This is a genomic window from Bradyrhizobium erythrophlei (assembly GCF_900129425.1).
Classification (GTDB): domain Bacteria; phylum Pseudomonadota; class Alphaproteobacteria; order Rhizobiales; family Xanthobacteraceae; genus Bradyrhizobium; species Bradyrhizobium erythrophlei_C.
Map to the genome: position 1 here is coordinate 2407083 of NZ_LT670817.1, position 115343 is coordinate 2522425.

At 62.8% G+C, this 115343-nt stretch carries 89 protein-coding genes and 1 pseudogene (2 of these 90 cut by a window edge); 56 read left to right on the plus strand and 34 right to left on the minus strand.

Features of this window, described 5'->3' with window-relative positions; genetic code table 11:
* Positions 1 to 170 carry the 3' portion of a hypothetical protein gene (locus B5527_RS43715; protein WP_154072167.1) on the plus strand. It extends 4 nt beyond the left edge of the window, so only the last 170 of its 174 coding nucleotides appear in the window; the start codon falls outside the window, past its left edge; the stop codon is at positions 168 to 170.
* 139 nt (positions 171 to 309) lie between these two features.
* Positions 310 to 1962, plus strand: coding sequence for an FAD-dependent oxidoreductase (locus B5527_RS11290; RefSeq protein ID WP_079607221.1), 1653 nt, complete (start codon positions 310 to 312; stop codon positions 1960 to 1962).
* Here B5527_RS11290 and B5527_RS11295 read toward each other — a convergent pair.
* Positions 1959 to 2354, minus strand: a complete 396-nt coding sequence (locus tag B5527_RS11295) for a helix-turn-helix domain-containing protein (protein WP_154072168.1) — start codon at positions 2352 to 2354, stop codon at positions 1959 to 1961. The two genes, B5527_RS11290 and B5527_RS11295, sit on opposite strands and share 4 nt — an antisense overlap.
* Before the next feature lie 7 nt (positions 2355 to 2361).
* Positions 2362 to 3408 carry a LysR family transcriptional regulator gene (locus B5527_RS11300; protein ID WP_079601353.1) on the minus strand — a complete coding sequence of 349 codons (1047 nt, stop codon included), beginning with the start codon at positions 3406 to 3408 and terminating at the stop codon, positions 2362 to 2364.
* 166 nt (positions 3409 to 3574) lie between these two features.
* On the opposite strand from B5527_RS11300, the gene B5527_RS11305 reads away from it, so the two are divergent.
* The 3 genes from B5527_RS11305 (at position 3575) to B5527_RS11315 (ending at position 5433) form a co-directional block, all read left to right on the plus strand.
* Positions 3575 to 4180 carry an isochorismatase family protein gene (locus B5527_RS11305; protein ID WP_154072169.1) on the plus strand — a complete coding sequence of 202 codons (606 nt, stop codon included), beginning with the start codon at positions 3575 to 3577 and terminating at the stop codon, positions 4178 to 4180.
* On the plus strand, positions 4173 to 4436 hold the full coding sequence (locus B5527_RS45275; protein WP_245332583.1) for a hypothetical protein: 264 nt from the start codon (positions 4173 to 4175) through the stop codon (positions 4434 to 4436). The genes B5527_RS11305 and B5527_RS45275 overlap by 8 nt, the downstream gene beginning before the upstream one ends.
* A 262-nt stretch (positions 4437 to 4698) precedes the next feature.
* Positions 4699 to 5433 carry a cytochrome c biogenesis CcdA family protein gene (locus B5527_RS11315; protein ID WP_079601356.1) on the plus strand — a complete coding sequence of 245 codons (735 nt, stop codon included), beginning with the start codon at positions 4699 to 4701 and terminating at the stop codon, positions 5431 to 5433.
* 107 nt (positions 5434 to 5540) lie between these two features.
* Here the strand turns inward: B5527_RS11315 and B5527_RS11320 are convergent, their stop codons facing one another.
* Complete coding sequence (locus tag B5527_RS11320; protein WP_079601357.1) at positions 5541 to 7049, minus strand: sensor histidine kinase; 1509 nt, start codon at positions 7047 to 7049, stop codon at positions 5541 to 5543.
* 209 nt (positions 7050 to 7258) lie between these two features.
* Positions 7259 to 8533 (minus strand): serine hydrolase domain-containing protein, encoded by a 1275-nt coding sequence (locus B5527_RS11325; RefSeq protein WP_079601358.1) that lies wholly within the window; start codon positions 8531 to 8533, stop codon positions 7259 to 7261.
* A gap of 140 nt (positions 8534 to 8673) precedes the next feature.
* Between B5527_RS11325 and B5527_RS11330 the strand changes: the two genes are divergently transcribed.
* The 5 genes from B5527_RS11330 (at position 8674) to B5527_RS11350 (ending at position 15794) form a co-directional block, all read left to right on the plus strand.
* Positions 8674 to 9585, plus strand: coding sequence for an intradiol ring-cleavage dioxygenase (locus B5527_RS11330; protein ID WP_079601359.1), 912 nt, complete (start codon positions 8674 to 8676; stop codon positions 9583 to 9585).
* A 319-nt stretch (positions 9586 to 9904) separates the two neighbouring features.
* On the plus strand, positions 9905 to 11287 hold the full coding sequence (locus B5527_RS11335) for an MFS transporter (protein ID WP_079601360.1): 1383 nt from the start codon (positions 9905 to 9907) through the stop codon (positions 11285 to 11287).
* Positions 11288 to 11405: 118 nt separating this feature from the next.
* The gene (locus tag B5527_RS11340) at positions 11406 to 11831 is read left to right on the plus strand and encodes a globin family protein (RefSeq protein WP_079601361.1); all 426 of its coding nucleotides are present in this window, start codon (positions 11406 to 11408) and stop codon (positions 11829 to 11831) included.
* Positions 11832 to 11843: 12 nt separating this feature from the next.
* The gene (locus tag B5527_RS11345; protein WP_079601362.1) at positions 11844 to 13061 is read left to right on the plus strand and encodes an NAD(P)/FAD-dependent oxidoreductase; all 1218 of its coding nucleotides are present in this window, start codon (positions 11844 to 11846) and stop codon (positions 13059 to 13061) included.
* 21 nt (positions 13062 to 13082) lie between these two features.
* Positions 13083 to 15794 (plus strand): nitrate reductase, encoded by a 2712-nt coding sequence (locus B5527_RS11350; RefSeq protein ID WP_079601363.1) that lies wholly within the window; start codon positions 13083 to 13085, stop codon positions 15792 to 15794.
* Positions 15795 to 15802: 8 nt separating this feature from the next.
* On the opposite strand, the gene B5527_RS11355 is transcribed toward B5527_RS11350, so the two are convergent.
* Together B5527_RS11355 and B5527_RS11360 are read right to left on the minus strand one after the other, a co-directional pair.
* Positions 15803 to 16801, minus strand: a complete 999-nt coding sequence (locus tag B5527_RS11355; protein ID WP_079601364.1) for an acyl-CoA desaturase — start codon at positions 16799 to 16801, stop codon at positions 15803 to 15805.
* A gap of 162 nt (positions 16802 to 16963) precedes the next feature.
* Positions 16964 to 17110: pseudogene (locus B5527_RS11360) on the minus strand (carbohydrate ABC transporter permease); the annotation flags it as partial.
* Positions 17111 to 17229: 119 nt separating this feature from the next.
* On the opposite strand from B5527_RS11360, the gene B5527_RS11365 reads away from it, so the two are divergent.
* The 4 genes from B5527_RS11365 to B5527_RS11380 all read left to right on the plus strand — a co-directional run bounded on the left by B5527_RS11365 (position 17230) and on the right by B5527_RS11380 (position 25828).
* Positions 17230 to 18126: an SMP-30/gluconolactonase/LRE family protein gene (locus tag B5527_RS11365; RefSeq protein ID WP_079607222.1), complete on the plus strand. Its 897-nt coding sequence runs from the start codon at positions 17230 to 17232 to the stop codon at positions 18124 to 18126.
* 110 nt (positions 18127 to 18236) lie between these two features.
* Positions 18237 to 19103, plus strand: a complete 867-nt coding sequence (locus B5527_RS11370) for an aldo/keto reductase (protein WP_079607223.1) — start codon at positions 18237 to 18239, stop codon at positions 19101 to 19103.
* A 180-nt stretch (positions 19104 to 19283) separates the two neighbouring features.
* Entirely contained in the window at positions 19284 to 20228 is a 945-nt protein-coding gene (locus B5527_RS11375; RefSeq protein ID WP_079601365.1) for a DMT family transporter, read from the plus strand.
* A 224-nt stretch (positions 20229 to 20452) separates the two neighbouring features.
* Complete coding sequence (locus B5527_RS11380) at positions 20453 to 25828, plus strand: autotransporter-associated beta strand repeat-containing protein (protein ID WP_245332584.1); 5376 nt, start codon at positions 20453 to 20455, stop codon at positions 25826 to 25828.
* Positions 25829 to 25874: 46 nt separating this feature from the next.
* On the opposite strand, the gene B5527_RS11385 is transcribed toward B5527_RS11380, so the two are convergent.
* Positions 25875 to 26336 carry an Lrp/AsnC family transcriptional regulator gene (locus tag B5527_RS11385; protein ID WP_079601367.1) on the minus strand — a complete coding sequence of 154 codons (462 nt, stop codon included), beginning with the start codon at positions 26334 to 26336 and terminating at the stop codon, positions 25875 to 25877.
* A 138-nt stretch (positions 26337 to 26474) separates the two neighbouring features.
* Between B5527_RS11385 and B5527_RS11390 the strand changes: the two genes are divergently transcribed.
* Complete coding sequence (locus B5527_RS11390; protein WP_079601368.1) at positions 26475 to 28841, plus strand: hypothetical protein; 2367 nt, start codon at positions 26475 to 26477, stop codon at positions 28839 to 28841.
* 209 nt (positions 28842 to 29050) lie between these two features.
* A complete protein-coding gene (locus B5527_RS11395; protein WP_079601369.1) occupies positions 29051 to 30481 on the plus strand; it encodes an aldehyde dehydrogenase family protein in 1431 nt (476 codons plus the stop codon).
* 204 nt (positions 30482 to 30685) lie between these two features.
* Here the strand turns inward: B5527_RS11395 and B5527_RS11400 are convergent, their stop codons facing one another.
* Complete coding sequence (locus tag B5527_RS11400; RefSeq protein ID WP_079601370.1) at positions 30686 to 31651, minus strand: SMP-30/gluconolactonase/LRE family protein; 966 nt, start codon at positions 31649 to 31651, stop codon at positions 30686 to 30688.
* A gap of 258 nt (positions 31652 to 31909) precedes the next feature.
* Here B5527_RS11400 and B5527_RS11405 point away from each other — a divergent pair, with 258 nt between their 5' ends.
* The 6 genes from B5527_RS11405 to B5527_RS11430 all read left to right on the plus strand — a co-directional run bounded on the left by B5527_RS11405 (position 31910) and on the right by B5527_RS11430 (position 39221).
* Entirely contained in the window at positions 31910 to 32728 is an 819-nt protein-coding gene (locus tag B5527_RS11405; RefSeq protein WP_079601371.1) for an NAD-dependent epimerase/dehydratase family protein, read from the plus strand.
* 242 nt (positions 32729 to 32970) lie between these two features.
* Entirely contained in the window at positions 32971 to 34677 is a 1707-nt protein-coding gene (locus tag B5527_RS11410) for an IlvD/Edd family dehydratase (protein ID WP_079601372.1), read from the plus strand.
* A 241-nt stretch (positions 34678 to 34918) separates the two neighbouring features.
* On the plus strand, positions 34919 to 35920 hold the full coding sequence (locus B5527_RS11415; protein ID WP_154072173.1) for a TRAP transporter substrate-binding protein: 1002 nt from the start codon (positions 34919 to 34921) through the stop codon (positions 35918 to 35920).
* A 257-nt stretch (positions 35921 to 36177) separates the two neighbouring features.
* Positions 36178 to 37158 (plus strand): TRAP transporter substrate-binding protein, encoded by a 981-nt coding sequence (locus B5527_RS11420; protein ID WP_079601374.1) that lies wholly within the window; start codon positions 36178 to 36180, stop codon positions 37156 to 37158.
* A gap of 141 nt (positions 37159 to 37299) precedes the next feature.
* Positions 37300 to 37884, plus strand: coding sequence for a TRAP transporter small permease (locus B5527_RS11425; RefSeq protein ID WP_079601375.1), 585 nt, complete (start codon positions 37300 to 37302; stop codon positions 37882 to 37884).
* Positions 37881 to 39221, plus strand: coding sequence for a TRAP transporter large permease (locus B5527_RS11430; protein ID WP_079601376.1), 1341 nt, complete (start codon positions 37881 to 37883; stop codon positions 39219 to 39221). The genes B5527_RS11425 and B5527_RS11430 overlap by 4 nt, the downstream gene beginning before the upstream one ends.
* A gap of 152 nt (positions 39222 to 39373) precedes the next feature.
* Here B5527_RS11430 and B5527_RS11435 read toward each other — a convergent pair whose 3' ends face one another.
* Complete coding sequence (locus tag B5527_RS11435) at positions 39374 to 40180, minus strand: enoyl-CoA hydratase/isomerase family protein (RefSeq protein WP_079601377.1); 807 nt, start codon at positions 40178 to 40180, stop codon at positions 39374 to 39376.
* Positions 40181 to 40325: 145 nt separating this feature from the next.
* On the opposite strand from B5527_RS11435, the gene B5527_RS11440 reads away from it, so the two are divergent.
* Both B5527_RS11440 and B5527_RS11445 read left to right on the plus strand, forming a co-directional pair.
* Positions 40326 to 41525, plus strand: coding sequence for a cytochrome P450 (locus B5527_RS11440; RefSeq protein ID WP_245332585.1), 1200 nt, complete (start codon positions 40326 to 40328; stop codon positions 41523 to 41525).
* A 3-nt stretch (positions 41526 to 41528) separates the two neighbouring features.
* On the plus strand, positions 41529 to 42749 hold the full coding sequence (locus B5527_RS11445; RefSeq protein ID WP_079601378.1) for an NAD(P)/FAD-dependent oxidoreductase: 1221 nt from the start codon (positions 41529 to 41531) through the stop codon (positions 42747 to 42749).
* 236 nt (positions 42750 to 42985) lie between these two features.
* On the opposite strand, the gene rbsK is transcribed toward B5527_RS11445, so the two are convergent.
* Together rbsK and B5527_RS11455 are read right to left on the minus strand one after the other, a co-directional pair.
* Positions 42986 to 43897 carry a ribokinase gene (gene rbsK, locus B5527_RS11450; RefSeq protein ID WP_079601379.1) on the minus strand — a complete coding sequence of 304 codons (912 nt, stop codon included), beginning with the start codon at positions 43895 to 43897 and terminating at the stop codon, positions 42986 to 42988.
* A gap of 24 nt (positions 43898 to 43921) precedes the next feature.
* Positions 43922 to 44815, minus strand: a complete 894-nt coding sequence (locus B5527_RS11455) for a sugar kinase (protein WP_079601380.1) — start codon at positions 44813 to 44815, stop codon at positions 43922 to 43924.
* A 239-nt stretch (positions 44816 to 45054) separates the two neighbouring features.
* On the opposite strand from B5527_RS11455, the gene B5527_RS11460 reads away from it, so the two are divergent.
* Together B5527_RS11460 and B5527_RS11465 are read left to right on the plus strand one after the other, a co-directional pair.
* Entirely contained in the window at positions 45055 to 46314 is a 1260-nt protein-coding gene (locus B5527_RS11460; RefSeq protein ID WP_079601381.1) for a Glu/Leu/Phe/Val family dehydrogenase, read from the plus strand.
* Complete coding sequence (locus B5527_RS11465) at positions 46311 to 47165, plus strand: VOC family protein (RefSeq protein WP_079601382.1); 855 nt, start codon at positions 46311 to 46313, stop codon at positions 47163 to 47165. The genes B5527_RS11460 and B5527_RS11465 overlap by 4 nt, the downstream gene beginning before the upstream one ends.
* A 5-nt stretch (positions 47166 to 47170) precedes the next feature.
* Here B5527_RS11465 and B5527_RS11470 read toward each other — a convergent pair whose 3' ends face one another.
* On the minus strand, positions 47171 to 48250 hold the full coding sequence (locus B5527_RS11470) for a quinone-dependent dihydroorotate dehydrogenase (protein ID WP_197689299.1): 1080 nt from the start codon (positions 48248 to 48250) through the stop codon (positions 47171 to 47173).
* A gap of 267 nt (positions 48251 to 48517) precedes the next feature.
* On the opposite strand from B5527_RS11470, the gene B5527_RS11475 reads away from it, so the two are divergent.
* The 3 genes from B5527_RS11475 to yghU all read left to right on the plus strand — a co-directional run bounded on the left by B5527_RS11475 (position 48518) and on the right by yghU (position 52209).
* Positions 48518 to 49918 (plus strand): hypothetical protein, encoded by a 1401-nt coding sequence (locus B5527_RS11475; protein WP_079601383.1) that lies wholly within the window; start codon positions 48518 to 48520, stop codon positions 49916 to 49918.
* 91 nt (positions 49919 to 50009) lie between these two features.
* Entirely contained in the window at positions 50010 to 51203 is a 1194-nt protein-coding gene (locus B5527_RS11480) for a dihydrodipicolinate synthase family protein (RefSeq protein WP_079601384.1), read from the plus strand.
* Positions 51204 to 51324: 121 nt separating this feature from the next.
* A complete protein-coding gene (yghU, locus tag B5527_RS11485) occupies positions 51325 to 52209 on the plus strand; it encodes a glutathione-dependent disulfide-bond oxidoreductase (RefSeq protein ID WP_079601385.1) in 885 nt (294 codons plus the stop codon).
* A gap of 21 nt (positions 52210 to 52230) precedes the next feature.
* On the opposite strand, the gene B5527_RS11490 is transcribed toward yghU, so the two are convergent.
* Entirely contained in the window at positions 52231 to 53727 is a 1497-nt protein-coding gene (locus B5527_RS11490; RefSeq protein WP_154072175.1) for a hypothetical protein, read from the minus strand.
* Positions 53728 to 53799: 72 nt separating this feature from the next.
* Complete coding sequence (locus B5527_RS11495; RefSeq protein ID WP_079607226.1) at positions 53800 to 55020, minus strand: cytochrome P450; 1221 nt, start codon at positions 55018 to 55020, stop codon at positions 53800 to 53802.
* Between the two features lie 114 nt (positions 55021 to 55134).
* Here B5527_RS11495 and B5527_RS11500 point away from each other — a divergent pair, with 114 nt between their 5' ends.
* The 11 genes from B5527_RS11500 (at position 55135) to cnbZ (ending at position 68492) form a co-directional block, all read left to right on the plus strand.
* The gene (locus tag B5527_RS11500) at positions 55135 to 55680 is read left to right on the plus strand and encodes a thiamine pyrophosphate-binding protein (RefSeq protein WP_079601386.1); all 546 of its coding nucleotides are present in this window, start codon (positions 55135 to 55137) and stop codon (positions 55678 to 55680) included.
* Complete coding sequence (locus B5527_RS11505; RefSeq protein WP_079601387.1) at positions 55677 to 56267, plus strand: thiamine pyrophosphate-dependent enzyme; 591 nt, start codon at positions 55677 to 55679, stop codon at positions 56265 to 56267. The genes B5527_RS11500 and B5527_RS11505 overlap by 4 nt, the downstream gene beginning before the upstream one ends.
* A gap of 68 nt (positions 56268 to 56335) precedes the next feature.
* Entirely contained in the window at positions 56336 to 57037 is a 702-nt protein-coding gene (locus tag B5527_RS11510; protein ID WP_079601388.1) for a TetR/AcrR family transcriptional regulator, read from the plus strand.
* Between the two features lies 1 nt (position 57038).
* Complete coding sequence (locus tag B5527_RS11515) at positions 57039 to 58232, plus strand: efflux RND transporter periplasmic adaptor subunit (protein ID WP_079601389.1); 1194 nt, start codon at positions 57039 to 57041, stop codon at positions 58230 to 58232.
* Between the two features lie 18 nt (positions 58233 to 58250).
* Entirely contained in the window at positions 58251 to 61346 is a 3096-nt protein-coding gene (locus tag B5527_RS11520; RefSeq protein ID WP_079601390.1) for a MexW/MexI family multidrug efflux RND transporter permease subunit, read from the plus strand.
* Positions 61347 to 61470: 124 nt separating this feature from the next.
* On the plus strand, positions 61471 to 62454 hold the full coding sequence (locus tag B5527_RS11525) for an ABC transporter substrate-binding protein (protein WP_079601391.1): 984 nt from the start codon (positions 61471 to 61473) through the stop codon (positions 62452 to 62454).
* Positions 62451 to 63443 (plus strand): ABC transporter substrate-binding protein, encoded by a 993-nt coding sequence (locus tag B5527_RS11530; protein ID WP_079601392.1) that lies wholly within the window; start codon positions 62451 to 62453, stop codon positions 63441 to 63443. Before B5527_RS11525 ends, B5527_RS11530 begins: the two co-directional genes overlap by 4 nt.
* A gap of 55 nt (positions 63444 to 63498) precedes the next feature.
* Positions 63499 to 66087 carry a sensor histidine kinase gene (locus B5527_RS11535; protein WP_079601393.1) on the plus strand — a complete coding sequence of 863 codons (2589 nt, stop codon included), beginning with the start codon at positions 63499 to 63501 and terminating at the stop codon, positions 66085 to 66087.
* Positions 66084 to 66473 carry a response regulator gene (locus tag B5527_RS11540; protein ID WP_079601394.1) on the plus strand — a complete coding sequence of 130 codons (390 nt, stop codon included), beginning with the start codon at positions 66084 to 66086 and terminating at the stop codon, positions 66471 to 66473. The genes B5527_RS11535 and B5527_RS11540 overlap by 4 nt, the downstream gene beginning before the upstream one ends.
* Positions 66470 to 67720 carry an adenylate/guanylate cyclase domain-containing protein gene (locus tag B5527_RS11545; RefSeq protein WP_079601395.1) on the plus strand — a complete coding sequence of 417 codons (1251 nt, stop codon included), beginning with the start codon at positions 66470 to 66472 and terminating at the stop codon, positions 67718 to 67720. The genes B5527_RS11540 and B5527_RS11545 overlap by 4 nt, the downstream gene beginning before the upstream one ends.
* Before the next feature lie 25 nt (positions 67721 to 67745).
* A complete protein-coding gene (cnbZ, locus tag B5527_RS11550) occupies positions 67746 to 68492 on the plus strand; it encodes a 2-amino-5-chloromuconate deaminase CnbZ (RefSeq protein ID WP_079601396.1) in 747 nt (248 codons plus the stop codon).
* Between the two features lie 95 nt (positions 68493 to 68587).
* Here cnbZ and B5527_RS11555 read toward each other — a convergent pair whose 3' ends face one another.
* The 12 genes from B5527_RS11555 to B5527_RS11610 form a co-directional block, all read right to left on the minus strand.
* The gene (locus B5527_RS11555) at positions 68588 to 69475 is read right to left on the minus strand and encodes an ABC transporter permease (RefSeq protein WP_079601397.1); all 888 of its coding nucleotides are present in this window, start codon (positions 69473 to 69475) and stop codon (positions 68588 to 68590) included.
* 5 nt (positions 69476 to 69480) lie between these two features.
* The gene (locus tag B5527_RS11560) at positions 69481 to 70422 is read right to left on the minus strand and encodes an ABC transporter permease (RefSeq protein ID WP_079601398.1); all 942 of its coding nucleotides are present in this window, start codon (positions 70420 to 70422) and stop codon (positions 69481 to 69483) included.
* Positions 70423 to 70570: 148 nt separating this feature from the next.
* Entirely contained in the window at positions 70571 to 72082 is a 1512-nt protein-coding gene (locus B5527_RS11565) for an ABC transporter substrate-binding protein (protein ID WP_079601399.1), read from the minus strand.
* Between the two features lie 25 nt (positions 72083 to 72107).
* Entirely contained in the window at positions 72108 to 73220 is a 1113-nt protein-coding gene (locus B5527_RS11570; protein WP_079601400.1) for an ABC transporter ATP-binding protein, read from the minus strand.
* A gap of 175 nt (positions 73221 to 73395) precedes the next feature.
* On the minus strand, positions 73396 to 74385 hold the full coding sequence (locus B5527_RS11575) for an ABC transporter ATP-binding protein (protein ID WP_079601401.1): 990 nt from the start codon (positions 74383 to 74385) through the stop codon (positions 73396 to 73398).
* On the minus strand, positions 74382 to 75092 hold the full coding sequence (locus tag B5527_RS11580) for a DUF1028 domain-containing protein (protein WP_079601402.1): 711 nt from the start codon (positions 75090 to 75092) through the stop codon (positions 74382 to 74384). Before B5527_RS11580 ends, B5527_RS11575 begins: the two co-directional genes overlap by 4 nt.
* 27 nt (positions 75093 to 75119) lie before the next feature.
* Positions 75120 to 76922, minus strand: a complete 1803-nt coding sequence (locus B5527_RS11585) for a gamma-glutamyltransferase family protein (RefSeq protein WP_079601403.1) — start codon at positions 76920 to 76922, stop codon at positions 75120 to 75122.
* A 97-nt stretch (positions 76923 to 77019) separates the two neighbouring features.
* Positions 77020 to 78021, minus strand: coding sequence for an ABC transporter ATP-binding protein (locus B5527_RS11590; RefSeq protein WP_079601404.1), 1002 nt, complete (start codon positions 78019 to 78021; stop codon positions 77020 to 77022).
* Positions 78018 to 79004 carry an ABC transporter ATP-binding protein gene (locus B5527_RS11595; RefSeq protein WP_079601405.1) on the minus strand — a complete coding sequence of 329 codons (987 nt, stop codon included), beginning with the start codon at positions 79002 to 79004 and terminating at the stop codon, positions 78018 to 78020. Before B5527_RS11595 ends, B5527_RS11590 begins: the two co-directional genes overlap by 4 nt.
* A gap of 31 nt (positions 79005 to 79035) precedes the next feature.
* A complete protein-coding gene (locus tag B5527_RS11600) occupies positions 79036 to 80010 on the minus strand; it encodes an ABC transporter permease (protein ID WP_079601406.1) in 975 nt (324 codons plus the stop codon).
* Between the two features lie 13 nt (positions 80011 to 80023).
* Positions 80024 to 81004: an ABC transporter permease gene (locus tag B5527_RS11605; RefSeq protein WP_079601407.1), complete on the minus strand. Its 981-nt coding sequence runs from the start codon at positions 81002 to 81004 to the stop codon at positions 80024 to 80026.
* Between the two features lie 101 nt (positions 81005 to 81105).
* Complete coding sequence (locus tag B5527_RS11610) at positions 81106 to 82704, minus strand: ABC transporter substrate-binding protein (RefSeq protein ID WP_079601408.1); 1599 nt, start codon at positions 82702 to 82704, stop codon at positions 81106 to 81108.
* Positions 82705 to 82901: 197 nt separating this feature from the next.
* Between B5527_RS11610 and B5527_RS11615 the strand changes: the two genes are divergently transcribed.
* From B5527_RS11615 to B5527_RS11640, 6 genes are all read left to right on the plus strand, one after another.
* A complete protein-coding gene (locus B5527_RS11615) occupies positions 82902 to 84155 on the plus strand; it encodes an NAD(P)/FAD-dependent oxidoreductase (RefSeq protein WP_079601409.1) in 1254 nt (417 codons plus the stop codon).
* A gap of 109 nt (positions 84156 to 84264) precedes the next feature.
* Entirely contained in the window at positions 84265 to 84522 is a 258-nt protein-coding gene (locus B5527_RS11620) for a DUF6489 family protein (RefSeq protein WP_079601410.1), read from the plus strand.
* Positions 84519 to 85310, plus strand: a complete 792-nt coding sequence (locus B5527_RS11625) for an esterase/lipase family protein (protein ID WP_079601411.1) — start codon at positions 84519 to 84521, stop codon at positions 85308 to 85310. The genes B5527_RS11620 and B5527_RS11625 overlap by 4 nt, the downstream gene beginning before the upstream one ends.
* A 74-nt stretch (positions 85311 to 85384) precedes the next feature.
* Positions 85385 to 86932, plus strand: a complete 1548-nt coding sequence (locus tag B5527_RS11630; RefSeq protein WP_079601412.1) for a WS/DGAT/MGAT family O-acyltransferase — start codon at positions 85385 to 85387, stop codon at positions 86930 to 86932.
* Between the two features lie 15 nt (positions 86933 to 86947).
* On the plus strand, positions 86948 to 87943 hold the full coding sequence (locus B5527_RS11635) for an alpha/beta fold hydrolase (RefSeq protein WP_079601413.1): 996 nt from the start codon (positions 86948 to 86950) through the stop codon (positions 87941 to 87943).
* 181 nt (positions 87944 to 88124) lie between these two features.
* Positions 88125 to 91367, plus strand: coding sequence for a bifunctional cytochrome P450/NADPH--P450 reductase (locus tag B5527_RS11640; RefSeq protein ID WP_079601414.1), 3243 nt, complete (start codon positions 88125 to 88127; stop codon positions 91365 to 91367).
* Positions 91368 to 91637: 270 nt separating this feature from the next.
* Here B5527_RS11640 and B5527_RS43730 read toward each other — a convergent pair whose 3' ends face one another.
* Complete coding sequence (locus B5527_RS43730; RefSeq protein WP_154072176.1) at positions 91638 to 91877, minus strand: hypothetical protein; 240 nt, start codon at positions 91875 to 91877, stop codon at positions 91638 to 91640.
* A gap of 420 nt (positions 91878 to 92297) precedes the next feature.
* Between B5527_RS43730 and B5527_RS11645 the strand changes: the two genes are divergently transcribed.
* Together B5527_RS11645 and B5527_RS11650 are read left to right on the plus strand one after the other, a co-directional pair.
* Positions 92298 to 95483: an efflux RND transporter permease subunit gene (locus B5527_RS11645; RefSeq protein WP_154072177.1), complete on the plus strand. Its 3186-nt coding sequence runs from the start codon at positions 92298 to 92300 to the stop codon at positions 95481 to 95483.
* Positions 95484 to 95495: 12 nt separating this feature from the next.
* On the plus strand, positions 95496 to 96722 hold the full coding sequence (locus B5527_RS11650) for an efflux RND transporter periplasmic adaptor subunit (protein WP_079601416.1): 1227 nt from the start codon (positions 95496 to 95498) through the stop codon (positions 96720 to 96722).
* A 1022-nt stretch (positions 96723 to 97744) separates the two neighbouring features.
* Here B5527_RS11650 and B5527_RS43735 read toward each other — a convergent pair.
* On the minus strand, positions 97745 to 98083 hold the full coding sequence (locus tag B5527_RS43735) for a hypothetical protein (protein WP_154072178.1): 339 nt from the start codon (positions 98081 to 98083) through the stop codon (positions 97745 to 97747).
* Between the two features lie 306 nt (positions 98084 to 98389).
* Between B5527_RS43735 and B5527_RS11665 the strand changes: the two genes are divergently transcribed.
* The 8 genes from B5527_RS11665 (at position 98390) to B5527_RS11700 (ending at position 107057) form a co-directional block, all read left to right on the plus strand.
* Complete coding sequence (locus tag B5527_RS11665; RefSeq protein ID WP_079601417.1) at positions 98390 to 98731, plus strand: hypothetical protein; 342 nt, start codon at positions 98390 to 98392, stop codon at positions 98729 to 98731.
* Between the two features lie 548 nt (positions 98732 to 99279).
* Complete coding sequence (locus tag B5527_RS11670; protein ID WP_079601418.1) at positions 99280 to 99732, plus strand: (2Fe-2S)-binding protein; 453 nt, start codon at positions 99280 to 99282, stop codon at positions 99730 to 99732.
* Between the two features lie 2 nt (positions 99733 to 99734).
* Entirely contained in the window at positions 99735 to 102059 is a 2325-nt protein-coding gene (locus B5527_RS11675; RefSeq protein ID WP_079601419.1) for a xanthine dehydrogenase family protein molybdopterin-binding subunit, read from the plus strand.
* Between the two features lie 305 nt (positions 102060 to 102364).
* On the plus strand, positions 102365 to 102601 hold the full coding sequence (locus B5527_RS11680) for a hypothetical protein (protein WP_079601420.1): 237 nt from the start codon (positions 102365 to 102367) through the stop codon (positions 102599 to 102601).
* Positions 102602 to 103048: 447 nt separating this feature from the next.
* Positions 103049 to 104026: an ABC transporter substrate-binding protein gene (locus tag B5527_RS11685; RefSeq protein ID WP_079601421.1), complete on the plus strand. Its 978-nt coding sequence runs from the start codon at positions 103049 to 103051 to the stop codon at positions 104024 to 104026.
* Between the two features lie 426 nt (positions 104027 to 104452).
* Positions 104453 to 105046: a hypothetical protein gene (locus B5527_RS11690; protein ID WP_154072179.1), complete on the plus strand. Its 594-nt coding sequence runs from the start codon at positions 104453 to 104455 to the stop codon at positions 105044 to 105046.
* Positions 105047 to 105236: 190 nt separating this feature from the next.
* Positions 105237 to 105968, plus strand: coding sequence for a protein-L-isoaspartate(D-aspartate) O-methyltransferase (locus tag B5527_RS11695; protein ID WP_079601422.1), 732 nt, complete (start codon positions 105237 to 105239; stop codon positions 105966 to 105968).
* 250 nt (positions 105969 to 106218) lie between these two features.
* Positions 106219 to 107057, plus strand: a protein-coding gene (locus tag B5527_RS11700) for an IS5 family transposase (protein WP_154072160.1) whose coding sequence is annotated in 2 segments (ribosomal slippage) — positions 106219 to 106606 and positions 106606 to 107057 — 840 coding nt in all. Because the reading frame shifts where the segments join, the coding sequence is not laid out codon by codon here.
* Between the two features lie 643 nt (positions 107058 to 107700).
* Here the strand turns inward: B5527_RS11700 and B5527_RS47080 are convergent.
* The 6 genes from B5527_RS47080 to B5527_RS11730 all read right to left on the minus strand — a co-directional run.
* On the minus strand, positions 107701 to 107847 hold the full coding sequence (locus B5527_RS47080; protein ID WP_079601423.1) for a DUF2474 domain-containing protein: 147 nt from the start codon (positions 107845 to 107847) through the stop codon (positions 107701 to 107703).
* Positions 107847 to 108854 carry a cytochrome d ubiquinol oxidase subunit II gene (cydB, locus tag B5527_RS11710; protein ID WP_079601424.1) on the minus strand — a complete coding sequence of 336 codons (1008 nt, stop codon included), beginning with the start codon at positions 108852 to 108854 and terminating at the stop codon, positions 107847 to 107849. The genes B5527_RS47080 and cydB overlap by 1 nt, the downstream gene beginning before the upstream one ends.
* A 5-nt stretch (positions 108855 to 108859) precedes the next feature.
* Positions 108860 to 110293: a cytochrome ubiquinol oxidase subunit I gene (locus tag B5527_RS11715; protein WP_079601425.1), complete on the minus strand. Its 1434-nt coding sequence runs from the start codon at positions 110291 to 110293 to the stop codon at positions 108860 to 108862.
* A 340-nt stretch (positions 110294 to 110633) separates the two neighbouring features.
* Positions 110634 to 112277 (minus strand): tetratricopeptide repeat protein, encoded by a 1644-nt coding sequence (locus B5527_RS11720; protein ID WP_079601426.1) that lies wholly within the window; start codon positions 112275 to 112277, stop codon positions 110634 to 110636.
* On the minus strand, positions 112274 to 113659 hold the full coding sequence (locus B5527_RS11725; protein ID WP_079601427.1) for an HlyD family type I secretion periplasmic adaptor subunit: 1386 nt from the start codon (positions 113657 to 113659) through the stop codon (positions 112274 to 112276). The genes B5527_RS11720 and B5527_RS11725 overlap by 4 nt, the downstream gene beginning before the upstream one ends.
* Positions 113643 to 115343: the 3' portion of a peptidase domain-containing ABC transporter gene (locus B5527_RS11730; RefSeq protein ID WP_079601428.1), read on the minus strand. It continues 555 nt past the right edge of the window; the window shows 1701 of its 2256 coding nt (coding positions 556–2256); its start codon lies beyond the right edge, outside the window — the gene reads right to left on this strand; the stop codon is at positions 113643 to 113645. The genes B5527_RS11725 and B5527_RS11730 overlap by 17 nt, the downstream gene beginning before the upstream one ends.

Here is a 115343-nt window from a genome sequence, read left to right on the forward strand (position 1 = left end):
TGTTGACCCGCCGCGAGGCGATTTGCGGATTTGGCGGCGGGCTCGCCTTGCTGTCGGGGTCGCGTGCCCTTGCCGAGGCGGCCTATCCCAGCCGAACCATCAAGATGATCCTGCCCTATCCGGCCGGTGGCACCACCGACTTCCTCGGCCGGCTGGTCGCGAGCCCCTGAGCGGGTCGACGCCGGACAGTTTTGCGGCTTATGTGAAGACCGAGGTCGATCGCTGGGCGGCGATTGTCAGGAATTCGGGCGCCGAACTGGAATGACCAAAGCATGTTCCCGGCAGAGCTTCCCGCACCAAGCGCGATCGATGTCTGAAGTAGCTGAATCTGCTGTGTTGATCGTGGGCGCAGGACCGGTCGGGCTCACGCTCGCAATCGATCTGGCGTGGCGCGGTATCGACGTCACCGTGGTGGAGACGCGCGCCCGCGCCGCGCCCCCGGAGCCGAAATGCAACCACGTCGCCGCCCGCACCATGGAAATCTTCCGGCGGCTCGGCGTGGCCGGCAAGGTGCGCAACGCCGGGTTACCGGCGGATTATCCGCATGACATCAGCTACCGCACGACGTTTACGGGGCGGGAGCTGACCCGGATTCGGATTCCCTGCCGCCGCGATCGCTTCACGGCCAAGGAGGGGCCGGACTGCAACTGGCCGACGCCGGAGCCGCCGCATCGCATCAACCAGATCTTTCTCGAACCGATCCTGTTCGAGCATGCCGCTGCACAAGCCCGCATTCGCATCGTTAACCGGACCTCGGTCGAAGACGTAGTGGTGGGGGATAGCTACGCCACTGTCGGCGTGCGCGATCTCGACACCGGATCGGTCAGGCGTTTGAGCGCCCGCTATCTCGTCGGCTGCGACGGCGCGCGCTCGGTCGTCCGCAAGGCCATCGGTGCCGAACTCGGCGGCGATGCGATCGTGCAGCGCGTGCAGTCGACCTATATCCGGGCGCCCGACCTGATCGATCGTCAGACTTGCGCCCGCGCCTGGGGCTCCGGCGTCATCAATCCCCGCCGCGCCGGCATGGTGTACGCGATCGACGGCCGCGAGCGATGGCTGGTGCATAATTACTTGAGGCCCGACGAGCCCGATTTCGATTCAGTGGATCGCGACGCCTGCATTCGCACCATCCTCGGCGTGGAAACGGAGTTCAAATACGACATCATCTCCAAAGAGGATTGGTACGGACGCCGGCTGATCGCGAACAGGTTTCGCGACCGCTGCGCGTTCATTGCCGGCGATGCGGCGCATATCTGGGTGCCTTATGCCGGTTACGGCATGAACGCCGGAATCGCGGACGCCATGAATCTGTCCTGGCTGCTGGCCGCGCATCTCAATGGCTGGGCGCCGCCGGCCATCCTCGACGCCTATGAGGCGGAGCGCTGGCCGATCACCAGCCAGGTGTCGCGGTTTGCGATGTCGCACGCCGAGGCTGAAATTCGCCGGCGCGGCGCGATACCCGACGAAATCGAGGATGCGGGGCCGCAGGGCGATGTTGCGCGGCAGGAAATCGGGCGTCTCACCTACGAGATCAACGTCCAGCAATATGCCTGCGCCGGTCTCAATTTCGGCACCTACTACGATCGCTCGCCGATCATCGCCTATGACGGGTCGGAGCATCCGGCCTATACGATGGATGGATATACGCCGTCGACCGTTCCGGGCTGCCGCACTCCGCATCTGTGGCGCGAAGACGGTAGCTCGCTCTATGATGCCATGGGGCCGGAATTCACGCTGCTGAGATTCGACCCAGCCGTGAACGTCGCTGCGCTCGAGACAGCGGCTCGTAACCGGGGTGTACCGTTGAAGGTTCTGGATATCGAACGGCCAAGTGCCGCCACTTTCTATGGCAGCGGGCTGGTATTGTCGCGGCCGGACCAACATGTAGCCTGGCGCAGTAACAGTCTGCCGGTCGATCCGCTTGCGCTGATCGATCGCGTCCGCGGTTCAATAGGCGCCTAGGCTTCGTTGGCGGCGATCGATTCCATCAAGGACACCAGCTGACGTTGAACAGTCTGATCCTTGATTTTGCTGTAGGCCCGCAGCAATCGCAGGCTGAACGCGCTGTCGAGAAACAGCAGGCTCTCGACCTCCCGCGCCTTGCCGTCGCCGTCGTAGAAGAAGGTGACGGGTACGTCGAGCGCGGTGGCGATTTGCTGAAGACGGGCCGCGCCGACGCGGTTGACGCCTTTCTCGTATTTTTGCACTTGCTGAAAGCTGACGCCGAGTTTGTCGCCCAGCTCCGCCTGCGAGATTTTCTGCTCAACGCGCCGTAGCCGAATCCGCTTGCCTAATTCAATGTCGGGTTTTCCGGCACTTCGTTGCTTCATTTTCTTCGCTGCTGATTTGTTCATTCTGGTTTTACCATCCTTCCGTCGAGAAACCCATAAACAGATGGGTCAGGGATTCACCCTTATATACTGCTTTGAACTCGCTTGGATGGACGAATTCGTCCTTAAACCACGGGAATTTTGCGGGATTGAACGCTTCTAAAAGCCAGTCGATCATGTGCCGCACCCTAGGGATGCGGCTGCTACCGGGATGATAGGACAGCCAAATATCGAATGGCCGACGCAATTCAATCTCAAGAGGTATTATTTTCCCGCCAAGCGGGCAGGCGTAAGTCGGTAATACGCCGATTCCGGCACCGTTGGCGATGGCCCAGTAGTTGGCGCTGCTCACATTCGTCTTCATCACCAGCAAGTCACGCTGGGAGCAGCCGGGAAACCAGCTTTCGAACGCCTCCTTGGCGGCGGCCTGGTCAGTGACCTGCATCACGAGCCGGTGCTTGACCAATTCCTCGACGGTTTTGGGAGCGCCGTAAATCTCGATGTATTTCTCGCTGGCAAACAACATCAAATGCATTCGGCCGAGCCGGACCAGTTTGACGTCGAGCGTGGCCGGCCGGGTCAGATGGATCGCAACGTCGGCCTCATGCCGTGATACGTCGGCGGAGCGCATCGCACAGTGGAGATCGACGAGAATATTCGGGAACGATTGCTGGAATTCGACGAGGCGAGGCGCCAGCCAGAAAGTCCCCAAACCCTCGGTAACGGCCACCCGGACCTCGCCCGAAAGCGTGTTGGCGACGGAATTGCCGGCGCGCAGCAGGTCGAATGAAGCGGCTTCCATCCGCTCGACCGCCGAAACAACCAGCGCGCCTTCGTCGGTCAGACGGGTGCCATGGGCATCGCGCGTGAACAGCGTGGCGCCGATTTGCCGCTCAAAATCATCGATTCGCCTGCGCACGACGTTGATCGACAGGTCGAGCCGCTCGGCCGCGGACCGGAAGCTGCCACAACGGACCACTTCCAGAAAAACCCTCGCCGCGTCCCAATCCGTAAGACTGCCGAGAGCAGCCTTACCGCGTTCCTCCTGAGGAACGCCCCTTTCCAGCGCAAGCCGCATACACAGCCCCTTCAACACGCTACACTTGGCAGAATATCGCGCAGGCCACAACCATGGCGGTTTCATCTCCATGGATTTTAATGATTATGCTTAGCGTCGAGGCCCGTACGCCGGGAATCAGGGGGATACGGCCGCCGGCCCGTCCCCCGCTAAAAAGGAAAACCGCGTGCCTTCAGTTGTGAGCCTCAGGACATTCGCTAATTCATCAAGCGTTCCGATCGTCGTGTTTGTGGACATGCAGCAGGAATATCTGGCGAAGCCTCGCCTGCTCGCGATTTCCGAAATTGATCGCGCGCTGGATAATTGCCGAAAGGTACTGGATCATTCACGCCAGATCGGTTTGCCGGTGGCGTTCATTCGCATGCTCAATGAGTCGGCCTTTTTCAACCGCGCAACGCCGTTCGTCCGCTGGATCGAGGGTTTTGAACCGTTTCGCAATGAAATGGTATTCGAACGCTCCAGCCCATCGTGCTACTCGTGCGAGCCCTTTACCGCGCTGGTGAACCAAAGCCGGGGCGGCATCGTGCTCGCCGGATTTGCCGGCGAATCGGCCTGCCTGTCCACGCTGATCGATGCGTTCCACCGCGACCACAAGGTCGCCTATCTGTGCGACGCCTCAGCCAGTCACGCCCTCGACGACATCCCGGCCGACCAAGTCCATCGCGCCGTTTCGAAAATATGCGGACTTTATGGAGAGGTATATGAAACGACGGACTGGATCGCCTCCACTTTGCCTCGCAAGCTCGGTAACGGAAAAAACGCTGGTGGCTAGCCCAGAACAGCGATTGCAGTCGGTTCTCGCAACCCTCGAGCAGTGCCGGACGGTTCTAATCGACAGCGGTAACCGGGAGAGCGCGCAATTGTTGTCCGTGGCCGTTCTCGGGCTTCGGATGAAAATCAATCGCATTGGCGATTCGGAATTGAAGGCGCTGTGTGATGAGATGTTGGCGGACGACGACGAAAGCTCGCAAGAACCGCAATCGCGGCAAGGTCCGCACCGGCCTCCGCTGCTGAAGCTGGTCAAGTAGCAACGCAGGTCGCGAGCCCTCGGCGCGGCGGCGGTTCCGGCCCCGGGCCGCCGCCGATGCCGGATTGTTGATCGAGAAAATCCCCCGCCGTCGCCGAGAACGCGCCCCGGGGATGCGCGGCTGGCCGCGCTCCCGACGGCGGCGGGTCCGGCGGTCATTGCGCATTCCCGTGCATCCGTTACATGAGGCCGGATCAAACCTGGCGCTTTCCCGAACTCGGGTTCGGCCGGGCCAGCGAGCCCCATGCGATGGCGATGACTGCATGATTCACGATGTCTCGATCCCGGCGGCGCTGATTGCCGGCCTCGTCAGCTTTCTGTCGCCATGCGTGCTGCCGTTGGTGCCGCCGTATCTGATTTACCTGACCGGCGCGACCATCGAACATGTCGCCAGCGACGAGACGGCATCGTCCTCGAGGCGCGCGGTGATGATATCGGCCGTGATGTTCGTGCTCGGCTTTTCCACCGTGTTCGTAGCGCTCGGCGCCAGCGCTTCCCTGATCGGAGGCCTGATCCGCGCCTGGTCGGCGCAGCTCTCTGTTGTCGCCGGCATCGTCATCATCGTGATGGGCCTGCACTTCCTCGGGCTGACACGGATCGGCTTGCTGATGCGCGAAGGCCGGTTGCCGATTCCAAAGCCGGTGGGCTTGTGGGGCGCCTATGTGATGGGCCTGGCGTTCGCGTTCGGCTGGACTCCCTGCATCGGCCCGATCCTGGCAGCAATCCTGTCGGTCGCCGCCGCCGAGGCGACGGTGACGAGGGGCGCGGGACTGCTCGCGGTCTATTCCGCGGGGCTCGGGATACCGTTTCTGATCGCGGCTCTGATGGTCGAACAGTTCTCGTCGCTGTTCTCGCGGATGAAGCGGCATCTCGCCAATGTCGAGCGGGCGATGGGCGTGCTGATGATCATCACCGGCATCGGCTTTCTGACCGGCGCCGTATCATCCGTCAGCATCTGGTTGCTGGAGACGTTTCCAAGTCTGCAGAATTTCGGCTAGAGCAAGATGGTTTTAGTTTGATTGGTGTGCTGTTCACCTCTGAGAGGTAAAGTTTCCGCTGCGTCGAAGCTCAATCTAACCTCATCTCCTCACGCTTTAGACTCCGGCTAGCTTTTGTCTTCCAGCGAACAAGCCACCGTGTAAACCACGCCTCGAGGCAGAAAATCGACGGTGGCCTCGCCGCCGAGCTGATCGCGGGCGCTGCGTTCGATCAGCCGCGATCCAAACCCTCGCTGCACCGGGGCTGTGACGTGAGGGCCGCCAGCCTCGGCCCAGATCATCCGCAGTTTTGGCCCGGCGTTATCGGCGATGATTTCCCAGTCCAGCGCCACGGTGCCGGTGTCGTTCGACAGCGCCCCATACTTCGCGGCGTTGGTCGCGATCTCGTGCACGATCATCGACAGGACGACCGCAAGCCGCGGCGACAGCGGCACCTGCGGCCCGAACATCCGCACCCGCTCCGGGTTGTTGAGCAGATAGGGCTGCAGGACACGGTTGACCACGTCATGCAGTTCGGAGCCCTGCCACTTATCCTGGCTCAGCAGATTGTGCGCCTCCGCCAGCGCGCCGAGCCGGCCCTCGAACTTTTCGCGTTCGGTCTTGCTCGCGCTGCGGAAAGTCTGCACCGCGATGGCCTGCAGGATGGCCAGCGTGTTCTTGACGCGGTGATTGAGCTCCTCGATCAGAAGGTTATGCAGCGTCTCGCCGCGGGCGATCGTGGTGGCCATCCGCACCGCAAAGGCAAGCCCGGTCAGCAGCAGGATGCCTCCGATGACGCTGGTGATGGCGAGGTTGCGCCACAAGGGACCTACCAGCGAGCCTTCCGCGATACCGGCGGCCACGGTCCAGCCGGTGAGCGTGGACCGTGCGAATGTCGTGATCAGCGGCACGCCTTCGAGCGATACCGTTTGCAGGGTCGCTTCGGGCTTGCGGAACATCTCGGCATACAGCGTGGGCGATGCTTGCTTGCCGATGGTGTCCTGCGGATTCGGAACGCGCGCGAAACTGATGCCGTTGCCGTCGAAGATCGAGATCGTCCAGTCCTGGCTCGGGCGCTGCTTGTCGATGATGGCCTGGAAAATCTCGACCGGGGGACTGAAGGAGATGTCGTAAAGCACCTCGCCGTCGCGCAGCACCGGCACCTCGACGGTCACGATCAGTTGCTTCTTTGCCGCGCCGATGAACAGATTGGAGTATTGCGGGCTTTTGGTCGCGAACACCTTCTCCACGATTTCGCGGTTGTTGCGCGGCGGCAGACTGGCGGTGTCCGGCGTGGCCGAGGAGAACAATTGACGGCCGTTGCGATCCGCCACCAGCACCACGCCATCCCGGCCATATTGGTCGAGAAAGCCCGACGCCATGCGGCGAAAATTGTCGAAATCGCCCCCTTGCAGCGCGGTGGTCAGCGACAGCACCTGCAGCCCGCCCGTCATGCGCTGCATCTCGGCGTCGAGCACCAGGCGAATGCTGCGCGCGGTTTCGAGAACGCGCTGTGAAGCGTCCTTGCGCTCCTGTTCGTAGTGGTTGAAGACGATGACGGTGGCAAAAATAATCAGCGGCAGCGTGGTTCCTGCGACGAGAAGAGCAAGACGCACTGGCAGTGAGGGTTTCGGCACTCAGTTCCCGCTCGATGTATTTGGCGAAGTTGACGCCAAATCGCGGCGAGCATAGGAGAAGCGCCCGACATGCGCCAAGCAATTCGCGCCAGGGAATTAGAGCAAGCAATTTGCGCCCGGGAATCTGAGCAAGCGAATTTGCCAGCCGATTTGGACCCGCAAGCCGGTTCCAGTCGCGCCGCCCGTGCAGTGCGGAAACGCGCGGTTCCCTAAAGATTGCTGTCGGTAATCCCGGCGTAAACCATGGTGCGCAACTCGCGCCGCAGGGGATAGGCGCTCGACGGCAGCACCTGGGTCATGAAGATGGCGATCAGCTCTTCCGCGGGATCGATCCAGAACGATGTCGTGGCAGCACCGCCCCAGGCATATTCGCCGGCACTGCCCGGAATCAGTGTCTGTGCCGGGCTCATCGTGACGGAGAAGCCGAGACCGAAGCCGATGCCGTTGTAGGTCGCCTCGGAGAACAGCGATCGCGACATTTCCGGAAGGTCCCGCCCGCCGGGCAGATGATTGGACGTCATCAGCGCCAGCGTCTTCGGACCGATCAGCCTGACGCCGCCGAGTTCGCCGCCACCCAGCAGTGCGCGGCAGAAGGTGAGGTAATCGGCCGCGGTCGAACACAGGCCGCCGCCGCCGGAAATGAACGACGGCGCAGCCAGGAACGGGCTCTTGGTCGGGTCATCCTGCAGGGTCAGGCCGCCCTTGCGGTCGGCCGCATGGAACGTCATGCCGCCCTGCGGGTCGGCCGAGTAACAGGCCGCGAAGCGGTCGACCTTGCCGGGGGGCACGAAGAAATCGGTATCTTTCATGTCAAGCGGATCGAGGATGCGTTCCTTCAAAAACTGCTCGAACGGCTTGCCGCTGATCTTGCCGATGAGATAGCCGATCACGTCGGTGGAGACGGAATAATTCCAGGCCTCGCCGGGCGAAAATTCCAGCGGGATTTTGGCAAGCTCGTCGATCATCGATTGCAGCGTTCCCGCCTTCACGACCTCGCCGATTTTCATTTCGCGGTAGGCGGCATCGACGTTGGAGCGCTGCTGGAAACCATAGGTCAGGCCGGAGGTATGCCGCAGTAGATCGACGATTAGCATCGGCCGCGACGGCGGCCGGGTCAGAAACGCCGACGCCGTGCCGGCCTGGAAAACCCCGAGGTTCTTCCATTCCGGGATGTATTTGTGGACCGGCTCGTCCAGCGCCACGAGGCCTTCCTCGACCAGCATCATGAAGGCCACGCTGGTGATCGGCTTGGTCATCGAGTAGATACGAAAAATAGTGTCGTCTTTGACCGGCGCCTTGCGCTCGACGTCGGCAAAACCCTGCACCGCGCTGTGCACGATCTTGCCGCGCCGATAGACCAAAAGCTGCGTTCCCGGAAAGCGGCCGGCCTCGATGTAGCGGCGCTTCAGATGCGCCTCGATACGGTCGAAGGCGGCCTTGGACATCCCTGCGGATTCGGGGGAGGCGGGGGTCGGGGCTAACATCGGGATCCATCTCCGGAGCTTTCGGGCTGTGCGTTGATAGCCGAAAAGTATGCCATGTTCCAATCACCACGCGCTTACCCTTGCCGGGTCGCTGGTGTAGGCTGACGCTCATAATCGCGTAACCCGCAGGGATAACAACCATGCCCCAATTCAACGACACCGAACTGACCGCCGCCGTGATCGGCAGCTTCGAGGAGACCCCGGACCCGCGGGTCAAGTTCCTGATGGAAGAATTGGTGAAGTCGCTGCACGATTATGTCCGCAAGACCGATCTCACCTTCGACGAATGGGGCTACGCGATCGATTTTCTGACCCGAACCGGACAGAAATGTACCTCGAGCCGGCAGGAGTTCATCCTGCTGTCGGACGTGCTCGGGGTGTCCATGCTGGTCGACGCCGTGAACCATCGCGAGCGCGAGGGCGCCACCGAGACCACGGTGCTCGGCCCGTTCTATGTCGGCGAACACAAGCCGATGCCGCACGGCGCGGATATTTCGCCTGACCTGGCGGGAGAACGGATGTTCGTGCAGAGCCGCGTCACCGATCTCGGCGGCAAACCGCTGGCCGGCGTGCCCGTGGATGTCTGGCACGCCGACGACGACGGCTATTACGATTCGCAAAAACCGGACTACGAGACCCGAGGTCCTTCATCGCGGGCGCGGTTTGTCACCGACGCCGATGGCCGTTTCTTCTTTCGCACCATCCTGCCGTGCAGTTATCCGATCCCGACCGACGGTCCGGTCGGCGAAATGATCCTGCAAACCCGGCGTCATCCGATGCGGCCGGCGCATGTGCATTTTCTCGTCGATGCCCCCGGCTACGAGCCGCTGATCACCCACGTCTTCATCGAGGGCGACAAGTATATCGATTCCGACGTCGTGTTCGGGGTCAAGAGCGACCTGATTTCGAAGATCGAGAAGCGCAGCGATGCCGTGATGCCCGACGGCAAACCAGCCGCGGCGCCGTGGCATTTGATGACCTATGATTTTCGAATGAAGCCCGGCAAGGGAACCGCGCCGAAGCCGATGATGGCGGTCACCGAGGACGCCTGAAAATCCAAGTGGCTTAGCTTGCTCATTTGTTGTGCGACGCACAACAAATGAGCGAATCGCAAATTTTGCGTGCGCATCGCCATCTCAGGCGACATTCGCTTGCCTCGATAACCAATTATAACATCAGCATTTTTCGCATCGCAGCGGCTTGGCACAAAGCTTGAATAGCTTGTGCCGACGCCATTGATGCCGTCCATCGAAACCAATCATCCGATTTGTGACCGCCAGACCGGGGCCTCCCCGGAACGCGCATCCATGCCTTCGAGCGCGATCTCCCCGATGAAAGCGGCAACGCCCGTTCAGAAAAGGAAATCTTTAAATGAGCCAGCAGAACCCGACCTGGATTTCGGAATGGAAGCCAGAAGATGAGACGTTCTGGAACTCGACGGGCAAAGTCATCGCGCGGCGCAATCTGATCTGGTCGATCGTCGCGGAGCATATCGGATTTTCCGTCTGGCTGATCTGGAGCATCGTTGCGACCAAACTGCCGCAGGCCGGTTTCCACTACACGACCGACCAGTTGTTTCAGCTGGTGGCCATCCCCGGGCTGATCGGCTCGCTGATGCGATTTCCCTACACCTTTGCGGTAACGACTTTCGGTGGACGCAACTGGACCATCTTCAGCGCCTCGGTGCTTTTCATCCCGACCTTTGGCCTTGCCTATTTCGTCAGCGAGCCCGGTACCCCGTTCTGGCTGATGCTGCTGGTGGCTTCCACGGCAGGTCTCGGGGGCGGCAACTTCGCCTCGAGCATGGCCAATATCTCCTTCTTCTATCCCGACCGCATGAAGGGCTGGGCGCTCGGCCTGAACGCGGCCGGCGGCAATATCGGCGTCAGCAGCGTCCAGTTGCTCACGCCCATCCTGATGGGGGTCGGCCTTCTCAATCTCTACCAGGCGACACCGGTTGGGGGCGTCTACCTCCAGAACGCCGGACTGATGTGGGTATTGCCGTTATGCGTCGCGATCTTCGGCGCGATTTTCTTCATGAACAACCTGACCTCGGCCAAGTCCTCGTTCAAGGACCAGCTCGCCATCGTCGGGCGCAAGCACACCTGGATCATGGCCTTCATCTATATCGGGACGTTCGGCTCCTTCATCGGCTACTCGGCCGCGTTTCCGCTGCTGATCAAGACGCAATTCCCGGCGGTTACCATCGCCATCGCGTTCCTCGGACCGCTGGTGGGCTCGCTCTCGCGTCCGCTCGGCGGCCTACTCGCCGACAAGGTCGGCGGCGCGATCGTGACGTTCTGGAATTTCATCGCGATGGGCGCGGCGACGATCGGCGTGCTGTACTTCGTCGGCGTCAAGGACTTCACCGGCTTCCTGGTGATGTTCCTGATCCTTTTCGTCACCACCGGCGTCGGCAACGGCTCGACCTACCGGATGATCCCGTCGATTTTCCGCGAGGAGAATCTGGCGAAGGCCAGGGGCAAGGGCGAAGCCGGCCGGGCACTCGCTTTGAAGGCAGCCAGCATCGAGAGCGGCGCCGCGCTCGGTTTCATCGGCGCGATCGGCGCCTGCGGCGGCTACTTGATCCCGAGCGGCTTCGGCAAGTCGATCGCCATCACCAGTGGTCCGCAGCTGGCGCTGGAAATCTATCTGGCGTTCTACGCGGTCTGCCTGGCGCTCACCTGGTGGCACTATTTGCGTCGCAGTCCGGCGGCCTCGGGTGCGACCAGCCTCGCCGAAGCGCGGGTGTGAAGTGCTGCGCGCACTCGTCATCGCCGGGCTTAACCCGGCAATCCGTCGAATGCGCGAGACCTTTTAGGATGGATGCGCGGGTCAAGCCCGCGCATGACGGAAGTAAACGGAGAGCACCATGACAGCTGACCAAGTCAAACTCGTGCAAGAGAGCTTCGCCAAGGTCGCGCCGATTTCGGAAACCGCGGCGGTGCTGTTTTACGATCGCCTGTTCGAGATCGCGCCATCGGTAAGGGCGATGTTTCCAACTGACATGACCGAGCGGCACAAGAAGCTGATGGCGATGCTGGCCACTGTGGTCAGCGGGCTCGGCAATCTTAAATCCATCCTGCCGGCCGCGAGCGCGCTGGCGACGCGCCACGTCAGCTACGGTACGAAACCGGAGCACTATCCCGTGGCCGGAGCCGCATTGCTCTGGACCCTGGAAAAGGGACTTGGCGATGCCTGGACATCGGAAGTCGCTGGCGCATGGTCGGCGGCTTACGGCACGCTGTCCGGCTTCATGATTTCCGAAGCCTATGGCCGCCCTCAGGCCGCCGAGTAAGGGACACACAAGGTGAGCGAACCACTGGTTGTGGTCGGCAACGGAATGGCCGCCGCGCGTCTGGTCGATGAACTGGCGAAAGTCGCGCTCGGGCGCTACGCCATCGCCGTCATCGGCGACGAGCCGCGGCTTGCCTATAATCGCGTGCTGCTGTCGTCGGTGCTGGCGGGCGAAACCGCCTCGCATGATATCGAGCTCAAGCCCGCGGCGTGGTGGCGCGACCGTGGCGTTACCTTGAAATATGGGTGCGCCGCCACCGAAATCGATATCGGCCGCCGCGAACTCAAGATCGCCAACGAGGAAAGCATCGCGTTTTCCAGGCTGGTGCTCGCTACCGGCTCGACGCCGCTGCGGCTCAACGTACCCGGCGCCGATCTCGCCGGCGTGCACACCTTTCGCGACAGCCGGGATGTCGATCTGCTGCTGTCGCTCGCCGCGCAGAGAAAGCGCGTCGTCGTGGTCGGCGGCGGGTTGCTCGGGCTGGAAGCGGCCTACGGCCTCGCCAAGGCCGGCGCGTCGGTGACGCTGCTGCATCTGATGGACCGGCTGATGGAGCGTCAGCTCGATCGGCCGGCGGCAAAGCTGTTGAAATCCCTGGTCGAGCGCAAGGGCATCAGAATTCTTCTCGAGGCCAATACCGCGCGGATCCATGGCGAGACCCACGTCCGGGCCGTCGAACTGACCGACGGACGCCGGATCGATGCCGACGCGGTGATATTCGCGGCCGGCATCCGGCCCAATGTCGCGCTGGCGAAAGACGCCGGAATTCCCGTCAACCGCGGCATCGTGGTTGACGACGTCATGCAATCCGGCGCGCCGGAGATCTACGCGCTCGGCGAATGCGCCGAGCACCGCGGCATCTGTTACGGCCTGGTCGAACCGGCCTACGAGCAGGCGCGGGTGCTGGCGCGACATTTGGCGGACGAAGCCGCGGCCTATGGCGGCAGCGTCGTTGCGACCAACCTGAAAGTCTCCGGCGTCGGCGTGTTTTCCGCCGGCGATTTGATGGGCGCCGAGGGCAGCGAAACCATCCTGCTCAACGATGTCACGCAGGGCATCTACAAGAAGCTCGTGATATCGCAGGGTCGGCTCACCGGCGCCGTGTTGGTCGGCGATGTCGCCGACGCGCTCTGGTATCTCGAGCTGATCCGCAACCGGCAGCCGATCGCAAGAATTCGCAGCGAGATGATGTTCGGCCGCGCGCTCGCGGTTCGATCGGAGGCGGCGTGACCCGATGACCGGATGGTTTGAATGACCGCTGTCGATCCCGCACTGCGCGCCACGCGCACCACCTGTCCCTATTGCGGCGTCGGCTGCGGCGTGTTGGCGACGCCCGATGGCAACGGCGGCGCCGCGATATCCGGCGATCCCGGGCACCCCGCCAATTTCGGACGGCTGTGCTCGAAAGGCTCGGCGCTCGGCGAAACAATTGGGCTCGAGAGCCGGCTGCTGTATCCGATGATCCGCTGCAGCAAGGGCGCCATGGAGCAGGTGGCCTGGACCGATGCGCTCGACCATGTCGCGCACCGGTTTCGCCATATCATCGCGCACGACGGCCCGGGCGCGGTCGCGTTCTATCTCTCCGGGCAACTGCTGACCGAGGACTATTACGTCGCCAACAAGCTGATGAAGGGATTCATCGGCAGCGCCAATGTCGACACCAATTCGCGGCTGTGCATGGCCTCGTCGGTCGCCGGCCATCGCCGCGCCTTCGGTGCCGACACCGTGCCCGGGTGTTATGAGGATCTCGACGAGGCCGATCTGTTGGTGCTGGTCGGCTCCAACGCGGCCTGGTGTCATCCGGTCCTGTTCCAGCGCATGCTCGCCAACAAGCAGAAGCGCGGCGCGCGCATTGTCGTGATCGATCCGCGCCGGACCGATACCGCTGGGGATGCCGACCTGTTTTTGGGGCTGAAGCCCGGCACCGACACCGCGCTGTTCAGCGGGCTGTTGGTGCATCTCGCCGACAGCGGCGCGCTCGATTCCAGCTATATCGAATGTCACACCAGCGGTTTCGACGACGCGCTGGCGCGTGCGCGGAACATCGCCGGCAGCGTTGCCGCGACCGCGCTGGCGACCGGGCTGTCCGAGCCGGATGTCGCGGCCTTCTTCCAGATTTTTGCGAATACGCCGCGCGTGGTGACGCTGTATTCGCAGGGCGTCAACCAGTCGGCGCAAGGCACCGACAAGGTCAATGCCATCATCAATTGCCACCTCGCCACCGGGCGAATCGGAAAACCCGGGGCGTCGCCATTCTCGCTGACCGGACAACCCAATGCGATGGGCGGGCGCGAGGTCGGCGGCCTCGCCAACCAGCTCGCAGCCCACATGGCGTTCACGCCGCCCGAGATCGACCGGGTGCGCCGGTTCTGGAAGGCGCCGCGGATCGCGACCCATGAGGGACTGAAGGCGGTCCAGATGTTCGAGGCGATCGGGCGCGGCGAGATCAAGGCCTTGTGGGTGATCGGCACCAACCCGGCGGTATCGTTGCCGGACGCCGACGCCGCGCGCGCCGCGTTGAAAAAACTCGAGTTGTTCGTGATCTCGGAGAATGTCCGCTCCAACGACACCGTCAACGCGGGCGCGCATGTGCTGCTGCCGGCGCAGGCCTGGGGTGAGAAATCCGGAACCGTGACCAATTCGGAGCGGCGGATCTCGCGGCAGCGCGCGTTCCTTGACCCGCCGGGGGAGGCCAAAGCGGACTGGTGGATCGTCAGCGAAGTGGCCAAGCGGCTCGGCTTCGGCGCGGCGTTCGATTTCAAATCGGCGGCCGAGGTGTTCCGCGAACATGCCGCGCTGTCGGCGTTCGAGAACAACGGCAACCGCGATTTCGATATCGGCGCATTGGCGTCGCTGTCGGACGAGGCGTTCGATGCGATGGCGCCGGTGCTGTGGCCGATGCGGCTCGGCGAAGTCGAGCCGCAGCAGCGTTTTTTCGCCGACGGCGGATTTTTTTTAAACGACCGCAAGGCACGCTTCATCGCGCCCGAAATTCCCGCGTTGCGAACCGAGACCACGGCTGGGCGGCCGCTGCGGCTGAATACCGGCCGCATCCGCGACCAATGGCACACCATGACCCGCAGCGGTATCAGCCCGCGATTGGGCCAGCACCTGCCGGAGCCGTTCGTCGAGGTTCATCCCGCCGACGCGACGAGGTTCGGCGTGACTGACGGCGGTTTCGCGCGCGTCGTCACCGACTACGGCCAATGCGCGCTGAGGGTTGCGGTCAGCGAGCGCCAGCAGCGCGGCATGCTGTTCGCGCCGATCCACTGGAGCGAAGCGACGGCGTCCGCCGCGCGCGTCGGCGCGCTGGTGGCGCCGTTCACCGATCCCTATTCCGGCCAGCCCGAGAACAAGGCGACGCCGGCATCGATCGCGCCTTATGAATACGTGTTTCGCGGTTTTGCGCTGTCGCGGGTGCAACTGAAATTGCCTGACCATGTCTGGTGGGCGCGCGTCGCCGTCACCGGCGGTTACGGCTATCTGCTCGCCGACAATGCCGATCTGGCCGGATGGCAATCGTGGCTGCGCTCTGTGGCCGGCGGCGATCTCGCCGAATACCTGGATTTTGGCGGCGGCATTTACCGCGCGGCGTCGTTTTCGGATCAACGCATCGAAACCTGCCTGTTCGTCGGTCCGGCGCGGGACGCAGGCGACTGGGGCGTGGTGAAGAGCCTGTTCGCCGCCGATAGTCTCAGCGACGATCAGCGCCGGATGCTGCTGTCGGGCAAATCCGTCGACGGCCTGGCCAGCGGCGGCCCCGTCGTCTGCGCCTGTTTCGGGGTCGGCCGCGCCACGATTTGCGACGCCATCGCGGCGGGGGCACGCTCGGCCGGTGAAATCGGTGCGCGACTGAAAGCCGGCACCAATTGCGGCTCGTGCATTCCAGAGATGAAGCGGCTGATCGGGCAGACGAATGTCGCCGGTGCCGAACAACGTCAATTAGCCCGCGCCGCGAACTGACTACAGCGTTAGCTCGCCATCGGCTTTGCCCGCGCTTCCGGCGCGGTCTCCGTCGGATGCCGCTCGGAGACGTGCATGATGTCGTGGACAAGCCCGAGCTTTCCAAGCCCGAGGATGATGAGGCCATTGAGGTCGAATTCGTACCACGCATGGGAGATGTAGGCGTCGCGTGGAAAACGATGATGGTTGTTGTGAAGCCCCTCGCCGAAGGTGAGGATCGTCGACAGAAGCTCATTCGTGGAGGCGTCGTCGACGTTCTTGAAGCGGCGGTACCCGTATTTGTGGCAGACCGATCCGGTCAGCGAACTGACCATGATCAGGAGATAGGCCCGGAGAAGTCCGGAGAACAGCACGCACCCGACCATGACGTGCAGGCCGCCCAGCCAATAACCGATCGCACCTGGGATGAAGACCGCGGACAACCCGTACCAGTACCATCGGGTGCGGACGAAGAACATGGCGGTCGGGTCGGCCAGGATGTCCTTGGCGTACAGTTCGTTGTCGGTCATGGTGTCGTCGAACGCCCAGGCGCCGTGCGCGTGCAGGATACCTTTCAAAACGCTCACGTAGCGGTAGCCGCGTCCATCGTAATGCGGGCTGTGCGGATCGCCAACATCGTCGGCGTAGAGATGGTGCCGGCGGTGGTTGCCGACCCATTTGAGCAGCGAGCCCTGGACCGCCATCTGGGCGATGGCGCAGAAGAATATCCGCATCACCGGTCCGCATCGGAAGCTCCGGTGCACGAGCAGCCGATGCATGCCGGCGCCGATGCCGAAGGTGGTGAGCGCGAACATTGCCGCGAACACGGCGATTTCCACGCGGCCGATGCCCTGCACCAACGCCCAGACCACCGCCGCAGCCGACCCCGCGTACAGGATTCCGAGCAACAGATAGGTCTCGCGGAGCTTTTCCTGCACCAGCGGTCCGCCGACGATGACCCCCGGCGGGAGTGGTGGCGCCGCCGATGCGGACTGTTCCGGCTGGATCCCTGCTTCGGCTACGGACATGCCGGAACTACTCCTTGATGAGGCGCGCCGTGGTGTTGGTGCGCTGCACTACCCTACATTGCGCGACCGGTCCCTCCAAGGCCTTGGTTAAAAAAAGGTTAACTTGCCGGAGTACCGGTCGACCATGCCGGACCTGCTCCGGGATCGCGGGGATCGGCCGGCCGCGCCGGCCGTCAACCCCGCCACGATCTGGCGCTGCGCGAACACCGTCAGCAGCAGCACCGGCAGGGTGACGATCAGCGCCGCCGCGGCGAGCGGGCCCCAGCTCAGCTGATCGAAGGAAATCATGTTGCAGACCGCGACCCCGAGCGGGTCCGCTCCGTTGCCCAGGATCGGGACAAGCACGTCATGCATGCGCCGCGATATCGACGGGGCAGATGTGCTCATTTATGGTGCGGCGGATCTTTCACGGGTGAACCGACGCGATGATGTATCTGGACGACCCGCCGCGGCTGATCGGCACGGAAACATTTTCGGCGATGCCCGATCGCTTCAGGCGCAAGGACGTGCGCACTGACTGGGCCGACGCCAACCGGCCGGGTCAGTCGACCGACTGTTTCATCGAAGGTCCGTCGTTCGATGCCGACGGCCATCTCTACATCGTCGATATCCCGTTCGGACGCATCTTCAGGATCGCGCCTGACGGGCAATGGTCGCTTGTCGTGGAATATGACGGCTGGCCCAACGGCCTCAAGATTCACCCCGACGGACGTATTTTTGTTGCCGACTACATGCACGGCATCATGGAGCTCGACGCGAAGGCGGGGCGGATGCAGCCGGTGCTGACCGCGCGCAATTCGGAATCCTTCAAGGGCTGCAACGACCTGCATATCGCCGCGAGCGGCGATATCTATTTCACCGACCAGGGACAGACCGGCCTGCACGATCCCTCCGGGCGGGTCTATCGGCTTTCGCCTCAGGGGCGACTCGACTGCCTGATCGACAAGGGCGTCAGCCCGAACGGCCTCGTACTCGATCCCACCGAGAAAGTATTGTTCGTGGCGATGACGCGCGACAACGCGGTCTGGCGCATGCCGCTGATGAAGGACGGCAGCGTCGCAAAAGTCGGCCGCTTCTGTTCGTTGTTCGGCACCAGCGGCCCCGATGGTCTCACCATGGACAAGGCTGGCCGCCTGTTCGTGGCACATGCCTCGCTCGGCCACGTCTTCGTGTTTGCGCCCAACGGCGAGTTGATCGCGCGCATCAAATCCTGCACTGGGCCGAGCTGCACCAATGTCGCCATCGGTAGCGAGAAACGCGATCGTCTCTATATTACGGAGTCGGTGACGGGCACCGTGATGGTGGCGGATATCGGGAACCTCTAAACGTCATTGCGAGCGAAGCGAAGCAATCCATTCTTTCTTTTTGTGGTGCGGTGGATTGCTTCGCGGAGCCTGTCATCGGGCGGCGCTTTGCGCCGACCCGTTGGCTCGCAATGACGGAGATATTAAACGAGGCGATCTTGAAGCAGCAAAAATTCGGCAACACCGGCCCGTTGGTCTCAGTGATCGGGCAGGGCACCTGGTACATCGATCGCGGGGATCGCAAGGCCGCGGTCGCCGCGTTGCGCCGCGGCATCGATCTCGGTATGACCCACATCGACACCGCCGAGATGTATGGCGATGCCGAACTGGTGGTCGCCGAGGCGATCGCCGGGCGGCGCGACGAGATATTTCTGGTCTCGAAAGTCCTGCCGAGCAACGCATCGCGGCGCGGCACCGTCACGGCGTGCGAACGTTCATTGCAGCGGTTGAAAACCGACCGGCTCGATTGCTACCTGCTGCACTGGCGCGGATCCTATCCGCTGTCGGAAACCGTCGCCGCGTTCGAGCAACTGGTCGACGCTGGGAAAATCCGCTCTTGGGGTGTCAGCAATTTCGATGCCGATGATCTCGACGAGATGCTTGATGTCGCCGGCGAGGGCAAGATCGCCTGCAACCAGGTGCTCTATCATCTAAAGGAGCGCGCGATTGAGCACGCGGTGATTCCGTGGTGCGAAGCGCACGGCACGGCGGTGGTTGCCTATTCGCCGTTCGGCCACAATGATTTTCCGCAACCGCGCAGCAAGTCCGGCGAAGTGCTGCAGGCTATCGCCAAGTCGCATGGCGCGTCGCCGCGCCAAATCGCACTGGCTTTCCTGACGCGCCGGCCGTCGGTGTTTGCGATTCCGAAAGCCTCCAGTCAGCAGCACGCCGCCGACAATGCGGCCGCCGGCGAGATTTCGCTTGGCAGTGACGACATCGCGGCGCTCGACAAAGCCTTCCCGCGTGGCGCAAGACCGCGAAGCCTGCCGATGTTGTGAGGGCGCGGGCGCGGCAAGCCGCCGCACGCAATCACGCATATCCGCTGCCTGTTTTCGGGCGTTGCCGTTGCGACGCAACTATCGTTTTTTAGACACCCGCCGATTCGATATTTTAGATTTTGCACCCCGGGTTTGACCGTGACCCCGCCATCCGCCGCAGCCGGGCCGGACAGTGCCCCATTGCCCCTGCCTGAGAAAAAATCAGTCGCACGCACCGCGCCGGCGCGCGCCGACCGGCCGTTCCGCGGCATCGCGCTCATTCTTCTGTCGACGGTGTTTCTCGGAACATCCGATGCCACCTCGAAATATCTGTCGTCGACATTGCCGTCGATCGAGATCGCCTGGATCAGGTTTCTGGTATTTGTGCTGATCATGGTGCCCGCCATGCTGCCGGGCACGCCGCTGTATGCCTTGCGCTCGCGGCGCCCCGGCCTGCAGCTGATGCGCGCCATGGCCTTGCTCGCGTCTTCGCTGCTTTTCATCTCCGGTTTGCGGTTTCTACCCATCGCCGAGGCATCCGCCACCAGTTTCGTCTCGCCGTTGTTCGTTACCGCACTGTCGATTTTCCTTCTCGGCGAGAACGTCGGTTTGCGCCGCTGGGTGGCGACCGCTGTCGGTTTGATCGGCGTACTGATCATCCTGCGGCCGGGCTCCAGTGCGTTTCATCCGGCCGCGTTTTTTCCGATCGTATCGGCATTCGCCTGGGCCTGCACCTTGATCATGACGCGCATGATGAGCGGCCGGGAACGCACGGTCACCACCATGACATGGTCGTCGGTCGCAGGCCTGTGCATCCTGTCGGCGCTGGTGCCGCTGGTCTGGGTCGCGCCGAGCTGGCACGATGTTCTCTTTGGAATTCTGATCGGCGTCGCGTCGACCGCGGGACAGTGGATCGTCGTGCTGGCGTTTCGCTACGCCGATGCCTCGGTGCTGGCGCCGTTTTCCTATACCCAACTGTTGTGGGTCTCGTTGCTCGGCTTCCTGATCTTCGGCGAAGTGCCCGACGTCTGGACCGTGACCGGGGCCGCGATCATCGTCGCGAGCGGTCTCTACACCGCGCATCGCGAGCATATCAGGCGCTCGCAGCTGTTGGCGCTGCAGGTCGAGCCGGCGCCCAGCGCGTGAACGACCCGTATCCTTTTCGCCACATCCGTCCAAAATCGCTCCGAAACGGCGTTCGCAACCTAGAATTTTATCCTAAATCCGCCGCGACTTGCGACGGCCGTCGTGACTCCCTTTTGAGGATTTGCGACAACCCGACAGGGGGCGTCGGCCATCAATGGACTGGACGCTGAGGAAGGCCGGGCAGGTGGGGAATTGTGGGTAATTCGCTTAAAGCATTTTTTTGTTTGAATTTTGCGCGTCGCCGGTCCGCACTTGTGCTCAGCGTTGCGCTGACCGGGCTGGCTCTTGGCTTTTTGTCGCCTGCAAATGCCCAGTACGTCGTTACCAACACGTCGGACGACGTCAACATCGCGGGATCGTTGCGTAATGCCCTGTTGCAGGCCAGCGCCACGGGCGGCACCATCACTTTCGATGCCGGGCTGGCGGGCCAAACAATCAATGTCGGCAACATTGCCGGCAGCGCGCTGATTGCAAGCGCCGCGGCGCCGATCACCATTGACGGGTCGGGAGCGCCGGGCCTGATCCTTAGCGGCGACAATACCAATCGCGTGTTTTTCGTTCAGTCGGGCTCGCTGGATATTGCCAACCTGACGATTGCCAACGGAAGGGCCGCCGGCGGCGATGGCGGATTTGGCAACGGTGGGGGTGGCGGCGGGCTCGGGGCCGGTGGCGCCGTTTACGCGGCTGCAGGCAGTTCGGTCACGGTTTCAAGCGTTACCTTCTCGCAAAATAGCGCGGTGGGAGGCGCCGGCGGCGCGGGTGGCAGCCCCGGATATGGCGGCGGCGGTGGCGGCGGACTCGGCGGCGGCGGCGGCGTCGGCGGCACCAATAGCGGCGGCGGCGGCGGCGGTTTCTCCGGCGGCGGCGGCGGCGGCGATTCGCTCGGAAGCGGCACCTTCTTCGGTTTTCTCGGAGCTGGCGGCAACGGCAGCGGCGGCGCGGGTGGCCACGGCGCTACCGATGCGGCGCCGATCGCCGGTGGCGGTGCCAATGGCGGCGCCGGCAGCGTGGGCGGCGGCGGCGGTGGGATTGGCGGGGGCAATGGTACCCCCGGCGGCGGCGGTGGCGGCGGGGGCCTTGCCGGAGCAATCGGGGGCTCCGGCGGCAATGCTGGTGGTGTTGGCGGCGGCGGCGGCGGAAATTCAGGCACAGGGGGCGCAGGCGCGGCCTATGGCGGCGGCGGCGGCAGCAGTGGTGCGGGAGGCAATGCCGGCTTTGGCGGTGGCGGCGGCGGAAGCGGGCCCACCGGTGGTCCCAACTCCGGCGGCAATGGCGGTTTCGGCGCTGGTGGTGGCGGCAACGGCGCCTATGGCGGGACCGGGGGCGTCGGCGGCGTCGGCGGTCAGAACGGAATTTCTAACGGCCATTATCTGGGTGGCAATGGCGGCGCGGGAGCAGGGCTCGGCGGCGCGGTGTTCGCCGAGCAGGGCGCCACCATCAACCTCGTCGGAAATACGACCTTCAATGGCGGAAGCGTCACCGGCGGCACCTCCAACACGCCGTGGAGTTCCACCGCCAACCTCGGAGGCAATGCCGGCAGCGATCTGTTCATCCTGACCGACACTTCTTCGGCCGGCGCAACGACCTACACGCTCAATCCCGGTGCCGGCTCGACCCTGACGTTCAACGGCAGCATTGCCGATGCGAGCGCCAGCAGCCTGAGCGGGACCAATGCCGGCAATAGCGATCCCAGTTACGTCCCTGGCGGGGGCGGCGGACTTGCGTTGTCGCTCACCGGGGGCACTGTCGCGCTCAACGGCATCAACACTTTTGCCGGCGGCACGACGGTCGCGGATGGCGCCACCCTCTCGCTTGGCAACGACGGCGCGCTCGGCACCGGCACGCTCACCATGGGCCAATTGTCGACGGATCAAACGACGCTGGTGTTGAACGGCAACGGCCTCAACATCGCCAACGCCATGGTCTTCAACAGCGATCCCGTCATCACCGTCGCCACCGGCAATACCAACACGATGTCGGGCGCCATCAGCGGCGCCGGCGACATCGTGCTCAACGGCGGTGGCACACTGGTGCTGTCCGGCGCCAACACCTATACCGGCGGCACCACGATCTGCGGCACCGCCTGTGGCGTAGCCGGCGGCGGCAGCACGTTGCGCGTCGGCGTCGACACCGTGGGCACGCCGGGCGCGATTACGTCCTCGGCAATCGGCACCGGGACGTTGACCTTTGATGGCGGCACGCTGCAGGCCGGTGGCAACTATACTGTTGCCAATACGGCGCAGATCAATTCGACCGGCGGCACGATCGACGCCAACGGTTTCACGTTCACCTATTCAGGTGACATCGCCGATGCACCTGCGAATGTCGGCGGACTGACAATCAAGGACAGCGCCGGAACGACCGGCGTCGTGGTGCTGTCCGGCGTCAACACCTATTCGGGCGGCACCGTGATCTCGGCCGGCATCCTGCAGGTGACCAACAGCAGCTCGATCGGCTCGGGCGCGGTGGCGATGGACGGCGGCACCTTCCAGGCCGATGGCCTCGGCGATCTGACCTTCAGCAACAATTTCAAGGTCAACACCACAGGCGGCGCGGTCGACAACAACGGCATCGTGCTGACGCTGTCGGGTACCATTTCCAACGGCAACGGCTCAACCGGCGTGCTGCAACTGACCGATTCTTCGGGTGGTTCCGGCACCACGGTTCTATCCGGCGTCAACACCTATACCGGCGGGACGAACGTGGTTGGCACTGCGCTCCAGGTGACCAATAACAGTTCGGTCGGCACGGGCACGGTGACGCTTGAGAACGGATTCTTCCAGGCTGACGGTCTCAGCGACCTGACCTTCACCAATAACTTCAAAATCAACGCTACGCCGTCCGGAAGCGCGATCGACGCCAACGGCATCTCGCTGACGATTGCCGGCAACATCACCGACGGCAGCGGCGGTGCGGGCAAGTTGACCGTGTTCGATACATACGGCGGCGGCGTGGTGATCCTGACCGGGACCAACACCTATAGCGGCGGCACCACGATCTGCTCGTGCGGCACGCTGCAGCTCGGTACGCTCGCGACGACGGCAAGCATCGTCGGCGCCGTCACCAACGAAGGTGTCTTCAACATCGTCAATGCCAATACCGCCGGCATCACCTCGATCACCACCGATGGCGTGGGTGCCTTTACCTCGTTCTTCGGCAGCAACACCGCTGGCACCGCCATGCTCGTCAACAAGAATGGCGGATCGACCGCATTTTTCGATACCAGCACTGCCGGCAGCGCCAACATCACCAATAAAACCGGCGGCACCACGCTGTTCGGTTTTCCCGGCGGCACGGATACCAGCACGGCCGGCAATGCGACCATCACCAACAACAATGGCGGGACCATCTTCGTGGCGATGACCGATGCCGGCACCGCCCACATCACCAACAGCAATAATGGCGGAACGGAGTTCGGCGAGCTTGCATCCGCCGCGTCCGCGACCATCACCAACAATAACCACGGCTTTACTTCCTTCGGCCAGGCCTTTGGCACGGATACACCAACGGCCGGCAGCGCCACGATCACCAACAATTCCGGCGGCTACACCGCTTTCAACGCATTTTCCACCGCCGGCAACGCGATCATCACCACCAACAGCGGCGGTGCCACCTATTTCTACGACAACTCGACTGGCGGCGCCGCGCAGTTCATCACCGCCGGCACCGGCTTTGTCGATTTCTCCGGCAGCCTCGGTCCGAACGGCGATGGCCTGGTCGCGGCAGGCTCGATCGCGGGTTCGGGATTCTACTATATCGGGGCGGGCAACACGCTGGTCGTCGGCGGCAACAACCTCTCGACCACGGTCAGCGGCGTGATCGCCGACTTCAATCCGTGCGGCTGCGGGCCGGCGGGGCCGGGTGCGCTGGAGAAGGTCGGCACCGGCACGCTGACGCTATCGGGCACCAACACCTATACCGGCAACACCACGGTGAACGGCGGTGTGCTGGATGTGGAGGGAACGATTGCTTCTTCACCCCTCACGACCGTCAACGCCAACGCTTCGCTGACCGGTGCCGGCACCGTCGGCAACACCGTGATCGCGGGCGGCGGTATTTTCCTGCCCGGCAACGGCACGCCGGGCACGTCCATGACGGTATCAGGCAGTCTCGCGTTCCAGTCGGGCGCGCTGTACCTGGTGCAGATCAACTCTGTCACGTCGACCTTCGCCAACGTCACCGGCGCAGCCACGCTGGCCGGCACCGTCGGCGTCTCGGTCGCGGTCGGCAGCACGGTCATGAAGCAATACATGATCCTGACCGATGCCGGCGGCCACAGCGGCGCCTTTGACGGGGTTGGCGTCCTCGGGGCGCCGGCCGGATTGACCGCCACGCTGAGCTACGACCCGACGCATGTCTACGTCAATTTCGCGCTCGACTATGGGGCTTCTCCCGGTCTCAACGTCAACCAGCGGAAGGTCGGCACTGCGCTGAACAATTTCTTCAGTGCCAATGGCACCATCCCAGCAGCGTTCGTCGCGCTGCCGTCCTCCGGGCTCACCCAGATCTCGGGCGAGCTGGCGACCGGCTCGCAGCAGGCCACCTTCGATGCGATGAACCTGTTTCTGGGAATGCTGACCGACCCGTTCATCGCCGGCCGCGGCGACGGCGTAACCGGGGGCGCCGGCGCAACGCCGTTCGCCGAGGAAAGCAACGGCGCCAGCGCTTATGCGTCAAACCCCAACGCACGCAGCAAGAGCGAGCGCGACGCTTATGCGGCGATCTATCGCAAGGCGCCCGTGGTGGCCGACAGCTTCAATCAGCGCTGGAGCGTGTGGGGCGCGTCCTATGGCGGCGGCAGCACCACGGACGGCAACGCGGCGCTGGGATCGAACACGTCGACGGCGCGCGCGTTCGGCGTCGTCGCGGGCGCGGATTATCGCTTCTCGCCCGATACGCTGGCGGGTTTTGCACTTGCCGGCGGCGGCACCAATTTCAGTGTCAACAATCTGGGCTCCGGGCGCTCCGACCTGTTCCAGGCCGGCGCGTTCGTGCGTCACAATGTCGGCGCGGCCTATGTCTCGGCGGCGCTGGCCTATGGCTGGCAGGATGTGACGACCGATCGCACCGTAACCGTCGCCGGCGTCGACCGGCTGCACGCGGAGTTCAACGCCAATGCCTGGTCGGGACGCGTCGAAGGCGGTTACCGCTACGTAACGCCGTGGATGGGCGTCACGCCCTATGCCGCCGGACAATTCACCACCTTCAGCCTGCCGGCCTATGCCGAACAGGTGCTGTCCGGCAGCGGGGCCTTTGCACTGAGTTACGCGGCTAAGGACGTCACCGATTCACGTTCCGAGCTCGGCGTGCGCACTGACAAATCGTTCGCGATGCCAGATGCGATCCTGACGCTGCGCGGCCGTTTCGCCTGGGCGCATGATTTCAACGCCGACCGCAATATCCAGGCGGTGTTCCAGACGCTGCCCGGCGCGTCCTTTGTCGTCAATGGCGCGGCGCAGGCACATGATTCGGCGCTGACCACGGCGTCGGCCGAGATGAAATGGCTGAACGGCTTCTCGCTCGCCGCCACCTTCGAGGGCGAATTTTCAGGCGTGACTACGTCCTATGCCGGCAAGGGCGTCGCGCGCTACGCGTGGTGAGGCTCGCCGCCGCGTTCGCCGGGACGACCGAGGATGGTGCACACCCTCACACCGGCAGCGCGATCGAATACTTCACCTGGCTCAGCGCAAAGCTCGACTCGATCGAGGCAATGCCGTCGAGGCGCGTGAGCTTGTTTTTCAAAAACGCTTCATAGGATGACAGATCGGCGGCGACGACGCGCAGCAGATAGTCGCGGTTTCCCGTCATCAGATAGCACTCCAGCACCTCGTCCCATTTCGAGATCGCTTTGGCAAACCGGTTGAGGTCTTCCTCCTTCTGCCGGGCGAGCTTGATCGAGATGAACACGCTGACATGCAGGCCCAGCGATTTCTGGTCGACGGTCGCGATATAGCGCGTGATCACGCCGCGCTCTTCCAATAGCTTGACCCGGCGATGGCAGGGCGAGACTGACAGGCCGACCTTGTCGGCGAGTTCCTGCATGGTGGTGCGGCTGTCGGATTGCAGCAGGCTGAGGATTTTGCGGTCAATGGCATCAAGCGTGGGCATTGGGATAAACTCTGGCTGAAGGGCTTCGGATTGGTAATTTATCCCAATTTGCGTGGGTATGTCGCGGGAATTTGAGATTTTTCACGAAACGCGGCGCGCTAACATCGCCAGATCATCTTTGTGTCGCGGAGTACCGCCATGCCGATCGAGCCCGCACGCCTTGAAACGCTGTCCGCGCTGGCCCGCAAAGTCCTGTGGCTGTCGTCGTGGACCATCCACCACGCCAACCACATCAGGCCCAATGCCGACGGTCTGAAGGTCGGCGGCCATCAGGCCTCCTCGGCCTCGCTCGCCACCATCATGTCGGCGCTGTATTTCGGGGTGTTGCGCCCCGAGGACCGTGTCGCGGTGAAGCCGCATGCGAGCCCGGTGTTTCACGCCATCCAGTATCTGTTCGGGCACCAGACCCGCGACAAGCTGGAAAATTTCCGCGGTTTCAGGGGCGCGCAGTCCTATCCGTCGCGCACCAAGGACACCGACGACGTCGATTTCTCCACCGGATCGGTCGGCCTCGGCGTCGCGCAGACTTTGTTTTCCTCGCTGGTGCAGGACTACGTCAAGGCGCATGGCTGGATGAAGGACCGCCCGGAGGGGCGGATGATCGCGCTGGTCGGCGACGCCGAGATGGACGAGGGCAACATCTTCGAGTCGCTGCTGGAGGGCTGGAAGCACGGCCTGCGCAACACCTGGTGGGTGGTCGACTATAACCGGCAGAGCCTCGATGCCGTGGTGCGCGAAGGGCTGTGGGAAAAATTCGAATCCATGTTCCGCAATTTCGGCTGGGACGTGGTGATCGTGAAATACGGCCGGCTGATGCGATCGGCCTTCGCCGAGCCCGGCGGCGAGGCGCTGAAGCGCTGGATCGACGCCTGTCCGAACCAGATGTATGCGGCGCTGTGTTTTCAGGGCGGGGCCGCGTTCCGCAGGCATTTGCGCGACGAGATCGGCGATCAGGGCGCGGTGTCGCAACTGATCGACAAGCGCAGCGACGACGAGTTGCTCGAACTGATGTCCAATCTGGGCGGACACGACATGGCCAGCATGATCGAGGCGTTCGAGTCGATCGATCATGATCGGCCCGTCTGCTTCATCGCCTATACCATCAAGGGTATCGGCCTGCCGTTCCAGGGCCACAAGGACAACCATGCGGGATTGATGACGGTCACCCAGATGGAGAAGTGGCGCGCCGCTCAGAACATCCGGCCGGGGCATGAATGGGAAAAGTTCGAAGGACTGTCGCAGCAACCGGCGGCGCTGGAGGCGTTTCTCGCGGATGCGCCGTTCAACCGCGACGGCCGGCGCCGGCTGACCGCGCCGGTCATCGACGTGCCGCAGCAGCTTTCGTTCAAGCCGTCGCCGCAGATGTCTACCCAGCAAGGGTTTGGGCTGGTGCTCAATGAACTTGCGCGCGGCGACACCGAACTGGCGTCGCGCGTCGTCACGGCATCACCCGACGTCACGGTGTCGACCAATCTCGGCGCCTGGGTCAACCGGCGCGGGCTGTTCGCGCGCGCCGAGAAGGCCGACTTGTTCCGAAGCGAGAAGATCCCCTCGACCTTCAATTGGGATTTTTCGCCGAAGGGACAGCACATCGAACTCGGCATCGCCGAGATGAACCTGTTCATCCTGATGTCGGCGCTGGGTCTGTCGCACACCATCAATGGCGAACGGCTGTTGCCGATCGCCACCCTGTACGATCCCTTCATCGAACGCGGCCTCGATGCGCTGAACTACGCCTGCTACCAGGACGCGCGCTTCATGGTGGCGGCGACGCCGTCGGGCATTACGCTTTCGCCGGAAGGCGGCGCGCATCAGTCGATCGCGACACCCCTGATCGGTATGGCGCAGGATGGGCTGGTCTCGTTCGAGCCGGCCTTTGTCGACGAACTCGCCGTGATCATGGGCTGGGGTTTTGGGCACATGCAGCGTGAGGCCGGCGAGGGGGGCTCGCTGTACCTGCGGCTTTCGACGCGCACGGTCGAGCAGCCGCAACGCATCATGACGCCGGACCTGCAGCGGGGCATCACCGATGGCGCCTATTGGCTGCGCAAGCCCGGCGAGAATTGCGAAGCCGTGATTGCCTATACCGGTGCGGTGGCGCCGGAGGCGATCGAGGCGATCGGATTGATCGGCGAAAGCCGCCGGGACGTCGGCCTGCTCGCGATCACGTCGGCGGACCGGCTGCATGCGGGGTGGACGGGGGCACGAAAACTGCGCCGCGACCGCCGCGGCGTAGCCCATCTCAGCCATATCGAAAAACTGCTCGCGCCGCTGCCGCGCGACTGCGGCATCGTCACCGTGATCGACGGTCACCCGGCGACGCTGGGCTGGCTCGGCAGCGTGCGCGGCCACCGGGTCGAAGCGCTCGGTGTCGAACATTTCGGCCAGACCGGCTCGATCGGCGACCTCTACCGCCACCACGGCATCGACGCCAACGCCATCATCGACGCCGCCGAAAGCCTGACGGCGGGTGCCCCGGTGCGGCACCGCAAGATGGCGGTTTAATTTCTTACCCTGCCCCTCCAGGGGAGGGTAGGGATCGCGCGCAAGTGACGCCGCCCGTCTTGCTTCCCCCACGCCACCGACCTTATATCAAGCATCCGTTGCAGTGCAGCGGCCCGCTTATGGCGGGTTCATTTTTCCGGACATTCGTGCGAGGATGCGCGCCGAACGTTCCGTTCCCCTCCAATAGCCCCGAAATCTAGAGGTTCACGATGGTCAACCGCATGCAATTCTACATCGATGGCGCCTGGGTCGATCCGGTCGTCAAGAAGTCCACGCCCGTCGTCAACCCGGCGACCGAAGAGGCGATGTATGAGGTTGCGCTCGGCTCCAAGGCCGACGTCGACAAGGCGGTGGCTGCCGCCAAGCGCGCCTTCGAGACGTTTTCGCAGACCAGCCGCGAAGAGCGCGTGGCGCTGCTCGGCAGGATCATCGAGGTCTACAAGACCCGCATGAAGGATATCGGCGCTGCCGTCTCCGACGAGATGGGCGCGCCTTTGCCGATGGCCGAGAAGCTGCAGGCCGGCGCCGGCCTCGGCCACCTCGCTTCCACGATGGAGGTCCTGAAAAACTATCGTTTCGAGGAGCCGGTCGGCTCCGCCGTGGTGGTGCGCGAACCCGTCGGCGTCATCGGCATGATCACGCCGTGGAACTGGCCGCTGAACCAGATCGCCTGCAAGGTCGCGCCCGCCCTCGCCGCCGGCTGCACCATGATCCTGAAGCCGAGCGAATTCACCCCGTCGTCGGCGTTGATCTTCGCGGAAATCCTGCATGAAGCAGGCGTGCCCAAAGGCGTGTTCAACCTGATCAACGGTCTCGGCCCTGAAGTCGGCGCCGCCATGAGCGAGCATCCGGACATCGACATGATCTCGTTCACCGGCTCGACCCGCGCCGGCGTCGACGTCGCCAAGCGCGCCGCCCCGACCGTCAAGCGCGTGAGCCAGGAACTGGGCGGCAAGTCGCCGAACGTCATCCTCGAAGGCGCCGACCTCACCAAGGCCGTCACCGGCGGCGTGATGCACATGTTCAATAATTCCGGGCAGTCGTGCAATGCGCCGTCGCGGATGATCGTGCCGCTGTCGAAGATGAAGGAAGTCGCCGCCATCGCCAAGGGCGTCGCCGACAAGACCAAGGCCGGCGATCCCCGCGCGGAGGGCACCACCATCGGTCCGGTGGTGTCGCGCATCCAGTGGGACAAGATCCAGACCCTGATCCAGAAGGGCATCGATGAAGGTGCCACGCTGGTGGCCGGCGGCCCAGGCCTGCCGGAAGGCGTCAACAAGGGCTTCTACGTGCGTCCGACCATCTTCGCGGATGTCACCAACGACATGACCATCGCGCGCGAGGAAATCTTCGGGCCAGTGCTGACGATCCTCGGCGCCAAGGACGAAGCCGACGCGGTGCGGATCGCCAACGATACCCCGTATGGTCTGGCCGGTTACGTCTCCGCCGACAGCGTCGAATCCGCCCGCAAGGTCGGCCGCAAGCTGCGCGCCGGCAACGTCAACCTGCAGGGCGTCCCCAACGACCGCACCGCGCCGTTCGGCGGCTACAAGCAGTCCGGCAACGGCCGCGAATGGGGCCAGTACGGCCTGGAAGAATATCTCGAGGTCAAGGCAATCGCCGGCTTCAACGCGGCGTAAGTTTTCGGACGACATTGAAAGCGCCGGGGCGAGGGAATCCTGCTCCGGCGTTTTTGCGTTTTACCGGATCAATGAACACATTCGATGTCGTCCCTGCGAACGCAGGGACCCATAGCCACCGATGCTCGTTGTCGGGGAAGGTGTTTGACCTCGTGCCAAATACATGCGGCACGGCGTGTCCCTGCGTTCGCAGGGACGACGTCTCTATCCTCCCAGCGCGCCCTGCGTGTTCACATAGAGCGCATAGATCGACTGGCTCGCGGCCATGAACAGGCGGTTGCGCTTCAAGCCGCCGAAACACAAATTCGCGCAGCGCTCGGGCAGCGCGATGCGGCCGATCAGGACGCCGTCGGGGGCGTAGACCACGACGCCGTCGAGTTCGGGATCGCCCATGCCCCAGCCGCACCACAGATTGCCGTCGATGTCGGCCCGCATGCCGTCGGGGGTGCCTTTGCCGGCGTCGACGAACAGGCGCTTATTGGAAATCTTGTCGCCGCCCGGCGACACGTCGTAGGCGAGAATTTTCCGCGTCGGTTCGCCCCGGGATTCGATGATGTAGAGAATCTTCTCGTCGGGTGAGAAGCAAAGCCCGTTGGGCCCCAGGATGCCTTCGGCGACGATGGTCGATTTTCCGGTCTGGCCATCGATCCGATAGACATTCATGTCAATCTCGGACTCCGCCACATAGCCCTCGTAATTGCCGAGCAGGCCGAAGATCGGATCGGTGAACCAGATCGAACCGTCGGATTTCACCACCACGTCGTTCGGCGCGTTCAGCCGTTTGCCATCGAAGGAGTCCATCAACACCGTGATCGAGCCGTCATATTCGGTCCTGATGACGCGGCGGCCGCCATGCTCGCAGGTGATCAGGCGTCCCTGGCGGTCGCGGGTGTTGCCGTTGGCGAAATTCGACGGCTTTCGGAAAATACTGACCGCGCCGGTTTCCTCTTCCCATTTGAGGATGCGCTGGTTCGGAATGTCGCTGCACAACAAATAGCGCCCGTCGCCGAACCATACCGGGCCCTCGGCCCAGCGCAGTCCCGTGGTCAGCCGTTCCACCACCGACAGCTTCAGCCAGTATTTTTCAAAGCGCGGATCGAGCGCGTGGATCGCCGGATCGGGATAATACGTCGCCGGCTGCCAGCCGGCGCGGGGGGATTGATCGGACATTTGCTGTTCTCGTTGCTGTTTTGCTTCCTCACCAGTCCTGGTCTGCTATCATCGCCGTCTCGCGGCGGCAAGCATTCGTGTCCCGGATGCGATGCGGTGCGCAGCACCGCTTCGCAGAGCCGGGACCCATCGGTGTGGGCCCGGCTCTGCAGCGCATCACTTCGTGCTGCGCAGCGTCCGGGGCACGTGAGGCGCGCTTGCCGCACCGCGCTCGCCACGCCATACTCACGTCAACGCGATGAGAATTAGAGGGACGAAATGCCACGCATATTGATGACCGGCGCATCCGGGGGGATCGGCACCAGCCTGCGCAAGCTGCTGCCGGCGGTGTATCCGGATCTGCTGCTGAGCGACCTGAAAACGCCCGCCGACCTCGGCGCTCACGAAAAATTCAAGGCGGCGGAACTATCCGATCTCGCCCAGGTCGAGGCGATCTGCGAAGGCGTCGACGGCATCCTGCATTTCGGCGGCTACTCGGTCGAAGGCCCCTGGGACAACATCCTGCAGTCCAACATCATCGGCTGCTATAATCTGTTCGAGGCGGCGCGAAAGAAGGGCGTCAAGCGCATCGTGTTCGCGTCCTCCAACCATGCGATCGGCTTCTATCCGCGCCATCACCACATCGGAACCGACGTCACGCCGCGCCCCGACAGCCGCTACGGCGTCAGCAAGGTGTTCGGCGAGGCGGTCGGCGCGCTCTATGCCGACAAGCACGGACTGAAAGTGACCTGCATCCGCATCGGCAATTTCGGCGAAAAACCGCTGGATCACCGCCGGCTCTCGATCTGGCTGAAGCCGGAAGACCTCGTGCAACTGTGCCGGATCGGGCTCGACCATCCCGATATCCATTTCGAGATTTTCTATGGCGCGTCCGATAACGAGCGAACATGGTGGGACAACCATCGCGCCTACGACCTCGGCTATCGCCCGACCGGCCGCGCCGAGGACTTTCGCGAGCACGCTTTTGCCGAGCAGGCCAAGCTGCCGCCCGATCCGGTCGGCGATTTCTACCAGGGCGGCACGTTCTGCGGCATGGAGTTCGACGGCGACAAGAGCCGGATCTTCGACTTGAAATAGCTGCAATGCGCAGCGGCGAGCTTGCAGTGTTGCTTCGATGCCGCCACAACAAAGGTCGGCTCCCTCTCCCCTTGTGGGAGAGGGTTGGGGTGAGGGGTTCCGGTCTCTCGTGAGAGCAAAACCCCTCACCCGGATCGCATCTGGCGATGCGATCCGACCTCTCCCACAAGGGGAGAGGTGAAGACCGAGCGCTTTGCACTTTCGATCCAGACTCATGGATGAATTTCTAAAGGACACGCAAAATGGCTGACGGACTGCGCAAGGGACTGACGAGTTATGGCGACGCCGGATTTTCGCTGTTTCTGCGCAAGGCCTTCATCAAGGCGATGGGCTATTCCGACGATGCGCTGAACCGCCCTATCGTCGGCATCACCAATACCTACAGCGACTACAATCCCTGCCACGGCAACGTGCCCCAGATCATCGAAGCGGCGAAACGCGGGGTGATGCTGTCGGGCGCGATGCCGATGGTGTTTCCGACCATCTCGATCGCGGAGAGCTTTTCGCATCCTACCTCGATGTATCTGCGCAACCTGATGGCGATGGATACCGAGGAGATGATCCGGGCGCAGCCGATGGACGCGGTGGTGGTGATCGGCGGCTGCGACAAGACCCTGCCGGCGCAGATCATGGCCGCGGTCAGCGCCGATCTGCCGACCGTCGTGATTCCGGTGGGGCCGATGGTGGTCGGGCATCACAAGGGCGAGGTCTTGGGCGCCTGCACCGATTGCCGAAGGCTGTGGGGAAAATACCGCGCCGGCGAAATCGACGAGGTTGAAATCGAGGCCGTCAACGGCCGGCTCGCGCCCTCCGTGGGCACCTGCATGGTGATGGGCACCGCCTCTACCATGGCCTGCATCACCGAGGCGCTCGGACTGTCGCTGCCGATGAGCGCGACCATCCCCGCGCCGCATGCCGAGCGCTTTCGTTCGGCCGAAGCCAGTGGCCGGGTGGCCGCCGCGATGGCGGCGGCGAAGGGCCCGCGACCGAGTGAGTTGCTGACGCCGGCGGCATTCAGGAACGCACAGGTAGTGCTGCAGGCGATCGGCGGCTCGACCAACGGGCTCATTCATCTGACGGCGATCGCCAACCGCACCGAACATCGCATCGATCTTGAAGCCTTCGACAAGCTTGGCCGCGAGGTGCCGGTTCTGATCGACCTGAAACCGTCGGGCGAGCATTACATGGAGCATTTCCATCATGCCGGCGGCGTGCCGAAACTGATGGCGCAACTCGGCAACTTGCTCGACCTCGATGCCAAAACCATCACCGGCGCGACGCTGCGCGATGTCGTCGCCGGCGCCGAAGATGTGCCGGGGCAGGATGCGATCCGCCCGCGCAACGACCCGATCAAGCCCGAAGGCGCGATGGCGGTGCTGCACGGCAATCTCGCGCCGCGCGGCGCGGTGATCAAGCATTCGGCGGCGAGCCCCAAACTGCTGCAGCATACCGGTCGCGCCGTGGTGTTCGATTCCGTCGAAGACATGACGCTGCGGATTGACGATCCCGCGCTCGAAGTGAATGCCGACGACGTGCTGGTGCTGCGCAATGCCGGCCCCAAGGGCGCGCCGGGCATGCCGGAAGCAGGCTATCTGCCGATCCCGAGGAAACTGGCGCGCGGCGGCGTCAAGGACATGGTGCGGATCTCGGATGCGCGGATGAGCGGCACCGCATTCGGCACCATCGTGCTGCACATCACCCCGGAAGCCGCCGTCGGCGGTCCGCTGGCGCTGGTGCGGGACGGCGACATGATCCGGCTCGATGTTGCCAAGCGAAGCATCGACCTGTTGGTCGATGCCGCCGAACTGGAAAAGCGCCGCGCGGCGCTGAAGTTGCCAGCGACGCCGGAATGGGCCGCACGAGGCTACGCGCATCTGTTCAACGAAACCATTTTGCAGGCAGACGAAGGCTGCGATTTCGATTTCATGCGGGCCAAGGGGAAGGGGTAGCGCTCCGCTAAGGTCGTCATGCCCGCGAAGGCGGGCATCCAGTAATCGCCGCCGCTTGAAATAGAACCGAAACGCCGCGACGTACTGGATCATCCGCCTTCGCGGATGATGACAGCTGAGTAACTGGCGCGACCGCCGCAGTCTCCATCTCGCACCTGCGTCGTGCCCTCAACGCCCGATGTTTGATTGACATCGAGACAACCCCGATGGGATGATGAAACAAAATCATCCGGGGGAGACGATGGGTAGCTCGAGCAGAATTCTCGTTGCGATCGCGATCGCATCCGCATTCATGATGACCGCAGGTGCCGGCGCGCAAGAGGCAAAACATTATCGCTTCGCCTACGACCAGCCGAAGACCACCGGCTATGGAATCCTCGGCGATATCTTCGCCGACAAGCTCAAGGCGCTGAGCAAGGGCACCATGCTGATCGAGCAATATCCGGGCGCGCAGCTCGGGCAGGAGCCGCAGGTCCTGCAGCTGGTGAAGTCGGGCGACGTGGAATTTTGTATTTCATCCTCCGCCAATGCCGCGACCCTGTCGCCGCAGGCCGGCGTGATGTCGATGCACTTCCTGTTCCGCTCCGAAACGCACCTGATCAAGGCCATCGCCGACCCCGAAGTGTCCAAGGCGGTCAAGGCGATGATCGCCGACACCGTGCAGGGCGCCCACGTCATCGCGCTCTCGACGCTCGGACTTCGCAACATGTATTCCAAGCGCGAGATCCGAAACGTCGGCGACATGAAGGGCCTCAAGGTGCGGGTGCAGGCGACGCCCACCGAGGACACCATGTTTCCGGCCTATGGCGCGCAGATCGTGCACATGCCGTTCGGCAGCGTCTATACATCGCTGCAGACCGGCGTGGTGGATGTCGCGGAAAACGGCGTCAACGTCTATCTCGCGAACAAGCACTACGAAGTCGCCCCCGTGCTTTCGATGACCGAACACGAGGCCAATAACAGCCTGGTATGGGTGAGCGACAAATTGTGGAACAGCCTGACGCCCGAGCAGCAGGGCTGGGTGCAGGCCGCCGCCGACGAGGTCAATCAGAAACAGCCGGCGAAAGCGATCGAGCTCGAGCACCAATCGCTCGAGAAGCTGAAATCGATCGGCGTCAAGGTCGTGACCGACGTCGACAAGTCGGGTTTCACGACCGTCGCCGACCCCTATCTCGACAAGCTCGCCAGGGAACTTGGGCCCCACGCCGAGAAGATCAAGAACCTGATCCGGGCGATCAATTAGATCTGCAAACACATCCACGAGTCGTCCCGGCGAACGCCGGGACCCATATGCCGTGCCGTGTCGTTTGGGCACTGAGTCGATACCTTTCGTCACCATCAGCGCCGCGGATTATGGGTCCCGGCGTTCGCCGGGACGACTCGCAGAGAGATAGTGGTCGCCACTCACGCCCGATGTTCAATTGACAATCCCACAACCCCGATGGGATGATCGACAAAAATCAAAACAGGGGGGAAACAGTGAATAAATCAGCAAGAATAATGGGTGGGTTGATCGCGGCGGCCGCGGTCCTGTTTGCGGCCAGCGCAGGCGCGCAGGAAGCAAAACATTATCGCTTCGCCCATGATCAGCAGCTCAATTCCGGCTACAGCATCGCCTACGATATCTTTTCCGCCAAACTCAAGGAATTGAGCAAGGGCACCATGCTCGTCGACCAGTATCCCGGCGCGCAGCTCGGACAGGAACCGCAAATCCTGCAACTGGTCAGATCAGGCGATATCGATTTCGCGATTGTCTCTTCCGCCAATACCTCGACCATCTCGCCACAGGCCGGTGTGATGTCGCTGCACTATTTGTTCCGCTCGGAAGAACATGACATCAAGGCGCTTGCCGATCCCAAGGTGTTCGAGGCGATCCGGGACATGATCGACGACACCGCGCAGGGCATTCATGCGATCGCGCTCGGCACCCAGGGCTTTCGGCACATGTACGGCAAGAAGGAGATCCACAAGGTCGAGGATCTCAGGGGATACAAGGTTCGCGTCCAGGCCACCGCGACCGAAGACACCATGTTCGCCGCCTATGGGGCGCAGACCGTTCACATGCCTTTCGGCAGCGTCTACACCTCGTTGCAGACCGGCGTGATGGATTTCGGCGAGAACGCCGTCAACGTCTACCTCATCAACAAGCACTATGAAGTCGCACCGGTATTGTCGATGACCGAGCATGAAGCCAACAACGCCATCATGTGGATCAGCGACAAACTGTGGCAGAGCCTCAGCGCGGAACAGAAGCAGTGGGTGATGACGGCGGCGAGGGATGTCAGCCTGCAGGAACCCAAGCGCGCGTTCGACCTTGAGCGTTCGGCCGCGGCGAAGCTCGAGAAAATGGGCGTCAAGGTCGTCACCGATGTCGACAAGGCCAGCTTTCAGAAGATCGCCGATCCCTATCTCGACAAGCTCGCCAAGGAGCTTGGTCCGCATGCGGACAAGATCAAGACCTTGATCCGAGCGATCAACTGACTGGGCGCGGACTACGATTAAATCGTCATGGCCGGGCTTGTCCCGGCCATCCACGTCTTGACGATACAGTTTGAAGGAAGACGTGGATGCCCGGGACAAGCCCGGGCGTGACGAGGGAATGCCGATCATTCAGGAGAGCCGATGACCATCGCCGACAAACTGGTGCTGCAACGGCAGCATCATCTGAAATGGCGGTCGCTGGACTGGCTCGAACTGGTCCTGATGATCATCTGCGGCGTGTTGTGTTTCGGCTTCTCGCTGTCGGTCATGTTCGACATCATCACGCGCACCATCGGCCATCCCTGGCTGTGGCTGCAGGAAGTCACTTCCACGCTGTTCATCTACGCGATCTTCATCGGCGCCGCGGTCGCCACCCGGCGCAACGATCATCTGTACCTGACCGCGATCTCCGAGGCGTTGCACGGTACGCCGCGGCTGATCGTCGAGATCATTATCCGGCTCGTGGTTCTCGGCGTGGCGTTCTGCCTGATCTGGTTCGGCTATATCAACTATCTCCGGGGGTTCGGCAGTTTCCGGCTGCCGTCGGGCACGCCGATCGCCTCGCTCTATGCCGCGATTCCGCTGGCCGGCGCGCTGATCGCGCTGTTCACGATCGAGCAACTGGTCAACGGCATCCGCAACGGATTTGACCATCCCGAACCGCCGGACGAGGGTCTTCCGATCCCGCCGGTCGATGCCAGCATCCGGATGAGGGCCCGGCCGTGAGCGCACCGGTCATTCTGGCGCTGATGTCGTTCTGCTTCCTGTTCTTCGGCTATCTCGGCGTGCCCGTGCCGTTCTCGCTGATGGCGGGCGTGTTTGTGGGCGCGCTGCTGACCGACGTTTCGCTGGCGGCGATCGTCCAGAAGATTTTCGACGGCGTGGATTCCGAGGCGCTGCTGGCGATTCCGTTTTTCCTGCTGGTCGGCGAGCTGATGAGTTCGGCCAACGTCGTGGTGCGGATCGCCAATTTGTCGCTGTCGCTGGTCGGGCACATCAGGGGCGGGCTGTCGCAGGTCGTCGTGGTCTTCAGCATGTTCTTTTCGGAGATGTCGGGCTCGACCACCGCCGACGTCGCGGTCATGAGCCGGGCGCTGGGCGGCCCGATGAAGCGGGAGGGCTACACGCCCGCCTTCATCGCGGCGATCATCGCATCCGCCTCGACCATCGCCGCCCTGGTGCCGCCGAGCATCACCGCGGTGGTCTATGGCGCGGTCGGCAATGTCTCGATCGCAGGGCTGTTCATGGCCGGCGTGGTGCCCGGCTTCATGATCGGCTTCGGGCTGATGATCTATTGCTATTTCTTCGGCCCCTCCGGCATGCGCAAGCCGCGGGCGCCGTTTCGTCAGATCGCCTTCGCGGCCGGAGATGCAGCGTTGCCGCTGATGATTCCGGTGATCCTGCTCGGCGGCATTCTCACCGGCTGGTTCACGCCGACCGAGGCCGGTGTCGTCGCGGTGGTCTATATCATCGCGGTCGTCATCCCCGCGCTCAATCGCGGGCACTTGCGAAAGATTCCCTACGACTTCTGCCTGGCCGGGCTGATCTTCTCGCTGCCGCTGATCACGATCGGCGCCGCCAACGCCTTCGGCTGGATGCTGGCCTATCTGCGCGGCGCCATCGTGATCGCCGACTGGATCACCTCGATCGCCGGCAACGACCCGCATTACATGATGCTGCTGCTGGTGCTGCTGTTCACCGTGGTCGGCGATTTCATCGAGCCGGTGCCGACCATCATCATCTTCATGCCGCTGGTGAATGCGCTGACGCAGGCCGGCAACATCAACGGCGTGCATATGGGCGTGGTGCTGATCGCCACCCTGGCGTTCGGCCTGATCACGCCGCCCTACGGGCTGGTGCTGCTGATGGCCTCGAAATTCGTCGGCGTCAGTTTCGGCAAGGCGCTGCGCGCGGCGCTGCCGATCTACGTGGTGTTCCTGGTCACGATCTGCTTCACGATCTATTTCCCGAAAGTGGTGCTGTGGCTGCCGAAGCATGTGATTCCGGAATCGGTCGGCTGCTTCAAGTCGCCGGCGGGGACGGGGTACATTTGCCCGGAGTGAAAGTGCGGACACAAACACAGTGGTCATGCCCCGCGAACGCGGGGCATCCAGTACTCAGAGGCGGCGAGTTGAGTCGAAAGGCCGCGGCGTACTGGATCATCCGCTTTCGCGGATGATGACGACTAATTATGTAGCCGGCGCCGCGGGCTGTTTCACGTTGCCTTCGATTTGCTCATAAATTTCTTCACCGCGACGCGGAATTCATCCGTGTGCATGGCGTCGATGATTTTCTCTTCTTCGGCGTCGAGTTGCTGCCGGGTCGAGGTGACGGCCGCCTGATAGACCAATGCTTTGGTGCCGGCGATAGCGGCCGGCGGATTCTGCGCCAGCCTTTCTGCGAATTTTCGCGTGGCCGCCTTCAGTTCTGCCGATGGAACTATTTTTGCGACCAAACCCCAATCATAGGCCTGCTGCGCGGAAAAGCTGTCTTCGCCGAGAAAGATCTGCAAGCTCCGGCGGACGCCGACGGTGCCGACCATGCCGACGGTGCTGCCGCCGTCCGGCGACACGCCGATCTTGGCATAGGCCGGCGTGAAGCGGGCATCGTCGGCGGCGATGCAGAGGTCAGCGACGAATGCGAGGCCCATTCCCGCGCCGGCCGCGGAGCCGTGAACGCTGGAGAGCACGATCTTCGGCATCCGCCGCACCGTCTCGATGAACGCGTGGTAGTGTTTCAGCAGTTCGCCGACCACGGGGGCGATGGTATCGGCTGCCGCCGCAGCGCCAATGGTTTGCAGGTCGCCGCCGGCGGAAAACGCCCGGCCTGCGCCCTCAATCACCAGCACGCGGATATCATCCGACGCCTCAACTGCCGCGCCAAGCTGTTCCAGCTTTTTCGCAATCGACAGATCGATCGAGTTGAAGGCGCTGGGCCGGTTGAGCGTGATGGTGGCGATCGGCCCGTCGATCGCAAGTAGCGCCGGATCGTCGGGCAGGGAGGCTGCAGCAGGTGTCGACATGGAAGGACCCCGTGGCTGGAAGATCGCGGAGCATTTAAATAGCAGAAGGCAAGAGGTGACAATCCCCGGCGGAGGCTGCAAAATGCGACCAAGCGGCGAGGCGGATCACTGCATTGCAACAGCCGGAAACGGAGCACGCATGGTCATGATGGATACGACAGCCGACCGTCCGGTCTCCGCCATCGATCCGTTTTCGCATGAATTCCTGCGTGATCCCTATCCGCATCACGAGGCGCTGCGCGAGGCCGGCCCGGTGGTGTGGCTCGAGCAATACGGGATATGGACGATGGCCCGGCATCAGGAGGTCCGCGATTCCCTGATCGACTGGCAGACCTATTGCTCGTCGGCCGGCGTCGGCTTGAGCGATTTCCGGAAGGAACCGCCGTGGCGTCCGCCAAGCATCATTCTGGAAGCCGATCCGCCGCTGCACACGCGCACGCGTGCCGTGCTGACGCGAATTCTCTCGCCTGCAGCGATCAGGATCCTGAGGGACATGTTCGAGCGGGAGGCGGAACTGCTGGTCGCCCGGCTGGTCGAGCAGCGCGAATTCGACGGCGTTGCCGATCTCGCCGAAGCCTATTCGCTAAAGGTATTTCCGGACGCGGTAGGAATTTCCGAGGATGGCCGGGAAAATCTGCTGCCCTATGGCAGCATGGTGTTCAACTCCTTCGGCCCCCGCAACGATCTGTTCGACCGGGCGACGGCCAATGCCGGTCCCGTCCGTGACTGGATCATGTCGAAGTGCAGCCGCGCGGCGCTGGCGCCGGGCGGACTGGGAATGCAGATTTTCGAAGCCGTCGATTCCGGCGAGTTGTCGGAACCCGAAGCGGGGATGCTGGTGCGCTCGTTTCTGTCTGCCGGCATCGATACCACGGTCTACGGGCTCGGCAACGCGCTGTATTGCTTTGCCCGTCATCCGGAGCAATGGTCCATTCTTCGTGAAAACCCGAATTTGATTCGCGGCGCCTTCGAGGAGGTGCTGCGCTTTGAGGCGCCGGTGCAGACATTCTTTCGGACCACGACCAAAACTGTCGACGTCGCCGGTGTGCGACTGGGCGACGGCGAGAAGGTGCTGTTGTTTCTTGCGGCCGCCAACCGCGACCCACGCCGCTGGGACAAGCCCGATGTTTTCGACGTCAGGCGCCGTGCGACCGGGCATATGACGTTCGGCACCGGCATTCACGGCTGTGTCGGACAGGCGGTGGCGCGGCTCGAAAGCGAGGCCATCTTCGGCGCACTGACGAAACGCGTCGCGTCGTTCGAACTGACGGGCGAGCCGACGCCGCGGCTGAACAACACGCTGCGCGGGCTCGACACCCTGCCGCTGCGCATCGTGCCGGTCTAACCCATGGCGCAGGGAACAGTTCTGATCGCCGGCGCCGGCCATGCCGGATTCCAGATCGCGGCATCGCTACGGCAGCATGGCTACGGCGAGCGCGTTTGCCTGATCAACGACGAGGCGCATCTGCCGTATCAGCGGCCGCCTTTGTCCAAGGCCTATCTGAAAGGCGCCGGCGCTCCTGATAGCCTGATGTTCCGGCCCGACAAATTCTACCGCGAGCAGAACATCGAGTTGATCGCCGATCGCGCGGTCTCGATCGATCGCGGCGCGCGCAAACTGCTGCTCGCCTCCGGCGCATCGCTGGAGTATGGGCATCTGGTGCTGGCGACCGGCGCGCGCAATCGGCTGCTCGACATCCCCAACGCCAACCTCGAAGACGTGCGCTATCTGCGGACGCTGGATGAAAGCGAGGCCTTGCGGCAACAAATATCGTCAGGCCAGCGCGTCGTTGTCATCGGTGCGGGTTTCATCGGCCTGGAATTCGCCGCCACCGCCCGGGCCAAGGGCCTGGAGGTGGACGTGGTCGAACTCGGCGCGCGCGTCATGGCGCGCGCGGTGACCGCGGAGATCTCGGAATTTTTTCAGGCTCGCCACACCGCGGCGGGAATTCGCATTCATCTCGGCGTGCAGGCCACCAGCATCGAGAGCGACGGCACCCATGTGACCGGTGTCAGCCTGAGCGACGGCCGCCATATACCGGCCGACCTCGTCGTGGTCGGCGTCGGTGTCCTGCCCAATGTCGAACTGGCCTCAGAAGCCGGCCTGCCGGTCGCGGCAGGAATCATCGTCGACGAGCAATTGCTGACATCGGATCCGGATATCTCGGCGATCGGCGACTGCGCGCTGTTTGAAAGCCCGCGCTTCGGCGGGTCGTTGCGGCTGGAATCCGTGCAGAACGCCACCGATCACGCGCGCTGCGTGGCGGCGCGGCTGACCGGCGATGCCAGGACCTATGACGGCCAGCCGTGGTTCTGGAGCGACCAGGGCGAGGACAAGCTTCAGATCGCGGGGCTGACCACCGGCTACGATCGCGTGGTGGTGCGCGGCGACCGTGCGCAGCGATCGTTCTCCGCATTTTGCTACAAGGCCGGACAACTCGTCGGCGTCGAGTCGATCAATCGCGGCTCGGACCACGTGTTCGGACGGAAAATTCTTGGCCTGAACCGCTCGATCGAACCGGAACAGGCGGCGGATCTGAGCTTCGATTTGAAGGCAGCGCTGGCGTAAGCCAATGTTTTCGTCGTCCTGGCGAACGCCGGGACCCATACGCTGCGGCCTCGCGTTAGGGCAAACGTGGCAGATACTTTCCAACCACGAAGTCCGATAGTTATGAATCCCGCGTTCGCCTCGGCGACCAGAGCAAGACGGTTTTAATTTGAATCGGTGTGCCCTTCACCTCTCCCTATGGGAGAGGTAAACCTTCCGGTGTGTCGCGGCTCAATCTAACCTGATCTCATCACGCTTCAATGGGAGAGTAGCGCCTCAACCTCCGCCGACGTCGGCATCGACGGCGCCGCGCCCATCCGCTGCACGCAGATCGATGCGGCGACGTTGCCGTAAGCAAGCGCATCGCCAATTGATTTTCCGCCGGCAAGCTGGGCCGCGACCGCGCCGACAAAGCAATCCCCGGCGCCGGTGGTATCGACGGCCTTCACCGCACGGCCCGCAATGACGAGCGTTTCGCCGTCAACCAGCGCCAGCGCGCCGCGCTTGCCCAGGGTCACGCAGATGATTTTGGGGCCGGTCTGCAACGATCGTGCGGCTGCAATCAACCGCGCGGGATCATCGGTGTCGCGAAGCTCGGTCCCGGCTAGCAGGCCAAGTTCGGTTTCATTGAGAATGAGAATATCGACGAGATCGAACAATTCGGCGCCGACTTCGATCGCAGGCGCCGGATTGAGGATGGTCTTCACGCCCGCCGCGCGGGCTCGTTTGAAAAAGGCGCTCACAGTCGGCAATGGAATTTCAAACTGGCTGACCGCGATATCGCCCCTCGCAAGCGCAGGCGCCTCCAGGTCGGCCGGCGTCACCGACGCGTTCGCACCGGGCACGACGACGATGGTGTTATCGGCGCTCGCGACGGTAATGATCGCCGTTCCCGTGTGCACACCGGCTGTTTCCCGCACAAACGTCAGGTCTACGCGCTGCGCGGCGAGGAACGTCTTCAACTGATCGCCGAACGCGTCGTTGCCGAGCCGGCCGATCAGCGTCGTCGGCGCGCCCAGTTTGGCCGCCGCGACCGCCTGGTTCGCGCCCTTGCCTCCGGGAAAGTAACCTACCGCCTTGCCGGCGACGGTTTCGCCGATCCTGGGATGCCGGTCGGCCATCGCCACCACGTCCATATTGATGCTGCCGGCAACGAAAACGCGGCCCATGCTTTATCCCCGAGGGAGAGCTGATTACGCCCGGACTTCGAACTCTTGCCTGACCGCCTCGATGTCGGGCAGCGCCGGCAATCCGGCCTCGTTGCCGAGGCGCTGGATTTTGTAGGTCGAGGCCGCACGCGCAAATTCGAAATGCTCGTGCCAGCTTTTGTCGGGATTGGCGAGGTAAGAATAGACATAGGCGCCGTGGAACACGTCGCCGGCGCCGTTGGTGTCGAGCACGCGCTCGCGCGGAATCGGAAGCGCGGGAAGCGTGTGGGTTTTGCCGGCCTCGTCATACCAGAGCAGGCCGCGCTCTCCCATGGTGACGCCGCCGACCCGGCAGCCGCGGCTCCTGAGATAGTCCAGCATCTTCTCGGGCGTCAGGTCCATCTGCTCGCAGAGCCGCTCGGCGACGATGGCGACGTCGATGAACTCCAGCAGTTCATGGGTGTTGGTCCGCAAGCCGCCGCCGTCGAGCGAGGTCAGGATGCCGGCCTCGCGGCACAGCCTGGCATAGTGGATCGCGGCATCCGGCTGGTGACCGTCGACATGCAGCGCGCGGCAGCTGCCGAGGTTGAGCAGCGGGAAGGGGTGGATATGCTCGTCGTCGCGGCAGCGCACGATCGCCCGCTTGCCGTCCTTCGGCATGATGAACGACAGCGACGAAGAATGGACCTTGCGCGGATGGATCGAGATTCCGTACTTCGCGCTCATGTCCTGAAACATCCGCCCGAGCCAGTCATTGGCCACGGTGGCGATCAGGTCCGGCACGATGCCGAGCTTGGCGCAGCAGAATGCCGCGGTGACGGCGTTGCCGCCGAACGAAACCGCATAGGCGGACGCGACATGCTTTTCGTCGCCGGTCGGCATGTGGTCGGTAATGAAGGTGACGTCGATATAGGTCTGTCCGATGAAGAGGGCGTGCATAAATGATCCGTCATGCGCTGATGGTGGTCCCGGCGGCATCCCCACACTAGCACCGGTTAACTGCGGAGATTCGCTAAAATTATTCGCAAACCCGCCACCTTAATTGCTTGAGATAACCCTATGGCGAGACTACGACCGTTCCCGGGCATCGCCAGTGTGGCGCGCCGATCCGATCGCCTGCGGCTGTTCCGAGTTCCTGACAGCGAGATAAATATATAAATATAAAGGGGAGGGGAACGATGACGGTCTATTCCGGTCCGGTGTTCGACATGGCGGTGAACCAGTTCGGGGTCATCGCCAACCATCTGTCGATTCCGATGGACGAGCGCGAACGGCTGCTGTTGCCGAAACGGGCGATCACCGTCTCCTGTCCGATCCATCGCGACGACGGCTCGATTGCGGTGTTCGAGGGCTACCGGGTGCAGCATCACCTGACGCTTGGACCGACCAAGGGCGGCACACGTTTCGCGCCCAGCGTCGATATCGGCGAGGTGGCGGCGCTCGCGATCTGGATGAGCTGGAAATGCGCGCTGGTCGGCTTGCCCTATGGCGGCGCCAAGGGCGGCGTTCGGGTCGATCTTTCGACGATTTCCAAACGCGAGCTGGAGGGGCTTTCGCGGCGCTATATGCAGGAGATGATTCCGTTCGTCGGGCCGCACACCGACGTGATGGCGCCAGACATGGGCACCAACGAGCAGGTGATGGCCTGGTTCATGGACACCTATTCGATGTACCAGGGCCGCACCGTCACCGAGATCGTGACCGGCAAGCCGGTGGCCTCCGGCGGCACCCTGGGCCGGCGCGAAGCCACCGGGCGCGGCGTGGCGCATCTCGCCAGGCGCGTGCTGAACCAGCTTTCGATCGACCTGAACAACGCCACCGCCGTGGTCCAGGGGTTCGGCAATGTCGGCTCCTATGCTGCCTTCGGTTTGCACGAATTCGGGCTGAAGGTGATCGCGGTGTCCGACCATACCGGCGCGCTTTACGACAAATCCGGCCTCGATATTCCCTTGCTGATGCGGCACGCCGGCCAGCACGGCAGCATCGCCGGGTTTTCCAATGAGCTTGCGTTCGATCCGGCGCAAATCCTTACGCTACCCTGCGACGTGCTGGTGCCCGCCGCGATGGAACGCGTGATCGACGCCCGTGTCGCGGAAAACCTCAAATGCCGGGTGCTGGCGGAAGGCGCCAACGGACCGACCACGCCGGACGCCGACCTGGTGCTGGAAAAGCGCCAGGATGAAATCTTTGTGATCCCGGACATTCTCTGCAATTCCGGCGGCGTCGTGGTCAGCTATTTCGAATGGGTGCAGGACCTGCAGCAGCTGTTCTGGGAAGAAGAGGAAGTGACGCGGCGCGAATATCACATTCTCGATCGCGCCTTCGACACGATGGCGATGCGCGCCAAGGCCGACAGGATTTCGCATCGCACCGCCGCGATGGCGATCGGCGTGGAGAAGGTGCGCGCGGCGAAGGTCACGCGGGGACTTTTCCCGTGATCGCCGGGCTCGACCACGTCGTCGTCCTGCTCGGGGATATCAAGGCCGGCACGATCGCCTACCAGACCCTGTTTGCGCTCGCGCCGGCGTGGCAAAACACCGGCGATGGCGCCGAGCGGGTGCTGTTCACGCTCGACAACATGACGCTTGAGCTGATGTCGCCGAGCGGCGATGGCGCGACCGCTGATCGGATTCGAGCGGTGCTTGCGGAACAAGGCGAGGGGCTCGCGAGCATCTGCTTTCGCACCGCAGACATTGCGAAAATGCATCGGCGGCTCGATCGGCTCGCCCTGAAGCCGGAACCGGTTGCGGAGGTCGAAAGCCGCGATGCTGCAACAGGCGCCATCCTGTCGTGGAGGAGGACCCGCGCAGCCACCGAGGCCACGCGCGGCGTCCGGCTGTTTTTCCTAGAATTGGCGAAAGAACGCCCGCTATCGGTCCGAACCACGGCCGCATCGGTTACCGCGATGGATCATGTCGTGATCTCGACTTCCGAGCCCGAATGCGCCGCTGCGCTCTACGGCGCGCGGCTTGGGCTCGACATGGCGCTGGACCGTTCGCATCCGGACTGGGGCCGGCTGATGTTCTTCCGCTGCGGTGATCTCATTGTCGAAGTCGTGCACCGGCCAGGCAAGGACACAGATGTGGACAATAGGCATGACAAGCTCTGGGGCCTGAGCTGGCGCGTCGCCAACATCGATGCCACGCGGGCGCGGCTCGTGTCGGCCGGCGTCGATGTGTCGGAGGTGCGCACGGGCCGCAAGCCGGGGACGCGTGTGCTCACCGTACACAACGGCACTTGCGGCATTCCCACGCTGCTGGTGGAACCGGCGCAGCGGACTGCATTCTGAGAACGCTAGCCTGCATCCACGCCGACGACATCCCTGACATTCTTCACGCCATCGCGCGCCAGCAATTGCGCAAGGCCTTTCGTGATCGTGCGCACGACGCCAGGTCCCTGATAGATCAGCGCGGTCAGCAGTTGCACCAGCGATGCGCCCAGGCGGATTTTGCGATAGGCATCCTCAGCGGTCGATACGCCGCCGGCGCCGATCAGAACGTGGCGCTTGCGATCCATGCGCCGGAAGGTCTCGCGGATACAGTCATCGGCGAGCGCCGCCGCCGGGGGACCGGATACCGCGCCAGGCATCTGGCGCAGCGCCTGCTCGGCTGTGCGCATTCCCCCGGGCTTGACCGGTGGCAGATTGAACATGAAACCGGCAACAAAATCGCGGCCATCAGCGGCCGCCAGCACGCGTTCGATCGCTTCGATGCCGCCGAGCGGTGACACTTTCAGAAACGCCGGCAACCGCAGTCTGGTTTCGCCAAGTGCCGTGAGGCAGGCATCGAGATGCCCGGGGTCGGCGAAAAAATCGCGGCCGTCCACGGTGTTCGGGCAAGACAGGTTCAGCATCAGGTAATCCGCGTACGGGGCCATCGCCTGGGCCGCAGCGACGTATTCGCCGACAATCTGATCCGGATTCAGAGGCGGGGCACCCGGACCGCGATTGGTGACCACGAGATTGATGCCGAGCGGCACCGGCAGGCGTGTGCGGGCCAACCGTTTGGCGATCACCCCGGCGCCGTCGTTCGGCAGGCCGTAATGCACGACGATGCCCTCATCTTCGGGTAAACGCCACAGCCGAGGCTTCGGGTTGCCCTCGGACGGATCGACGGACACCGAACCGATCTCGATCGAACCGAAGCCAAGGCCGGCGAGGGCAGGGATCGCTGAGGCGCTCTTGTCGAAGCCGGCGGCTAAACCAATTGGGGTCGGGAAATGCAGGCCGGCCACGTCGGTTGCAAGCCTGTCATCGTCGACGGACATCGCGGTCCGCATCGCCCCCGCGGCCCAGCCGAGGCGCGCGCCTGTCGCCATCGCGAGATGATGCGCGGTCTCCGGATCGAGCCGGAACGCGAGCGGGCGGAAAACCATGGCGTAGATCGACATCAAGGGACTATAAACACGCGAGCGCGGTCAGCGCTACCGATGCGGCAAGCGGGCGATCCCTGCAGGCCTGCCGCCCCTCATTCTCAAACCCCGCATGGCGTGCTACATCCGACCCTCTCCGCTTCGTTTTGCGACGCGCTCATGCGGAACGATCAAGTGACAGGTCACCTGTTTTGGCCAAGGCAAAGCGAATTCTGTAATGGCAGCGCAAGCACTTCTTCACCCAAAGCGTGCTCGATTGAGGTTGACACCATGCCGCTACGTCTGGCCGTGCGCGACATCGCATTTTTTGAACGCCCGGTGCGCTTTCTCCGGCCGTTCCGGTTTGGCGCCGTGGTCATCAATGCCGCGCCGCAGGCGTTCGTGCGCGTCGAGATCGAGGTCGAAGGCAAGGGCGTTTCGGTTGGCGCCAGCGCCGAAATGCTGGTGCCGAAATGGTTCGACAAGCGTGCGCATCTTTCGCCCGATGAAACCGTTTGGGAATTGCGGCGCTCGCTGACGATCGCGCGCGGGCTCTATTTGGGACATCGGGGCTTCGAGACCGCGTTTGGCCTGCACGCGCGTTGCATCGCGGCGCAGGTCGAGGCCTGCGCCAAAGAAGATATTCCGCCGCTCGCCGCGGCTTATGGGCCTGCCGAAATCGACAAGGCCATTCTGGATGCGCTGCTGCGCGGCGTCGGGATGAATTTCTTCGACGGCATGGCCGAAAATATCGCCGGGGTCGATGCGCGTCTGTCGCCCGATTTGCGCGATGACGACATTGCGCAATTTCTGGCGCAGCGTCGGCGGCTCGATCGCGTCGCGATCCGGCATACCGTCGGCCTCGACGATCAGGTCGAGGGCGAAGGCGGCGTCGCCGATAGCAGGGAAAACGCCGGCGCGCGCTATTTCAAGCTCAAGCTCAACGGCGATCCGCTGGCCGATGCCGCCCGCCTGATCCGCATCGGAGGCGAATTCGCCACGCTGCCGCATGATTACAGCGTCACGCTGGATGCCAACGAACAATATGCCGACCTCGCAGCCCTCGGCGCGCTGGTCGACCGGCTCGACCGCGACAGCGCGCTCAAACCGATTGCGGCAAAGCTGCTCTACATCGAGCAGCCGATGCCGCGCGACATCACGCGGCAATCGCCGCTTGGCGCGCTCGGCGCCCGCGATTTCATCATTGACGAAGCCGACGATTCCTACGATGCGTTTCCCGCGGCACGCACGCTCGGCTATCGCGGCATTTCCTCGAAATCATGCAAGGGCATCTACAAGTCAATCGTCAATGCGACGCGCGCCGCCAAATGGAGCACAGGCGGCGACAAGTTCTTCGTCACCGGCGAGGACTTGACCTGTCAGGCCGGCCTCTGCGTGCAGCAGGATCTGGCGTTGGGCGCACTGATCGGCGTCACCCATGCCGAACGCAACGGCCATCACTACGTCGATGGCTTTGCCGAAACCCCCGCCGCCGAGGCGCAATCGTTTCTCGCCGCCCATCCCGATCTCTACACCAGCGATGGAAACATCCGGCTGTCGATCCACGATGGCGATCTGCTGACGGGCTCGCTGACAGCACCGGGTTTCGCCACCGGTGTGCATCCGGAGTGGTCGGCAATGTCGCCGCTTCATCAGCCAAAAACAAAAACACGGCAGGAGCAATCAATATGACGAAACGTCTCGGCGTGATCATGAACGGTGTCACTGGGCGCGAACGGCGCTGAATCGGCGTCGCTGCAATCAAGGTGTGAGGAATAGAACCATGAACAAACCGGTTTTGCCTGTCTCGTCGCTGTCGCTGAAATTGCCGAGAGATGATCGGTCGATCGAGTCCTATCGCCTCGCGGCGTCCCGGACATTTCCGTCGAAACTCCAGGGCACGCTCAACCGGGTGGCGTTTTCCGCCGCCCATGTGGTGTCCGATCCGCTGGCGCCGGTCGATCCGTGGCTGTCGGCCGCCGTCGACTGGGACAGGACCATCGCCTTTCGCGAGCACGTCTGGGACCTCGGCCTCGGCGTCGCCGAAGCGATGGACACCGCCCAGCGCGGCATGGGGATGGACTGGCCGACGTCATTGGAATTGATCCAGCGCTCAGTGAGGGCAGCGAAGGCGAGGGGCAATGCGCTGGTGTTTTCCGGCGCCGGCACCGATCACCTTGCCCCGGAGGATGCAAAGACCATCGACGACGTGATCCGGGCCTATGAGGAGCAGGTCGCTGCCGTCGAAAAGGCCGGCGGCCGCATCATCCTGATGGCGTCGCGCGCGCTGGCGAAGATCGGCCGCAATTCGGATGACTACGCCAAGGTCTACAACCGCGTGCTGTCGCAGGTAGCGGAGCCCGTGATCATCCACTGGCTCGGCGACATGTTCGATCCGGCGCTGGCGAATTATTGGGGTACGTCTGACCTCGACCAGGCGATGGACGCCGCGGTCGGCGTCATCAACACCAACGCCGCCAAAGTCGATGGCGTCAAGGTTTCGCTGCTCGACATGCAACGCGAGATCGACATGCGCCGCCGGCTCGACAAGAACGTGAAAATGTATACCGGCGATGACTTCAACTATGCCGAACTGATCGCCGGCGACGCGAAAGGTTTTTCCCATGCGCTGCTCGGCATCTTCGATGCCATCGCGCCGGCGGCATCCTACGCGCTGTCGCGGCTCGCTGCCGGCGACGAGGCCGGTTTCCACGACGTGTTGGGGCCGACGGTGCCGCTGTCTCGGCATATGTTCAAGGCGCCGACCCGATTCTACAAAACCGGTGTGGTGTTCATGGCGTATCTCAACGGCCATCAGGATCATTTCACCATGATCGGCGGGCAGGAAAGCACGCGCTCGACCCTGCATCTCGCCGAACTGTTTCGGCTCGCCGACAAGGCCGGCTTGCTCGCCGATCCCGAATTGGCGACCCGGCGCATGAAGACCGTGCTCGCCACGCGTGGCATCGAAGCTTGATGCGGGATTTTTCTGATAGCGACCCGAGGTGTCGTCGCGTGGCCAAAACGGATATGCGGATTTGCCAATCGCGGGGATTTGGTGACCATTGACGAACCCTCAGACGCCCGGAGCCGAAGGAATGACCGACCCATCCACCTATACGCCGCCCAAAGTCTGGAGCTGGAACAAGGAGAGCGGGGGCAAGTTCGCCAGCATCAACCGCCCGATAGCGGGGCCGACGCATGATAAGGAACTGCCGGTCGGCCGTCATCCCCTGCAGCTTTATTCGCTGGCCACGCCGAACGGCGTGAAGGTCACGGTGATGCTGGAAGAGTTGCTGGCGCTCGGTCACAGCGGCGCGGAGTACGATGCGTGGCTGATCCGCATCGACGGCAATCAGTTCGGCAGCGGCTTCGTGGCGGTGAATCCGAATTCCAAGATACCGGCGCTGATGGATCGCAGCGGGCCGGCGCCGATCCGGGTCTTCGAATCCGGCGCCATCCTGATGCATCTCGCCGAGAAGTTCGGGGCGTTGCTGCCCAGCGGCGGCCAGGCACGCGCCGAATGCCTGTCATGGCTGTTCTGGCAGATGGGCAGCGCGCCGTTTCTCGGCGGCGGCTTTGGTCATTTCTACGCCTACGCGCCGACCAAGATCGAATACGCCATCGATCGGTTCGCGATGGAGGTGAAGCGTCAGCTCGACGTGCTCGACCGGCGCCTCGCGGACAACCCGTATCTGGCAGGCGACGTCTATACGATCGCGGACATAGCGGTCTGGCCCTGGTACGGCGGGCTGGCGAAGGCCTTGCTCTACGATGCGGGCGAATTCCTGGCCGTGCAGGACTACAAGAACGTGCGGCGCTGGGCCGACGCCATCGCCGAACGCCCGGCCGTGCAGCGCGGGCGCATGGTCAACCGTACCTGGGGCGAACTCTCAAGTCAGTTGCACGAACGTCATGACGCCAGCGATTTCGAAACCAGGACGCAGGACAAGCTTGAGGACGGCACCACGACTGGCGGATAATTCCGCCAGTCGGCGAGGCCCTCATTGCATTTCCGCCGGCACGCCGCCGACCACCGCCGAGCCGGTGCCACTGCAACCCTCGGCGCCGTAGCGGATGAACTTCTGGATGCGTTTTCCGGTGTCCACTTCCCCGGTGTAGATATTGCCTTTGCTGTCCAGGCTGACCTGGTGCAGCCAGTGGAAATCGCCGGCCATCCGGCCGGCGCGTCCCAGCCGGCCCAGTTGCTCCAGATTGCTGCGGTTCAGGATGTAAATGGTCTGGTTGGTGTTGTCTCCGACATAGAGGCAGCTTTGCGCCTTATCGGCGGAGAAGTTCATCGACACAGCCGTCCCGGGCATCACAGGCTGGGTATAGGTGTGGTCGCTGACCCAGCGTTCCGCCACGAAGCCGCATTTTCCCGCATCGCCATTCGGATTGCTGCAGGCTTTGCCGAGCGCGGGATCCTTGCCGTCGAATATCTGGATGCGATCATTGCCGCGGTCGCAGACGTAAATCTTGCCGTCGTCGGCGATCTTCACGCAGTGCACCGGGTTGCGAAAGAACGCCGGCTTCTTCTCTCCCTTTGCCAAAGCTTGCGGCCACGCGCCGGCAACGGCGGCGCCGGCATCGTCGACCGGATTGTTTCCATAGGCGCCGAAATGGCCGATATATTTGCCGGTGTCGGCATCGACGATCAGGATGCGGCGATTGCCATATCCGTCGGCGACATAGAGACGATTGGTCTTGGGATCGACCACGATATCCGCCGGCTGGTACAGCGTCGGCGTGCCGTTCATCCCGCCGTCCCTGTTGTTGCTGTCGGGTCCGCCGGGCGTCCCGCCAATCCGCATTTTGAAATTGCCGTTCATGTCGAACTTCAGAATGAAGCCGTCGCCGCCCGCCTTGTTGGTGGTCCACGGTATTTGCGGGGCGCCGGCCTTGGGAGCGGCGGCATTGCCGGCGATCCAGACATTGTCCTTCTGGTCGACGTAGATGCCGTGTTCGCTGTTCGGCCAGATGCAGCCGTCCTCGGCCTTGCATTTGCTGCCGAGGAATCCGGGATCCGATGGACCGCCCCAGGCACGCAGCAGCTTGCCGGCGGCATCGAACTCCAGAACCGAGGGCGCCGCGCGACAGCAGTCCGCCCCGAAGCCGTCGGCCCGCACGAAGCCGAGGCTGTTAATCGGCTGTCCTCTGGCGTCGGTGGCGCCCGGCACGGCTTTTTCGAGCCCGGCCTCGTCATCGTTCAACGTGCGCGGCCGGTTATAGACCCAGACATGGTCGTGGCTGTCGACATAGAGCCCGCCGATCTGCCCGAGCAGCCAGCTATGCGGCAGCGGTTGTGGCCAGGCGGGATCGGAAACGAAGTCCGGCATCTTGCCGGATTTGGATCTGTCGTAGACACCGGTCTGCTTGAGCAGTTGATCCAGGATGCCGCTCTTCTTGAGGCCGCCGGCGTTCTGCGCCATCGCCGGTGCGGCTACCAGGCCCACCAACAGACAAGATAACAGCGGCGCGATTTTCAGTGTGTTTCTCATCCCATGCTCTTTTCTTTTTTTGAAGGTAGAAATCTTCGTTGGATTGTGGCGGCCTGTCAATTCGTCCGCGCCCTAGCCGACCGCACACGGCACGCTCAGGAATCCGCGAAACCGCACGCGCCCGCCGCGCACCGGCGCGTCGTTCAGCGCGTAGTCCGGAAACCGCGCCAGGAATCGCGAGATCGCGATTGTGCCCTCGAGCCGCGCCAGCGCCATGCCGGCGCATTGATGCGCGCCAGTGGCAAACGCAAGATGGCGGTTTGGCATGCGGCCGATGTCGAGGTTTTCCGGATCGGCGAATTGTTGGGGGTCGCGGTTCGCAGCGCCAATGCACAGGGTGATCGGCGTACCGGCGGCCAATGCGATGCCGCCGAGTTCGACGCGCTCGGTCGTCATGCGGTTGCCGAACTGGTTCGAACTTTCGAACCTCAGGAATTCCTCGATCGCGGTCTTGATCAGGTCGGGATGCTCGATCAGCCGTTTTTTCTGCGCTGGGTTTCCCGACAGCGCCACGAGTCCATTGCCGATCAGGTTGGTAGTGGTCTCATGCCCGGCGTTGAGCAGGAAAATGCAATTGTGCAGCAATTCCTTGGATGTCAGGCGCTCGCCATTGTCCTCGCCCTGGATCAGCCGCGTCAGCACGTCGCGCTCGGGGTTGCCGGGTTTGGCGCGGCGGCGCTCGACCAGGATTTCCAGGTAGCCAAGAAAGTCCTGCACCGCCTTGTTGCCGCGCGCGAAGGCTTCAGGCCCGATCACCGGTTCGAGCGCGCCCAGGATCGCCAGCGACCAGTCGCGCAAGGGCTCGCGCTCGGCCTGCGGCACATCGAGCAGGTTGCCGATCACCTCGATCGGGATCGCTGCCGCAAAATCCCCGATCAGATCGACCTCGCCCTTCGCAGCAATCGTCTCGATCAGCCGATCTACCAGCGCGATCAGGTCGGGCTCCATCCCGGCAATCGCGCGCGGCGACAGCGCGCCCATGATCAGCCGCCGCACCCTTGTATGCGCCGGCGGGTCGTTGAAGACGAGGCTGGTGGTGTGGTGTTCGTAGAGCAGCGAATTGCCGTATTTCGGCAAAAACTCCTTTTTCTTGTCGGAACTGAATAATTTGGTGTTCTTGTAGGCGCTGACCAGATCGTCATAGCGGGTCAAAAAATAGGAGCCATTTGGCATGCGCTTGACCGGCTCATGTTCCCGCAGTGCCCGATAGGTCGGGTAGGGGTCGGCGTAGAATTCGGCCGTCAATTTCTCAAGGTCGAAACTGGCCGCCAGCTCTCGCGCGTTCGTGTTCATACTGCCATACTCTTCGATGCAGACCGATATGCCGTTTTTGCTCTTTCCGAAACCGCGGCGACCGCTATTGTCCCGCCCCGGAATACAGCCTCGGCCAGCCGACTGGAAATGAAAATGCACGCCCGCACTGATGCTCCTTCCGAAATGACAGCCTCCTGGCCGAAGGACATCTTTGCGATTTTGCAGCGCTTCGATGTTCGTCAGGTGCCTTACGTGCCGGATGCCGGCCATTCGCAGCTGATCGAGCACGTGCTGGGCGCGCCCTCGATGCGCGCGGTGCCATTGACGACCGAGGAGGAAGGTGTGGCGCTTTTGGCCGGCGCCTGGGCCGGCGGCCAGCGCGGTGTGCTGCTGATGCAGTCGAGCGGGGTCGGCAATTGCGTGAACATGCTGTCGCTGACCCAGATTTTCCGCCTTCCGTTCCTGACGCTGGTGACGATGCGCGGCGAATGGGGCGAATTCAATCCCTGGCAGGTGCCGATGGGCTCGAGCACCCAGGGCGTATTCGAATTGTCAGGGATCAAGGTGCTGCGGGCCTCGCACCCCGACGAAGTGCGCGAGGTGGTCGAGGCCGCGGCGGGACAGGCTTACAATGCCTGCACCCCGACTGCCGTTCTGTTGTCGCAGCGCCTGATCGGCGCAAAGGTTTTCACCAAATGAGCAAAGCCAACCTTCTCGAGCGTCGCAGCGTCGTTTCCAGCCTGCTGGCGGAGCGCAAGGATGCGATCGTGGTCGGCGGCCTGGGCGCCTCGACCTACGATATCGCCGCCGCCGGCGATCACGACCGCAACTTTTATCTGTGGGGCGCCATGGGCGGCGCCGTCATGATCGGGCTGGGATTGGCGCTGGCGCAGCCGAATCTGCCGGTGGTCGTCATCACAGGCGACGGCGAGATGCTGATGGGGATGGGAAGTCTGGCGACCGTTGGCCTGCAAAAACCCAAAAATCTCACCATCGTGGTGCTGGATAACGAGGTTTACGGCGAGACCGGCGGGCAGGCGAGCCATACCGCCGCGACCGTCGATCTGATCGGCGTCGCCAGGGCTTGCGGGATCTCGGACGCCCGCGCGATCGCGACCATGACCGATATCGAGGCGTTTGCGGCCGGCGTGCAGGACATCGCGAGCGGGCCGCGCTTTGCCAGCGTCAAGATCGACAGCGCCAACCTGGAGCGTGTGCTCTCGAGCCGCGACGGTACGTTCATCGTGACCCGCATCCGCGGCGCGCTCGGATTCGGGCCGATTTAAGCCCGCCCGGGCTAAGTGCGCTGCAGCAAATTGTTGACATTTGGTAAGGTGAGTGCTTACTCACGAGCATGAGCACCTTGCGCATGACCAGCGACCTGCGGCGGCAACTCATACTGAGTGCCGCTAAGCGTTGCTTTGCCCGCAACGGCTTTGCTGGAACCACGACGAAAAGCGTCGCGGCGACGGCCGCCATCTCCGAAGGCCTGCTGTTCAAGCATTTTCCGACCAAGTCGGCCCTGTATGCGGAGATCCTTGCGGAAGAGTGCGAAGCGGATCCGGCGCTGCACCGCTTGCTGGGGCTGCAGCCGTCGACGGAAACCCTGGTCGTGCTGATTCGTGAAATGGTCCGTCATTTCCAGCACGTATCCGATCTGCCCGATCAGGAGGAGGCCCAGCGTCTGCGGCTGATGGTCACCAGCCATCTCGACGACGGGGAATTTGCCCGGCTGCTTTACGAAAAAATCGGAAAGTTGATCGGGCCGGTGTTCACGGCATCGCTCGAGCGCGCAGTGGCGGTAGGGGACGCATCGCGGGTCGGGCGCGAGCCGCTGAACCTGTTCTGGTTTGCGCATCATACCGTGCTGATGGCGGCGCTGGCGCGGCTGCCAGCCGTGCCATGCCTGTCCTATGGCAACCCTGCCGACCTCGAACGGCAGGTTTGCGAATTCATTCTCCGCGGAATTGGATTAAACGAGACGGCACTTGCCTCCCATCTGGATCGCGAACTATCGCCGGATCCGGGGCAGCCGGTAATTGCAGAAGGGGCATGACATGAACATCGTAACCGAACCCAATATCTCGGGCAGGGCAATTTCCGACAAGCCGCACACACGTCCGGTCCGGATGGTGCGCTGGTTCATTATCGTCGGACTGCTGCTGGCGCTGCTGGTGGGCGCTCTCGTCGGCTTCAATGCGTTCCGCAGCCACATGATCGCGCAGTTCTTCGCCAACAACAAGCCGCCGCCGACGATGGTGACCGTTTCCGAGGTCAAATCCGAGGTGATTCCGAACCTGCTGACGGCGGTAGGCGATCTCGCCGCCGTGCATCAGGTCAACGTCACCTCCGATGTCTCTGGGCGCATCACCGACATCATGTTTACCCCGGGCGCGACCGTGAAGGGCGGCAGTCCGCTGTTGCAACTGTTCGACGCTCCCGAGCAGGGGGATCTGGCGAGTTTCAAGGCGCAGGCGACCGGCGCGCAGCTGGCGCTGGATCGCGCCAAGCAATTGGCGGCGCGTCAGTTCGGTCCGCAGGCGACGGCCGATGCTGCCCAGGCGACGTATGACCAGGCCAATGCCGGCATCGCAAAGACCGAGGCGATCATTTCGCAGAAGCTGGTGCGCGCGCCGTTCGACGGCGTGCTCGGCGTCCGCCATGTCGAGGTCGGCCAGTTCCTCACCGCCGGCACGCAGATCGTCTCGCTGACGGACCTGTCGGTGCTGTATGCTAACTTCACCGTGACGGAAAAGGACAGCGCGGCGCTCAAGGACGGCCAGATCGTTCGCATCCTGGTCGATGCGTACCCCGGCAAGATTTTCGAAGGCAAGGTCACCACCATCGAGCCCCAGATCGCCACCGACACTCGCAACATCCGCGTTCAGGCTACGCTCGACAATCCTGATCATATCCTGAAGCCCGGCATGTTCGCGACCACGACCGTTGTGCTTCCCGACAAGCCGGCGGTGGTCACCGTTCCCGAGACCGCTGTCGATTATACGCTTTACGGCGACTCCGTTTTCCTCATCACCGAGAAGAAAGGGGATGACGGCAAGACCAGCCTGACCGCGGTTCGCACCTTCGTCCGGACCGGCAACCGGGTCCATGGCCGCGCCGAAATCCTCAGCGGGTTGAAGCCCGGCGATCGCGTGATCGCCGTCGGCCAGCTCAAGTTGCAGTCGGGCGCGGCCGTGGCGATTTCGACCGACCCGTCGCCGCCGATTCCGGCCAATCCCCCGCGTTACTGACGAGCGGAGCACATCGCGATGGTCTGGACCGATATTTTCATCAAGCGACCCGTGCTATCCGTGGTGGTCAGCCTCCTGATTTTGCTGATCGGCTTTCGGGCCGCCACCAGCCTGCCGATCCGGCAGTATCCGAAGCTGTCGAACACGGTGGTCAACATCACCACCGTGTATCCCGGTGCGTCGGCCGATTTGATTCAGGGCTTCATCACGACACCGATCGAGCAGGCCGTCGCCTCCGCCGAAGGCGTCGACTACATGACCTCGTCTTCGGTGCTCGGCACCAGCACTATCCAGGTCTACATCAAGCTGAATTTCGATCCGAACCAGGCGCTGACCGAAGTCCTCGCCAAGGTGAACTCGGTCAAATATCTCATTCCGAAGGAATCCAACGATCCGGTCGTGACCAAGACCACCGGCCAGACCACGGCCGTGATGTATCTCGGCTTCTCCAGCGAAGTGCTGTCAGGATCGGCGATCTCCGACTACCTGACGCGCGTGGTGCAGCCGGTGCTGTCGACCGTCGACGGCGTCGCATCCGCCGACATTCTCGGCGGCCAGACGTTTGCGATGCGGCTGTGGCTCGATCCCGTCCGTATGCAGGGCCGCGGTGTTTCGCCCGGCGATGTGTCGGCCGCTATCGCCGCCAACAATTTCCAGGCCGCCGCCGGTCAGTCCAAAGGCTTTCTGATCGTCTCCAACGTATCGGCCAATACGGATCTGACCAACCTCGATCAGTTCAAGCGCATGATCGTCAAATCCAAGGACGGCGGTTTCGTGCGGATGGAGGATATCGCGACCGTCGAACTCGATGCGCAAAGCACCGACGCCAGCGTCGCCTTCAATGGCGAGCATGCGATCTTCATCGGCGTGCAGGCGACGCCGCAGGGCAATCCGCTGACGCTGGTCAAGGGCGTGCGCGCGCTGTTTCCCGAACTCGAGCGCAACCTGCCGCCATCGATGAAAATGAAGGTGGCGTACGATTCGACCGCATTCATTCAGTCGTCGATTGACGAGGTCGAGAAGACGCTGGGCGAAGCGATCATCATCGTGGTCGTGGTGATCTTCCTGTTCCTGGCGTCGTTCCGTTCGGTGATCATCCCGGTGGTGACCATTCCGCTGTCGCTGATCGGCGTCTGCAGCCTGATGCTGGTGATGGGATTCAGCATCAATCTGTTGACCCTGCTGGCGATGGTGCTGGCGATCGGTCTCGTCGTCGACGACGCCATCGTGGTGGTGGAAAACATCCACCGGCATCTAGAGGAGGGAAAACCTCCGGTGCAGGCCGCCATGCAGGGCGCCCGCGAGATCGTCGGACCCGTCATTTCCATGACCATCACGCTGGCCGCGGTGTATGCGCCGATCGGCTTCCTGGGCGGCCTCACCGGCGCGCTGTTTCGCGAATTCGCCTTCACGCTGGCCGGTTCGGTGATCGTTTCCGGCGTGATTGCGCTGACGCTGTCGCCGATGATGTGCTCGGTCTTCCTCAAGAGCGCCGAGGAAGGACGATTTGCCAGGATCGTCAACCGGGTGTTCGGCGCGATAACGCGCGGGTACGGCCGGCAACTCGATCGCTCGCTGGACTATCGCCCGATCACGGCGCTGTTCGCGCTCACCATTCTCGGCCTCGTCGGATTCCTTTACATGCACACCTCGAAGGAGCTGGCGCCGGAGGAAGATCAGGGCATCGTGTTCGCGGTGACGAAGGCGCCGAAATACGCCAACATCGATTACGTCGACTTTTACGGGGAAAAACTCGACAAGGCGTTCGGCAGTTTCCCGGAGACCGATCTGCGCTTCGTGCTCAACGGCATCAACGGTCCGCAAAGCGGGATCGCCGGCATGCTGCTCAAGCCCTGGGACGAGCGCAAGCGCTCGTCAATCGCGCTAAAGCCGCTGGTTCAGGCTCAACTGAGCAAGATCGAGGGCGTCAGCGCGTTCGCGTTCAACCTGCCGCCGCTGCCCGGCGGCCCCGGCGGATTGCCGGTCCAGATGGTGATCAATTCGACCAACGGATTTCAGTCGGTCTATGAGCAAATGGTCAAGCTGAAGGACGCCGCGCGCAACAGCGGGTTGTTCATCGTCTCCGACAGCGATCTCGATTTCAATCAGCCGGTGGTGCGGGTCAAGATCGACCGCACCAAGGCGAGTGATCTCGGCATCACCATGGCGAACATCGGCAACACGCTGGCGACGCTGCTCGGCGGCAACTACGTCAACCGCTTCAACCTCGAGGGGCGTTCGTATCAGGTGATTCCGCAGGTGCCGCGCGACCAGCGGCTGTCGCCGGAAGCGCTCGGCGAATATTACGTGCCGACCTCGACCGGCCAGCAGGTGCCGCTCTCAACCGTCGTCACGATTGAGACGGCGACCGATCCGAACGCCTTGACCCACTACAACCAGTTGAACTCCGCAACCTTCCAGGCAGTGCCGATGCCCGGCGTGACGGTCGGGCAGGCGGTCGACTTCCTGGAGGGCGAGGCCAAGAAGCTGCCGGCCGGATTCAGTCACGATTATCTCGCGGACTCCCGGCAATATGTGCAGGAAGGCAACCAGCTCGCGGTAACCTTCGGCTTCGCGCTGATCATCATCTTCCTGGTGCTCGCGGCGCAATTCGAGAGCCTGCGCGATCCCCTGGTGATCATGATCAGTGTGCCCATGGCGATCGTCGGTGCCTTGCTTCCGCTGTTCTTCGGCGCCGCCACCATGAACATCTATACCCAGGTCGGGTTGCTGACGCTGGTCGGACTGATCAGCAAGCACGGCATCCTGATGGTGGAGTTCGCCAACGAATTGCAGCTCAAGGAAGGGCTCGACCGGCGCTCGGCGATCGAGATGGCGGCGCGGGTGCGGCTGCGTCCGATCCTGATGACGACGGCGGCGATGGTCACCGGCTTGCTGCCGCTGCTGACGGCGTCGGGTGCCGGTGCCGCAAGCCGGTTCTCGATCGGTCTGGTCGTCGTCTCCGGGATGTCGATCGGAACGCTGTTCACGCTGTTCGTGCTGCCCGCCGTCTATGTTGCGATCGCGACCGATCACAGGGCGGCTGCCGAATCCCCGCGGACCAAGGAAATCGAGGATTTCGATCTCGGTCCGAAGGGCCTCAGGGCGACCTGAGCCAGCGGCCGCCGGACCTTATATGCCGGCGGCGGCCGATCGTAATTGTCGCTTTCGCATCGTCTCGTGATATCTTGTCCGGCAGGCGCCCTTTTTCAGGGCGTCCAAAAAGCAGGGTGCCGCGATGAAGCGACGCGAATTCTTGGCACTTGTTGGCGGTGCGGCGTTGGCTGCGCCGCTGAAGGCATCGGCCCAGACGCCGGGCAGGATTTATCATCTCGGGACACTCCATCCAGCAGCGCCGACGGCTGAGACCAGCCCGTTCGGAAAGATCATCGTCAAGACGCTGGCCGATCGCGGCTACATCCTCGGTCAAAACCTGACCTTCGATGCCCGCGGCGCGATGGGTGACGTCGCAAAACTCCCCGCGTTGCTGCAGGAACTCAAGGCGCGCGACGTCGATGCCATCATCGTCACCGGATATCCGGCGGCGCTGGCTGCGATGTCGACGGGAATCCCGACGGTAGGCGCTGTCGGTCTCGGCGACCCCGTGGAAACCAGGATGATCGCGAGCCTGGCCCATCCGGGAGGCAACATCACCGGTATTTCCGACGTGGCGACCACGCTCACCACCAAGCGCCTGTCGCTGTTGAAGGAACTGTCGCCGAAACTGCAAAAAGTGGCGATGCTCTGGAACCAGGATGATCTCGGCATGACGCTGCGCTACCAGGCGTCGGCGAAGGTCGCGAAGGAGATCGGGATCACGGTGCAGGCGCTCGGCGTTCGCGAGCCGGACGACTTCAACGAAGCTTTCGCTGTCATGAACAGCGATATGCCTGACGCCATTCTGATGGTCGCTGACGCGCTCACCACGCTCAACCGCAAACGGGTGTTCGAGTTTGCCGCCGCGAGGCGATTGCCGGCGATCTATGAATACGACTTTCTGGTTCGCGACGGCGGCCTGATGTCCTATGGGCCCGACTTGACGGAGTCCTTCGAGCGCGCGTCAGCCCTGGTCGATCGTATCTTCAAGGGCGCCAAGCCCGCCGATCTGCCGTTCGAGCAGCCGACGCGCTATCTGTTCGTGATCAATCTGAAAACCGCCAAGAGCATCAACCTCGATATCCCGCCGACGCTGCTCGCACTCGCCGACGAAGTAATCGAGTGAGGCGGCGCGCGTTCATCGCGCTGCTCGGCGGCGCGGCGGTTGCGGCATCAGGCTCCGCGCACGCGCAGCAGGACCGTGTCCGGCGCATCGGCGTGCTGATGGGATATGCAGAGGCCGATTCGGATACGCAGGCGCGTATGGCCGCCTTCAGGAATGGCCTCGATCAACTCGGCTGGAAAGACGGCCGAAATATCCAGATCACCTTCCGCTTCGGTGTCGGAGAAATGGATCGGGTTCGAGAGTTCGCGAAACAGCTCATCGACTTGAATCCGGATGTGATCGTTTGCGAAACCACGCCGACGCTGAAAGTGTTGGCGCAGCAGACGGCTACGCTCCCGATCGTTTTTGTTTCGGTCGCTGACCCCCTCAACAATGGCTATGTCGCCGAACTGGCGCATCCGGGCGGCCACATCACCGGCTTTACGAACTTCGAAGCGACGATGGGCGGCAAATGGATCGAGCTTCTCAAAAAGATAGCGCCCGCGACCACCCGCATCGGTGTCATTTTCAATCCGGATACCGCGCCCGGCGGCGGCGGCTTTTTCCTGAAGTCGGTCGAAGCATCGGCTCCCTCGCTGGCCGCAACGGTGATTTCCTGTCCCGTTCACAGCGACGCCGAGATCGAAAGCGCTATCATAGATCTGGGCCATGAGCCGGGAGGCGGCCTGATCGTCATGCTGGACGTGTTCACCGCGGTTCACAGGCCAACGATCATTTCGCAAGCCTTGGCCAACCGCGTGCCGACGATATTCCCGTGGCGGTTCGGTGCCACCGACGGTGGGCTGGTGTCGTATGGGGTCGATGTGGCGGACCTGCACCGGCGCGCGGCGGCCTATGTCGATCGGATCCTGAAGGGGACGAAGCCGGCGGACCTTCCGGTCCAGCAACCTACCAAGTTCGAACTGGTGATCAATCTCAAGACCGCAAAAGCGCTGGGCATTGAGGTATCGCCGACGCTGCTGGCGACCGCCGACGAGATCATCGAATGATCCTCCCGCACCGCGGCAAGAGACAAGCCCGCGCGTTCTTGCTAAATTGGGCCGGATGAGTATTTCCCTCCATCCCGACACGCCCCAGGGCCAAACGCTGGCCGGATCGCCCGTGGTGGCGGCAGTGCCTGCGCCGGCTTCGTCCGGGACAAAGGTCCGCAGCCGGCTGTTTACCAAATACGTCGCGCTGTTCGTCGCGGTGGTCGGTGTCGCGCTGTTATCCAACGGGATTTTTGAGGTTTTCTTCTATTATCGCGAGCACAAGGCGGCGCTGATCCGGATTCAGCACGAACAGGCCGAGGCGGCGGCGGCGAAGATCAGCCAGTTCATCAAGGAAATCGAAAGCCAACTCGGCTGGACCACCCAGCTGCCGTGGTCCGCGGGCTCGATCGAGCAGCGCCGATTCGACGCTTTGCGGCTGTTGCGGCAGGTGCCGGCCATCACCGAACTGGCGCAGGTCGATTCGACCGGCAAGGAACGCTTAAGGGTGTCGCGCCTCGCCATGGACGTGGTCGACAGCGGGCTCGACCTTTCCAAGGATCCGAAATTCACCGAGGCGGTCGCCCACAAGGTCTATTACGGCCCGGTGTATTTCCGCCGCGAGTCCGAGCCCTACATGACGCTGTCGTTGGCCGGCACCCGCAAGGATGCCGGCGTCAGCATCGCCGAAGTCAACCTCAAACTGATCTGGGATGTGGTGTCCCAGATCAAGGTCGGCGAGCACGGCCATGCCTATGTCGTCGGTGCGGAGGGTCGCCTGATCGCGCATCCCGACATCAGCCTGGTGCTGCGCAATACCGACATGTCCAAACTGGTGCAGGTGCAGGCCGCGCAGGCCGGAAACACCGGTGCCGACTCGGAGGCTTTGCAGGGCGCCAAGAACATCCAGGGACAGGAGGTGCTGACCGCCTCCGCGCCGATCGTCCCGCTTGGCTGGACCATGTTCGTGGAATTGCCGGTGGAAGAGGCTTACGCCTCGCTGTATCTGGCCCTGCAGCGGCTGGCCATCGTGCTCCTGGGCGCGTCGATCTTCGCGGTGCTGGCCGGGATATTCCTGGCCCGGCGCATGGTCGGTCCGATCCAGGTCTTGCGTGCGGGCGCCGAACGCATCGGCAGCGGCGATTTCGCCCAGCGCATATCGATCAAGACCGGCGACGAACTCGAAGGCCTCGCCGACCAGTTCAACGACATGGGCGCGCGGCTGCAGGAATCCTATACCGACCTTGAGAATAAGGTCGAACAGCGGACTGCAGAGCTGCGCGAATCCCTGCAGCAGCAGACCGCGACCGCCGATGTGCTGAAGGTCATCAGCCGCTCGGCGTTCGACCTCAAATCCGTGCTCACGACGCTGACCGAATCGGCCAAGGCCCTGTGCGGCGCCGCTTTCGGCGTGATCTTCCTGCGCGACGGCGATGTGCTGCGGCTGCAGGCGGAATCGGGCTGCCCACCCGCCTTTGTCGATTTTCTGCGCGAGCATCCGATCAAGCCGGGCCGCGAGACCTTCACGGGTCGCGTCTTCCTGGACGGTAAGCTTGCGCATCTCCCGGACGTGCGGCTCGATGCCGAGTACAATTTCGGGTCCGCGCCGGAAATCGGCGAGTTTCGTGCGGGTCTCGCGGTGCCGCTGATGCGCGACGGCGCAGTCGAAGGTGTGCTCTCGCTGACGCGGCCTGATCCGGGCGCATTCACAGCGCGCCAGGTCGAACTTGTCCAGACCTTCGCCGACCAAGCCGTGATCGCCATCGAGAACGCCAGGCTGTTTGGCCAGGTCCAGGAGCGAACGCGGGAATTGTCGCTCTCGCTCGACGAACTGCGCACCGCTCAGGACCGTCTGGTGCAGACCGAGAAGCTCGCTTCGCTCGGCCAGCTCACCGCCGGCATCGCTCACGAAATCAAGAATCCGCTCAACTTCGTCAATAATTTCTCGGCGCTGTCGGCCGAACTGATCGATGAGCTGAATGATGTGCTCAAGCCAGCCGCGCTCGACGACAAGATGCGCGAGGAGATCGACGAGCTCACGCATATGCTGAAAGGCAATCTCGAAAAGGTGGTACAGCACGGCAAGCGCGCCGATTCGATCGTGAAGAACATGCTGCTGCATTCGCGCGAAGGCTCGGGCGAGCACCGGCCCGTCGATATCAACGCCATCGTCGAGGAGAGCCTCAATCTGGCCTATCACGGGGCGCGCGCGGAAAAATCCGGCTTCAACATCACGCTGCGGCGCGACCTCGATCCCGCCGCCGGCATGGTCGACCTTTATCCGCAAGAAATCACCCGCGTGTTTCTCAACCTGATTGGAAATGGATTTTATGCCGCGACCAAGCGCAAGGAATCCGGCGAGGTGGGCTTCGAGCCGACGCTGAGCGCGACCACGAAAAACCTCGGCAACCAGGTCGAAATCCGGATTCGCGACAACGGCACGGGCATCCCGCTGGAAGTGAAGGAGAAGATGTTCAATCCCTTCTTCACCACCAAACCGGCGGGCGAGGGCACCGGACTTGGCCTGTCGATGAGCCACGACATCGTCGTGAAGCAACATGGCGGCAAGATCGACGTCGCAACCGAGCCAGGCGTATTTACCGAATTCATCATTACGCTGCCGCGGACGGCGGCCGCCCAGACAAATACTGGAGGCACCCATTGAGCGTTTACATACTCGTCGTCGATGACGAGCCCGATGTTGAAGCCCTGTTCCGTCAGCAGTTCCGGCGCGACCTGAAATCCGGCCGCTTCACGATGGAGTTTGCGCCGTCGGCGCCGGCGGCATTGGTTCGGGCCGCCGAGATCAGGGAGCCGTCGCTGATCCTGATCCTGTCCGACATCAACATGCCCGGCATGAGCGGGCTGGAAATGCTGCCGAAGGTGCGCGCGGAGCGGCCCGATGTTCCCGTGATCATGATCACCGCCTATGGCGATACGGAAACACGCCGCAAGGCGATCGAGCGCGGCGCGGTGGGCCTGTTGACCAAGCCGATCGATTTCGCGCTGCTGCGCCACGAGATCGATAGCAGGCTCGGACAAGCCGCATGACCGCCACCATCCTCGTCGTCGATGACGAGCCCGATCTCGAGGCGCTGGTCCTGCAGAAATTCCGCAGGCAGATTCGCGACGGCGCCGTGCAATTCATGTTCGCCCATGACGGCATCGAGGCGCTGCAGTCGATCGAGGACCATCCGCATGTCGACATGGTGGTATCCGACATCAACATGCCCAGGATGGACGGCCTGTCCTTGCTGCAGAAACTGCAGGAGGCCGAGGACAAGAAATCGACCATCATCGTTTCCGCCTACGGCGACATGAGCAACATCCGCACCGCGATGAACCGCGGCGCGTTCGACTTTTTGACCAAGCCGATCGATTTCGGCGATCTCGAAATGACCATCGACAAGACCATCCGTCATGTCGAGATGATGCGCGAGGCGCGCCGCCGCCAGGCCGAAGCCGAGCGCGCGCACGCGTCGCTGTCGCGGTATTTTTCGCCGCAGATCGCCTCCAGGTTGGCCTGCGAGGGCGAAGCCGATGGTATGGCGGTGCATCGCCGCGAGGTCGCGACCATCTTCACCGATATCACCAATTTTACCTCGCTGGTGGAAACCGCCGCCCCTGAAGTGCTGGGTGCGCTGCTCAACGAATATGTGGGCGGCATGACCGACATCGTGTTCGCGCATGAAGGCACCGTCGCCAAGATCATCGGCGACGCGATCCAGATTCTTTTCAACGCGCCCGGAGACCAGCCGGATTATGCAGCGCGCGCGATCGCCTGCGCACATGATCTCGACGTCTGGGCCGAAGGATTTCGCGAGCGCTGGAAGTCCAATGGCGTGAATTTCGGCGCCACCCGCATCGGCGTCCATGCCGGCCCGGCGCTGGTCGGCAATTTCGGCGGCAGCCGGTTCTTCGATTACACCGCCTATGGCGACACCATCAACACCGCGGCACGGCTGGAGGCCGCCAACAAGTTTCTCGGCACGCGCATTTGCGTCAGCGCTGCGGTCGCCGATGCCACCGGTAATTTTCAGGGGCGGCCGGTCGGCGATCTCATGCTGCGCGGCCGCAGCGAGCCGCTGCGCGCTTACGAGCCGCTGTCGGCAGAGACGTTCGAGGGGCCGGCGATGACGCAATATTCCGAAGCCTTCGCCAAGCTCGAAGCCGGCGACGCCGCCGCGATGCCGGCCTTCGCAGCACTTGTCGGACTGCATGCCGACGATGCGCTGGCCGGCTTCCACCTCAGGCGATTGCTCAACGGCGCCAAGGGCGTCCGCATGCAACTCGAATAGCAAACCGCATCCAAAGGACAGACGAATGACGACGCGTGATTTTCCGGCCGGCAACTATCGATTCATCCCGGCGCTGTTTCAGTATTCGAGCGGCGCCGCCGCCGATTCAGGTTTTGAGATCGAACGCGTCCGCTTCGATCGCCTGTTGCCGCTCGCCGAGGGTTTTGCGCAGGTCGCAAAGTATATCCAGGATGCCGGGCGGCCGCTGACGTCGTTTTGCGCCTGCGAGCTGCGTTCGCCGGCGGCGTTTACCGAGGACGGATTCCGGGCCTTCAACCAGCATTACGTCAAGACGCTCGCGGAATGGGGCCTGTTCGATGGCACCACCAATCCGGTGGCGCGCAGCAATGTCTGTCCGGAGATAGATCCGCCGGCCGAGCCGTCGTTCTATGCCTTCTGCTTCACGCGCCCCAGCGGCAACAGGTCGCCATCCTTCGTCATCGCCGGCGGCGCCGAAGCGCGCGGCGGCAGCGGCAGCTATCCCGAGCGCATCGTGCGCTACCGCGACGTCAGCCCGGACGGGGTGAAGGAAAAGGTCCGCGCCACCGTCGGCGGCATGGAAGAGCGCCTCAGCGCGTTCGGGCACGGCTGGAACGACACGACGGAGGCGCAGGCCTATTCGATTCGCGATTTTCATCCGGTTATCGTGGACGAACTGGTTCGCCACGGCACCATGCGGTCGGGCCTAACCTGGCACTACGCGCGGCCCCCGGTGATCGATCTCGAATACGAGATGGATTGCCGCCGCGTGATGCGGGAGACGGTGATTTAGAGCGCCGCTGACGCCACGAAGAAGGTGAGCTCCCTCTCCCACAAGCAAGGGGAGAGGTGAAGAGTCTCGCTCAAACGCATCACTGATCGTATCGCCTACCGTTCTCTCGGATCGAGTGCGTCGCGCAGGCCATCGCCGACCAGATTGAACGACAGCACCACCAGGAAAATCGCAAGCCCCGGCCACAGCGCCATCCAGGGTGCGTTGGTCAGGAAGCGTTGCGCGGCATTCAGCATGCTGCCCCAGGACGGCGCCGGCGGTTGCTGGCCGAGGCCGAGGAACGACAACGCCGCCTCGGCGATGATCGCCGCCGCGATCGACAAGGTCGCCTGCACCAGTAGCGCCGGCATGATATTGGGCAGAATGTGGAACAGCGCGATCCGCCAGCGCGGATTGCCCATGGCGCGTGCGGCCTCGACATAGTCCTCGACCTTGACGCTCATGACTTGGCCGCGGGTCAGCCGCACGAAGATCGGCGTCGTGGTGACGCCGATGGCGATCATGGCGTTGCCGAGGCTCGGGCCCAGAAACGCCGCCAGCGCGATGGCGAGAATCAGGAACGGGCAGGCCAGCATGGCATCGGTGATCCGGCTGATCAGGGCGTCGATGAAGCCGCCGCGATAGCCCGACAGCAGTCCGAAGGGCACGCCGACCAGAAGCGCAATTCCGACCGAAATCGCGCCGGCGATCAGCGAAGCGCGCGCGCCGAAGATTACGCGGCTGAGAATATCGCGGCCGAGGTCGTCGGTGCCGAACCAGTGCAGGGCCGAGGGCGGCTTGCGCACCAGCGTCCAGCTGGTCGCGATCGGATCATAGGGCGCGATCAAAGGCGCAAACACCGCGAGCACGATGAAGGTCGCGATCACGACAAGGCCGACCACCGCGCCTTTGCGCTGGACCAGCCGGCGCAGCGCGCGCCGCGCCGGGCTTTCCAGTTCGTCCGGGGCGTCGATGGCAATCGCGCCGAGTGCGGCATCGGTCATGCGGCTCACGCCCTCAGCCTGGGATTGACAAGGATATAGGCGATATCGGCGATCAGGTTCAGCGTGATGTAGATGGTCGCGGTCACCAGCACGACGCCTTGCACCACGGCATAATCGCGATTGAACACGGCGTCGACGATCAGCTTGCCGAAGCCCGGAATCGAAAAAATCTGCTCGGTCAGCACCGCGCCCGACAGCAAGGTGCCGAGTTCGAGCGCGCCAAGCGTAATGACCGGCGTCAGCGCGTTGCGCAGGGCATGCTTGAGAATGACCGCGCGTTCGGAGAGTCCCTTCGCGCGGGCGGTGCGGACGTAGTCGCTTTCGAGCACCTGCAGCATGGCGCTGCGGGTATGCCGCATCAGGATCGCCGCGATCGCGTTGCCCAATACGAAGGCGGGCATGATGGTGGAGGCGAAGCTGGCGCGCCAGTTTTCGGACAGCGGCACGTAGCCCGACGCCGGCAGCCAGCCGAGCTCGATCGAGAACAGAAAGATCAGCATGATCCCGAGCCAGAAATTCGGCGTCGAGATCCCCCACAGCGCGAGCAGGTTGGCGCCGTAGTCCCACGCCGTGCCCTTCTTCACCGCCGAGACGATGCCGGCGGGAATGCCGATAAGGAAGGCGATCACGATCGCCATCGACGCCAGTTGCATCGTCACCGGCAGTTTCTGCTCGATCAGCTCGCGCACCGGCACCTTGATGCGCAGCGACTCACCGAAGTCGCCGGACACCACGCCCTTGACCCAGTAGAAATATTGAACCGGTATCGGCCGATCGAGCCGGTATTGCTGGCGGATCTGCGCGATCACATTGGGATCGCGTTCCTCGCCGGCCATCACCATGGCCGGATCGCCGGGCAACAGATGCTGCAGCGAAAAGATCAGGATCGACACGAAGAACAGTGTCGGGATCAGCTGCAGGATGCGCCTGGCGAGGAAGCTCAGCATGGGGCAATCCGTGTCCCGGGCGCAGCGCGGTGTGGAACGCCGCGCTGCAGACCCGGGATCCATTTTGAGCGGGTGGGTCCCGGATCAGCGGTGCACCGCTGGCGCGCTGCACCGCGTCCGGGACACGAGACCATGACCGACATCATCCTCACTTCAGCGTCAACCCGACCACGCGCACCAGCCCGTCCGGCATCTGCTTGTAGCCTTCCAGCCTCGTGGTATGCGCGATCAGGAGCTTGCGGTGAAAGATGTAGAGGATCGGCTCTTCATCGAGCGCGAGCTTGGTCAGCTTCTCGTAGATGGCCTTCCGCTGCGCCTGATCGGTGACCAGTCGGGCATCGTCGAGCGCCTTGTCGGCAGCGGGGTTGGACCACGCGCTGTAATTCTGCGGCGCGCCGGTCTTCAGGAAGATGTAGGAATTGCCGTCCGGATCGATACGCCCGCTCCATGCCAGCATGAAGGCCTGGTATTCTCCGGCTTCAGCCTGCTTCAGCGATGTCGCGAATTCGGTGACCCTGATCTTCATGTCGAAGCCGGCCTCCGCCGCCATCGACTGGATCACCTGCGCCACGGCTTCGGTTTCGGCGCCCTTCGGCACCATGAAATCGACGCTCACCGGCGTGGCGACGCCTGCTTCCTTCAACAGCGCCTTGGCCTTCGCGACGTCGCGCGGACGCACCGGGAAAGCTTGCTGGTAATAGGGATGATCGGGATTGACCCATTGGTTGCCGGGTTTGAACTCGCCGTTGAACACGACCTGATTGATGGCGTCGCGATCGATCGACAGGTCGAGCGCCTGGCGTACCTTGGCGGACTGGCTGAGCGCGCCCTTGGTCTTGTCGTTGCCGATGTTCAGCGTCACGCCCTGGTAGCCGAGTTCGATCGCGGTCGACAGTTTGAGTTTCGGGTCGGCCTGCACCGCCTTGATGTCGGTCGCCAGCAGCCGTTCGATCAGATCGAGGCCGCCGGATTTCAAATTGGCGAGGCGCACGGTTGCGTCCACCAGCGGGAGATACACGATGCGGTCGATGTGAACGTTGTCCTTGTTCCAGTAGTCAGCGAATTTCTCGAACACGATGCGGTCCTGCTGTACGCGTTCAACAAATTTATAGGGGCCGGCGCAGACCGGGTGCAGTCCGAACTTGTCGCCTTCCTCTTTGGCAGCCTTCGGGGAGACCATCATTCCGGCGCGATCGGTGAGCTGGGCGATCAGCGGCGAGTACGGCTCCTTCAGTACCAGCTTGATGGTCAGGGGATCGACGACATCGACATGGTCGAGCGCGGCCAGTTCCGGTTTGCGGAAAGACCCCGGCATCGTGAGGTGGCGGTCGAGCGAGAATTTCGCGGCCTCGGCATTGAACGGCTCGCCGTCCTGGAATTTGACGCCGGGCCGCAGCTTGATCGTGACCTCCTTGCCGTCGGCCGAGGTCTCGTGCGATAGCGCGAGCTGCGGCACGATATTGAGTTTTTCGTCGATGTCGAACAGCTTGTCGCAGAACGACGCGAATACGATGCGGCCGACATAGGTGCGCCCGAGCGTCGGATCGAGAATATCCGGATCTTCGGCAAGGCCGATGCGCAGCGTAGTCTGGGCTTGAACCGCCGCCCCAAGCGACATCAGGATCGCAGCCGCAATAGCCGCCAAACGCAGGATTTTCATTGGACTGGTCCCCATATCTACGAGTTCACACCACTGCCGGCGGCATCGCCCCGACTATATCAACTCCGGAAGAGGCGGCTACTTCCGCCGGTCCGCTGAAAGCCGCCACCAACCGCTCCAGCGACGGAGAAAATGCGCCGCTGACGGGAACGATGGCGTCGGACGGCGGCAGTTCCGCCGTGCGATGGCAGGCGGTGGCGTGGCCGGCCGCGTCCGCGAGCAGTTGCGGCGGTTCGGCGCGGCAACGCTCGATCACATAGGGGCAGCGGGTGTGAAAGCGGCAGCCCGAGGGCGGGTTGAGCGCGCTCGGCATCTCTCCCTGCAACAGCAAGCGGCCGCGCTTGGCCCGCGGCCGGGGCACCGGGATCGCCGACAGCAGCGCGCGGCTGTAGGGGTGACGGGGCGAGGCGAACAGCGCTTGCGTATCCGCGGTCTCGACGATGACGCCGAGATTCATCACGGCGACGCGGTCGGCGATGTGTTTCACGACCGCCAGATCATGCGAGACGAAGATGTAGGCCAGCCCCAACCGGTCCTGCAGGTCACGCAGCAAATTGAGGATTTGCGAACGGATCGACACGTCGAGCGCCGATACCGGCTCGTCGCAGATGACGAGTTTCGGTTCGACCGCCAGCGCGCGCGCAATGGCAATGCGCTGGCGCTGGCCGCCGGAAAATTCATGCGGGTAGCGGCGTGCGAAGCGCGGCTCCAGCCCGACCAGGCGCAACAATTCCTCGACCCGCTCGCGACGGCGCGCCGGCGGCACCAGGTCATGCAGCGCCAGCGGCTCGGTCAGGATCTGGCTGACGGTCATGCGCGGATTGAGCGACGCATAGGGGTCCTGAAAGATGATTTGCGCGTCGCGGCGGAAGGCGCGCAACTGATCGGCGTCCAATGCCAGGAGATCGCGGCCCTCGAAGCTGACGCTGCCTGAATCCGGCTCGATCAGCCGCAGCACCAGCCGGCTCACGGTGGATTTGCCGCAACCGGATTCGCCAACCAGCGCCAGCGTCTTGCCGGCATCGACACTGAAGCTGACGCCATCGACCGCTTTCACGAACGCGGTCGGCCGCCCGAACACCGAGCGTTCGGCAACGAAATGTTTGACAAGGTTTTTGACCTCGAGCAGGGCGGTCATGCGGTTCCACCCAAAAAATGCCGGCTGACGTGTCCCGGGCGCAGCGCAGCGTGCAACGATACGCTGCAGAACCGGGACCCGGCTTGTGGAGCAATGGACCCCGGCCCAGCGGTGCAGCACCGCGCCGCGCTTGTGCTACACCGCGCCCGGGGAACGATCTGCGATCGCACCGCCATCACGACACCAGCCTTTCCAGCGGCGCCTTGATGCAGCGCGACCAGTGGCCTGGGCTAACGGCCAGCATTGGCGGCGGGGCGGCGACGCAGGGCTCGCTGACGAAGGGACAGCGCGCGGCGAAGCGGCAGCCGGGCGGCGGCTTCGTCATATTCGGGACCATGCCCTCGATGGTGGCCAGATGCGACGTGCGGCGATCCAGCCGCGGGATCGAGCCGAGCAGGCCGACGGTGTAGGGGTGCTGCGGGGAGGCGAACAATTCATCGACGGTCGCGCGTTCGACGATCTCGCCGGCGTACATCACCGCGACCTCGTCGCAGACCTCGGCGACCACGCCGAGATCGTGGGTGATGAGAATGATCGCGGCCCCGCTCGCCGCCTTCAGCTCGCGCATCAAATCGAGGATCTGCGCCTGCAGGGTGACGTCGAGCGCGGTGGTGGGCTCGTCGGCGATCAGCAGCATCGGATCGCAGGCGAGCGCGATGGCGATCATGACGCGCTGGCGCATGCCGCCCGACAGCTTGTGCGGATATTCGTCGATGCGCCGCTCCGGCGAGGGGATATGGACGCGGCGCAGCAGTTCAATCGCACGCTCGCGCGCCTCGCGCCGCGATCCGCCGCGATGGCGCAGGATGGTTTCGATGATCTGGTCGCCGATCGTAAAACTCGGATTGAGCGACGTCATCGGCTCCTGGAAGATCATCGCCAGCCGGTTGCCACGCAGGTCGCGCAGGGTCTGGTCGGGTACTTCAAGCAGATCGAAGCCGTCGAACCGGATCGAGCCGGTGACATCGGCGGAATGTTTCGACAACAGGCCCATGATGGCGAGCGAGGTCACGCTCTTGCCGCAGCCGGATTCGCCGACCAGCCCCAGCGTCGCGCCGTTGGCCACGCTGAGGTCGACGCTATCGACCGCGTGCGTGATGCGGCCGTCGTCGCCGTGGAAGGTGACCCGCAAATCCCTGATTTCGATCAGCGGGACGTCTGTCATTTCCGACCCGCAATCGCCGCTTCGATGGTGGCATCGATGGTTGCGCGGTCGGTGACGCCAGCCGGATTCTTTCGACTGGGCAGGAATTGGCGGAAATGCACCCAGCGTTCGCGGCTCACCTGTTCGAGGCGTTCGAGTTCGGCAAGCGGATCGGCATGGTCGTCGACGCGCAGGTCGAGATCGGACCATTCCTCCTCGCCATAGATCAAAAGCGCCGCCGATTGCTTGCCGCGCTTGTCGCCGCCCGCGGCCTCGCCGGATCGCATCGCCGCGATCAGGCGTTGCGCGAACGGCAGTCTTTCGTTGGCGATATAGGCCGCCGCGGTGTCGTCCAGCACCCGCGCGCCCGCCAGCATGTTGCCGGCAATTGAAAACCCGTTGCCTTCGACATGCCCGCACCAGTCGACGCATTCGCTGCCGGTGTGGCAAGCGATGCGGCCACCGGCGTCCATGATGTGAAGCTGCCGGCTCTCGCGGCCGCTATCCGCCGCGATCAGGGTCTTGACGATGTCGCCGGGCGAACGTCCTTCTCGCAGCAGTTTCAGGCCGTCGATGCCGTAATAAGGGTTGGTCAGCGCCTGGGTCGCGATGCCGCCGTGACCTGCGGCGATATAGGGCACGCGGGCGCCGACCGCGAAGAATCGTGTCGCAACGGCGATACCGAACTGGCCGGTTGAGGGGTCTCGCGCGATGATCGACCAGGTCATCTCTGCTCTTTCAAGCCATCTCAGCCTTTAGCGTCCGGCCGCGTAGCCCTGCATGCCCCGGGGATTGGCGGCGGCGCGGCGCCGGCGGCCGACCTTCGAGGCGGCGGTGAGGCGTCCCTCCGACCAGTCGGGGCCGGTCTCCACGATGTGACCGCGCTTCGTCAGGGTATCGACGGTCGCCTTCGGCACCCGGTTCTCGACCACCAGCACGCCGGGCCGCGCGGTGCGCGGCCAGAACGAGATCGGGAAATGCTCCGAATGCCACGCCGGCGCGTCGATCGCTTCCTGCAGATTCATCTTGGCATGCACGTGGCGCAGGAAGAATTGCGTGGTCCATTGATCCTGCTGGTCGCCGCCGGGCGAGCCCCATGCCAGATACGGCTCGCCGTCGCGCAGCGCCATGGTCGGACTGAGCGTGGTGCGCGGACGCTTGCCCGGCGCCAGCGCCGCGGGGTGATTTTCCTCGAGCCAGAACATCTGCGCGCGGCTGCCGAGGCAGAAGCCGAGTTCCGGAATCACCGGGGAAGATTGCAGCCAGCCGCCGGACGGCGTCGCCGAGATCATGTTGCCGGCCTGGTCGATGATATCGAAATGCACGGTGTCGCCGCGCACCTCGCCAAAGCGGCCGACGGTGGGCTCGCCCGCGCCCATGGCGCCGACCGCCTCGCGATTGCCCTCCTGGCGGCGCAGTTTGACGACCGATCCAAAACCTTCGACCGAGCCGGGAACGAAATCGAGCGAGGCCTTTTCCGAGATCAGCTTGCGGCGCTCGTCATTGTAGGCATCCGACAACAGCGTCGCGATCGGGATTTCGGAGAACTTCGGATCGCCGTAGAATTTCTCGCGATCGGCGAAGGCGAGCTTGGCGCATTCGATCTGCAGATGAATGAACTCCGGCCCCGCGGGATCGAGCCCGTCGAGTTCGAAGCCTTTCAACAGCGCGAGCTGCTGCAGCATCACCGGCCCCTGGCTCCAGACGCCGGGCTTGCAGACGGTATAGCGGCCATAGTCGTAGGTCAGCGGCGCCTCGACGCTCGGCTGCCAGCGCGCCATGTCGTCGGCGCGCAGCACGCCCTTATGCGGCGAGCCGCTGACGTCCATGATTTCCTGCGTGCTGCAGAATGTGTCGATCGCCTCGGCGACGAAACCTTTCGACCAGGCTTTGCGCGCGCGCTCGATCTGCGCGACGCGGTCGGTGCCGGCGCTTTCGGCTTCGTTCAGGATGCGGCTATAGGTTTCCGCAAGCGTCTTGTTGGTGAAGAGCGTGCCGGGTTTCGGCACCTCATTGTTGGGAAGATAGACCGCCGCCGAAGTCGGCCAGTACTTCCGGAACAATTGCTCGACGGTGGCGATGGTCGCGGAGGCGCGCTCGACCAGCGGGTAACCGTCCCGGGCATAGGCGATGGCCGGCTCGAGCACGTCGCGCAGCCGCAGCGTGCCGTAATCGCGCAGCAGCAGCATCCAGGATTCGAAGGTGCCGGGGACGCAGGCCGCCAGCAGCCCGGTGCCGGGCACCATTTCCAGGCCCTCGCCGCGGTAATGCGCGATGGTGGCCCCCGCCGGAGCCGGGCCCTGGCCGCAAATCACCTCGGTCCGGCCACGCTTCATATCGTGGACGATGATCGGCACGTCGCCGCCGGGACCGTTCAGATGCGGCTCGACCACCTGCAGCGTAAACGCCGTGGCGACGCCGGCGTCGAAGGCATTGCCGCCCTTCTCCAGGGTGGCCATCCCGACCGCTGACGCGATCCAGTGGGTGGACGTTACGACACCGAAAGTACCCTCGATTTCAGGCCGGGTGGTGAACGGATCGGGATTGATTTTGCTCATTGGAATCCATGGTTGCGCTGCGTGGCGGGCGCACTTGACCACAGCCGGGGCGGCCTGCCAACCGGCACCAGGCGCGGGCTTGCTCCCATCCCTGTGGTCATGCGGGGGCCGTGGCGTCGGCAGGATGATTAAGGGCATGGCAGGCGACGCCGTCGATCAGCGGGGGGGCTTGTTGGCGGCACAGATCGAACGCCAGCGGGCAGCGCGGGTTGAAGGCGCAGCCGGGCGGCGGATCGATCGGATTTGGGATTTCGCCCTTGACCGGAATCCGCTGGCGGCCGGACATCGCCAGATCGGGCACCGCCCCCAGCAGCATCTTGGTGTAGGGCATGCGCGGATGGCTGAACAGTTCGCGCCCTTCCGCGATCTCGACGATGCGGCCGAGATACATCACGCCGATCCGGCTCGCCATGTGCCGGACCACGGCGAGGTTGTGGCTGATGAAGAGGTAGGTGAGGCCGAACTTGTCCTGCAGGTCTCGCATCAGATTGAGAATCTGCGCCTGCACGGAGACATCGAGCGCCGAGGTCGGCTCGTCGCAGACGATGAACTCGGCTTCGGACGCCAGCGCCCGGGCGATCGCGATTCGTTGCCGCTGCCCGCCGGAAAATTCGTGCGGATATTTCCAGCCATCGTCGGCATGCAGGCCGACCAGAGCCAGCAGCTCGCCGACGCGCGCCTGGATATTGCGCTCCCCCTCGATCAGGTCGAAGGCGCGGATCGGTTCGGCGACGATCGCGTCGACCCGGAGCCGCGGGTTGAGGCTGGCATAGGGGTCCTGGAAGATCATCTGGATGCGGCGGCGCAGCCGCTGGCGCGCCTGCAATTGTCCGGCGGCACTCATCGAGACGCCGTCGATGATGACTTCGCCCGAGGTCGGCGGCAGCAGTCCGACCACCATCCGGGCGACGGTGGTCTTGCCGGAACCGGATTCGCCGACCAGCGCAAAGGTCTCTCCCTTGGCGATGTCGAAGGTCACGCCGTCGACGGCCTTGAGGAATTCGAGGTGGCCGCCTTCGAGCATCCGGTTCAGCCACGGCTTGGAGACGTCGAATACGCGGCGCAGGTTTTTGACGTCGACAAAGGCTGGGGATGTCATGCCGCGGTTCCCTTTGCGGCGGCATCGTAGAGATGGCAGGCGACGGCCTGGGTGCCACGCCTGATCGGCTCCGGCCGTTCGACCCGGCAACGGTCGAACGCGAAGGCGCAGCGCGGGTTGAACGAGCAACCGGGCGGAATCGCGGAAAGCCGCGGCATCGAGCCGGGAATCTGGACCAGGCGTTTGGCGTCGCCGGCGAGCGTCGGGATCGCACCCATCAACCCCCTGGCATAGGGATGCAGCGGGTTCTGCACGACATCCTGAACCGGCCCGATCTCGGCGATACGGCCGGCATACATCACCGCGACGCGATCCGAGGTTTCGGCGATCACGCCCATGTCGTGGGTCACCAGCATGACGGCGGTGCCATGATCGCGCCCGAGCCGTTTGATCAATGAGATGATCTGGGCCTGCACGGAAACATCGAGCGCGGTGGTGGGCTCGTCGGCGATGATCAGTTCAGGTTCGGCGCAGATCGCCAGCGCGATCACGACGCGCTGGCGCATGCCGCCGGAAAATTCGTGCGGATAGGCATCGATGCGTTTGTCCGGAGCGGGAATGCCGACCTCGGCCAACAGGTCGATGGCGCGCTTGCGCGCGGCGGCTTCAGAGAGATTGGCGTGGGTTCTGATGGTTTCGACCAGTTGGTCGCCGATCCGGTACAGCGGGTTGAGGCTGGTGAGCGGGTCCTGAAAGATCATCCCGATCCGCTTTCCCCGGATCCGCCGCAGTTCCTCCTGCGGCAGATCGTCGATCCGCATGCCCGACAGATAGATCTCGCCGCCGGCAATGCGGCCGGGCGGATCGATCAGGCCGATCACCGCAAGACCGGTCACGGACTTTCCGGCGCCGGATTCGCCGACCACGCCCAGCACTTCCCCCTTGGCGATATCGAAGGAAATTCCGTCGATGGCACGGAGAACGCTGCGGCGGGTGACGAATTCCACCTGAAGATTGCGCACGGAGAGAACGGGTTCGGTCATGCGATCAGATATCTGATGATGGCGGGGCTTCTCATCGGAGTTTCGGATTGAGCGCGTCGCGCAGCCAGTCCCCGAGCAGGTTGATGGAGAGGATCAGCACCGCCAGCGCAAAGCCCGGGAAGGCAACGATCCACCACTCGCCGGAAAACAGATAATTGTTGCCGATCCGGATCAGGGTGCCGAGCGATGGCATGGTGTCGGGCATGCCGGAGCCGAGAAACGACAGCGTCGCCTCGGTGATGACAGCAAGCGCGAGATTGATGGTCGCGATCACCAGGATCGGCCCCATCGCGTTGGGCAGCACATGCCGCCACATGATCACCGGCGCGGGCAGACCGATCAGCTGCGCCGCCGCCACGTAATCCCTGTTCTTCTCCACCATGACCGAACCCCGCACGGTTCGGGCGTATTGCACCCAGAAACTCAGTCCGATCGCAACCACCAGCACCGCCAGCGTACTCATGGCATCGAGCCGATTGCCGAACACCGACTTGGCGACGCCGTTGATCAACAGCGCGATCAGGATGGCGGGAAAGCTCAACTGCACATCGGCAATGCGCATGATCAGGCTGTCGACGGCGCCCCCGACATAGCCGGCGACCAGTCCGAGCACGATGCCCAGCGTGCCCGAGAACACCACGCCGAGAACGCCGACGGTCAGCGAGATGCGCAGGCCGTAGAGGATCGCTGAAAACACGTCGCGGCCCTGTTCGTCGGTGCCGAGCAGGAACGGGCTCTGGCCGTCGGCGATCCACAGCGGTGGAATCCGCGAATTCATCAGTTGAAGCTGCGCCGGGTCGAACGGGTTCTGTACCGCCAGAAGCGGCGCGAAGATCGCGAGCAGGAAAAACAGCAGGGTGACGGCGACCGCCACCATGGTGAGGCGGGAGCGGCGAAACGAATACAACACGTCGCTATCGAGCGCGCGTGCGAACCAGTTCGCCGGCCGAAAACGCGCGCGCGGCGCGCTCGGTTCGGCTTTGTGTGGGACCACGGCGTCGGACATGCGGGATATCGCCTCAGGCCGGACGGCGGATGGTGGAGCGCAGGCGCGGGTCCACGACGGTGTAGAGAATATCGACCACCAGGTTGATGGTGACGAAGATCAGGGACACCATCAGCAGGTAGGCCGCCATGATCGGAATATCGACGTTTTGCACGGCTTGCACGAACAGCAGTCCCATCCCCGGCCATTGGAACACGGTCTCGGTAATGATCGCGAATGCAATAACCGAGCCAAATTGTAGCCCGGCGACGGTGATGACCGGAACCAGGGTGTTCTTGAGCGCGTGACCGAAGTGGATGGCGCGCGTGGTCAATCCGCGCGCCCGCGCGAAGCGGATATAGTCCGTGCGCAGAACCTCCAGCATCTCGGCCCGCACCAGCCGCATGATCAGCGTCATCTGGAACAGGCCGAGCGTGATCGAGGGCATGATCAGCGCTTTAAGGCCGGAAACCGTGAGCAGCCCGGTGGTCCACCAGCCGATCCGCACCACGTCGCCGCGGCCGAACGACGGCAGCCAGCCCAGCGTCACCGCGAACAGATAGATCAGCAGAATGCCGATCAGGAAGGTCGGCAGCGAGATTCCGATCAGCGATACCGCCTGGAAGATTTTCGCCAACAGCGTGTCGCGCTTCAGCGCCGAATAGACCCCCATCAGGATCCCGAACACCATCGCGAGGATGGTGGCGCAGGTGGCCAGTTCCAGCGTCGCCGGCATCCGCTCCTTGAGCAGGCTCGCGACCGGCTGGCGGAACTGGTACGAGACCCCGAGCTTGAACTGCATCGCGTTGCCGAAATAGCGGGCGAACTGCACCGGAACGGGATCGTCGAGGCCGAGAGATTTTCGGATCTCGGCGCGCTCGGCGGCCGAAGTGTCCAGCGAGACGATCTGGTTGACCGGATCGCCCGCGAAGCGGAACATCGAAAACGAGATGATCCCGACCGCGATCATGACGCCGATGGCCTGGATGGCCCGGCGAAGAGTGAAAGCGAGCATGTGATCCTTTCACTTCTTTTCAAGATGTGGCGCGCGTGGTCGCGAACCCTAAACCAAAGGTCCCGGGAGCGTGAAGCCACCGGGACCTTGTGTTTCGAAGTTTACTCTTCCTGTTTGGTCGCCCAATACAGCAGGACCTGGTTGTCGGCACGCTGCGTCAATTTCACTTTCTTCGACACGCCCCAGGCCAGCGCCTGCTGGTGCAGCGGGATGTAGGCCCAATCCTTGTTGGCGATTTCGAACGCATCCTTGATCAGCAGATCGCGCTTGGCGGTGTCGGTCTCGAGCAGCACCTTGTCGGCGATGGCGTCGAATTCCTTGTTGCAGTAGCCGCCGAGATTGGCCTCGCCGCGTGAGGACTTCGGATCATCGCGGCAGCCCATGATGTCGTTGAGAACGTTCTGGGAATCGAGCGAGGCCGGCGTCCAACCGAGCATGTAGAACGACGTCTGGAACCCGCCGGGCTTCAGTACCTTGGCGAAATACTGCGCCTTGGGTTGCGCCAACAGGTTAATCTTGACGCCGATCCGGGCCAACATGCCGACCACTGCCTGGCAGATCGCGGCATCGTTGACGTAGCGGTCGTTGGGGCAGTCCATCGTGACTTCGAAGCCGTCGGGATAGCCGGCTTCCGTGAGCAGCTTCTTGGCGCCGTCCGGATCGAATTTCGGCCGCGTGAAATCCTTTGAAAGCGCGAAGAGCTGAGGTGCGACCATCAGCGCCGACGGCGTCGAGAGGCCGCGCATCACCCGGGTCTTGATCAGATCGATGTCGATCGCCTTGTAGAACGCCTCGCGGACGCGGATATCCTTGAATGGATTCTTGCCCTTGACGTTCGAATACAGCAGCTCGTCGCGGACCTGGTCCATGCCGAGAAAGATGGTGCGCAATTCCGGTCCGGTGAGAACGGTGGCGTTCCCGCTCGCATTCACCCGCGCGATGTCCTGGATCGGAACCGGCTCGATGACGTCGACCTCGCCCGACAGCAAAGCCGCAACCCGCGTTGCATCGGAGCCTATCGGCGTGAAGATGATTTCCTTGAGATTGTGTTCGGGCTTGCGCCACCAGTTCGGGTTCGCCTTGAACACGGTTTTCACGCCGGGCTGATGGCTCTCGATGCTGAAGGGGCCGGTGCCATTTTCGTTGAGCGAGGCATAACTCGGCGTGGTTGCCGAGGCCGGCGTGGGCGCCACCGCATTGTGTTCCTCGCACCACTTCTTGTCCATGATGTACCAGGTATCCCATTGCGAAGTGAGAATGGGGTTGGGCGAGGACAGCACCACGTCTACCGTGTAGTCGTCGATTTTGACAAACTTGGCGTCGGTCGGAATAACCGTCGTGAAGTTAGAACCTTTGGCGCGCACACGGTCGGCTGAAAAGATCACGTCGTCGGCGCTAAAGGGATCGCCGTTGTGGAATTTGACGTTCTTGCGCAAATGGAAGCGCCAGCGGGTAGGTTCCGGCGTTTCCCAGCTTTCCGCCAGTGCGGGAATGATCTTCAGATCCCTGTCACGGGTAACCAGGCCTTCGTAGATATGGGCGTGATGGGCGATGGTGGTGGTTTCCCTGAGCGTATAGGGATCGAGCGATTTGAGATCGCCCTGGTTGGCGTAGCGCAGGGTCTGGGCTGATGCCGGCAACATCGCAAAAGCGACGATTGAAGCGGTGGCCGCAGCAAGCAAGGTTTGACGTACCGACATTTGTTCACGTTCTCCGCTGTGGCGCGCTGTTCAGGTTGCACTATCGGCAGTTATCACCGATCCATGTTGCCAGAGTTTGGCCGCCGCGCAAGCGCGATCTGCTGAAGGCCCAGCCGGTTTGCGCGACGATGCCGCAATAGCTAGGTTCAGTGTGGCAGCGGGCGCACGCGCGTCACATTCAACTTTCGGAGTGCCGGATGGCGGAGCTGAAGGCCGATGTTCTCGTATTGGGCGCCGGCATGGTCGGCGTCAGCGCGGCCTTGCACCTGCAGCAGCGGGGACGGGACGTCATCCTGGTCGACAAGCACGAACGCGCCGGCGAAGAGACCAGTTTCGGCAACAGCGGACTGATCGAAAGCGCCTCGGTTTTCCCCTATATGTTTCCGCGCGATTTCGCGGTGATCCTTCAATACGCGATCAACCGCGCGCCACAGGTGCGCTACCAATTCTCCGACCTTCCGGTTTTTCTGCCATGGCTGGTACGCTACTTCCTGGCATCTCCGCCGGACCGGGCGCTGCACAGCGCGATGGCCGTATTGCCCGTGATCCGGCGCAGCCTGATCGAGCATGAGGCGCTGATCGCGGAAGCCAAGGTGCCGGACTTGCTGCGGCGGACCGGCTGGATCAAGCTGTTTCGCTCCGACGCAACGCTTGAAAACGCGGTGCGCGATTTCGAGCGCGCAAAGCATTATGGCGTCGCGGGCGAAGTCTTCGACAGCAAGGCGATCGCGGCGCGCGAGCCCAATCTGACCGGCGAGTTCGCCGGCGCGCTGTATCTTCCGGCACCCGGATTCGTTCCCGACCCGGGCGCACTCGCAAAGGCCTATGCCACGCTGTTCCAGCGCAAGGGCGGGCGCTTTGTCGTCGGCGATGCGCGAACGCTCGAACAGGTCGCCGGCGGATGGCGGGTCGCGGCGGCCACCGGCGCGGCGATCGCGCGCGAGGTCGTGGTGGCGCTGGGACCGTGGTCCGACCTGGTGTTTCGTCCACTCGGCTATTCGATCCCGCTCGGCGTCAAGCGCGGCTACCACCTGCATCTGGCGCCGCGCGGCAATGCCGTGCTCCATCATCCCGTTCTCGATTCGGATCTCGGTTATCTGCTGGCGCCGATGAATCGCGGCATTCGTCTCACCACCGGCGTCGAGTTTGCCCGCCGCGATGCGCCGCCGACGCCGATCCAGCTTCAGCGGGCGCTGCCGCGGGCGCACGCCTTGTTTCCGCTGGGAGATCCGGTCGACGCCAAACCCTGGATGGGCGCGCGGCCGTGTTTGCCGGATATGCTGCCGGTAATCGGGAAGGCGCCGCGCCATGCCGGGCTGTGGTTCGATTTCGGACACGAGCACCACGGCCTGACGCTGGGCCCCGCGACCGGCCGGCTGCTAGCGGAGATGATGACCGGCGAGACGCCGTTCGCCGATCCCAGGCCGTTTGCGGCCGAGCGTTTCGGTTGACCGCATTGGCCGAATAATGGCTCGGGCCAGGGGCTGGTCCGGTCTTGCGTCCTGCCGCCTGTCGTGGCGATACTGTGAGAAGTGGTTGGACATGCGATCAGGAGCGGACATGAAGGTAAACGTCGAAATAGATTGCACGCCGCTGGAAGCTCGGCAGTTTTTCGGACTCCCGGATGTGCAGCCGATGCAGTTGGCGGTGATGGAAAGGCTCCAGCAGCAGATGATCACCAATATCGAAAAGGTTTCTCCGGAAGCACTGATGCAGAGCTGGTTCACCTTCGACCCGAAAATCGCCGAGCGGTTTCAGGACATGTTTGCGTCCATGGCGGGCCTCGGCGGTACCCGCGTCAGCGACAAGAAAAAGTGACGCCGGTTGAACCGCCGCCGGGGGATCGGCTTAGGCCGCCGGGCCTCGGCCTGCTGCTGGCCGAGGCAAGAGGGATATTCGAATTCAACGCCAGCGTTTTGCTCTCGCCGCTGTTGATGCTCGCGCCAAGGGGCGACGGTCATCCGGTGCTGACCTTGCCCGGGTTCCTCGCCAGCGATCTATCGATGGCGCCGATGCGGCGATATCTGAAGGAGCTTGGCTACGACAGCTACGCATGGAAAATGGGCCGCAACATCGGCGGCGTTTCGCGCCTGCGGGCGGCGCTGCGCGACCGGCTCGCCGAGATTCACGGCGCGACCGGCCGCAAGGTCAGTGTCGTCGGCTGGAGCCTGGGCGGCGTCTATGCGCGCGATCTGGCGCTGCAGGCGCCGGAAATGGTGCGGGATGTCGTGACGCTGGGAAGCCCGTTTGCCAACGACGTCAGGGCGACCAACGCCACGCGGCTTTACGAGGCGCTGTCGGGCGAAGCGGTCGAGGACAATTCCGAGCTTCGAAGCGCACTCGCGGGCGACCTGCCGGTTCCGGCCACGTCGATCTATTCACGCACCGACGGCATCGTGAACTGGCGGACCTGTCTCTTGCGTCCCTCCGATACCGCTGAAAATATCGAGGTTCACCTTGCCAGTCATGTCGGACTGGGCGTCAACCCCGCCGCCTTGTGGGCGGTCGCGGATCGTCTGGCCCAGGGCGAGGGGCAGTTCCGTCAATTTGACCGGTCGGGGCCGTTTGCCATTGCATATGCACCTCGGGAAAATGCACAATCCTGAGGTCCTGGGCCCCAGGACCGTCTGACGCCAGAAGCGCCACCAAGGCGCCGCGTGATCCGTACCGGGAGGGAAGTATGAGTGACGCCAAGAAGCTGTCCTCGATGGACGCGTCGTTTCTGTACCTGGAAACACCGGAAATGCCGATGCATGTCGGCAGCATGGCGATCTTCCGGCTCCCTGAGGATTACAAGGGCGACTTCTTCGAGGACTTCAAGGCGATGATCGCCTCGCGGCTGCATGTGGCGCCGATCCTCAAAGCCCGGCTGGAAAAGGCGCCACTCGACATCGATCACCCCTCCTGGGTCGAGGACGACCAGTTCGATATCGACCGCCATATCTTCCGTGGCAGCCTTCCGGCCCCACACGACCGCGCCACGCTGGAGCGCATCGTCGGCTGGATGCATGCCAAGCTGCTCAATCGCGCCCGTCCGCTGTGGGAGTTCTACGTCTTCGAGGGCATGAAGGACAACGAGATCGGGCTGTATTCCAAGATGCATCACGCCTGCATCGACGGCGGCGCCGGCGCCGCGCTGACCAACATGATCTACGACGTGACGCCGGTGCCAAGGCAGATCGAGCCGCCGACGGCGCAGGCCAAGGTCGGGCAGGAGCCGCGCGACATCGCCGCCAATCTGATCGATTCGTATCAGCAGATATGGCGTCAGCCCTTCGATGCCTCGGCGGCCGCCAAGGGCATCGATCTGCCGCGCTCGGGCAAAAGCGATCTCGGATCGATCCTGTTCGACAACGCCATGTTCCAGATCGAATCCGCGGTGAAGTTTGTCGGCAGCATGCCCGCAATGCTCAAAAGCGTCTCCGATGTGGTTGGAAAGATCTCCGACCCGAAGTCGCGCGACAGCATCGCCAGCATGATGTCGCCGCCGACGATCCTGAACAAATCGATTTCATCGGAGCGCAGCTTTGCCGGGGTATCGATCCCGCTGTCGCAGGCCAAGGCGCTGGCCAAGCAGGCCGGCGGCAAGCTCAACGACGTGGTGCTGGCAGTCTCATCGGGAGTGGTTCGGCGCTATCTGCTGGAGAAGGGCGCGCTGCCGGCCAAATCGCTGACGGCCGCGGTGCCGATCTCGCTGCGGGAAGAGGGCAACACCGACGCCAACAACCAGGTGTTCGGCATGATCTGCTCGATCGCCACCAACGTCGAGGACCCCAAGGCGCGGCTGGAAGCGATCATCGCGCAATCCACCAAGTCCAAGGAGATGTCGCACCCACTGCGGGCCTTGATGCCGCAGGTCTCCAACATTTCGATGCTTGGCGCGCCGATCATGGTGCAAATCCTGGCGCTGCTGTACAGCCGCTCGAGCCTGTCGGACGTGCTGCCGCCGGCGGCGAATATCACGGTCTCCAACGTGCCGGGGCCACGCCAGACGCTGTACGCCGCCGGCGCCGAGTTGCTGCACATCTTCCCGGTGTCGATTTCGACCCACGGGATCGCGCTCAACATCACCGTGCAGAGCTATCGCGATCAGCTGGATTTCGGATTCATCGCCGGCGCCAACATCATTCCCCATGTCCAGGTTCTCTGCGACATGCTGCCGGGGGAATTCGCCGCGCTCGAAGCCGCGTTCGCGCCGCCGGACGATCTGAAAAGCGTGGCAAGCTAGCGCCGGAGACCGACCATGATAGAAATGCCGCCGCTGCAATTCGCCGAAACCAACGGCATTCGGATGGGCTATTACGAAGCCGGCCCGAAGACGGACACGCCGCCGGTCATTCTCTGCCACGGCTGGCCGGAGATCGCGTTCTCGTGGCGGCACCAGATCAAGGCGCTGGCTGGCGCCGGCATCAGGGTGATTGCGCCGGATCAGCGCGGCTATGGCGCGACCGACCGGCCGGAACCGGTCGAGGCTTACGACATCGAACATCTGACCGGCGATCTCGTCGGGCTGCTCGATCATCTCAAGATCGACAAGGCTATCTTCGTCGGCCACGACTGGGGCGGCTTTATCATCTGGCAGATGCCGCTGCGGCATATCGATCGCGTCGCCGGCGTGGTCGGGGTCAACACGCCCCACACCAACCGTGCGCCGGCGGACCCGATCGAACTGTTACGCAAGCGGTTCGGCGAGCACATGTATATCGTGCAGTTTCAGGACTCCGCGCGCGGCGCCGACAAGATTTTTAACAGCCGGGTCGAACAGACCTTCGACGCCTTCATGCGAAAGCCGGCCCCGCGCGCCGAGACCGCGCCGGCGGAGCCGCCGACCGCCGGCGTCGGCGCATCGCCCCGGCTCAACCTGGCGTTTCCGCAAATGATCGCCGGTTACGACGCCAAACACGATCCGCGCACGCCCATCCTGGCTCCGGAAGAAAAGCAGGTCTTCGTCGACACCTTCACAAAGACCGGCTTCACCGGCGGCATCAACTGGTACCGCAACATGTCGCGCAACTGGCAGCGCTCGGCCGACATCGACCATACCGTGCGGGTGCCGTCGCTGATGATCATGGCCGAGAACGATCACGTGCTGCCGCCGTCGGCGGCCGACGGCATGGAAAACATCATCCCCGACCTCGAAAAATACCTGGTGCGCGGCAGCGGCCACTGGACGCAGCAGGAAAAGCCTAAAGAGGTCAGCGCCAAGCTGATCGAATGGCGTAGAAGGCGATTCGGGTGAGGACGTAGGGAAGTTACGCATCGTCGTTGCAGCGAGATGATCCGGGCCGTCATTCCGGGGCGATGCGAAGCATCGAACCCGGAATCTCGAGATTCCGGGTCTGGTCCTTCGGACCATCCCGGAATGACGGCTTCCCGGAATGACGGCTTCAAGACTGGACCAGGCAGGGGACCACCAATCAATGGCGTCGACCAACAGACTGAGCCCGATCCCGCATCCGCCGACCAAACCGGTGGTTGGCAACATGCTGTCGCTGGACTCCACCGCGCCGGTACAGAACCTGGCCCGGCTCGCCAAGGAGCTGGGGCCGATCTTCTGGCTCGACATGATGGGCGCGCCGCTTGTCATCGTCTCCGGCCATGACCTCGTCGAAGAGCTCAGCGACGAGAAACGCTTCGACAAGGCGGTGCGCGGGCCGTTGCGCCGGGTGCGTGCGGTCGCCGGTGACGGCCTCTTCACCGCCGACACCAATGAGCCGAACTGGAGCAAGGCGCACAACATCCTGCTGCAGCCGTTCGGTAACCGCGCCATGCAGTCCTATCATCCGAGCATGGTCGATATCGCCGACCAACTGGTGAAGAAGTGGGAGCGGCTGAACGGCGACGAGGAGATCGACGTCGTTCACGACATGACCGCGCTGACGCTCGACACCATCGGATTGTGCGGGTTCGACTACCGTTTCAATTCGTTCTACCGCCGCGACTACCATCCGTTCGTCGAGTCGCTGGTGCGCTCGCTCGAAACCATCATGATGATCCGCGGCCTGCCGATGGAAAATTGGTGGATGCAGAGGCGTCGGCGCGACCTCGCCGCCGACGTCGCCTTCATGAACAAGATGGTCGACGAGATCGTCGCCGAACGCCGCAAGAATGCGGAAGCCGCCGAGGACAAGAAGGACATGCTCGGCGCCATGATGACCGGCGTCGATCGCGCCACCGGCGAACAGCTCGACGACGTCAACATCCGCTACCAGATCAATACATTCCTGATTGCGGGGCACGAGACCACCAGCGGCCTGTTGTCGTGCGCGCTCTATGCGCTGTTGAAGCATCCCGAGGTTCTCAGAAAGGCCTATGAGGAGGTCGACCGGGTGCTCGGGCCCGATATCGAGGCAAAGCCGACTTATCAGCAGGTGACACAACTCACCTACATCACCCAGATTTTGAAAGAAGCCCTGCGGCTGTGGCCGCCAGCGCCGGCCTACGGCATCTCGCCGCTCAGCGATGAGACCATCGGCGGCAAATACAAACTCAAGAAGAACACCTTCATCACGGTGCTGGTGCTGGCGCTGCATCGCGACCCCAGCGTATGGGGCCCGAACCCCGACGCGTTCGATCCGGAAAATTTCAGCCGCGAGGCCGAGGTGGCGCGTCCCGTCAATGCCTGGAAGCCGTTCGGCAATGGCCAGCGCGCCTGCATCGGCCGCGGCTTTGCGATGCATGAGGCCGCACTTGCCATCGGCATGATCCTTCAGCGCTTCAAGCTGATCGACGTCAACCGCTACCAGATGGTGCTGAAGGAGACGCTGACCATCAAGCCGGACGGATTCAAGATCAAGGTACGGCCGCGCACGGAGAAGGATCGCGGCGCCTACGCCGGGCGGACCACGGCCGCTGCGGCGGCGGTCTCGACATCAGCACCGGCGCCGCGCACTCGAACACGACCAGGACACAATACGCCGCTGCTGGTGCTGTATGGATCGAACCTCGGCACCGCCGAGGAACTCGCGACCCGCGTCGCCGATCTCGCCGAAGTCAATGGCTTTGCCACCAGACTGGCGCCACTCGATGATTTCGTCGGCAAGCTGCCGGAGCAGGGCGGCGTCCTGATCTTTTGCGCGTCGTATAACGGCGCGCCGCCCGACAATGCCACGCAATTCATCAAATGGCTCGGCAGCGAGCTGCCGAAGGATGCGTTCGCCAAAGTGCGCTACGCGGTGTTCGGTTGCGGCAACAGCGACTGGTTCGCGACATATCAGTCGATCCCGCGCTTCATTGACGAACGATTGACGGCGCATGGCGCCAGCAATGCCTATGTGCGCGGCGAGGGCGACGCGCGCGACGACCTCGACGGCCAGTTCGAGGCCTGGTTCGCCAAGCTGCGCCCGCTGGCGGTGAAGCAATTCGGCATCGATTCGAATTTCGATCGCAGCGCCGATGACGAGCCGCTTTACCGGATCGAGCCGGTGGCGCCGTCGGCGGTCAATGCCATCGCCGCACTCGGCGGCGTGGCGCCGATGAAGGTGCTGGACAACACCGAGTTGCAAAACAAGGTCGGCGCCAATGCCTCCGATCGGTCGACCCGGCACATCGAGGTGCAGCTGCCTCCCGGCACCAGCTATCGGGTCGGCGATCATCTCAGCGTGGTGCCGCGCAACGATCCAGCGCTGGTGGATGCCGTCGCGCGCCGCTTCGGATTTCTCCCCGCGGATCAGATCCGGCTGCAGGTCGCCGAAGGCCGACGCGCGCAATTGCCGATCGGCGACACGGTCTCGGTCGGACGGCTGTTGACCGACTTTGTCGAATTGCAGCAGGTCGCGACCCGCAAGCAGATCCAGATCATGTCGGAACATACGCGCTGTCCGGTGACCAAACCGAAACTGCTGGCCTATGTCGGCGACGATGCCGCCGCCACCGATCGCTATCGCTCGGACATCCTCGGCAAGCGCAAATCGGTGTTTGATCTTTTGGAAGAGCACCCGGCCTGCGAATTGCCGTTCCATGCCTATCTCGAAATGCTGTCGCTGCTGGCGCCGCGCTATTATTCGATCTCGTCGTCGCCCTCGGTCGATCCCTCGCGCTGCAGCCTCACCGCCGCCGTGGTCGAAGGCCCCGCGAGTTCAGGACGCGGCCTCTACAAGGGCATCTGCTCGAACTACCTCGCCGGTCGCCGCGCCGGCGAGACCATTCATGCCACCGTGCGCGAGACCAAGGCCGGCTTCCGCCTGCCCGACGACACTTCGGTGCCGATCATCATGATCGGCCCCGGCACGGGTCTTGCGCCATTCCGCGGTTTCCTGCAGCAGCGCGCCGCGCTGAAAGCGAAAGGCGCACCCCTCGGTCCGGCGCTGCTGTTTTTCGGCTGCCGTCATCCCGATCAGGATTATCTCTACGCCGACGAGTTGAAGGCCTTCGCCGCTGACGGCATCGCCGAACTGCACACCGCGTTCTCGCGTGCCGAGGGTCCGAAGACCTATGTCCAGCATCTGATCGCCGCACAAAAGGAACGCGTCTGGAGCCTGATCGAACACGGCGCGATCGTTTATGTCTGCGGCGATGGCGGCAAGATGGAGCCCGACGTCAAGGCCGCGCTGGTGGCGATCTATCGTGAACGCAGCGGCGCGGACGCCGCTGCGGGGATGCGCTGGATCGATGACCTCGGCACCAAAAATCGCTACGTGCTCGATGTCTGGGCGGGCGGATAAGCGGATTTTCAATGCGTCGTCCCGGCGCAGGCCGGGACTCATACGCCGTGTCGTCTCGTTCGAGTAACGCTGTTGGGAATCCGCGGCTGATCGCGGATGCCAGGGGTTGGGTCCCGGCGTTCGCCGGGACGACATGTTGAGAGGCTGTCGCGGGGGCATCACTGTCGTTGATCGGCCTTCGAGGAATGGAACTGCCCGATGGCAGCCCTTTCAAAGTCCGTGAGTTCATACCGCATGGTTCGATGCTCCCCATGCTGCCGCCGCCCGGCATCATTGTGAGCCGCTGGGCGACGTATTAATGAAGCTGTTGCCCGAAGGGTTGTAGAAGCTGTTAGCTCCCGCAGCCGCGCTACCTGCGTTGTTGCTGCTGCTTGTGCCGGAAGGCGCGGCAGTGACACGGCAGGGCGAAGATTTGGAATCACAGCTTTTCTCACGACTGGCCGAGCCACCCTTGGCAAGTGCCGCTGTGCCGGCAAGCGCCGTCGCCAATCCAATTGCTGCCAATTTCATTGCCGTTCTCCTCTGGTGTTGCAGACTTCTCCTCTCGTGTTGCAGACAAAGAAAAGCGGAAAAGCGGCTAATCGGCCGGGTATTCCCACCCATATCATCACAATTTTTTCAGTTCAGGTGATCGTCGAATTTGCACTAGAACCCTGGTGTGAATGCTGCCGATCGCAACAAAGACCTCGTGCTGAAACACAGTCTCGACGATGAACGGCAAGGGGATCCCGTCAATCCAATTCAACGATCACGCACCTGCGTTGGGGCTTTGTTTGGCAGCCGGGTATAGTGGAAGCGGGTTGGGCCTGACGATTCAGAGCCGGTTCGTGCTGCTCCACCCGCTGCCAGGCGGGGTGCTTCGACGTATCGTCGTTAGCGCTAAACGGTGCGATCTTCAAATTCGGGGCTCTGGCTTATGAGTGCAATCGTTTGAGTGCTATCGTCCGGTTAGCTCTTGCGCGTCCGTACACCTTCGTCGTCATGGCGATCTTGATCGCGATTTTTGGCGTGCGCTCGGCGATTGGCACGCCGACCGATATTTTTCCGAATATCAACATCCCGGTCATCTCGGTCATATGGAGCTATACCGGCTTGCCGCCGGACGATATGGCGAACCGCATCGTCTCAATCTACGAACGGTCGCTATCGTCGACTGTCAATGACATCGAGCATATCGAGTCGCAGTCGCTTTCCGGCTACGGAATCGTTAAAATCTTCTTCCAGCCGACAGTGAACATCAGCGCCGCCGAGGCGCAGGTTACATCGATATCTCAAACCATCTTGAAGCAACTTCCTAACGGCATCACCCCGCCGTTCCTGCTGGTTTACGACGCTTCAAGCGTTCCGATCATCCAACTCGCGTTGTCGAGCGACACCCTCTCCCAGACGGCGCTCAACGATCTTGCCGTGAATTTCGTCAGACCCGCGCTCGCGACGATCCCGGGCGCCCAGTTGCCAAACGCCTACGGCGGCGCCGCCCGGCAGGTGCAGATCGATCTCGACCAGAACGCGCTGCGCGCCCACAGTCTCTCGGCGACCGACATCGGCAGCGCGCTCGCCCGGCAGAGCCTGATCACGCCGGTCGGCACCGAAAAGATCGGTTCCTACGAATACACGATCGACCTCAACGATTCTCCAAAAGCCATTGAAGATTTCGATAACCTGCCGATTAAAGTGGTCAACGGCGCGGTGGTCTTCATGCGCGACGTCGCCCATGTCCATAACGGTTCGCCACCGCAGACCAACGTCGTGCAGTCGGATGGCCGCAAGGGCGTGCTGATGTCGGTGCTGAAGATCGGCTCCGCTTCGACCCTCGACATCATCGCGGCCGTAAAAGCGCGCTTGCCGGCCATTCAGGCTACGCTTCCCGAGGGGGTCAATCTCACATATGTCGCCGATCAGTCGGGCTTCGTCAAATCCTCCGTCGCTGCCGTCGTGCGCGAAGGACTTATTGCGGCCGCGCTGACGGGCTTCATGATCCTGGTCTTTCTCGGCAGTTGGCGCTCGACCTTCATCATCACCGTTTCGATACCGCTGGCGGTGCTTAGCTCGCTGATCGTGCTTTCGGCGCTTGGCCAGACCATCAATGTGATGACGCTCGGCGGTTTGGCGCTCGCGGTCGGTATTCTGGTCGACGATGCGACGGTCACCATCGAAAACATCAATCGCCACATGGAGGAGCAGGGCGAAGATATCCTGACGGCCATCACCCACGGCGCGCAGGAAATCATGGCCCCGGCGACGATCGCGCTGCTTTGCATCTGCATCGCTTTCGTACCGCTGCTTTCGCTTGGCGGGGTCGCCGGTTATCTGTTCCGACCGTTGGCGATGGCGGTTGTGTTCGCGATGATCGCCTCTTACATTTTGACCTATACGCTGGTGCCGACGATGGCGCATTTTCTCCTGCGCAACCAGCACCATCATTCGTCTCCCTCGGAAGATGGCGGACCGTCGCCGAAAGGCTTTTTCGCCCGCTTCCAACATGGGTTCGAACATTATTTCGAACGATTGCGGCAAGGCTATCTGGGCTTGCTGGAATTGGCGCTGCAGCATCGTTTCTGGTTCGCCGGCGGCTTCCTCTGCGTAGCCTTGGCGTCGCTCGGCCTCGCTCCGTTCCTTGGGCAGGATTTCTTCCCCTCGATCGATGCCGGAACGATCAGAATTCACATGCGCGCACCAACCGGAACGAGAATCGAGGAAACGACGCGCCTGACCGATCAGGTCGAACAGAAAATCCGCGCGCTGATGCCGCCTGATCGGATAGCGAGCATCGTCGACAATATTGGTTTGCCGAACAGCGGCATCAATATTTCATATGGAAGTTCCGGCACGATCGGCGTCTTCGATGCCGACATATCGGTCAGCTTGAATGAAGGGAAGACCGCCACGGACGTCTATGTGAAGACTCTGCGCGAGAAGCTGCCGGCGGCTTTTCCTGGCACAACTTTCTCATTCCTTCCCGCTGACATCGTCACCCAGATCCTCAATTTTGGCTCGCCGGCGCCGCTCGATGTTCAGATCGCCGGCGCCGACCTCAACGCCAGCCGCGCCTTCGCGAACAAGCTGTTTGCGAAGATCCGCTACATCCCGGGCGTTGCGGATCCCCGCATCCAGGAGCAATTCCAGAACCCCTCGCTGAAAGTCGATTTCAATCGCGAACTCGCCGGCGTCGTCGGGTTGACGGAAAGCGATGCCGCTGCGGCCATTCAGGCGACGCTGTCGGGCAGCACGCAGACGGCGCCAACCTACTGGCTGAACCCGGCAAATGGCGTGTCCTATCCGGTTTCCGTCCAAACGCCGCAATATGGCATCGACACGCTGGGAGAACTCAAGAACCTGCCGTTGGCCGCCGCTCAGTCCACCCAATTGCTGGGAGGCCTCGCAACCTTCTCGCCCGAGCCACTCGATGCGGTCGTTTCACACTACGATATCAGGCCTGTCGTCAACATCTATGCGACGGCGCAAGGCCGGGATCTTGGCAGCGTCGCCGCCGATGTGCAGAAAATCGTCGACGATTCCCGCGCGGACCTGCCCAAAGGTTCGACCGTCACGATCCGGGGTCAGGCGGGCACCATGACGGATGCTTACAGGCAGTTGTTTATCGGTTTGGCCATGTCGATCCTCCTGATCTATCTGCTGATCGTCGTCAATTTCCAGTCCTGGATCGATCCTTTCGTTATCATCATGGCGCTTCCGGCGGCTCTGGCCGGCATCGTCTGGATGCTGTTCCTCACCTTTACGACCCTGTCCGTGCCCGCTCTCACCGGCGCGATCATGTGCATGGGCGTCGCCACGGCCAACAGCATTCTGGTCGTCAGCTTCGCACGCGAGCGGCTCTCTGAAGGCAAAGACGCGCTGACCGCCGCGCTGGAAGCGGGCGTCACGCGATTCAGGCCCGTGATCATGACGGCCTTGGCCATGATCATCGGCATGGCGCCGATGGCGATCGAACCCGGACAGAACTCGCCTCTCGGCCGCGCAGTCATCGGTGGCCTGCTTTTTGCTACTTTCGCGACGCTGGTGTTCGTGCCGGTTTTGTTCAGCATCGCCCATGGACGCCAACCACGTCCCGTCGAGGCCGCCGATCCGGCCGCCGGCGCGCCTTCCCACGCCTAACCTGGAGCACTCATGTCTTCCGAATCCTCCGCCCGTCGCCGCGCCAGGCCGCGCCGGATCTTGTTTTTGCTGGGCTTCGTTGCGGTTTGCGCGATCTCTCTGGCCGCGTTCGGTATCCTCGATCGCGCCAGGGGCAAGCAGGAGGTCAAAGCCTGGACCGACGAGCAAGCGATTCCGACCGTGCGTCTGGTTCAAGCTGAACCCGGTCCGCCGGAACAGTCGTTGCTGCTGCCGGGAAACGTCAGCGCCTTCAATAGCAGTTCGCTGTTCGCCCGCGCCAGCGGCTACGTGACCGCCTGGCATAGCGATATCGGCGCGCATTTGAAGAAGGGCGACGTGCTTGTGACGATCTCGGCGCCCGATCTCGACCAGCAACTTGAAGAGGCGAAGGCGCAGCTCGTCCAATTGCAGGCCGCCGTCGAGCAGGCGCAGGCGAACGCTGATCTCGGCCAGGTGACCAACGGGCGGACGGCGCGGCTCGTCGCTCAGGGGTGGTCGACCTTGGAACAGGGTGACACTGATCGCTTGACGGCGGCCTCGCGGAACGCGGCGTTGGCGGTCGCCAAAGCGAATGTGAGGGCCCAGCAGGCTGTGGTCAACAGGCTCCAGGAGCTGTCCGGCTTCGAACAGATCAAGGCGCCCTTCGACGGCGTCGTCACGGCACGCAACGTCAATATCGGCGATCTCCTCAACGCCGGCGGTACGTCGGGGAGGGCCCTCTACCAGGTCGCCGACATCCATCGCATGCGCATTTTTGTGAATGTCCCGCAAGCGTTCCTTGGCGACCTCAAGCCTGGCGTCAAGGCGACGCTGCATCTGCCCGGGCAGCAGGAGACTTTCGAGGCGGAGCTGACGTCGACCTCAAATGCGCTGGAGGAAACCTCCCGCACCGCCCTGATCGAGCTGCAGGCAGACAATCCCGACGGGAAGCTGTGGCCCGGCGCCTTCACGGAGGTACAGTTCCACATTCCCTCCGACCCCGGCACGTTGCGCATTCCGTCCACGGCGCTGATTTTCGGGACAAATGGAATGCGCGTGGCTGCAGTCGACGCCAACAACAAGGTCGTTCTAAAACCCGTGCGACTGGGCCGCGATCTCGGCAACCGCGTCGAGATTCAATCCGGTCTGTCCTTAACCGATCGGCTGATCGACAATCCGCAAGAATCGATAGAAGCGGGCGCTATTGTCCGTATCGCTGGCTCAGACGTGAAAAGACCAAAGCTCGCCGCCGCAGAATGAGCCGCCCGTCGCATCTACGACGCGCGGTAATGATCATTCGCGAGTGCCGATCAGGATCGGGCTTCCGGCTACGACCCCAAGTCTCCAGCGGGAGATGACGCAACCCCGGGTCACTGCCGCCACCGCTGCACAGGACAATTAATCGTCGCCGTATTGTGCGACCAGCGACGCGATCACGCCTCATTTTCGTTCAGGTCCGGCATTTTTCAGGTTTCACGAATAAAGGTCGCCTTCTCCGGGTCAGGTGGGTAGGGAGGATCGGACCATGCCTGAGGACCACGACTGGAAAGAACGTCGAGATCGGGTAGAGCGCTACCGAATTCTAGCACAAGAGACTACGGACCCAATTGCGGCTCGTTTGCTCCGCGATATCGTTCTGGACCTGGAAGCCGAGTTGGAGGGATCTTTGCAAGGTGCCGGCCTTGATGCTGCATGAGCGTCGATGGCCAAACCGACGCGACTGGACCCGGAAGGGACATTGCCCCTTTTTAGTTCGGTCTGCCCGCAATTGAAGTCGAGCCCACGATGGGCAGTTCATCGCCCAGCGTACCTCTAATGCGGGCAAGCTGCATCTGATCGCAGCGGGTCAAGTCTGCTGACCTTCCAAAGCACACGCCTGCCAGCTCAAATCGATTCCGAATGCATTGAGTGATGTCCTCGTACTGATTTTTGGAGTGAGCGATCGAGACAAGTCAGGTCACGGGGATGTTATGGAAGTTTGCTCGTCACGCGTTTCGTTTTCGATCTTTTGCCGTATTGTTGTGCAGCCTAGTTTACGTCAAGACTGAACGCGGGAGCAGCCCGGCATTCTGAGCAGCGCGGCTGGCTCCAGGTTGAATTCGACCTCGAGCCAGCGCAGCTTGTTGAACGAAGCGCTCGCCGGAAGTTCGTGCCGTCTTCCGATGACTTCTCAACACAAACTCTGACAGGAGAACGCAATGGCACGGCTGCCAGTGATTGCTGCAGCAGTTCTCGCGATTGCTGCATCTGCCCCAGTGATTTGCACGACAACAAGCCCAGCATCAGCTCAGGGATGGCGCGACAGAGATGGCGATACGGACCGCGATCTGCGCGATCTCCTCAGGGACAGGATACGGACGCGGCAGGATCTGCGGGATCTCATCGTCGACCTTATTCAAGACCGGCAGGACATGCGGGGGCGCCTCCGCGAGCGCATCGCCGAGCGGCGCGGTGGTGGAGAGGAGGGAGACTACCGCAACCGAGATGAAGACGAGGATGGTGGAGGCTGGCGCGGGCGCATGCGCGAGCGGATCGGCGAGCGCTTCGCCGAGCGGCACGGCGGCGGCGAGGAGGGAGGCTGCCGAAACCGGGATGAAGACGAGGACGGTGGAGGCTGGCACGAGCGCCTCCGCGAGCGGATCGGCGAGCGCATCGCCGAGCGGCGCCGTGGTGGCGAGGAGGGAGATTGCTATTTCCTCACCCGGAGCTTGCGGGCCCAGGATGGGGATTTGCTCGTCATCGTTCGCCGGCGCGTGTGTCGCGACTGAGCATGGTCCCGAAACGGCCTGCTCTGATTGATCGCGCTTGGCGTCGGTGTTCGAAAAACATCATGCTCCTGCAATGAGCCAGAGCGGGATGACGATCGGACGAAAGTCATCTCGCTTTTAGGTAATGCAACTCAACTTGCTCAAAAGTGGAGACCTCCGATGAACAGGGCCTTTGTCATCACGGCGGTACTTATGCTTAGCCCGTTCCCCGCCTTCAGCCAGAACGCCCCCGGCGGCGAGGGGCATGACTCTTCCTACTCCCGAAAGGATCGTGATCTGGAGGATATCCTCCGCGATATCGGCGACCGCGGTCGTGAGGGGTCGCGCCGCGGCGGCGCCTCCTTCTTCTTGCGCAACGGCGACGCGATGATAGCCGTACGCTGCGACCCGCAGGACTCCATGAAATCATGCGTCGATTCCACTCTCACCCTGTTGGACCGGGCCCGATCGATGCAGCCGTCAGGCGGCACGCCCGGGGGGCAGCAGCCTTCGTCCCGATGACGGTCTGGACAGTGTGGCTCGGTCTGCCGACGGCTCGGTCGCTGTAGGCTTGGATTCCCAAGCGGCATCGCGTTGTTCTGATCGGCGACGCCGCGTTGGCGGCCCCACCATGCGGGTCTAATCGGCTGCGGCATGTTCCTCCCATGCCTTAACTCTCGCCTCGCTCCGCAGTCGCCGGGCGAGGCATTTTCTCTCGTCGCTGCTGCAGACTGCTTGTTGGAAAATGGAAAAGTTCCGGCAATAGTCGCCCCGCTTTCGACAAACGAAAAATGCAAAAACAACTGTCTGTGAAGTCAGCTCCAATTCAACTTCTGATAACGTCACGGCCTTGGCGATAAAGGCCTGACTGCACAACAACCAAAAACTGAATAGAAGCAGGAGGCGTGAGCAAAACGGACTGTCGAACAGATCGTGCAATGAAGTCTGTCAGTCTTCCTGACACGATGAGCGCGTGCGGGAAGTTGAAGCGGTTGATGCGGGCGAATGGAAGCATGTTCCGGCTTGCACCGAACCAGACATCAGTAGCTTAAGAAGAGCGAGAAACGATCATGATCAAGTTGAAGATTAATGGCCAGGAACAAAGCTGGGATGGCGACCCGGATCTTCCGCTGCTTTGGTTTCTCCGTGATGAGGTGGGCCTGACCGGCACCAAATATGGCTGCGGCCAGGCGCTGTGCGGTGCGTGTACCGTCATGGTCGACAAGGAGGCTACGCGCTCCTGCATCACCTCGGTGTCCGACGTGGTCGGCCGCGAGGTCACCACCATCGAAGGCCTTCACCCGACCGGCGATCATCCGGTTCAGAAGGCTTGGCGACAACTCAACGTCCCGCAATGCGGCTATTGCCAGGTCGGCCAAATCATGCAGGCGGCCGCGTTGCTGATACAAAATCCAAAACCGTCCCACGATCAGATAGTTGAAGCGATGTCCGGCAACATCTGCCGCTGCGGCTGTTACCAGCGCATCGAAAACGCCGTGCATCTCGCATCGACGGGGGTGTGACCATGACAATCAATACGAACCCCAAAAAACTCCGTGGCTTTGAACAGTTCATCAAGGTCAAGGTCGAGAACGTTTCGCGTCGCAGCATCCTGAAGGGCCTCGGCATCGCCGGAGGCTTCGTGCTCGCCGCTCCCGTGATGTCACGCCCCGCCTTCGCCGCGTACGAGACCGGCGCGAGCAAGATGCCGCACGGCACCGTGGTCGACCCTCGTGTTTTCGTGTCGATCGCACCGGATGGCATAGTTACGATCGTCGCACACCGTGCGGAGATGGGAACAGGCGTCAGAACCAGCCTGCCGTTGATCGTAGCCGAAGAGATGGAAGCCGACTGGTCGCGCGTCCGCGTCCAGCAGGCTCCAGGCGACGAAGTCAGATACGGCAACCAGGATACCGACGGATCACGTAGCACACGGCACTATCTGATCCCGATGCGCCAGATCGGCGCCTCGGCTCGCTCGATGCTTGAAGCCGCCGCGGCGAAGCGCTGGGGCGTACCGGCCAGCGAAGTGAAGGCTGCCAATCACGAAGTGGTCCACAATGCGAGTGGACGCCGCATCGGATTCGGCGATTTGGCCGCCGATGCAGCGAAAGAGCCGGTGCCGAGTATCGAAGGCCTGAAGCTGAAGGACCCGAAGGATTTTCGCTATCTCGGCAAAGGCGAGATCAGCATCGTCGACCTGCGCGACATCACCACCGGCACGGCGCATTACGGCTCCGACACGCGCCTGCCCGGCATGAAGTACGCCGTCATCGCGCGGCCTCCGGTCACCGGCGGCAAGCTCGCGTCGTTCGACGCAGCAGAGGCCATGAAGGTTTCCGGCGTCGAAAAGGTCATGGAAGTGAAGGGATGGCCGTGGCCCTCCAAGTTCCAGCCGCTCGGCGGGGTCGCCGTGATTGCTCGCAACACCGGTGCTGCGATCAAGGGCCGCGATGCGCTGAAGGTTGTCTGGGATGACGGACCTAACGGCAAATACGACTCGGTCGCCTATCGGGCCGAACTCGAGGAAGCCGCGCGCAAGCCGGGGCTGATCGTGCGCAAGGAGGGCGACGTCGATGCCGCCTTGAAGGGCGCCGACAAGGTGATCGTGGGTGAATATTACCTGCCGCACCTTGCCCATGTCTCCATGGAGACGCCTGTCGCTGTCGCCGACGTCAAAGGCGACAAGGCCGAAATCTGGGCGCCTGTGCAAAGTGCGGGTGGAACCCGCGAAGACGTCGCGAAGACGCTCGGCATTCCCGAGGAGAATGTGACCGTCAACGTCACGCTGCTCGGCGGCGGATTCGGGCGAAAGTCGAAGTGCGATTTCGCGCTGGAAGCGGCCCTGCTTTCGAAGGAACTCGGTGCGCCGGTCAAGGTGCAATGGACGCGGGACGACGATATTCGCCACGATTTCCTGCACACGGTTTCCGTGGAACGCATCGAGGCCGGACTCGACAAGAACGGCAAGGTAATCGCGTGGCGTCATCGCAGCGTCGCACCGAGCATCGCGTCGACATTTGCGGCGGGTACGGTGCAGCAGGCACCTTTCGAACTCGGCATGGGACTTGTCGACATGCCGTTCGAGATCGCCAATATCCAGTGCGAGAACCCGGAAGCGGCAGCACACACCCGCATCGGCTGGTTCCGCTCAGTGTCGAATATCCCGCATGCCTTCGCCGTGCAGTCCATGGTTGGCGAGCTCGCGCACACCACCAACCGCGATCAGAAGGAAATGTTGTTGGAGCTCATCGGCTCTCCGCGAATCGTTGACCTGTCTTCCGTGAAGGATCTCTGGAACTACGGCGAGCCCTACTCCAGCTATCCGATCGACACAGCGCGGCTGCGGCGTGCCGTCGAGCTGGTCGCTGAGAAGGGCGAATGGGGAAGGTCGGTGTCCAAAGGCCATGGGCTCGGGATTGCCGTCCACCGCAGTTTTGTCAGCTATATCGCGACCATCGTCGAGGTGGCCGTGGACGACAAGGGCAAGTTCACGGTGCCTCGGGTCGACACCGCGATCGACTGCGGGACATATGTGAACCCCGAACGAATCCGGTCCCAGATCGAGGGCGCCGCGATCATGGGAATCAGCCTTGCCAAATATGGCGAGATCACCTTCAAGGACGGCAAGGTACAACAGGGCAACTATGACGACTTCCAGGTGATCCGAATTGACGAGGCTCCCCGTGTGACCAACGTCTACATCGTGCCTCCTGGCCCCGACACGCCGCCAAGCGGCGTCGGCGAGCCCGGCGTGCCGCCCTTCGCCCCGGCATTGGCAAACGCCATCTTTGCCGCGACCGGCAAGCGTATCCGGGTGCTGCCAATCGGCAAGCAACTGGAGACGTAGAGGCATTGCTCGCAGAGACCGTTTCATCGACCTGTCGGTGAAACGGTCGCTGAGATGCGGCCAGATCGGGGAACATGCTGGTCCGCAATAACCAGCATTTGCTCCAAGCCATTGCTCCTCGAATGACGAGCGCGGGCAGCGGGGGCAAAGTTTTCACCGGTTGTGGAGAACCTTCGTTCCGCCGTCCAACGCGAAGCCCTAATTCAGCGCCAGTTCCGGGCTAACTTCGTCACGAACGCGCCGAACGAAAAGCCAAATCATGCATTTAAAGTGTCCCAGTTCGACGCACGAAGGGGGGACACCAAATGCGCCGCGAAAGCAGGCCGACCAACGAAGACGCCGAGACGACAGCCTACACGTTCCATTTTCAACTGGCGAACAAGGGGGGAAGACAAGCTTGCAGCGTCAAGGTGCAGGCACCCAACCGTCACGACGCCACGAAATTCTTCTGGCAAAATTGGCCGATGATCGAGTCCATGGCTCGAGACGATTTAGTCAGCAGATCTGGCGACGACGGGACAATCAAACTGGCGGCGCCTTGACAATAGGGTCCCGCTTAGGGGCTTGGCTTTCCGCGACGAATTTCCGCTGCTGAAGAAACAGCCGACATGAACATTTCATAACATCTGATGTGCAACAATTGGACCATCAGATTCCCGGTCGATCGGGTCGAGGCTCCCTCTTGAACAGAGCCGACCCGGCGCCCGTCGGCAGCCGAGATGTTCGATTGAGAAGGCTCGCGACTTCCGAAATCGGCACGTTTGAGACATGCCGGCGGACCCGAATAACGTCTGCTTGTCGGGTAGACCGGAAGTGGTCGATCCGGAAGTCAGAACGACGCGATTGACCCATCTGCGACATAGGCTGGGTTGAAATCCCGCCGTGCAGCGCTCTCCCGCGCCCCGTGATGTGCTATCGTATGGGTGGGAGCATAGGCGCGGGAACCAATTCCCTCATCCCCTTGGTAAGAAGCCCAAGGAGAAAGCTCCATGTTCGACCTGAGAAGGCGGGAGTTCATCGGGCTGCTCGCCAGCGCGGCGGCGGTGCGGCCGCTCGCGGCCCACGCGCAGCAGCCGCAGATGCCGACCGTCGGCGCATTGGTCATTGGCAATATCAACCCGGAACAGTTTTGGCGGGAGTTTCGGCAGGGGCTGAGCGATCTGGGGTATGTCGAGGGGCAAAACATTCGATTTGAGTTTCGATCGGCTGAAGGACACCTCGACCGGCTTCCCGAATTGGCCGCCGAGCTGGTCCGTCTCAAAGTCGATATAATCGTCACGTGGTTCACACCCGCCGCTCTGGCGGCAAAGCAAGCGACGCTCGAAATCCCGATCGTCATGGCCGAGACCGGAGATCCCGTTGGTACCGGGCTGGTCGCGAGCCTTCCTCGACCGGGCGGAAATGTCACCGGGATAGCTTCCGCGACCGCCGAACTAGCCGGCAAAAGTGTGCAACTGATCCGCGATATGCTGCCACGGGCGCGCCGCGTGACCGCTCTGGCCAATGCAACCGATCCCTTCTCCAAACCTTTCCTCGAACAGATAAGGCTCGGCGGCGAAGCCACCGGAACTACAATCAACCCTGTCAGGATCAGCAGCAGCGAGGAGCTCGAGACCGCCTTCGCATCGATGGAGAAAGACCGGCCCGATGCCGTCATCGTTCAACCCAGCCTGCCGAGCAGACACGCTGCCGAGTTGGCGCTGAAGCATCGTGTACCCGCGGTTTCGGTGCCGCGGTGGTTCGCCGAGGATGAAGGCGGGTTGATGTCCTACTCCGCGAGATATGTCGACCTTTTTCGCAAGGCTGCCGTGTACGTCGACAAAATTCTGAAAGGCGCCCAACCGGCCGACCTGCCGGTCGAACGGCCAACCCATTTCGAATTGACCATCAATATGAAGACCGCCAAGGCGCTCGGAATTGACGTGCCGCCGACGCTGCTCGCCCGCGCCGACGTGGTGATCGAATAGAGATGCTGTTTTCGGCGCCGCATAGTCCGGATGTGGCACGTTTGAGACATGCCGACTGATGCTGCCGATGTCTGTTCTGAGGCCAAGACCGCAAGTGGTCGGCGCATCGGCAAACTGACGCGATCGACCCGAACCGGTCATTGCGTTGGCACTAAAACTCGAAGGGTCTCGGGACCCTCACTCCTTTCGTAGGCACTTGAAGTGGTGTAATCTGAAAAGAGCTGCTCTTGGAAACGGGCCGGGCCGAAGTTCCCGTTTGAACGAACGGGCAGCGATCATGCCGTCGGCAGGCACCGCACTTTCAAATCAACCGACGTTCTTTTTGTTGCCGGTTCCGTGCTCGTTCGCGCGCCAGTCCGCGAATTCGAGTCCGTCGCAGATATCGATGTGGCTCTCTGGTTCTCTCTTAGCTCAGAGGAGGAAGACATGGGTACATTGAAAACAGGCGTCGCCGCCACAGTATCGCTATTCGCAATCTGGGCTCCGGCCAACGCTGAGCATCAGCAGGTGTCGGACGCCGAGTACACCGTCCAAGCCTTGTCGGCCGCGCCTGAAGCTGTCGCAAAGGGAGCAGCAATCGTTCGGGTGGAACACGATGGAACCCTGCGTACCCTTCGCGAAGGAAATAACGGATTCACATGTATGATCATGGCCACAGATAAGATGTGCAACGATCAAAACAGCATGGAGTTCATCGATGCCGTGATGCACCACACGCCGCCGCCAAACAAGGTGGGCATCTCGTTCATGCTGGCGGGTGATGACGGTGCCAGCAATACCGACCCCTATGCTACCGGTAAGACTGCCGACAATCACTGGGTTGTCACTGGGCCTCACATCATGGTCTTCGGTCCTCCCAGCAGGGAGTTGGGGTATTCAGAGGCCGCGGATCCCGATCCAACCAGGCCATACATGATGTGGGCGAATACGCCGTACGAGCACGCGATGGTCCCGATCGGTCCGCCCGGGGCAACGATAGCGGGATCCAAAACGGGAATGACCACGGGGACTGGCAAGTAGCAGCACGCGAAGCAGTTCGCGGTGACTGCTTGGGCCTTGACCGTCGCGCCGAGCGGAGGCCTGCGCGCCCGGACCGCCAGACGCATTGCGGTCATTCACTGGACGCCGTGTTTCGCTTGACGGCTGATCGGTCGAACCCACTCGTTGCGGGGTCGACGCGAATCGTGGACCGATTGGAGCCCGCACGATCATGAAGATCTTGCTGCCGTTCATGCTTTCCATGATTGCCGTCGCGAAGGAAGCGACCGCGCAGGACGCAGAATGCGGCCGCGAACGCGCCGCCATGGTCGAAACCATCCGGGCCTACGTCCGGTCCGACGCCAGTGTTTTGGGACAGCAGGGCCTGTCGGAGAGGGTCCTTGAGGCCATGGGGCAAACGAAACGCCATCTTTTCATCCCCGAGCGATCTTGCTCCATCGCATACGCGGACAGGCCGATTCCGATCGGCCTCGGCCAGACCATATCGCAGCCGTTCATCGTGGCCGTGATGACGCAGTTGGCCGAGGTCGCGCCCGATGGTGTTGTGCTCGAAGTCGGTACGGGTTCGGGCTATCAGGCCGCCATCCTTGCGCACCTAGCGCGAAAGGTCTGCACCATCGAGATTATCCCGGCATTGGCCGCGGCCGCCGCGAAAACACTCAGAGAGCTCGGGTATGACAACGTGAGCGTCAGGCTTGGCGACGGCTATGGTGGCTGGCCCGAATGCGGTCCTTTTGACGCCATCGTCGTAACCGCCGCGCCCGGGCAGCCACCGCCGCCGCTGATTGAACAGCTTAAAGTGGGTGGCCGGCTCGTCATGCCGGTGGGGCCCGCTTACAGCACTCAGCAGCTCACGGTCGTCGAAAAAATCGCCACTGACAAGACGACAACGCGCGCCGTCGCACTCGTGCGCTTTGTGCCCTTTACGCGTTCACACAATTAAAAGCCGGTGACGGTCCCGTTCTTGAGGAGCAGGAATTGGGGGTTCGCCAGGGCGGCGGGATAAAGCGGACATTGTCCGGGATCGCGCCGAGGTCCGAAAATGTCCGGAACCAGACATCAGACCCTCTTTTTTCGCCACGATGGAATGGAACGGCAATGGAAGGTGTCTTAGTGTCTGTCCGGAGAGTTCTTGAATCATATGAATCATCTGTGATTCAAGAGTGGTGGCCTGATTCGAGGAGGGGTCACCGATGTGGACGAGCAAGAATCGCGCCCGATACGACCGCAGCATGTTGCGCTATCCGAGCGATCTGACCGACGACGAATGGAGACTGGTCGAACCGCTGATCCCGCCGGGCAAGACTGGCGGTGGCAAGCGCACGGTGATCATGCGGGAGGTGGTGAACGGCCTCATGTACATTCTCTCGACCGGCTGTCAGTGGCGCGCGATCCCGAAGGACCTGCCGCCGAAAAGCTCGGTCCACGACTACTTCGACCTGTGGACCTATGACGGCACATTGGAACGAATCCACGATGCGCTCTATCAGCAGTGTCGAGAACAAGCCCAGCGGAAAGCCAGTCCGACTGCCGCCATCATCGATAGCCAGAGCGTGAAAAGCGCGGAAAAAGGGGGGCGTTCATTGATCCGCACGGCTACGATGCGGGCAAGAAGATCAAGGGCAAGAAGCGGCACATTCTTGTCGACACAGTAGGTCTCCTGCTCCACGCCGTCGTTCATCCGGCCGACATCCAGGATCGCGATGGCGGCGCTCTCGTCATGACGACATTGTTCGGGATGTTTCCGTTTTTGAAGAAGCTGTTCGTCGATAGCGGATATAAAGGACCGAAATTTGCCAATGCGCTTGCGAAACTTCGACCGCATATCGAGATCGAAATCGTCAAACGTTCCGATCAGGTCAGCAGCTTCGTGGTGTTGCCCAAACGCTGGATCGTCGAGCGCACCATTGCGTGGCTCAACCGCTGCCGCCGCCTGGCCAAGGATTGGGAGTGCCTCAACCGAAAGGCGTTGGCGTTCTTGCGACTCGCCTCAATCCGCTTCATGCTCAGAAAACTCTGCAATCCGGCCTGAAGTCTCCGGACAGACACTTAGAGTACCGTGGCGCAGGATCAATGTTGCGCTGCGATAACAGCGAAAGAAGGGAGGATAACAATGTTGAATGCTAAATTCCTATTCGGCCTCGCTTTGTTTATTCCACTTTTTGGCCTCGCGATGCCAGCGGACGCACAGAAGAGAGACGTTAATGCGATACGTGCTGAATGTTTCAGGCAGGCGAACGCCGCTGCCGCGAGTGCCGGGGTTGGCGCGGCTGCCGGGAACACTGCTGATCGAAACGCTATGGGTTATTCTGCCTACCGCGCTTGCGCGCAGAAGAACGGCATTCGACCCTAAGGAAGCGACGCTCTCTTAATGAAGATCAGCTACCGGAACATACACCACGGAGACCGCCTTCGGGCGGTCTTTTGTTTTCGGGACTGATCGCCCCATTGGACGCGGGGCAGGGTGCGGTGGACGCGACGGCGCGCTTGACGGGCGATGCCAACGCGGACGGCGAAGTCTGGCCGTGCGGCACGTGTCCGCTAAATTTGGCGAGGGCGCCAACGAGACCAGGGTGCTCGGACGTTCTACGTGCTCGCCTATGGCATAAATAGTGACCCAAAGGCCGATGCAACGCCGAGACAGGACGGCAATACACGAGAAGTTATTTTGAACTTCACACCGTCAGCCCGGCGAGATTCATCACCAGTCTGAAAAGGCCCGCGACAACGGCCAGTGCCAGGACACTCGCCGCCCAAATCAGAACAAGCCAGCCGACCCTCCGAAGCCATGTCTGAGCGTCGGCGGATGGGTGCGCCGTCATCAGTGATACCCCTCTCCGACTCTCACCTTTCCGCGGAATACGTAATAGGACATTGCGGTGTAGGCGAGGATGAAGGGGATGACAAAAAGCGCACCGACCAGCGTGAAGCCCATGCTTTCCGGCGGACCGGCCGCGTCCCTGATCGATACGGCCGGTGGAATGATGTTCGGCCACAGGCTGATCGCCAAACCAGTATAGCCCAGGAACAGCAGCAGGAGCGCGAGCAGGAACGGTGACGCGTGCGTCTCGTTCCGAAGCACGCGCATCATGACCCAGGTCGTCGCGACGACAAGCACGGGCACCGGCGAGAAGATGATGATGTTGGGAAATGAAAACCACCGTGTCGCGATGCTCGGATGCGTCAGCGGGGTCCACACGCTCACGATGACGATCGCCGCGACAAGGACGAGCGTCATCGCAGGCGCCAGCGCCTTGAGTCGGTGCTGCAGTTCGCCTTCGGTCTTCATGATGAGCCAGGTGCAGCCGAGCAGGGCATAGGCCACGATGAGGCCGACGCCTGTGAAGAGACTGAATGGACTCAGCCAGTCCAAACTGCCGCCTTCGTAGGAGGCCCCGGTCACCTTGAAGCCGTTGATGAAGGCGCCGAGCACCACGCCTTGCGAGAACGTCGCGATGTAGGAGCCCCAGGCGAAGGCCTTGTCCCAGAACGGCCTGTGCGCCTCGTCCGCCTTGAAGCGGAATTCGAAAGCGACGCCGCGCCAGATCAGGCCCGCCAGCATGAAGAAGATTGGGATGTAGAGCGCGCTCAGCAGCACGGAATAAGCGAGCGGGAAGACTCCCATCAGCGTGGCTCCTCCCAGAACCAGCCAGGTCTCGTTGCCATCCCAGACCGGCGCAACCGTGTTCACCAGGGTGTCGCGATCACCCCGGTCGCGGATGAACGGGAACAGGATGCCGATTCCGAGGTCGAAACCATCCATCACCACATACATCATCAGCGTGAAGCCGATGATCACGGCCCAGATGACGGGAAGATCGATGCCCATCGCCGCTATCTCCTCTTGCTGCCCGGCCACTCGATCGCCGGATCGATGGGATCGGGGACCGCGGATAGAGGACGTGTCGGACGTCCGGTTTGCGGGCTCGGCTCCGGCGAATGCTCGTCGTAGGGCTGCGGGCCTTTCGCTGCCAGCTTGAGCATGTAGCTGATCCCGGTTCCGAAGACGGCCACATACATGACGATGAACACGATCAGCGTTATCGAAAGTTCGAGCGCGGAGTGGTTCGATACCGCGTCCTTCGTCCGCATCACGCCATAGACCACCCAGGGCTGGCGCCCGATCTCCGTGGTCAGCCATCCGACCACGATCGCGATCAGGCCGGCGGGGCCCATCAGTACCGCGAAACGCAGAAAGATCTTCGACTGATACAACTGATTGGACCAGCGTGCCCAGGCGCCCCAAAGTCCGAGCAGCAGCATAAGGAAGCCCAGCCCAACCATGATCCGGAAGGTCCAGAAAACGATCGTCGAGTTCGGACGGTCCTGGGGCGCGAAGTCCTTCAGGCCACGGATCTGGCTGTTCCAGCTATGGGTGAGAACCAGGCTGCCCAAATGAGGAATCTGCACCGCATAACGCGTCGTCTCGGCGTTCATATCGGGCACGCCGAAGAGGATGAGCGGCACGCTCTCACCGGGTTGGTTCTCCCAATGTCCTTCGAGCGCGGCGATTTTTGCAGGCTGATATTTAAGGTCCATGAGGCCGTGTTGGTCACCGATGACGATCTGAATAGGCGCAACGATAAGCAGCATCCACATGGCCATAGAGAACATCGTGCGCACGGCCGGCGTGTCGTGTCGTTTGAGCAGGTGCCACGCCCCGGTTGCCCCGACGAACAGCGCCACGGCGAGATAGGCCGCTACCGTCATGTGCGCGAGGCGGTACGGGAAGGAGGGATTGAAGATCACCTTCAGCCAATCGACGGGTACGACACGGCCACCGACTATTTCGAAGCCTTGCGGTGTCTGCATCCAGCTATTGGAGGCGAGAATCCAAAACGCCGAAATCAGCGTTCCGATCGCTACCATGATGGTGGCGAAGAAATGCAGGCCTGGCCCAACCCTGTTCCATCCGAACAGCGCCACGCCCAGAAATCCGGCTTCAAGGAAGAAGGCGGTCAGCACCTCGTAGCTGAGCAACGGCCCTGTGATGGTTCCTGCGAAGGCCGAATACTGGCTCCAGTTGGTGCCGAACTGGTAGGCCATGACGATGCCTGAAACGACGCCCATGGCGAAGTTGACGGCGAAGATGTGCGACCAGAAATGATAGAGGTCGCGATAGGTGGTGTCTTTCTTCCACAACCACAGGCCTTCCAGTACCACGAGATAGCTCGCAAGGCCGATGGTGGTCGCCGGGAAGATGATGTGCGATGACATCGTGAATGCGAATTGGATCCGGGCGAGGTCGAGTGCGGTCAGGCCGAACATGAATCCTCCCTTTCAGTCCCTCCGGCAGCTGCATCTGGGGCCCGTATTGCTTCGAAGACGAGCGGCGCTGCTCGGACGGAGGCCGCGCTGACGATCGGTTTGCTGCCTGCGGCGGTGACGCTGGTTTGTCTCCGGACTCCGATGCGCGCGTGAGCAATTTCGGGCTGCCAATCAGTATTGCCTCGCCTTCGATATTTTCCCTCTAAATTCGCGTTTAATTTTCTGACAGATGCATCGGCTCGTGAACGACGTTGATTCAAAGTCGGCGCGGCGCCTTACGCGATGTCCGGCCTGAGTCCGGATTGCGCACCAAAGCGGACGTCGCCCGACCATTCCGAGTTCATGGGTTCACGCCCCCAGTAGCGCCCTTGAATTTGATGCTCTCGTTCCTTGGCACATCCTGCCGGTCGCTGTTCAGCGCGCCCAGCGCGGAAATGGCACCGTCGTGCCCCCTCTTGGCGGCTTTCTCGAGCAGCGCCCTGGCCGTGAAAGGATCACACCGGCCGCCGCTACCGTTGACCATCATCTGCGCGAGTGCCACCTCCGCTTCCGCCATTCCCGCTCCGGCCGCCCGTGCGATCCAGGTCCGACCTTCCTTGGCGTCCGTCTGCACGCCGCGCCCCTCCACCAGCATCCGTCCATAGTAATATTGCGCGTTCACGACACCATCCGCGGCTCGGCGCATCCATTGGGCTGCCAGGCGCTCGTCACGTTCCATCCCGACTCCTTCTGCCAGGCAGACGCCAAAGTTGAAAGCCGCGACAAGGTCGCCGGACGCGGCTGCGTGCTCCAGCCACTGGCGCGCCTTCATGAGGTCTTCGGGATGACCGACACCCCTGAGGGAGAGATTGGCAAGGTCCACCCGGGCTTGCGGGTCGCCGGCTTCGGCGGAAATGCGGAGCCAGTGCGCCGCTTCATCCGGATCGCGCGCGACTCCAGCCCCGGTCAGATAGAGCAGGCCGAGCGCCCGGGCCGCTGTCCGGTGACCAGCCTCCGCGGCGCGGCGATACCAAATCGCCGCCTCCGCATGATTTGGGGGGAGTGCCTCACCGCGCCTGGCGTAGAGATCGCCGACCCGCGCCGCCGCTTCAGGATCCCCGGCCATCGCAGCTCGGCGCAACCATGACTCGCCCTCGGTCGGGTTTCGCTCGACTCCCAGCCCCTCGATCAGCGCCAGCCCCCAGCGCGCCTGACCCGCGCGATTACCCTTCGCGGCCGCCTGCCGATAGAGGTCCGCCGCGATCACCTCGCTGCGTTCGACGCCGATGCCGCGTCGGTTCAGGTCACCGAGCAAGTATAACGCGGTCGCCAGCCCTGCCTCCGCCGCGCGACGAAAACATTCCGCGATCTTGCGTTGGCCTGCCTCGTCGTTGACCTGCCGCGCCAGCAACAGGCCGTAACCCAGAGCACCTTGCGCACAATTCTGCTCAGCTGACCGTTCGTACCATTGATGCGCTGCCTCGATGTCGCGCATCGCTTCAGGACCGGAAGCGAGGATAAAGGCAAGAATAGCTTGCCCATCCCCGGAGCCGGCTTCAGCCGCGAGGCGCGCCCATTTCTCCGCCGCAACGAAATCCGGTTCGTGGGCCTCATCGCGCAAGAACAGGCTTTCCACACCGGCTGAAATCTCCCCGCGATCCCCCGACGTGCCGAAGCCCTGCAGATAAAGCACGGCAAGCTGCCACTGGGCTTCGATATGGCCTCGGGTCGCGGCCCGCCTCAGCCAGTGCAGGCCATCGAGGCGGCTGACAGGAACGCCCGAACCTTCGAGATAGCATCGCCCGACCCGGTATTCGCCCTCCGCGATGCCGGCACGCGCGGCGCGGGCGAAAAGCGGAAAGGCCTGTACGCTCTGGCTCCCGTCGGCCAGCCGTAGCGCGTGCCGCAGCGCTGCCGCCGGCGACAGCGCGTCGACCAGCCGACCGAGGAGACCCCTTCGATATTCGTGCCTGCCGCCCGTCCTGCGTTTGCTGGCGCGGCTCATGGCTCCCGCATCGCCTCCGACGCGACCGGCAGGATCCGGCCGAGCAGGTAGGTGAGGACCGTGCGCTTGCCGATCATGATGTCGGCGGTGACGGGCATGCCGGGTGCGATGCGGAACCCGGCCGGCACGGCGTGCAATCGCACGTCGTCGATGGTGATGCGGGAACGATAGAAGGGCTCGGTGCTGTCGGATTTAGCAGGCACAGAGCCCGAACGCGTTTTCAGTTCGTCCTGTCCGGTAAAGCTGTCGGCGCTGACGGTTCGGACCGTTCCGTGCGCCAGGCCGTATTGTGAGAATGGGAACGTGTCGAACTTGACTGCTGCGGGAGCGCCGACCTGCACGAAGCCGCCGTCGCGTCCGACGATATTCGCTTCCACCTCGAGCGGAGCGTTGATTGGGACCAAGGTGATGAACTGGTCTCCAGATTGCAGCACGGAGCCGACCGAAACCTTGGCCACGGTTAAAACGGTTGCGTCGCGGTTGGCGCGCAGCTCTACCAATTGGTGGCGCAATCGCGCTTTGTTGAGTTTTTCGCGCGCATCGGCCAGCTTCTGCATCTGCTCCGAGAGCTTCTGCGACACATCGGCGAGCCAGTTCTGCTCATAGGCGTCACGTTCCGCCTTCAACGCATCGAGGTCGCGGCGTGCGCTCTCCACGGTTGCCGTGGCATTTGCGAGACCACGCGCCGTTTCCAACAGATTGTCGGTCGCGGTCAGCGACAAGAGCATGCTGCCGACCTGATGCCGTTCCAATTCCTTGCGGACCGAGACGATCTGCTCGGCTACCGCCTTGCGCGCCTGATAGGCGTCCGCGTCGGCTTCACCGCGTGCCACAGCCGCCTGCAGGCCGTTGATGCGCTGCTGATAGGTCTCGCGCTTGAAATCGCGCTCCGATTGACGCTGGACGAATATGGATGACTGCAGCGACAGATTTGGATCAGGGCCTGTGGGGGTGAATGGTTGTCCCGTGGCTTCCGCCTGCATCCGCGAGACTTCCGCCTGCAACGTTGAAACCAGCGCTTCTGACGCGCCGACATCCGCCGCCGCGAAGGTCGGATCGAGCCGCGCGAGCACGTCGCCGGTACGCACGCTTTGCGCCTCGGTCACGTCGATCGAACGGACAACCGAGGTTTCGAGCGGTTGCACGACCAGCAAGGGCACCCTGGAGACCACCTTTCCCTGAGCAGTCACAACCCGGTCGATCGGGATCAGCCCCATCGCCATGACGCAAGCGACGAACATGCTGGAGATGATCCAGATCGTGCCGCGCGCCGTGCGGGGAACTGGGGCGGCGGCGAGAGATTGAGATGGCGACTGGAATTCCAGGATCGCCGGAAGCGTCGGATCGTTCGCGCGGTTTGCGCGGCTAACTGGCCTTTGCATGACGCGGCCCTTGATTCCCGAGATGGCGATTCTGTTGGGTCCAGAGTTGCCGGTAGATGCCGCAGCGTTCGAGAAGCAAACGGTGCGGCGCGATGTCGACGGCCTTGCCGTTTTCCAGGACGAGGATCTGGTCACAGTCGATCAAGGACGACAGGCGGTGCGAAACAACGATCATCGTCCTGCCGTGCGCGATGCGAAGCAAATTGGCGTTCAGCACCGCCTCGCTCTCCGGATCGAGCGCGCTCATTGCCTCGTCGAGGATCAGGATGCGCGGATCGGTGATCAGGGCGCGTGCGATCGCCAACCGCTGCCGCTGTCCACCCGAGAGGTTCGGCGAACCTTCTTCGATCAGCGTCTCGTAGCCATTCGGCATGCGCTCGATGAATTCCTCGGCGCCGGCGAGGCGCGCCGCGCGCACGGCATCGTTCAGCGTGAGCCCGGGACGACCCGCGATGATGTTTTCGCAAATCGAGCCGCGGAACAGGAAATTCTCCTGCAGCACCACGCCGAAACTCTGGCGCAGATGCCGTAGATTGATCTCGCGCACGTCGTTGCCATCGATCTTCAGGAAGCCGCTATAGTCCCGGTTGATCCCTTGCAAGAGCCGCGTCAACGTCGACTTTCCGGACCCGCTGCGCCCAACTATGCCCAGCATCGTGCCTGCGGGCACCGCAAAGGTGACGCGTTCGAGCGCGGGAATTTTCGTGCTGCCGTAGGTGAAGCTGACGTCGTCGAAGGCGATCGCGCCGGAGAGTTGCGGACGCAGTCCGCGGGAAAGAGTACCGTATTCCAGCGGACGGTTCAGCACCGACGCGGCCTCGCTGATCGCGGCGCCGACCTCCTCGTAATTCTCGATCAGGCGCGCCAGCCCCGCGAGCGGCTGCGCGACGCGCATGCTGAGCATCATAAAGGCGAACAGCGCCCCGACGGCGTAGCCGGATTTGTCGGTCATCGCGAGATAGGCGCCGACCAGCACAATACCGATCGACATGAATCGCTCGATCGGATTGACGATCGTTTGCGGCCAGTTTGCCAGTTTCCCGAAGGCCAGCCGCGCCTTTCCGGCCTCGGCAACGCGCGTATCCCACAGCATCCGGCGCTGCGGCTCGAGCGCGAGGGATTTCACGGTCTTGATCCCGAAGATAGTCTCGCCCAGTGCCGCGGCCTTTTCGGCCTCGGCAACAATGACTTTGCTGAACACCCGCTGCAACGGACGCAGATAGGCCAACACGACCAGCACGATGAGGGCGGAACAGGCCAGCACCACAAAGGCGAGAGAGGAATTGAGATAGAACAGGAACGGGAGCAGCACGGCCAGCGTCATCATGTCGAGGAACGTGGCCAGCAGCTTTCCCGTCAGGAATTCACGGACTTTGTAGACCTGCGCGATCTTGTGCATCGTCTCCCCGGCCGGGTGGCGCTCGAAATAGTCGAGCGGCAGCCGCAGCAGTCGGTTGAAGACATGCAAGTTCAGCTTCGCATCCAGCCGTGCGCCGACTACCATCACGATCAGCCGGCGGGCGTAGCCAAGGACCGCCTCATAAACAGTCGCGATCGCGAGGATGGTGCCGAGGAGCAGCAGGGTCGAGTAACTATGGTGCGTCAGCACCTTGTCCACCACCGTCATCACTAACAACGGTGGGAAGATCGTCAGGAAGCTCAGCGTTAGCGAAGCAAGCCCGAT

What these genes read in the sequence shown, in the direction of transcription:
- B5527_RS11290 (WP_079607221.1), top strand. Translation starts at nt 310, where the DNA reads ATGTCTGAAGTAGCTGAATCTGCTGTGTTGATCGTGGGCGCAGGACCG.
- B5527_RS11295 (WP_154072168.1), bottom strand. Translation starts at nt 2,354, where the DNA reads ATGAACAAATCAGCAGCGAAGAAAATGAAGCAACGAAGTGCCGGAAAA.
- B5527_RS11300 (WP_079601353.1), bottom strand. Translation starts at nt 3,408, where the DNA reads ATGCGGCTTGCGCTGGAAAGGGGCGTTCCTCAGGAGGAACGCGGTAAG.
- B5527_RS11315 (WP_079601356.1), top strand. Translation starts at nt 4,699, where the DNA reads ATGATTCACGATGTCTCGATCCCGGCGGCGCTGATTGCCGGCCTCGTC.
- B5527_RS11325 (WP_079601358.1), bottom strand. Translation starts at nt 8,533, where the DNA reads ATGTTAGCCCCGACCCCCGCCTCCCCCGAATCCGCAGGGATGTCCAAG.
- B5527_RS11330 (WP_079601359.1), top strand. Translation starts at nt 8,674, where the DNA reads ATGCCCCAATTCAACGACACCGAACTGACCGCCGCCGTGATCGGCAGC.
- B5527_RS11335 (WP_079601360.1), top strand. Translation starts at nt 9,905, where the DNA reads ATGAGCCAGCAGAACCCGACCTGGATTTCGGAATGGAAGCCAGAAGAT.
- B5527_RS11340 (WP_079601361.1), top strand. Translation starts at nt 11,406, where the DNA reads ATGACAGCTGACCAAGTCAAACTCGTGCAAGAGAGCTTCGCCAAGGTC.
- B5527_RS11350 (WP_079601363.1), top strand. Translation starts at nt 13,083, where the DNA reads ATGACCGCTGTCGATCCCGCACTGCGCGCCACGCGCACCACCTGTCCC.
- B5527_RS11355 (WP_079601364.1), bottom strand. Translation starts at nt 16,801, where the DNA reads ATGTCCGTAGCCGAAGCAGGGATCCAGCCGGAACAGTCCGCATCGGCG.
- B5527_RS11365 (WP_079607222.1), top strand. Translation starts at nt 17,230, where the DNA reads ATGTATCTGGACGACCCGCCGCGGCTGATCGGCACGGAAACATTTTCG.
- B5527_RS11370 (WP_079607223.1), top strand. Translation starts at nt 18,237, where the DNA reads ATGACGGAGATATTAAACGAGGCGATCTTGAAGCAGCAAAAATTCGGC.
- B5527_RS11385 (WP_079601367.1), bottom strand. Translation starts at nt 26,336, where the DNA reads ATGCCCACGCTTGATGCCATTGACCGCAAAATCCTCAGCCTGCTGCAA.
- B5527_RS11390 (WP_079601368.1), top strand. Translation starts at nt 26,475, where the DNA reads ATGCCGATCGAGCCCGCACGCCTTGAAACGCTGTCCGCGCTGGCCCGC.
- B5527_RS11395 (WP_079601369.1), top strand. Translation starts at nt 29,051, where the DNA reads ATGGTCAACCGCATGCAATTCTACATCGATGGCGCCTGGGTCGATCCG.
- B5527_RS11400 (WP_079601370.1), bottom strand. Translation starts at nt 31,651, where the DNA reads ATGTCCGATCAATCCCCCCGCGCCGGCTGGCAGCCGGCGACGTATTAT.
- B5527_RS11405 (WP_079601371.1), top strand. Translation starts at nt 31,910, where the DNA reads ATGCCACGCATATTGATGACCGGCGCATCCGGGGGGATCGGCACCAGC.
- B5527_RS11410 (WP_079601372.1), top strand. Translation starts at nt 32,971, where the DNA reads ATGGCTGACGGACTGCGCAAGGGACTGACGAGTTATGGCGACGCCGGA.
- B5527_RS11415 (WP_154072173.1), top strand. Translation starts at nt 34,919, where the DNA reads ATGGGTAGCTCGAGCAGAATTCTCGTTGCGATCGCGATCGCATCCGCA.
- B5527_RS11420 (WP_079601374.1), top strand. Translation starts at nt 36,178, where the DNA reads ATGGGTGGGTTGATCGCGGCGGCCGCGGTCCTGTTTGCGGCCAGCGCA.
- B5527_RS11425 (WP_079601375.1), top strand. Translation starts at nt 37,300, where the DNA reads ATGACCATCGCCGACAAACTGGTGCTGCAACGGCAGCATCATCTGAAA.
- B5527_RS11435 (WP_079601377.1), bottom strand. Translation starts at nt 40,180, where the DNA reads ATGTCGACACCTGCTGCAGCCTCCCTGCCCGACGATCCGGCGCTACTT.
- B5527_RS11440 (WP_245332585.1), top strand. Translation starts at nt 40,326, where the DNA reads ATGATGGATACGACAGCCGACCGTCCGGTCTCCGCCATCGATCCGTTT.
- B5527_RS11445 (WP_079601378.1), top strand. Translation starts at nt 41,529, where the DNA reads ATGGCGCAGGGAACAGTTCTGATCGCCGGCGCCGGCCATGCCGGATTC.
- rbsK (WP_079601379.1), bottom strand. Translation starts at nt 43,897, where the DNA reads ATGGGCCGCGTTTTCGTTGCCGGCAGCATCAATATGGACGTGGTGGCG.
- B5527_RS11455 (WP_079601380.1), bottom strand. Translation starts at nt 44,815, where the DNA reads ATGCACGCCCTCTTCATCGGACAGACCTATATCGACGTCACCTTCATT.
- B5527_RS11460 (WP_079601381.1), top strand. Translation starts at nt 45,055, where the DNA reads ATGACGGTCTATTCCGGTCCGGTGTTCGACATGGCGGTGAACCAGTTC.
- B5527_RS11470 (WP_197689299.1), bottom strand. Translation starts at nt 48,250, where the DNA reads ATGGTTTTCCGCCCGCTCGCGTTCCGGCTCGATCCGGAGACCGCGCAT.
- B5527_RS11475 (WP_079601383.1), top strand. Translation starts at nt 48,518, where the DNA reads ATGCCGCTACGTCTGGCCGTGCGCGACATCGCATTTTTTGAACGCCCG.
- B5527_RS11480 (WP_079601384.1), top strand. Translation starts at nt 50,010, where the DNA reads ATGAACAAACCGGTTTTGCCTGTCTCGTCGCTGTCGCTGAAATTGCCG.
- yghU (WP_079601385.1), top strand. Translation starts at nt 51,325, where the DNA reads ATGACCGACCCATCCACCTATACGCCGCCCAAAGTCTGGAGCTGGAAC.
- B5527_RS11490 (WP_154072175.1), bottom strand. Translation starts at nt 53,727, where the DNA reads ATGAGAAACACACTGAAAATCGCGCCGCTGTTATCTTGTCTGTTGGTG.
- B5527_RS11495 (WP_079607226.1), bottom strand. Translation starts at nt 55,020, where the DNA reads ATGAACACGAACGCGCGAGAGCTGGCGGCCAGTTTCGACCTTGAGAAA.
- B5527_RS11500 (WP_079601386.1), top strand. Translation starts at nt 55,135, where the DNA reads ATGCACGCCCGCACTGATGCTCCTTCCGAAATGACAGCCTCCTGGCCG.
- B5527_RS11505 (WP_079601387.1), top strand. Translation starts at nt 55,677, where the DNA reads ATGAGCAAAGCCAACCTTCTCGAGCGTCGCAGCGTCGTTTCCAGCCTG.
- B5527_RS11510 (WP_079601388.1), top strand. Translation starts at nt 56,336, where the DNA reads ATGAGCACCTTGCGCATGACCAGCGACCTGCGGCGGCAACTCATACTG.
- B5527_RS11515 (WP_079601389.1), top strand. Translation starts at nt 57,039, where the DNA reads ATGAACATCGTAACCGAACCCAATATCTCGGGCAGGGCAATTTCCGAC.
- B5527_RS11520 (WP_079601390.1), top strand. Translation starts at nt 58,251, where the DNA reads ATGGTCTGGACCGATATTTTCATCAAGCGACCCGTGCTATCCGTGGTG.
- B5527_RS11525 (WP_079601391.1), top strand. Translation starts at nt 61,471, where the DNA reads ATGAAGCGACGCGAATTCTTGGCACTTGTTGGCGGTGCGGCGTTGGCT.
- B5527_RS11535 (WP_079601393.1), top strand. Translation starts at nt 63,499, where the DNA reads ATGAGTATTTCCCTCCATCCCGACACGCCCCAGGGCCAAACGCTGGCC.
- B5527_RS11545 (WP_079601395.1), top strand. Translation starts at nt 66,470, where the DNA reads ATGACCGCCACCATCCTCGTCGTCGATGACGAGCCCGATCTCGAGGCG.
- cnbZ (WP_079601396.1), top strand. Translation starts at nt 67,746, where the DNA reads ATGACGACGCGTGATTTTCCGGCCGGCAACTATCGATTCATCCCGGCG.
- B5527_RS11555 (WP_079601397.1), bottom strand. Translation starts at nt 69,475, where the DNA reads ATGACCGATGCCGCACTCGGCGCGATTGCCATCGACGCCCCGGACGAA.
- B5527_RS11560 (WP_079601398.1), bottom strand. Translation starts at nt 70,422, where the DNA reads ATGCTGAGCTTCCTCGCCAGGCGCATCCTGCAGCTGATCCCGACACTG.
- B5527_RS11565 (WP_079601399.1), bottom strand. Translation starts at nt 72,082, where the DNA reads ATGAAAATCCTGCGTTTGGCGGCTATTGCGGCTGCGATCCTGATGTCG.
- B5527_RS11570 (WP_079601400.1), bottom strand. Translation starts at nt 73,220, where the DNA reads ATGACCGCCCTGCTCGAGGTCAAAAACCTTGTCAAACATTTCGTTGCC.
- B5527_RS11575 (WP_079601401.1), bottom strand. Translation starts at nt 74,385, where the DNA reads ATGACAGACGTCCCGCTGATCGAAATCAGGGATTTGCGGGTCACCTTC.
- B5527_RS11580 (WP_079601402.1), bottom strand. Translation starts at nt 75,092, where the DNA reads ATGACCTGGTCGATCATCGCGCGAGACCCCTCAACCGGCCAGTTCGGT.
- B5527_RS11585 (WP_079601403.1), bottom strand. Translation starts at nt 76,922, where the DNA reads ATGAGCAAAATCAATCCCGATCCGTTCACCACCCGGCCTGAAATCGAG.
- B5527_RS11590 (WP_079601404.1), bottom strand. Translation starts at nt 78,021, where the DNA reads ATGACATCCCCAGCCTTTGTCGACGTCAAAAACCTGCGCCGCGTATTC.
- B5527_RS11595 (WP_079601405.1), bottom strand. Translation starts at nt 79,004, where the DNA reads ATGACCGAACCCGTTCTCTCCGTGCGCAATCTTCAGGTGGAATTCGTC.
- B5527_RS11600 (WP_079601406.1), bottom strand. Translation starts at nt 80,010, where the DNA reads ATGTCCGACGCCGTGGTCCCACACAAAGCCGAACCGAGCGCGCCGCGC.
- B5527_RS11605 (WP_079601407.1), bottom strand. Translation starts at nt 81,004, where the DNA reads ATGCTCGCTTTCACTCTTCGCCGGGCCATCCAGGCCATCGGCGTCATG.
- B5527_RS11610 (WP_079601408.1), bottom strand. Translation starts at nt 82,704, where the DNA reads ATGTCGGTACGTCAAACCTTGCTTGCTGCGGCCACCGCTTCAATCGTC.
- B5527_RS11615 (WP_079601409.1), top strand. Translation starts at nt 82,902, where the DNA reads ATGGCGGAGCTGAAGGCCGATGTTCTCGTATTGGGCGCCGGCATGGTC.
- B5527_RS11620 (WP_079601410.1), top strand. Translation starts at nt 84,265, where the DNA reads ATGAAGGTAAACGTCGAAATAGATTGCACGCCGCTGGAAGCTCGGCAG.
- B5527_RS11630 (WP_079601412.1), top strand. Translation starts at nt 85,385, where the DNA reads ATGAGTGACGCCAAGAAGCTGTCCTCGATGGACGCGTCGTTTCTGTAC.
- B5527_RS11635 (WP_079601413.1), top strand. Translation starts at nt 86,948, where the DNA reads ATGATAGAAATGCCGCCGCTGCAATTCGCCGAAACCAACGGCATTCGG.
- B5527_RS11640 (WP_079601414.1), top strand. Translation starts at nt 88,125, where the DNA reads ATGGCGTCGACCAACAGACTGAGCCCGATCCCGCATCCGCCGACCAAA.
- B5527_RS43730 (WP_154072176.1), bottom strand. Translation starts at nt 91,877, where the DNA reads ATGAAATTGGCAGCAATTGGATTGGCGACGGCGCTTGCCGGCACAGCG.
- B5527_RS11650 (WP_079601416.1), top strand. Translation starts at nt 95,496, where the DNA reads ATGTCTTCCGAATCCTCCGCCCGTCGCCGCGCCAGGCCGCGCCGGATC.
- B5527_RS11665 (WP_079601417.1), top strand. Translation starts at nt 98,390, where the DNA reads ATGAACAGGGCCTTTGTCATCACGGCGGTACTTATGCTTAGCCCGTTC.
- B5527_RS11670 (WP_079601418.1), top strand. Translation starts at nt 99,280, where the DNA reads ATGATCAAGTTGAAGATTAATGGCCAGGAACAAAGCTGGGATGGCGAC.
- B5527_RS11675 (WP_079601419.1), top strand. Translation starts at nt 99,735, where the DNA reads ATGACAATCAATACGAACCCCAAAAAACTCCGTGGCTTTGAACAGTTC.
- B5527_RS11680 (WP_079601420.1), top strand. Translation starts at nt 102,365, where the DNA reads ATGCGCCGCGAAAGCAGGCCGACCAACGAAGACGCCGAGACGACAGCC.
- B5527_RS11685 (WP_079601421.1), top strand. Translation starts at nt 103,049, where the DNA reads ATGTTCGACCTGAGAAGGCGGGAGTTCATCGGGCTGCTCGCCAGCGCG.
- B5527_RS11690 (WP_154072179.1), top strand. Translation starts at nt 104,453, where the DNA reads ATGGGTACATTGAAAACAGGCGTCGCCGCCACAGTATCGCTATTCGCA.
- B5527_RS11695 (WP_079601422.1), top strand. Translation starts at nt 105,237, where the DNA reads ATGAAGATCTTGCTGCCGTTCATGCTTTCCATGATTGCCGTCGCGAAG.
- B5527_RS47080 (WP_079601423.1), bottom strand. Translation starts at nt 107,847, where the DNA reads ATGACGGCGCACCCATCCGCCGACGCTCAGACATGGCTTCGGAGGGTC.
- cydB (WP_079601424.1), bottom strand. Translation starts at nt 108,854, where the DNA reads ATGGGCATCGATCTTCCCGTCATCTGGGCCGTGATCATCGGCTTCACG.
- B5527_RS11715 (WP_079601425.1), bottom strand. Translation starts at nt 110,293, where the DNA reads ATGTTCGGCCTGACCGCACTCGACCTCGCCCGGATCCAATTCGCATTC.
- B5527_RS11720 (WP_079601426.1), bottom strand. Translation starts at nt 112,277, where the DNA reads ATGAGCCGCGCCAGCAAACGCAGGACGGGCGGCAGGCACGAATATCGA.
- B5527_RS11725 (WP_079601427.1), bottom strand. Translation starts at nt 113,659, where the DNA reads ATGCAAAGGCCAGTTAGCCGCGCAAACCGCGCGAACGATCCGACGCTT.